Here is a 115343-nt window from a genome sequence, read left to right as displayed (position 1 = left end):
CCGTTCTTCGCGCCGACGTGCGCAGCGAGGCCGTCCCGTTCGGCGTCGGTCAAGTTCTTCGCGACCGGGCCGCCGAGGGTGCCGTCCTCACCGACCAGCACGTAGGCCAGGCCCTTGTGTCCACGCTGCTTGGCGAATTCCTGCCAACGGTCGAGCTGCTTACGGGGCTGCGACGCACCGCCGGGCATGACGACCGCACCGACGTACGGAGCCTGAAAGACGCGGAACGTGGTGTCGGAGAAGAAATCCGTGCACTCGACCAGTTCGATGTCGAATCGAAGATCGGGCTTGTCGGAGCCGTACCGGCGCATGGCCTCGGCGTAGGTGATCCGCGGGATGGGTGCCGTGAAGTGGTGCCCGACGAGCTTCCACAGCGACGCCAGAATTTCTTCGGCCAACAGGATGACGTCGTCCTGGGTGACGAAGCTCATCTCGACGTCGAGCTGGGTGAACTCGGGCTGACGATCGGCCCGGAAGTCTTCGTCTCGATAGCAGCGAGCGATCTGGTAGTACCGCTCGATACCTCCGACCATCAGCAGCTGCTTGAACAGCTGCGGGCTCTGCGGCAGTGCGTAGAAGCTACCCGGCTGCAGACGAGCGGGAACGAGGAAGTCCCGTGCGCCCTCGGGGGTGGAACGCGTCAGCGTCGGGGTCTCGACCTCGACGAACTCGTGGTGCGCCAGAACCGATCGGGCGGCGGCGTTGACGTGCGAACGCAGTCGAATCGCATGGCCGGGGCCCTCACGGCGCAAGTCGAGGTAGCGGTATTTGAGGCGTGATTCCTCACCGGGCTGATCGTCGAGCTGGAACGGCAACGGTGCGGCCTCGGACAGGACCTCGATCTCGGATGCCTCGACCTCGATGGCACCGGTGGGGATCTCGTAGTTCGCGTTGCCTTCGGGACGACCCTCGACCTTGCCGGTCACCTTCACCACGTACTCGGCGCGCAGTCGGTGGGCCTGCTCGAGCGCTGCTCCCTCGCGGAAGACGACCTGAGACACACCGGATGCGTCACGCAGATCGATGAAGATGACGCCACCGTGATCGCGTCGACGGGCCACCCATCCCGTCAACGTCACAGTTCGGTCGACGTGCTCGGGGCGTAATGAGCCGGCGAGATGGGTGCGCAGCACGGGTGTCCTTTCGAGAAAAATCCGCTGATCGTGTTCTTCGCTCACCGATCCTACGGAGCGCATCGCCGCAGAAGGAAACGAGATCCCGTCCCGGCATGCGAAGCTAAGACCGACAGTGGCGGTATCGGTTCGCACGGAGTATGCGGGCTCGGCGGAGGGGAACTCCAGCATGACGTTCAGAGAAGGCTCGCAAACGACACCGGGCCGAGTCTCCGTCGGTGGTAGCGGCGGAGGCGGCGGACGCGGCAAGTTGGCGATCGGCGGTGGCGCGGGTGGGCTGGTCATCATCGTCCTCGCGCTGCTCTTCGGCGGCGACCCGGGAGCAATACTGAACCAAATCAGTGGGGGCGACAGCTCCGCCGGGCAGGGCGAGGACGGGTCGTCCGGAACACTCGACTGCGACGTAGCAGACGCGAACAGCAACGTGAACTGCCGCGTCGACTTCACGGTGGGAAGCCTGGACACCGTCTGGGAATCGCAGCTGCAGCCTCAAACCGGCGTCGCCTACGTCCAGCCGGACGTGCGGTTGTTCTCCGGAGCAACGAACACCGGCTGCGGCAACGCCACCAGCGCCGTCGGGCCGTTCTACTGCCCGGCCGATTCCACGGCGTATTTCGATACGAGCTTCTTTCAGGTCCTGGTCGATCAGTTCGGCTCCAGCGGTGGGCCACTGGCACAGGAGTACGTCGTGGCGCACGAGATCGGCCACCACATCCAGAACCAGTTGGGCGACATCGGGCGCGCACAGCAAGACCCTCAGGGTCCCGAGTCCGGTGGCGTGCGGGTGGAATTGCAAGCCGATTGCTACGCAGGAATCTGGGCGCACTACGCGGCCGAGACCGTCGACCCGAAGAGCGGCGTCCCATTTCTCGAACCGCTGACCTCCGCCCAGATCGACGACGCACTGTCCGCCGCATCCTCGGTGGGCGACGACCGGATTCAGCAGGCGTCCACCGGCCGGGTCAACCCCGAGGGCTGGACGCACGGCTCGTCCGCCCAGCGCCAGGCGTGGTTCTCCACCGGCTACGAGACCGGACAAGTGGCCGCCTGCGACACGTTCTCGGCTCGCGACCTCGACAATCCCTGAACCAGTACTGCTCAGAACAGCGTGAGTGCCGGCCCCGAGGTCACCAACCCGCGGGGTTCGGCAGGCTCGTTCGCGGGCAACGCGCGGGTCTGGTCGGCGGCGAAACCGTAGGTGTCGAGCAGCGGATCGATTCTCGCCTTCAGCCACTGCTTGTACTCCGGAGTGACGTACGCCCCGTGTCCGTAGAGCTGGCGGTATCTGCGTACCAACGCCGGGTGCTCCTTCACCAGCCAGCTCATGTACCAGTCCTTGGTGCTCGATCGAAGATGCATCGGCAGCGCCGTGACGGTCGTCGCCCCGGCCTCGGCCAGCGCAGCGATCAGCCCGTCGAGTTGTTTGGCTCCGTCGGTGAGAAACGGAATGACCGGCGCCACCAGCACACCGCAGTCGAGTCCCGCATCCCGCACGGCGCGGATGAGGTCCAACCTTGCTCGCGGACTTGGTGTTCCGGGTTCGAGCTGCTTCTGCAAATCTGCATCGTGGATCGCCAAACTGATGCTCACGTGTACGTCGACCTTCTGTGCAGCCAGGGTCAGCAGCGGCAGATCCCGTCGCAACAGCGTTCCCTTGGTCAGGATCGAGAACGGCGTACCCGACTCGGTCAACGCGCGAATGATGCCGGGCATCAACCGATATCGCCCCTCGGCGCGTTGATAGGGATCGGTGTTGGTCCCCAGCGCGACCGGCTCCCGCTTCCAGGATCGACGTGCGAGCTCTTTGCGGAGGACTGCCGCAACGTTCGTCTTGACGACGATCTGCGAGTCGAAATCGTTGCCGGAATCGAGGTCCAGGTATTCGTGTGTCGGCCTCGCGAAGCAGTACCGGCACGCATGCGAGCATCCGCGCATCGGATTGACGGTCCACGAGAACGGCACCTGCGATTCGCCCGGAACCTCGTTCAGGGCACTCTTGCACAGCACCTCGTGGAAGGTGATGCCCTCGAACTCCGGGGTCTGCACGCTGCGGACGAGCCCGGACCGTTCCAGCCCCGGTAGCGCGCCCTCGTCTGCGGCATCGAGAGTCTGACCGGCCCATCGCATGCACACAGTCGAACATTTGTTCTATGCCGTGTCAAGGTCGGCATCGCTCCCCCGCATCCCCCGGTCGGGTCCGGCAGCCGACAAGCGATAGCGTAGGGCCCGAAGTCGATCCTAGGAGTGCACCGCACGTGACCGCCCCGAACACACCGACCCTGGAACCCATTCTGCGCCTGGGCCTCACCCTGGGACCGGCCATCGAGATCGGTTCGGTGCCCGAAGGCGACCGAGTCGTCACCACCGTCCTCGGCGGGGCCGCACCCGGCCCGGACATCGAGGGCACTCTGGCTGCTCGATCGACCGTCGTCAGCGTCACCCGGCCCGACGGGTGCACCGAGTTCAGCAGCGATCTCGTCCTCGAATTGGCAACCGGCGGTTACCTTTCGCTCGACTACCGAGGAGTCCAGTTCGGACCGGCCGAGGTCATCGACGCTCTGAACGATCCCGACCGAGAGGTCGACCCGGCGACCTACTACTTCCGCGGCACGTTGCGAGTGTCGACCGCTGTTCCGAAGTTCACGTACCTCAACCGGGCCCTCGTCGTCACCTCCGGCTCACGATCGGCCGAGGCCGTGGTGCTCGACGCATTCCTGGTGACCTGAGAGCCGTCCGCTCTCATCCGAGCAGCTGCGCGACCTCCCGGTCGGTCAACGTCGCGTGCGGAGTGCGACCCTTGCTGCGAACCAGTTCGATCGCTCGGTAGAGGGGCCGTTCGTCCAGCCCGGCGTCGCGCGCCTCGGCCCGCAGCTGATCCACCAGCACCGACGCGATGGCCGCCGCGGGAACGAGTTCGGTGGTCCACAGCGAATCGGCGAGCGTGCGCAACGCAAGAATCGGCAGTTCGCGGCCGCCACCCCTGGTGTAGAGCGCCAACGGCAGAACGATACGAGTACGACCGTCGTAGAGCCGCAGCGAGATCTGGTCGATTCCGGCCGTGCGGATGGTCATTTCCGCCGTCACCACCTCCGGCATGTTCAGCCGTCGGGTACGCAGTCCCCGAGCGCACAGCCGTGGCCCGTCGATCCACACCCGGCGGCGCAATCCCAGCCAACCCGACAGCGCCGCCGGACCACCGACGATCACTCCGACGAGGACTGCCACCCACACGGGGACGACGAGCGCCAGAACGACGCCCAGCACGACTCCGACCAGTAGCGAACCGACCACGATCTTGCGCAACCGCGGCGCGAGGAACTCCGCCGAGACCAGATCGAGGGCTACCGGACCCGCCGAGGGCCGAGGGTCATCGGCCAAGGTGCACTCCGAGGACGTCGACCACGTCGGCCAACGCGACCGTCTCCTGCTCGCCGTTCGAAAGGTCTTTCATCACGATGGATTCGGCCGACAGCTCTTGATCGCCCAGCACGAGTGCGTATCGGGCTCCCGAACGATCGGCCGCTTTCATCGCTCCCTTCATGCCGCGATTTCCGTACGCCATGTCCACCGCGATGCCACGTTCACGCAACTGCGCCGCGATGTCGACGATCGCGAGTTTGGCTGCGGCACCCATCGGGATGCCGAACACCTGACACCGCGACGTCGTGCCTGCGGTCTTGCCCTCGGCGGCCAACGCGAGGACGGTGCGGTCGACACCGAGCCCGAATCCGATACCCGACAGCGCCTGCCCGCCCAACTGCTCCATCAGGCCGTCGTAGCGGCCGCCGCCGCCGATGCCCGATTGGGCCCCGAGGCCGTCGTGCACGAACTCGAACGTCGTCTTCGTGTAGTAGTCGAGTCCACGAACCATGCGCGGGTTGACCAGGTACGGAACATTCATCACATCGAGGTAGGCCAGCACCTCGTCGAAGTGCTGCTTCGCAGAATCGGAGAGATGGTCGAGCATCAACGGCGCGTCGGCAGTCATCTCGCGAACCTCCGGCCGCTTGTCATCGAGAACCCGCAGCGGGTTGATCTCGGCGCGTCGACGCGTGTCCTCGTCCAACGGAAGCGCAAAGAGGAACTGCTGCAGCAACTCTCGATACTGCGGGCGGCAGGTGTCGTCGCCGAGCGAGGTGATCTCGAGCCTGAAACCGGTGAGACCGAGGGCGCGGAACCCGGCATCGGCCACGGCGATGACCTCGGCGTCCAACGCCGGGTCGTCGACCCCGATCGCCTCGACTCCGACCTGCTGCAGTTGGCGGTAGCGGCCGGCCTGCGGGCGCTCGTACCGGAAGAACGGCCCGGCGTAGGCCAACTTGACCGGCAGCGCCCCGCGGTCCAAGCCGTGCTCGATCACCGCACGCATGACGCCCGCAGTCCCCTCGGGACGCAGAGTCACCGACCGATCGCCGCGGTCGGAGAAGGTGTACATCTCCTTGCTGACCACGTCGGTCGATTCGCCGACTCCCCGGGCGAACAACCCGGTGTCCTCGAAAATCGGGAGTTCGATGTGGCCGTACCCGGCGGCGCGCGCCGCACCGAGAAGGCCCTCACGGACAGCGACGAATTCGGCCGAATTCGGGGGGAAGTAATCGGGAATGCCCTTGGGCGCGGAAAAGGTGGTCGGCTTGCTCACGGTCACAGCTTTCCTTGCTCGGGGTCGCCGAGTCCAACGAGGAACGGATTGGACCTGCGCTCCTGACCGATGGAACTCTGTCCGCCGTGTCCGGGGAGCACGACGGTCTCGTCGCGCAGCGGCAGCAACCGCGACGCGATGGACCGTAGAAGTTGATCGTGGTCGCCGCCGGGCAGATCTGTCCGGCCGATCGACCCGGCGAACAAGGTGTCGCCGGTCAGCGCCAACGGAACCGTCCCGTCGGGACCGTTGGCCTCGGTGAGGAACACCACCGAGCCCTGCGTGTGCCCTGGAGTGTGCACGACCGTGAAGTCGATTCCCGCGAGGCTCAGACGTTGCTCGTGCGCCAACTCGATGACCTCGTCCGGCTCGTGGAACTCGAGGTCGCCGAGCACGGCAGCGAGCGTCGGACCGGTCCCTTTGATCGGGTCCGCCAACATGTATCGATCCTCGGGCGCGATGTATGCGGGGATTCCGTACTTCGAGCAGACCGGCTCCACGGACCACGTGTGGTCCAGATGACCATGGGTCAGCAGCACCGCTGTCGGGGTCAGCGAGGATCGCGTCAGGAAGTCGACCAACGGATCGGCGGCATCCTGGCCGGGATCGACCACGACGCACTCGGATGCGTCGTCCTGAGCGAGGATGTAGCAGTTCGTCTGAAACATTCCTGCGGGGAATCCGGTGACGAGCAAGACAATCGCTCCTAAGAGGCAGAGGCCGAAGTACCGAGCCAGCTTAGTGGGGAGGTTCTCGTCGGGTCCCCCCAGCATGCTCTCAGGCAATGATGGCAAACTCGCGTTGGCCGATTGTCGGCCGGCTACCACACGACCCACCCGCTCAGCGAGCAGGCGTGGTCGAACCAGGACAAGCGGGAGGACACGAATTGCCCAGCAACGAGCAACGGCGCGAGGCTGCCAAGCGAAAGCTCGAACGCCAACTCGTACGACGCGCAGAGCGAGCACGACGTCGGAAGCAGTTGACGATCGCCGGCTCCATCCTCGGTGTGGTTGCGGTCGTGGCCGTTGTCTCGGTCGTCTTCGTGGTGACCCGCGGTGACGACGACGCGAGCACGGCGCAGGACTCGACCACGTCTGCACCGGCCGATTCGATCATCGCTGCGGGCCGTACGGAACCGCTGCCCGAGACGGTGAACTGTTCCTACCCTGCCGCCGCGCAGCCGGCCGCCAAGCCCAACACCCCTCCCCGCACCGAGAACATCCCCACCAGCGACGAGCCCTTGAGCTACAGCATGGCCACCACCGCCGGCAACATCGGCCTGACACTGAACAACCCCGAATCCCCGTGCACGGTGAACAGTTTCGTGTCCCTGGCCAATCAGGGCTACTTCGACGGCACCACCTGCCACCGCCTGACGACGGGTGCCGGCCTGCAGGTGCTGCAGTGCGGCGATCCCACCGGCTCCGGTAGTGGCGGGCCGGGCTACCAGTTCGCCGACGAGTTCCCCACCGACACGTACGCCGAGGGCGATCCTGCCGCGCAGACTCCTGTCCTGTATCCCCGCGGAACCCTGGCGATGGCCAACGCCGGCCCGGGAACCAACGGCAGCCAGTTCTTCCTCGTCTACGGCGATTCGCAACTCCCGCCCGCCTACACCGCCTTCGGCACGATCGACGAGACCGGTCTCGCCACCTTGGATGCCATCGCGGCCAAGGGGGCGCAGGGCGGTGCCTCCGACGGCGCACCGGCCGAGCCGGTGGACATCACCTCGATGCAGAGCGACCTGTGACACGCGTACCCGGTCTGGTGATCGCAGCCTCCGCTGCGGCACTTCTTCTCGCCGGCTGCTCCGGATCGACGGAGACCGCTGCCACGCCCGCTCCGACCGGTTCGACGACCGCTGCCTCGACGTCGGCCACGACGACCACCCCGCGGCCGCCGCTGAATCTGTCGCGGTTCGGTGCGCTGCCGCCCGTTCCGCAGCCGACCACCGATACGGTCTCGTGTGCGTACCCGGCGGAGTCTCCGGCCGCCAAGGAGGTTGCTCCGCCTCCGACCGAGAACATCGACGTCTTCGGAACGGTCGACGTGACGCTGTCGACGACCCAGGGCGACATCGGAATGACGCTCGACCGTACCGAGGCCCCGTGCGCCGTCAACAGTGTGGTCAGCCTGGCTCAGCAGGGCTACTTCGACGGCGCACCGTGTCATCGGTTGACCACGTCCCCCGGCCTCGAAGTGTTGCAATGCGGCGACCCGTCGGGATCGGGTCGTGGCGGCCCCGGCTACAGCTTCGCCAACGAATACCCCACAACGGCGTTCGCCGACGATCCCGCGCAGGCCCAGAACCCGGTCGTCTACCCCCGTGGCACCCTGGCCATGGCCAACGCAGGCCCTGACACCAACGGCAGCCAGTTCTTCCTGGTGTACGCCGACTCTGTGCTGCCGCCGCAGTACACGGTGTTCGGCACCATCTCCGAAGCCGGCCTGCAGACCCTCGACGCCATTGCGGCCGGTGGAGTCAGCGGCGGTGCAGAGGACGGAGCACCAGCGAATCCGGTGGTCATCACCTCGGCAACCTGAGGTACCGCACGACGACGACAGGGTGAGCAGTAATGTCTGCTCACCCTGTCGTCGTATCGGGTCGGAATTCGGTCAGGCCGCCGAGGTGAGCCGGTACACGTCGTACACGCCCTCCACGTTGCGCACGACGTTGAGCACGTGCCCCAGATGCTTGGGGTCACCCATCTCGAACGTGAACTTGCTGATCGCCACCCGATCGCCCGACGTCGCGACGGATGCCGAGAGGATGTTGACCTTCTCGTCGGCCAGAGCCTTCGTGACGTCCGAGAGCAACCGATGCCGGTCCAGGGCCTCGATCTGAATGGCCACGAGGAACACCGAGGAGGCCGACGGTGCCCATTGCACCTCGATGAAGCGCTCGGACTGCTCCTCGAGCGACCGCGCATTGGTGCAGTCGGTGCGGTGGACACTGACCGACCCGCCGCGGGTGACGAACCCCAGTATCTCGTCCCCGGGTACAGGGGTGCAGCACTTGGCGAGTTTTGCCACGACACCCTCGGCACCGGTGACCAGTACCCCGGCGTCTCCGACCTGACGCGGTCTGGTCGGAATGGTCGACGGCGTAGAGCGCTCCGCGAGCTCTTCCTCGACGTCACCGACACCACCGAGATGAGCGACCAGCCTCTGCACGACGTGGCGAGCAGAAACGTGGTTCTCACCGACCGCGGTGTACAGCGCCGACACATCCACGTACCGCAGTTCGTGGGAGATGGCCGACATGGACTCGGCATTCATCAAGCGCTGCAACGGAAGTCCGCCGCGACGGACCTCTTTCGCGATGGCGTCCTTACCGGCTTCGAGGGCCTCTTCGCGACGTTCCTTGGCGAACCACTGACGGATCTTGGTCTTCGCACGCGGTGACGCGACGAAGCCCTGCCAATCTCGACTCGGCCCGGCCGTGACGGCCTTGGACGTGAAGACCTCGACCACCTCGCCGTTGTCGAGGGTTCGTTCGAGTGCCACCAGGCGACCGTTGACCCGGGCTCCGATACAGCGGTGACCCACTTCGGTGTGCACCGCATAGGCGAAGTCGACCGGACACGATCCGGCGGGAAGCGTGACGACATCGCCCTTCGGGGTGAAGACGAAGATTTCCTTGACCGCCAGGTCGTAGCGCAGAGACTCGAGGAACTCGCCCGGGTCGGCCGCTTCACGCTGCCAGTCGAGCAACTGGCGCATCCACGCCATGTCGTCGACCTCGGCGTTGTCCTGTGAGTGCTTGCCCTTGGTCTCCTTGTATCGCCAGTGAGCAGCGATACCGAACTCCGCGGTGCGGTGCATGTCCCTGGTGCGAATCTGCACTTCCAGTGGCTTGCCCTCGGGCCCGATCACCGTCGTGTGCAGCGACTGGTAGACGCCGTACCGTGGCTGCGCGATGTAGTCCTTGAAGCGGCCCGCCATCGGCTGCCACAGCGAGTGCACGACGCCGACCGCGGCATAGCAGTCGCGGATCTCGTCGCACAGAATGCGCACTCCCACGAGGTCGTGGATGTCGTCGAAGTCCCGGCCCTTGACGATCATCTTCTGGTAGATCGACCAGTAGTGCTTGGGACGTCCCTCGACGACGGCGCTGATTCTCGATGCCGCCAGTGTGGCGTTGATCTCGGCCCGTACCTTCTCGAGGTACGTGTCGCGGGACGGTGCCCGATCGGCGACCAACCGAACGATCTCGTCGTACTTCTTGGGATGGAGAATGGCGAAGGCCAGGTCTTCGAGCTCCCATTTGACGGTGGCCATACCCAGCCGATGAGCAAGCGGCGCAATGACTTCCAGTGTTTCCTTGGCCTTGCGGGCCTGCTTCTCCGGGGGCAGGAATCGCATCGTGCGCATGTTGTGCAGTCGATCGGCGACCTTGATGACCAACACCCGCGGGTCCCGCGCCATCGCGATGATCATCTTTCGGATGGTCTCGCCCTCGGCGGCCGTCCCCAGTACGACCTTGTCCAGCTTGGTGACCCCGTCAACAAGATGGGACACCTCGTCACCGAACTCCTCGGTCAACTTGGCCAACGAGTAGCCGGTGTCCTCCACCGTGTCGTGCAGCAGGGCCGCAACCAACGTTGTGGTGTCCATACCCAGTTCGGCGAGGATGTTCGCCACGGCAAGTGGATGGGTGATGTACGGATCGCCGGACTTGCGCATCTGTGTGGAATGCAGCTCGTCCGCGACGTCGTAGGCCCGCTGCAGCAGCGTCAGATCGGCCTTGGGATACAGCTCGCGATGCAGACTGACCAGGGGTTCGAGGACGGGCTTGACCGCCGCGCTGCGTCCGGCCGTGATGCGACGAGCGAGCCGCGCCCGAACTCGACGGGAGGCCGAGGTGGGCACGGGTGCCGAATTGCGTGCACCCGAGGGTGCCTGGTCGTCGGCCTGCGCCGAATCACTCGACACCGGCTCGCGCACGCCCGGTCTGTCCACCACCGGATCGTTGACCACTGCGGTATCGACGACCGCGCTCGTATCGCCGGACGCGACCGAATCCGCACCGGTTCCCGGCCGATCGGCGACTGCGGGCCGCTCGGGCAAGGGCTGATCGATGTAACGGGTCACTCTCATCACCTCCTGCCACACATTCGCGCCGACGCCAGGACAGATCCGGTCGACGCTGTATCAGTCGACTTTAGTCCTCAGACTCGAACCAGGCAGGCGAGCGGGTAGTCACTGCACTTGCTGCGGCCGTCGAGCGCCTCTATTTCCAGCACCACGGTCGCCCCGACCACCACCGCGCCCTGCTCGGCCAGCAACCGAGCTGTCGCATCGACGGTACCGCCGGTGGCGAGGACATCGTCGACCACGAGCACCCGTCGACCGGCCAGCTCGATGGAGGTCGGAATCTGCAGTTCTGCGGTTCCGTACTCGAGATCGTAGGTTCGCGAGTGCACGGGCGGCGGCAGTTTGCCCGCCTTGCGTACAGCGAGCACCCCGCAACCGAGCTCGAGTCCCACGCCCGCTCCCAGCAGAAACCCTCGGGCATCGATGCCGGCCACCAGATCGACGTTCTCGAAACCCTCCGTCAGTGCCGTGACGACACTGCGCAACGCGGGCCCCTCCGCGAACACCGGGGTCAGGTCGCCGAACCGCACCCCGTCCACGGGAAAATCGTCCACCCACCGTGTCAGCCGATGCACGGCCGACACGGCATCACCGCGCACCCCGCCGTCCTGAGTCACTGTCGCATCGCTCATTTCAGAAGTACCCACCGATCCATGTTCCAGCCGGCACCGGCCGCCGTGGGGTTGGCCACGACGTCCTGCATACCGTCGCTGACGACGGTGGTGCGCGGCTCGCTGTACAGCGGAAGCGACGGCATGTCGTTCCACAGAATGTTCTCGCCCTCGGTCGCCAACGCCAGCACGCGCTCGGGATCGTCGGTCACCGCCAGCTGGTCGACGATCGAGTCGATCCGCCCGTTGCTGTACCCGCCCACGTTGAGGCCGATACCGGTTCGCAACGAGTACCGTGCGACGACGGACGACGCCGAGCCGGTCGGCCCTGGCAGCGACCCCGCGCCGCCGAGAACGGCGTCCACTGTTCCGGCACGAAGCGCGGACGGCGTGAACTCCGGTGAGCTCGCGTCCTCGACGGTGATCCCCGCCGCCGCACAATCGGTCGCCATTCGGCTGACCAGCTGAGCGCGGCGCGCGTCCGGTGCCAGGTAGCCGACGCGTACGGTGAGCGCACTGCTACCCGATGCGGCCAGTTCCTTGCCCGCGCGGTCCAGGTCCGACCGCTGGTACCGGTCGCCGACCGTCGCGGCCACCGAGGGGTACACCAGAGTGTCCGGTTGCATCAGCCGCGAATCGACGACCCCGGAGCCGGGCCCGGCCGGCGGTGCTTCGAAGCCAGGGTGCCCGAGTGTGTCGAACAGCTCCGTTCGCGGGATGCATGCGGCCACGGCCCGGCGAGCACTCGCCTCCGCCAGCGCGCCCTGGGTCGCGAACGTCAGCTGCTCGACGCCTCGCGACGGTTCCGTGACGGTCTCGAACCCCTCTGTCGAACCCAGATCGATCGCGCCCGCACCCTGGTCGATCACGTCCAGAGATCCATCGGCAATCTTGGCCGGGACGTCGGTGCCCTTGGGCCAGATCACGACTCTCTGCGTCTCGGGCGGAATGCCCCACCAGGCGTCGTTCGCGACCAGAACCAACCCGTCCTCGGGGGTGTACGAGTCGACGCGGTACGGACCGGCCGACGGCAGCAGCGACGTGTCGACAGAACCGGGCGTCAACGTCCACCCGGTGTTCCAGAAATCGGCGATCCGAGAGACGACACCGTCATCGCCGGCCACGATGGGATCGACGACGTTCGGTACCCCGGCCGCGCGCGCAGCCACGTGTGCGGGCAACAGATCGGTGGCACCGAAGAGAGCTCGCCAGTTCTGGTAGCTGCGGCCCGGGGCGAAGACGACGGTGGCGTCCTTGGACCCGGGGACGCAGTCGATGCTCGCGATGTCGGAGTATCCCGCCGTCGACGCCGCGTCGAACAGGGGACGGTCGGTGGCGAACCGGCCGCTGTTGGCGGCCCACGCCAGCACCAGGTCATCGCACGCCATCGGTGCGCCGTCGGAGTATTTCGCCGCAGGCGCGATCGTGTACTGCAGCGTCAGAACGTCCCCAGGCACCACGGCGACGGTACCGATGTCGTTGTCCGACAGCGCATCACCGTCCGGTCCCAGATAGCTGAACCCGACCTGGACTCGTGTGAACGCCTGACGCGCTCCCGACGCGGCCCCGTCGACGGTCCTGGCGTTGTAGTTGTTCACCACGTTGTCGAACGAGTACCCGATGGAAGGCACCTTGTCCTCCGAGGCCGAACATGCGGTGAGCGACGCTGCGGCCAGACCCGCTGCCAGCAGTGCCGCGCTCCACCTACGTTCCACGTGCACTCTCCATCTCTACGATCTCGCTATCGGCGCTTCTTGTTCCGCTTCCCAGTGGGGCGATTGCCGGGCTGCGGTGCCGACGCCTTGCTGACATCCACGCCGACGGCCACCGGTTCGGGTGCGAGACCGGCGGCGCGCGCCGCCGCGTCGGCACGCTTGGAGTGGACCTTGCGAGTGTGGACCGCGACCGGGCCCCACTTCTCCTTCAGGATCACCAACAGCGGCGTGGCGAAGAAGATGGACGAGTAGGCACCGACGATCATGCCGACGAGCTGCACGAGAGCGAGATCCTTGAGCGTTCCCACGCCCAGCAGCCAGACCGCGACGATCATCAATGCGATGACCGGCAGAACACCGATCACGGTCGTGTTGATCGATCGCATCAGAGTCTGATTCACGGCGAGGTTGGCCTGCTCCGCGTACGTCTTGCGGTGCAGGTTCAAGATGCCTCGGGTGTTCTCCTCCACCTTGTCGAACACCACGACGGAGTCGTACAGCGAGAAGCCCAGAATGGTCAGCAGACCGATCACCGTGGCCGGGGTCACCTCGAAGCCGACGAGTGAATAGACGCCCGCGGTGACGACGAGGTCGAAGCCCAATGCGGCCAGGGCCGCCAGCGCCATGTCTCGTTCGTATCGGATGGCGATGTAGATGCTGACGATCACCAGGAACACCGCGAGGGCTATCAGAGCCTTCTGGGTGATCTGACTCCCCCATGTCTCACTCACGTCGGAGACGCTGATGGCATTGGGCGTTGCGGTGCCCGAGTTGTCCTGCGGCTGGAAGGACTGGAACAGCGCCTGTCGAAGAGTGTCGACTTCGGCTGGATCGAGCGCCTCGGAACGGATCTGCACCGTGGCCGCGGCACCCGAGCCGACCGTCTGGACGGACACCGGGGGCATGCCCAGCGAGTCGTTGTAGACGGTTTCGACCTGCTCGGTGGAGATGTTGTCCGCGGCGGGCAATGCGATGCGGGTGCCGCCCTCGAAGTCGATACCGAGCGTGAACCCACGCACGAGGAAGCTGAGCAGGCAGATCAGCACGATGACGCCGGTCAGCACGTAGTAGAACCTGCGGCGTCCGACGATCTCGAATGCACCGGTGCCGGTGTAGAGACGAGAGAACCAACTGTGCCTGGGCTGCGTGGACTGGTCGACGCTCGAATCGTCGAGAGGCGATGGGGTCGAGGTGGCCGTATCGGACATGTCATGCCTCCTTCGACGGCGACGCGGCGCCGGTCTTGACGGCGACTGCCTTGTTGGCGGCGCGCTTTCGTTCGAGCGCGATCTGCTGGACCGCGCCGAGACCGTTGACGGACGGCTTGGACCAGAATTTCGACTTCGACGCCAGATTCACCAGCGGCCACGTCACCAGCACCACGACGATGACGTCGAGGATGGTCGTCAGTCCCAGGGTGAACGCGAAGCCGCGCACCTGACCGACTGCCAGTACGTACAGAACGGCAGCGGCGATGAAGCTGACCGCGTTGCCGGACAGGATGGTCTTGCGTGCGCGGGCCCAACCGCGGGGCACTGCGGACCGGAAGCTGCGGCCCTCGCGAATCTCGTCCTTGATGCGTTCGAAGAACACCACGAAAGAGTCCGCGGTCATGCCGATACCGATGATCAGGCCGGCGATGCCGGCGAGGTCGAGGGTGAAGCTGATCCACCTGCCGAGCAGGATCAGGATGCCGTAGACGACGAGCCCGGCCAGCGCCAACGACAGAGCCGTGAGCAGGCCGAGGGCTCGGTAGTACAGCAGGCAGTAGACCAGCACGAGGGCCAAGCCGATGGCACCGGCGATCAGGCCTGCTTCGAGTGACGCCAATCCCAGTGTGGCCGAGACCGTTTCGGCCTCGGAGGACACGAACGACAGTGGCAGCGAACCGTACTTGAGCGTGTTGGCCAGTTCGGAAGCGCTCTGCGCGTTGAAGTTGCCGGTGATCGACGTGGCACTACCGGCGGGAGTGGCACCCTGAATGACCGGCGCGCTGATCACCTTCGAGTCCAGTACGAATGCGGCCTGCTTCTGCAGGTTCGCAGCCGTGAACTGCGCCCAGGTGTTCGACCCCTCGGAATCGAACGTCAGGCTCACCTGGAACTGAGCCTGCTGGTTGTCGAATCCCGACGTCGCGTCGGCGATCTGCTGACCGTCGATGATCGTGGGACCGAGAAGGTAGACAGCTGTTCCGTCGGTGGAGCAGGCCACGAGCGGGAGCGCAGGATCGTCGTTGCCGGCGAGCGGGTCCGCGGCGTTGCAATCGAGCGACTGCATGGCGAGCTGCTGTATCTGCTGATCCTCGCTCTGACGAAGCGCCTTCGCGTCGGCGATCTCCTGGGCTGCCCGATCGGCGTCGGACAGCGACGCGTTTTCGGCGGGATCACTCGAGGTCGGGGCGTCCGTCGCGGGTGCGTCCGAGGCCGGAGCACCGGTTGTCGGAGCGGGGGTCGGGTCGACCGTCGTCGGATCCTGCGCCGGAAACACCCGACTCTGCGGAGCCGCCGGAGCAGCAGGATCGACGGCTGTCGCCGGATCTGCCGGCGCAGCCGGGTCCGTCGGAGTCTGCGGAGAACCCGGCGTCGCCTGGCCTGCGGATGGTGCAACCGACCCCACCACCGGACGAATGAACAGTCGAGCGGTCTGCCCCAGAGTTCTCGCCTGAGAGCTGTCGTCACCGGGCACCGTGATGACGAGATTGTCGCCGTCGATGACCACCTCGGAACCGGACACGCCGAGACCGTTGACGCGGGTCTCGATGATCTGCTGCGCCTGCTTGAGGCTGTCCTGCGACGGCGCATTTCCGTCGGGCGTGCGTGCAGTCAGCGTCACTCGCGTGCCGCCCTGCAGGTCGATTCCCAACTTCGGCGAGGGGTCTTTGTCTCCGGTGAAGAAGACCAGGGCATACACCGCCGCCATCAGCACCGCGAAGACGGCGAGATAGCGGGCGGGATGCACCGATCCGCTGGAAGGTGCCACGGTGTGTGATTCTCCTCTGGGCGGTGGAAAAGTGTCTGTTCCTGTTGGCTCGCGCCTCGTTGTGTCAGCGGCGGGCGGTGCGATTGTGCACCACGACGCTCACCGCAGACGAAACCGCTGCCGGATTGTGTCTCCGACAGCGGTTCGGATCTTCGCTACGTCACTCTTTTTCGAGGCGCTTCGTCGTCTGCTCGACGGTTTCGTCGGCGGGGTTCCCGACGTCCTTGTGCAGCGACGGAGCTGCCGGCTCGGTGGGGCCGACCGCAGCGGTGCCGGCGCCGGGCACCGAATCGAAGGTGTTCTCGTCCGACTCGCCGTCGTCGAACTCGGTGTCGTCGGGCAGAACCTCACGCACGACGGCGCGTGACCACGTCGTGATGACGCCGTCGGCGATCTCGAGGTCGATCGTGTCGTCCTCGACCAGGACCACTCGTGCATACAGGCCTGCGGTGGTGACGACCTCGTCGCCGACCTTCAGCGAGTCCTGCATTTCCGTGGTCTTGGCCAGCACCTTCTTCTGTCGGCGCGCGTTGAGAAACAGCGGTACCAGAAGGGCCACGATCAGCAGCGGAAACAGCAAATCCATCGGAAGGTCAGTCCTCGAAGTTCGGTTCGATAATCGTCATTGTCTCGTGCGAGAACGTCGCTGGTGCGGGCCTCGCAGCTACCCAGTGTGCCATCACCTGTGGCCCGCTCGGTCCGTTCGTCTCGTGTTGCGGCCGTTTCACTCGAATAATCCCTGCTGGACCTCGGCCGATCGCACCGAAATTCCCCCGACTGCGAGATCCGGTGGCGGGGTGAGACCGAGGTGGTGCCAGGCGGCGGCAGTGGCGACGCGACCGCGCGGCGTACGGGCGATCATCCCGGCCCGCACCAGGAACGGCTCGCACACTTCCTCGACCGTCGAGGGCTCCTCGCCGACGGCGACAGCGAGAGTGGACACTCCCACCGGTCCCCCGCCGAAACTTCGGATCAGCGCGCTGAGGACGGCACGGTCGAGGCGATCCAGTCCGAGCTTGTCCACGTCGTAGACCACGAGCGCGGCCTTGGCGGTGTCCTGGGTGACGGTGCCGTCCCCGCGCACGTCCGCGTAGTCGCGAACTCGGCGCAGCAGTCGGTTCGCGATTCGGGGTGTGCCACGCGAGCGTCCTGCGATCTCGGCGCAGCCGTCACGGTCGATGGGGACACCCAGAATCCCGGCGGATCGCATCAGAATTCGTTCGAGTTCACTCGGCTCGTAGAAATCCATGTGCGCCACGAACCCGAAGCGGTCGCGCAGCGGTCCGGTGAGCGCGCCGGACCGGGTGGTCGCACCGACGAGAGTGAACGGGGCGACCTCCAAGGGAATGGATGTCGCTCCCGGCCCCTTGCCGACGATCACGTCGACACGGAAGTCCTCCATGGCCAGATACAACATTTCCTCGGCCGGCCGGGCGATCCGATGAATCTCGTCGATGAACAGCACGTCCCCTTCGACGAGGTTGCTGAGCATCGCGGCCAGATCGCCCGCACGCTCGAGGGCGGGCCCGGAGGTCAACCGCAGTGAGGTGCCGAGTTCCGCGGCGATGATCATCGCCATGCTGGTCTTTCCCAGGCCGGGCGGACCCGACATCAGGATGTGATCGGGGGTGCCGCCGCGCATCTTCGCCCCCGAGAGCACCAGCTGCAGTTGCTCACGCACCCGAGGCTGACCGATGAAATCGGTGAGGTTCTTCGGACGCAGACTGGTCTCGATGTCGAGGTCGTCGGACATGGCCTCCGCACCGACCTGGGATTCCCCGAACTCGTCGTCCTCGGTCACGCCGACCTACCTGGACTTACCGAGGTACGCCAACGCGGCCCGCAGTGCGGTGGACGTCGTGGCCTCGGGCTGCTGTGCGAGTACCGCGTCGGTGGCCTCCTCGGCCTGCTTCGCCGGAAATCCGAGACCGATCAGGGCTTCGACGATCTGATCGCGCATCGAGTTGCCGACCCCGGAACCGGGCACCACGGAACTGCCGGCGCGGCCGACAACGGCGTCGACCTTGTCGCGCAGCTCGACCACCATCCTCTCGGCCCCGCGCTTGCCGATACCGGGAACTCTGGTGAGGGCCCCGATGTCGCTGTCCGCCAATGCTGTTCGCAGGGAGTCGGGTTCGTGTACCGCAAGCGTGGCCATCGCAATTCGTGGCCCGACTCCGGAAACCGTGAGCAGCAGCTCGAACAGCTCACGTGATTCCTTGTCGGGAAACCCGTACAGCGTTTGCGAGTCCTCGCGCACGATCATGGTGGTGAGCAGAGTGGACTCGCTCCCCCGATGCAACGTCGCCAACGTCGCCGGTGTGGCATTGACGCGATATCCGACACCGGCCGCCTCGAGTACTGCGTGATCGAGAGCGATGTCGATCACCGACCCGCGAATGGATGCGATCACCGTGCGCCCGCCTCCTTCTTGGCCAGTTTCTCGATTTTGCGCGCCACGGCGGCGCGAGCTTTGCGTTCCTCGGCCAGACGCGCGTCGTACTTGCGCTTCTGTTCGGCGGCCATCGCCTCGGCTTTGGCCATCCGGGCGATCATCGGGGCGCGCCAGCAGTGACAGATACCCAGAGCCAACGCATCTGCGGCATCAGCGGGAGTCGGCGCGGTCTGCAGCCCGAGAATGCGCATGACCATGGCGGTGACCTGTGCCTTGTCGGCCGAACCGTTGCCGGTGACGGCTGCCTTCACCTCACTGGGAGTGTGGAAGCAGACGTCGATACCGCGCCGGGCCGCAGCCAGTGCGATGACGCCGCCTGCCTGCGCGGTGCCCATGGCCGTCCGTACGTTGTGCTGAGCGAACACTCGCTCGATTGCCACGACCGACGGCTTGTGTGTATCGAGCCAGTATTCCGCCGCTTCGGATATCCGCAGCAGACGCTGCGCGAGATCCATGTCGGCGGGAGTCCGGACCACATCCACGTCGAGAGCGACGACTGTGCGACCGACGCCTCCCTCGATCAAACTGAGCCCACACCTGGTGAGACCGGGGTCGACACCCATCACCCGCACGTCACCACACCTTCCGCTTACGAACTGTTGTTCGATAGCGTAGCGGAGCGCACCGACGGATCAGGGCTACGACACCCGGTCGATCACCGTGAGCAAACGGACCGGGTCAGTCCTCGTCGTCCAGTTCGGCCATGACCTCGTCCGACAGGTCGACGTTGGACCAGACGTTCTGCACGTCGTCGCTGTCTTCGAGGGCGTCGATCAGCTTGAAGACCTTGCGCGCTCCGTCTGCGTCCACCGGGACGTTGACCGAAGCCTGGAAGCTCGCCTCCGCGGAGTCGTAGTCGATGCCCGCGTCCTGCAGTGCGGTACGCACTGCGATCAGATCGGTCGGCTCACTGACGATCTCGAACGTGTCGCCGTTGTCGTTCACTTCCTCGGCACCGGCCTCGAGGACCGCCATCAACACGTCGTCCTCGCTCTGTCCGTTCTTCTCGAGCGTCACGACGCCTTTGCGTGAGAACAGGTAGGACACCGAACCCGGATCGGCCATGTTTCCGCCGTTACGAGTCATTGCTACTCGAACTTCGCCTGCTGCACGATTGCGGTTGTCGGTGAGGCACTCGATGAGGATGGCGACACCGTTGGGGCCGTAACCCTCGTACATGATGGTCTGCCAGTCGGCTCCGCCCGCTTCTTCGCCGGCTCCGCGCTTGCGCGCACGTTCGATGTTGTCGTTGGGAACCGACGTCTTCTTCGCCTTCTGGATGGCGTCGTAGAGCGTCGGGTTGCCCGTGGGGTCACCACCACCCGTGCGGGCCGCCACCTCGATGTTCTTGATGAGCTTGGCAAACGACTTGCCGCGTCGGGCGTCGATCACCGCCTTCTTGTGCTTGGTGGTGGCCCATTTTGAGTGGCCGCTCATGCGATAGAGCCCCTTCCTGCTCGAATTCGGTGTTGTCGACTTTACTCGCCCGTGTCATCGCTCCGCCCCAACCGGCGATTACGGGTTTCTACGCGCTGCGCACCATGTCCACGAAGAGTCGGTGCACTCGATCGTCTCCGGTGACCTCGGGATGGAAGCTGGTGGCCAGCACTCGGTTCTGGCGCACGGCCACCACACGGCCCGCAGCAGGCCCGTTCGGGACGGTGGCGAGTACTTCGACGTCCGCACCGACACGCTCGACCCAGGGCGCGCGAATGAACACTGCGCGCATCGGTCCGCCCTCGATGTCGGCGAATTCGAGATCGGTCTCGAACGAGTCGACCTGTCGGCCGAAAGCGTTGCGGCGCACGGTGATATCGAGACCGTCGAGGTGTTCCGCGTCGGGCCTGGTGTCGAGGATGTCCGACGCCAACAGGATCATCCCCGCGCACGATCCGTACGCGGGCATACCGTCGGCCAGACGAGCGCGCAGCGGCCCGAGCAGATCGAAGACACCGAGCAGGGTGCTCATCGTCGTGGATTCGCCACCGGGAATGATCAACCCGTCGATTTGGGCGAGTTCGTCCGGCCGCCGCACGGTGATTCCGTGCGCACCGCTCGACTCCAGCGCGGCCAAGTGCTCGCGAACATCGCCCTGCAGTGCGAGTACGCCGATCGTCGGCGGCGTCACTTCAATCCGAAGGGATCGACGTGTGGCTTCGAGGTGTCCCGCTCGAAGCGCATCAGTCCCTCTTGGACGACGGCGGCGACCATACGACCGGAGATGTCGAAGATTCGCCCCTGCGCCAGTGCTCGTCCGAAATCAGCGGACGGCGACGTCTGGTCGTAGAGCAGCCATTCGTCCGCTCGGAACGGCCTGAGGAACCACAGCGCGTGATCGAGGGAGGCCGTCTGCGTGACGGCGTCCGGGTGCGGCACCTTGGCCGATCCGATGAGCGTCATGTCGCTCATGTAGGCGAGCGCGCAGACATGGAACACCTGATCGTCGGGCAGCGTGTCGCGGTACCTGAACCAGACCCGTTGCTGCGCAGCGAAACTGGGATGCTTGACGGTCTGATCGTCGGGAATGAGACGGATGTCCCATTCGGACCACTCCTTGTAGTAGGAGGTGTCGTACTCCGCCAGAGTGGTCGGGTCGGGCAACGATTCCGGTCCGACCACCTCGGGCATGAGGTCCTGATGGGAGATCCCGTCGTCGTCGCCGTGGAACGAGGCGGACATCGTGAAGATGGCCTTGCCGTGCTGAATTCCGGTCACTCGACGGGTGCAGAACGACCGGCCGTCCCGAATACGATCGACCATGAACACGGCCGGCTCGTTCGGGTTACCCGGCCGGAGAAAGTAGCCGTGCAGCGAATGCACGCGGAACTCGGGTGCCACGGTGCGCACGGCCGCGACGAGCGCCTGGCCGGCAACCTGGCCGCCGAACGTCCGCGGCAGCCGGCTCGGGAACGTGCGTCCCCGATAGATGTCGTTCTCGATTCGTTCCAATTCGAGAATGTCCTCGATGCTGGCCATGGCTGTGTCCACCTTTCTGTGACAACGGCTCAGGCTAACAATGAGTGGACCAGGCAAGATGGTCGGTGTGGGTCAACCGATACCGATATTTCCCGATCTTCTGACCAAGTCGATCGTCGATGCGTGCCCCGCCGGGTCGCGAACGATCGTTGTCGTCGACGGTGCCGACGCCGCGAAGCCGGTCGACTTCGCCTCTCGCACAGCCGAACACGCCCGCGCACAGGGCAGGCGTGCCGACGTCGTCGACCTGCACGATTACGTCCGGCCGGCGTCCATTCGATTCGAGTATTCGCGAACGGACGAATTGAGCTACCGCACTGTGTGGTTCGACTACGATGCCGTGATACGCGAGGTCATCGCGCCACTGCGTGCCGGTGGCCGAGGTCACTATCTGCCGCGTCTGTGGGATGAGGCAACCGATCGATCCGCCCGCGCTCGTACCGTCGAGGCCGCGCCGAATCACATAGTCCTGATTGCCGGTCCGATGCTGCTGGGCCGAGGACTGGACGTCGATCTTCGAGTGCAGTTGCGGTTGTCCGAGGGTGCGCTGCGTCGGAGAACCGACACAGCCGACCAATGGACCTGCACGGCACTGCTCGAGTACTACGACTCGATCGACGAGTACGCCGAGCGGCCGGACTTCGCGGTCCGGTGGGACCATCCGGACCGCCCGGCACTGGAACGCAGTCAGTAGCTACGCAACCGGAAGAGGACGGTCACCAACCGCGCTCGGCGAGACGGTGTGCGACGGGCAGGTCGTCGACGTTGATGCCGACCATCGCCTCGCCGAGTCCACGGGAGACCTTGGCGAGGACATCCGGGTCGTCGAAGAAGGTAGTGGCCTTGACGATTGCCTCGGCACGTTCTTTCGGGTTGCCGGACTTGAAGATTCCCGATCCGACGAACACTCCCTCGGCACCGAGTTGCATCATCATCGCTGCGTCGGCCGGGGTGGCGATACCGCCGGCGGTGAACAACGTGACGGGCAGCTTTCCGGCACGGGCGATTTCGACGACGAGATCGTACGGAGCCTGCAATTCCTTCGCCGCGACGTAGAGCTCGTCTTCGGGAAGTGATGTGAGACGACGAATCTCGTCGCGAATCTTGCGCATGTGGGTCGTCGCGTTCGAGACGTCGCCGGTGCCGGCCTCGCCCTTGGAGCGAATCATGGCTGCGCCCTCGGTGATTCGACGCAGTGCTTCACCCAGGTTGGTGGCACCACACACGAACGGAACGGTGAAATTCCACTTGTCGATGTGATTGGCGTAGTCGGCCGGGGTGAGGACCTCGGACTCGTCGATGTAGTCGACACCCAGGCTCTGCAGGATCTGCGCCTCGACGAAGTGCCCGATGCGGGCCTTGGCCATCACCGGAATGCTGACCGAGGAGATGATGCTGTCGATCATGTCCGGATCGCTCATCCGCGACACCCCGCCCTGCGCGCGGATGTCGGCGGGAACGCGCTCGAGCGCCATGACGGCAACGGCACCGGCATCCTCGGCGATCTTCGCCTGGTCTGCGGTGACCACGTCCATGATGACGCCGCCCTTGAGCATCTCGGCCATACCGCGCTTGACGCGAGCGGTGCCGATTCCGTTCTCGTTGGACCCGCCGTCAGCGGATCCAGTGGAAGCAGCGGGCGAATTGGGGGCGTGTGGGGTACTCAAGCCAACTCCTGTGTTCTCGGCAGTCCGGATCTTCGCGCAGAGCCGCTGCCCTGCCCGCGAAGGGGCGGGCCGGCGCGGCGACGCGCCCAGAACTGTAGGCCGCTACCGCGTCGTTTCCCATAACCACTTGACGATTGCTGGACTGGTCGGAAAGGTCCAGATTGTCAGCGGATGGCCCTGACGTCCGGGTCGCCGCGTCGCGCGAGCGCTACGTTGACCTCGTCGAGAAGTTCGGCCAGATCCTGTGGATACACGTTTTCGCCGACCGCACTCAGCGCCCGGATGTCTGCCTCGGTACACCAGCGATGCCCGGTGACGGTTCGTCGCTCGAAGTCCGTGAACCCGGCACTCTCGGGCTCGAACTCCTGCGTCCGATGCGCGAAGAACAGTTCCTCGGACCGGATCAACGTTCCGTTGAACGGGAAGGTCGCAACTCGACGCCACAGCGGTCCGCGCAGGTCGGACGCGTCGACGGTCAGGCCGGTCTCCTCGTGCACTTCGCGTACCGCTGCCTCGCGAAGGGACTCCCCCTTTTCGACCGCACCTCCGATGGTGAACCAGAAGAACGTCTCGGGCACCGTGGGGTCGTGTCCACGCAGGAGCAGGACACGGCCACGCTCGTCGAGCAACACCACCCGCGCAGAGGTACGCGGCGTCGCCCGAGTCTCACTACCGAACGTTGCCGCGGCCGAGCGCTCCGCGATCTCGAAGTACGACGGCAGGGCGGCGGTGCCGCCGAGATGCAGCCACCGGACCGGACGGCGTACCCGTAGAGCGAGGGTGTCTCGGACGGCGTCGTTGTGGAAGCGTCGTGCGATCAATACGCGTGCTTCGGCGTCGGCGAGTTCGGCGACCAGCTGCGGTGGCAGTGCGGCCGGTTCGACAACGGCGAGTGCCATGGACACCGCGTTCTCCGCTTCCTCCCGCTGCGACCGGTCGGCGCGTTCGGCTCGATCTGCCAGTGCAGCAAGCTCTTTGCTCGACGACACCGAGCCCCGGGTGGCGGCCGACACGGCTCGCGCGACGACGGCTCGGCGCGCGAGTGCAGCATCGAGGGCCTGCCAGGCGAGGTCTGTGCGAACGTGGAGCCGATCGAGTCGGTTGGCGGTTCCGTAGGCCCACAGCCCGACGACGAGGATCAGAACCGCGATCAGTCCGAGTACCAGGATGGTGACGGCAGACAGTGTCATCAGCTCGCGGCTCGCACTTTCTGTCCGCCGAGGGTGACCGTCTCGTACACGCGCAGGATCTGTTCGGCGACGACAGGCCAGTCGTACGTGGACACGGCCGCCGAGGCGGCGTCGACGAGACGCTCGCGGACGGCGTCGTCGGACAGAATGGAGGTGACCGCTGCCGCGAGTGCCGCAGAATCGTCGATCGGAACCAGCAGGCCACATGCGCCGTCGCGTAGGACCCGACGGAACGCGTCCAGTTCGCTTGCCACCACGGGGGTTCCGGCTGCCATCGCCTCCACCAGAACGATGCCGAAGCTTTCGCCGCCGAGGTTGGGGGCGCAATACACGTCGGCGCTACGCATCGCGGAAGCCTTCGTGGCGTCGTCCACCTGGCCGAGGAAGGTCAGATGCGAGGCCAGCGCGCCTGCTTCCTTGCGAAGCTTGTCCTCGTCGCCCCTGCCGACGATGAGAATTTCGATGTCGGGGTGAGATTCGACGAGGGCCGGTAGCGCGCCCAGCAGCACGGCCATTCCCTTGCGCGGTTCGTCGAAGCGGCCCAGGAACAGCACTGTCCGGCCCGGACGCGGATAGCCGTCGAGCACGTCTGCGTCGGCGAACGCCGGCACGTCGACTCCGTTCGGAATTTCGACCGCATCGGACCCGAGCGCCTCGACCTGCCATCGCCGCGCCAACTCGGACACGGCGATCCGACCGCTGATCTTCTCGTGATAGGGCCGCAGCACGCCCTGGAACGTGCTGAGCACGAGAGACTTGGTGGTGGATGTGTGGAACGTGGCCACGATCGGGCCGTCCGCGGCCTTGAGTGCGAGCATCGACAGACTCGGCGCATTGGGCTCGTGAATGTGCAGCACGTCGAAGTCGTTCTCCGAGATCCACTTTCGGATCCGTGAGTACGTCACCGGGCCGAATCGCAGCCGGGCGACCGACCCGTTGTACGGAATGGCCAAGGCTTCTCCGGCCGACACCACGAATTCGGGGAGCTCGACGCCGTCCGAGGCGGGAGCCAGAACGCTGACCCGGTGACCGCGCTCGATGAAGACCTCGGCCAACTGCTGGACGTGGGCCTGCACTCCGCCCGGCACGTCGAACGAGTACGGGCACACCATGCCGATTCTCATGTGCCCTCGATTCGGGCCCGGCGCTCTGCCGACCAGTCGCTCATCCACAGCGGCTGCAGCATGTGCCAATCGGCGGGATGAGCGCGGATTCCGGCGGCGAAATGATCCGCAACCGTCTGAGTCGCAGCGGCTACTCCCTGCGAGACGTCCACCGCGGGCGAGATGTCGAATCCCCAACCGTCGCCGTCGAAGTAGCCGTGTACCGGGAGCAGCGTGGCACCGGTGTCGATGGCGAGCTTGGCCGCACCTGCCGGCATTCGTGTCGGTTCCCCGAAGAAGGTCACCGGTACTCCGTGCTTGGCCAGGTCTCGTTCGCCGAGCAGGCAGACCACCTTGTTCTGGCGCAGTCTGTCGGACAACGCGAGCAGGGGCGGTTGCTCGCCGCCGCTGAGCGGAAAGATCTCGAATCCCAGGCTCTCGCGATACGCCACGAAGCGTTGGTACAGCGACTCCGGCTTCAACCTCTCGGCCACGGTCGAGAGGCCACCGTGCGTCCGTACCAACCACATTCCGGCCATGTCCCAGTTGCCGCTGTGCGGTAGTGCGAGCACCACTCCCTTGCCGGCACCGAGCGCCGCTTCGAGATGTTCCTTGCCGTACACGCATCGATCGATGACGGCCGCCTGAGCGGCCAGGTCCATCGACGGCAGCCGGAATGCCTCACGCCAGTACCGGGCGTAGGAGCGAACACTCTCTCGGATCAGGTCATCCGGGACCTGCTCCGCCGTGGTCCCCAGCACCCGAGCGAGATTGCGGCGCAGCTGATCCGGGCCGCCGTTACGGGACGAGGCGAAGTCGGCACCGCGGTCGAACAACCGACGGGCGACACCCTCGGGTAACGACCGGACGAGACGCCACCCCGCGGCGTACCCGGCGTCGGACGCGCGTTCCGACAGATTCATGTCGGCTCCACACCGCCGTCGTCGGAGACCGATGGAGCCGGCGGCACGATAATGTCGCGGGCACCCTCGGATCCGCGGACGGCGAGCACTCGTTGGAACACGGTCACGATGCTCAGCGCGGCAAGAATCCACATTGCGGGATAGATGAGACTGTCCAGCCACGGTATGTCGAAATGTCTTCCGACACCGGTGAGCCCGGCCCCGACCAGAACGATGACGAGGCGGTCGGGTCGTTCGATCCAACCACCGTCCGCGGACAGGCCGCTGGCCTCGGCGCGCGCTTTGGCGTACGAGATGACCTGCGAGGTGACCAGGCAGACGAGAGTGGCAACGAGCAGTAGCTTGTCGTTCTCGGAATACACGGCCCACCAGGCCAAGCCGCCGAAGATCGCACCGTCCGCAACGCGGTCGCACGTCGCGTCGAGAACGGCACCGTACTTGGTGCCGCCTCCGCGTGCGCGAGCCATCGCGCCGTCGAGCATGTCGAACAGAACGAACAGGGTGATGACGATCGAGCCCCACCACAGGTAGCCGGCAGGGAACATCGTCACCGCAGCGGTCACGGTGACGACCGTGCCGATGACGGTCACCGAGTCCGGAGTCAGGCCGGTGCTGTTGAGCGCGCGGCCCAACGGGGCCGTCAACTTCGAGACCGGCGCACGGCCGAAGATGCTCAGCACGCCGCACGCTCCCCGTGCCGGTGATTCATTCGTTCCAGGCCGAGGCAAGCAGGGCCCGAGTGTCGCGGAGCAGTTGCGGCATCACCTTGGCGCCGCCGATTACCGTGATGAAGTTGGCGTCACCACCCCACCGCGGCACGATGTGCTGGTGCAGGTGCTCGGCCAGCGAACCGCCTGCAGCCGCCCCGAGGTTGAGGCCGACATTGAAACCGTGCGGGCTCGACACTCGCTTGATCACGCGAATCATCTTCTGCGTGAACGCCATCAGCTCCGAACTCTCGGCGGGGGTGAGATCCTCGAGCGCCGCGACGCGTCGGTACGGCACGATCATCGTGTGGCCGGGATTGTACGGGTACAGATTGAGCACGGCATACACCGATTCGCCGCGCGCGACGACCAGTCCGTCCTCGTCCGTCATCTTCGGGATGTCGGAGAACGGCTCGGTCGACTTCGCCGAACCCTGCGCCGAACCCTGTGGGGCCTCGGCGATGTACGACATCCGATGCGGGGTCCACAATCGCTGCAGCCGATCCGGTTCACCGGCACCGGTGGCGACGATCGACTCGTCGTGTTCTTCCATGTCAGCTCACTCCGGCGGTACTGGTCTGCACGAGTTCGGCGGTCGGTGATGCGTTGTTGCGTGCGGCGATCCACTCGGTGATCACGGTCACGGCCTCCGCCACCGGAACCCCGTTGACCTGAGTGCCGTCCCGGAATCGGAAGCTGACGGCACCTGCTTCGACGTCGCGCTCGCCGGCCAGCAGCATGAACGGGACCTTCTGCGCTGTCTGATTGAAGATCTTCTTCTGCATCCGGTCGTCGCTCGCATCGACCTCGGCCCTGACTCCGCGCTTCTTCAACTCCTTCACCACCGCGAAGAGGTGGTCCTGATGCACCTCGGCCACCGGAATTCCGACGACCTGTACGGGCGCCAGCCAGGCCGGGAAAGCACCGGCGTAGTGCTCGGTCAGCACACCGAAGAACCGCTCGATGGATCCGAACAGGGCACGGTGAATCATCACCGGGCGCTCCTTGGTACCGCCGGAACCGGTGTACTCGAGCTCGAAACGCTCGGGCAGGTTGAAGTCGAGCTGAATGGTCGACATCTGCCAGGTGCGGCCGAGCGCATCCTTCGCCTGCACCGAGATCTTCGGACCGTAGAACGCGGCACCGCCCGGGTCGGGCACCAGATCGAGACCCGACGCCGCGGCCACCTCGGCGAGGGTGTTGGTGGCCTCTTCCCAGACCTCGTCGCTGCCGACGGACTTCTCCGGATTACGAGTCGACAGTTCGAGGTAGAAGTCGTCGAGTCCGTAGTCCTTGAGCAGCCCGAGAACGAATTCGAGGGTGCTGGTGAGCTCGCCGCGCATCTGTTCGCGAGTGCAGAAGATGTGCGCGTCGTCCTGGGTCATGCCGCGCACTCGGGTCAGACCGTGGATGACGCCGGACTTCTCGTAGCGATAAACCGAGCCGAACTCGAACAAGCGCAGCGGCAGTTCACGGTACGAGCGGCCGCGGGAGCGGAAGATCAGATTGTGCATCGGGCAGTTCATCGGCTTGAGGTAGTAATCCTGGCCGGGCTTGCGCACGTCGCCGTTCTCGTCGAGTTCGGCATCCAGGTGCATCGCCGGGAACATGCCGTCCCGGTACCAATCGAGGTGACCGGACACCTCGTACAGATGGCCCTTGGTGATGTGCGGGGTGTTGACGAACTCGTAGCCCTCTTCGATGTGGCGCTGACGTGAGTAGTTCTCGAGTTCGTTGCGGATCACGCCGCCCTTGGGGTGGAACACCGGAAGACCGGAACCCAGTTCGTCGGGAAAGCTGAACAGGTCCAACTCGGAACCGAGCTTGCGGTGATCACGACGTTCGGCTTCGGCGAGCAACTCGAGATGCGCATCGAGCGCCTCGGTGGACTCCCACGCGGTGCCGTAGATGCGTTGCAGATCGGCGTTGTCCTGATTGCCGCGCCAGTACGCAGCCGAGCTGCGGGTGAGCTTGAACGCCGGCACGTACTTGGTGGTGGGGATGTGCGGGCCGCGGCACAGATCGCCCCAGATGCGTTCACCGGTACGAGGATTGAGGTTGTCGTACGCGGTGAGCTCTCCCCCGCCGACTTCCATGACCTCGGGATCGTCGATCCCGGACTTGTCGTCGATCAGTTCGAGTTTGTAGGGCTCGTTCGCCAACTCTTCACGGGCCTGATCGACCGATTCGTACACCCGACGCGAGAACCGCTGCCCGGCCTTGACGATCTGCTTCATCTTCTTCTCGAGCGCAGTCAGATCCTCTGGGGTGAACGGCTGCTTCACGTCGAAGTCGTAGTAGAAGCCGTCCTTGATGAACGGGCCGATGCCCAGCTTGGCATCGGGGAAGAGTTCCTGGACGGCCTGAGCGAGAACGTGCGCAGCCGAGTGCCTGATGACGCTTCGCCCGTCCTCGGTGTTCGCCGGGACCGGCTCGACCTCGGTATCGGAGTCTGGAGCCCACGACAGGTCACGGAGCTTGCCCTCCGGATCTCGCACGACGACGATCGCGTCGGGACCCTTGTTCGGCAGGCCGGTGTCGCGTAGCGCCGTACCTGCGGTCGTTCCTGCCTGCACCGAGATGCGGGCGGGCGAGACGGCGGCGACAACGGGCATGCTCACAGCGATGTACTCCTCGATCGGTTCATCTGGCCAGGAAGGCCTCCGACAGCCTATCGGCAACGGGCCACCGCGCGACCCTCAGCGCGGCGCGTGCGTCACAAGGGACTCTCGAGCCAGGTCCAGTCGAGGCCGAACCAACCTCCGACCAGCGCGAAAGTGCCCAGAAGCCACAGTGTTGCGAGCACGACGACCGTCGTGAACAACACGCCGAGTCCCTTGACGACGATCGACTGCTTCGAGAACCAGGCCATGAACGCGTCGTACCTCTTGCGGACGAAGCGCAGCGCGCCCTTGGCCCACTCGAACTCCGAGGCCAGGATGCCCAGTCCTGCGAACACGATCAGCCAGCCGGGGCCGGGGTACGGAATGGCCAGCACACCCAACGCCAACACCAGAGCTCCGACGACACCGACAGTGATCCGGTAGGCGAGATCGAGCGACTTGTTCTCGGCGATGCGAGACCGAAACCGTCGATGCTTCTTCGCCAGCTGTTCTGCCGGACCACTCGAGTCCGCTGTGCTGGTCTTGCCGTCCGCCTCGCGGGACGTGGATCCGTCGGTGCTCACCGGGTCAGATTACCGGGACGGAACACGAAAAAGCCCGCACCGACAAGCGGTGCGGGCTTTCTTCGTCTGTGGTCCCGGCTGGGATCGAACCAGCGACCTTCCGCGTGTGAAGCGGACGCTCTTCCACTGAGCCACGGGACCGAACGAGGCAAAACATTAACACGAGGTGTCGCAGTGGATCGAATCGCCTGCTCCGGCTCGTCCATGTCGCATTCGACGCCCGTGTCGAGCGCAGAGCTCGCTCCCCCGGACCCGGTCCGACCCCATCTTTCACACGGTTCACAGCCGCCAGAGACCCGAATTCTGGGGCTGACCACGAGATTTGTGAGTTTCACTCCCGTTGGGTTAATGTTTTCCCCGCACCACGGAGACAGCAACTGCCCAGCAGTGATTGCCTCCGGGGTATGCGGATGTGGCGCAGTGGTAGCGCATCACCTTGCCAAGGTGAGGGTCGCGGGTTCGAATCCCGTCATCCGCTCGAGGGTCTCGACCCATGGTGGAGTGGCCGAGTGGTGAGGCAACGGCCTGCAAAGCCGTGCACACGGGTTCGATTCCCGTCTCCACCTCGCTAGTGCATCGGTTGCGAAGGCCGATGCGAGGACATGCGCGATTAGCTCAGCGGGAGAGCGCTTCCCTGACACGGAAGAGGTCACTGGTTCAATCCCAGTATCGCGCACCACAGTGAGAACAAAGGACCCCCTTTCGAGGGGGTCCTTTTTTGTGTCTTACCCAGTCTCGGTGGTGATTCACGCCATAGAAGTGCACAGTGGAGACGACGCACACACTTCGATGGAAGGACACTCACGTGTCGGACGATGCTCGCAGTGCACCCACGGACGAAACACCCACCGACACGGCCGGCCCCGGTAACGCGACCGACAGCGAAGAGCCTCAGGTCGACGACGCCACACTCGAAGAAGCGAAGAAATCGGTCGAGGGACTCGATGACCGATACCGACCCGGCGCTCGGCCCACTGTGGCTCTCCCCGGAACCAACGGCACCGTCGCGGGTACAGCCTTTGCCGACATGGTCGACGACAACGGTGAGATGGTGGATGCCGACGATCAGGATGCATCCGACAGCTCCGAAACAGACAGCACGGACACCGATCACGCCGGCAGCGACGAAAAGGTAACGTCCTCGACCGATGGCTGAACACGACGTTCCCGACGCCCCCGCCGACATCGAACTCGGCGGGGGCGTCGCGTTTCTTCACACGCCGCCGATCCCGTCGCGCGGAGGGCTCGCTCTCACTCACGGTGCGGGCGGCAACTGCGGGTCGGTGCTCCTACAGAACATTGCGTCGGTGTGGGCGGCGGCCGGCTTCACGGTGTTGCGGTTCGACCTTCCGTTCCGAGTCCGCAAGGCCAAGGGTCCTCCGCATCCCTCCCGTTCCGAGGAGGACCGGATGGGGATCGCCGCGGCCGTCGATCGACTGCGTGCCGAAACCGACGGGTTCGTCGTGTTCGGCGGGCATTCGTACGGCGGCAGGCAGGGATCGATGATCGCGTCGGAGCAGCCGGGTCTCGTGGACGGTCTGGTGCTGACGTCCTATCCCCTGCACCCACCGGGCAAGCCCGACAAGCTTCGGACCCACCATCTGCCCGACCTACGTACCCCCACTGTTGTGCTGCACGGCACCAGGGATCCGTTCGCTACCACCGAGGAACTCGGGGCGGCGTTCGCTCTGGTTCCCGCTCCCACACTGCTGATCGACATCGACGGCGCGGGCCACGATCTCGCACCGGCGAAGTACGACGCAGCGCAGCGGACTCTCGATGCTGCTGTCTCACTGTTCGAATCGCCGCCCGCCGATCGGCCGGGCGTCGTCCCGCTCTTCGACCCGTCACGCTGAAGTGGTGTACTGACGTTATGCCGACCTGGGGATGGTTCATCGTTGCGCTGGTCCTCGTCGATACCGCGGTGCTCGCGGCCTGGTTCCTCGCGCGTCGAAAGCCGGACAGATCGCGCGCCACGTCCCAGAGCCTGAAGCTGGTAGGACTGGACGACGGTGCGCGGGCAGACATTCACCGATTGTTGGCCGCGGACAAGAAGATTCAGGCCATCAAGGTCTTCCGTGATCGAACCGGTGCCGGATTGCTCGATGCCAAGAACGCAATCGAGACGATGCAACGCGGAGCACCGTTTCCTCCCCCGTCGACCATTCTCGATGCAGCGAGTTCGGGTCCCGTGCGATGGGACGACCTCCTCCCCCGATTGACGGCACTCAAATCGGAAGGCAAAGCGATTGCGGCGATCAAGCTGCTGCGCGATCGAACAGGACTGTCGTTGCGGGACGCGAAGAATGCCGTCGATCAGCTGTGAGCGTTCGTGAGGCGGGCCCGGCGGATGCGCACCGAGTCGCCGAGCTGGCCGCACTGACCTTCCCCTTGGCCTGCCCACCGGGAACGCAACCCGATGATATCGAGACTTTCGTCTCGAACGTGTTGTCGGGCAAGCACTTCGAGGCGTACATCGTCGACCCGAACAGGACCGTACTGCTCGACGAGTCGGCCGAGGCACAGGTACTCGGATACGCGATGCTGGTGTTCGGCACTCCCACCGACTCCGGCATCCGCTCGGTGCTGTCCCACGAGCCGACGGTAGAGATCAGCAAGCTGTACGTCCGACCCACCGAACACGGCGGCGGAGTCGCAGCGCGCCTGATGACGTCGGCGCTGGACAGTGCTCGTCGGCATGGCTGCCGAGGGGCGTGGCTGGGCGTCAACCAACAGAACGTCCGCGCCCAGAAGTTCTACGCCAAGCACGGATTCGAGACAGCCGGCACCAAGACGTTCGTCGTCGGCGACCGGACGCACGACGACTACGTCATGCAGGTGCAGCTCTGAGCCTGCCTCGACCGAGGCAGGTCAGCCGACGGCAGCGAAACGAGACAGTGCGAGCAGACGGGACGTCGCACGGAGGTACTTCTTCCGGTAACCACCCGCGAGCATCTCCTCGGTGAAGATCTCGTCGAGCTTTCCACCCGAGGCCGTCACCGGAATACCCGCGTCGTACAGGCGGTCGGCGAGGACGACCAGTCGCAACGCAATTGCCTGATCGGAAGCCGGGTGCACGTTCTTCAGGAACACCGCGGGAATACCGTCCAACAATTTGCCGTAGCGCGACGGGTGCAGCGTGCTCAGGTGCGCCAGCAGGTCGTCGAAGTCGTCCAAGGTCGCGCCCTCGATACCGTCGGCACGCTCGATGAGCTCGCCCTCCGACGTCGGCTCCGGGGCCGGCGGCAGATCGCGGTGCCGGTAATCGGGACCGTCGACGCGGACGGACTCGAAGATCGAACCGAGCTTCTTGATCTCCCGCAGGAAGTCCTCGGCTGCGAAGCGGCCTTCGCCGAGCTGGCCGGGCAGGGTGTTCGATGTCGCCACGATGGACACGCCGCGCTGCGAGAGCTCCGACAGCAGTCGCGAGACCAACATCGTGTCGCCCGGATCGTCGAGCTCGAACTCGTCGATGCACAGAACACTGTGGTTCGAGAGCTCTTCGAGAGCCTTGTTGAAGCCCAATGCACCGACGACGTGCGTCAACTCCACGAACGTGCCGAACGCCTTCGGTTCGGGGACGCTGTGATAGATCGAGGCCAGCAAGTGGGTCTTACCGACGCCGAAGCCGCCGTCGAGGTAGAGCCCCGCACCGGTGGCCGGGGTCTTCTTACCGAACAGTCCGCGCTTGCCCTTGCCGCGAATCTTCTGCACCTTGTTCGCGAATTCCTCGGCTTTCGCGACTGCAGCGGCCTGCGTCGGCTCCTTGGGATCGGGAATGTACGAGGAGAAGCTGACGTCGTCGAACATCGCCGGCGGAACCATCTGCGCGATCAGCTGATCGGAGGGGACCACGGGATTTCGGTCGACAAGGCGTGCGGGCATTGATCGAGCGTAACGACGTGGTCTCATGTGACTCATGCAGCTTCTCGATATTGGGACCTACTTCACATCGGAGCAGGCCGCCGCAGCGCTCCCCGCCATCGGAACGGAAGTGGACGACGACGGTCTGCGATCGCTGTATGCCTACCCGACCGATGTGGGCCGACCGTGGATCCGTACCAATTTCGTATCCAGTATCGACGGGTCCGTCACCTCCGACGGTGCCTCGGCCGGATTGGGCACCCCGGCAGACACCCGGTTGTTCGGCATCCTGCGTGAGCTGTGCGATGCGGTGCTCGTCGGTGCCGGCACCGTGCGCGGAGAGAACTACGGCGGGGTCGCCCTGTCTCCCGATGTCATCTCTCGCCGGCAGGCGAACGGTCAGGAATCGGTGCCGACCATCGTGGTCGTCACCGCCTCCGGCTCCATCGATGCGCGGTCTCGCCTACTGACGGACACAGCGGTGATGCCGGTGGTGCTCACGTCCGCCGCGGCGGACCGCTCTGCGGTAGGCGAACTCCGGACGGCCGGGGCGACGGTGCTCGAGGTGTCCGGCGAATCGGTGTCGACCACCGACATTGTCGAGTCTCTGTCCCAGCTCGGGTTCGGTCGAGTGCTGTGCGAGGGCGGACCAGGACTGTTCGGTCAGCTGGTGACCGACGGGGCAGCGGACGACGTGTGCCTGACGATCTCACCGAAGCTGATCAGTGGGCCTGCCGGCCGCATCGCCCATGCCGCACACGCCGCCGATACCTCCATGCAGCGCGCACTCGTGCTCGGCGACACCGACGGCACGCTGTTGACCCGCTGGGTGCGGCCGTGACGAGAGACGCGGGCGCGGCAGCGAAGCAAAAGTAGATAGCCTCGCACCGTGACGCAGAAACGTTCGTTGCTCGCCGCAGTACTCCTCGTCGCCACGGTCTGCGCGGCCTGTGGAGGCGGCCCGTCGATCCGTCCCGAAGTGGCGGTGGAGCAGCGCTCGCCCGGTCAGCCCGCCGAGTCGTCGCCAGAAACCCCGCCCGAACCGGCTGCACTCGCTGTTCCGACCACCGACCTCGATTGGTCCGAGTGCACCTCGGCCACCCTCGGAATGTTCGGGCTCACCGCCACCACGCCGGGCCTGACACTCGAATGCGGTGAGTACGAGGCCGATGTCGACGCCAGCGGTCAGATGTTCGGCACCTTCGCCGTCGGGGCGCTTCGGGCCAAACTCGACCGGACACCCGTCGATGCCGGGCCCCTGGTGTTCACGTCCGGTTCGGATCGTTCGTCGATCGCAACCTTGGCCACGATGGCCGCCGGCCCACTCGCCACGCTGCTCGAGGCACATCCGATCGTTGCCGTGGATCGCCGCGGCATCGGACGCTCGACGGCCGTGGACTGCATCGACGACACCCCCCAGGCGCCTACCAAGGCTGCCGTCGATGCCCTGGGACAGTTCTCCAGATCCGACTCGGACTCCGTCGACCGCGCGGTCGACGCCGGACGAGACGCCACCATCGAATGCACCGACACCCTGCAGCCGCAGGAACTCGCCTTCGGCACCGGGTACGCCGCGGACGATCTCGATCGGCTTCGACAGCTGTGGGGCGTGGACCGGATCGGCCTGATCGGAGCGGGAAACGGTTCTCTCACCGCCATGGCCTACGCCGCGAAGTTTCCCGACAACGTCGCGCGTCTGATCCTCGATTCGCCGACGGGCGTCAACGCCGACCAAGCAACGCTCGCCGAGCAGCGAACTCAGGGCAAGGAAGCGGCGTTCGCTGCCTTCGCACAGCGTTGCGTCGCGCTGAACTGCTCGCTCGGAAGTGACCCGACGGCCGCAGTGGCAGAGTTGATGAAGCGCGCCGCCGGCGGCGAGTTCGCACCGCTGTCCACACACGAAATTCTCGACGCGATCACCTTTGCCTTGGCCTCGACCGCGGGAGACGCGTCGACGCGGGCGAGAGATCTGTCCTCGACGCTCTCCGCTGCCGCCGCCTCCGACACGACTGCGCTCGCAGCGCTCGCCGAACGAGGCCGGGCGGCGTACAGCACCGACGGCCAGTTCGTCGCCCGCTGCACGGACGGGCAGCAGTGGCCCTCTCCGCAGGGCGTCCGCGACCTGGCACCGGGGTGGGCCGACCGCTACCCGATCTACGGAACCGACGCTGCCCTGACGGCATTGCTGTGCTCGTCCTGGCCGACAGCTCCCTCCGTCCCACTGCCCACCTCGCTGGACGTTCCGGTCCTGGTGCTGTCCAACGCCGGCGACCCGATCGTCGGCAACGGCGGCCTGTCCTCGGTCACCGGCCTGATCGGTGCGACGGGTGCCGCCGTCGCGTCGGCCGCCTGGCAGGGCAGCGGGCATCCGAGCATCGGCGGGTCGCAGTGCCTGCAGAGTGCTGCTGTCACCTACGCCCGAGACACGACGCTTCCGACCGACGGCACCGTCTGTCCGGCCTGACTCGACTCCTCGGAGGGTCGCGAAAGACACGGGCCCCGCGGGGTGTCCTGAACGGCCGCACCGACCGTCTCGGGTACCGTTCGCGGGTGTCACTTAGCTTTCTGGAGCCGCGTACCGGGCGGACCACCGCCGAAGTAATCAAGTACGCGCTCTGGCCGATCGCCATCATGACCGTCGTGCATCGGGTGGTGATCAGGGCGGTCAACGGCGATGTCACCAACGACTTCAACCCGGTGTACAACGCAGCTCTCGCGTTCCTCAACCGGCAGCCGGTGTACACCGCGAACTTCGATTCGGTCGATCCTCATTACCTGTACCAGCCGAGCGCGACGATGCTGCTCTCCCCCATCGCCATCATCGACCCGGAGCGCTCTCGCTGGCTGTTCATCCTTGCCAGCACCGTGGCCATCCTCGTCGCGCTGTACATCCTGCTGCGCATCTTCGGCTTCCGGTTGGACTCGGTGGCTGCACCCGCCCTGCTCCTGGCTGCCTTCGTCAGCGAGACGGTGACGAACACACTGGTGTTCACCAACTTCAACGGTTTCGTACTCCTCGGCGAAGTGGCGTTTCTCGGATTCCTGTTGCAGCGCAAGGATTTGTCCGCCGGTGTCGCGATGGGCTTGACCCTGGCGATCAAACCGATGCTCGCACCACTGCTGCTGCTCCCCCTGATGACGAGACAGTGGAAGGTGTTCATCACCTCGATCGCCATCCCGGTGGTGATGATGGCCATCGCCTGGCCGTTGTCCGTCGATCCCATGAATTTCATCGATCGGACGCTGCCGTACCTGCTGCAGACGCGTGACTACTTCAACAGCGCTGTCGTCGGCAACGGCCGTTACTACGGAGTGCCCGAGTTCATGACCCTCGGCATCCGCGCCGTCCTGGGCATCATGGTGTTGGTCTCGCTGTGGTTGCTCTACCGGTACTGCCGAGAAGATCGACTGTTCTTCTTCGCCACCACCTCCGGCCTGATCCTCACCGCGCACTGGCTGCTGGGCTCACTGGGCCAGATGTACTACTCGATGATGCTGTTCCCGTTGCTCATGACGGTCGTGCTCAGGAACTCGCTACTCCGGAACTGGCCGGCCTGGCTCGCGATCTACGGGTTCATGAACGCCGATCGTTGGTTGTCCGGACGGTGGATCGAAACCGGACGGGCCCTCGACTATCTCCGCACCACCTTCGGTTGGGCGCTGCTGATCGTCGTGATCTTCGGAGTGCTCGTCGGACGCTGGTTCGCCGCGAGAACAGAGGGACGGCTCGACGAGGGAATCGAGCCCAGCTACCTGTTACCGACCGCGTCACCAGCGAAAACGGCATAACCCGGCAAATCGTATTAGCGTGTCAGCATGAGTTCAGCAACAGACAACAATGCCGCTCCGGCCGTCCAGCTCACCGACGCGCAGTGGCGGGAGAAGCTGACACCCGAGGAGTACGCGGTTCTGCGTCAGGCCGGTACCGAGCGCCCGGGCGTCGGCGAATACACCGACACCACCACCGAAGGCATCTACGAGTGCCGCGCCTGCGGAGCCGAACTGTTCCGCAGCACCGAGAAGTTCGAATCGCATTGCGGCTGGCCGTCGTTCTTCGACCCGGCCGACAGCGACGCCGTCATCCTGAAAGAGGACACCACGCTCGGTATGCGCCGCGTCGAGGTCGTCTGCCGCAACTGCCACAGCCACCTCGGCCACGTCTTCGAGGGCGAGGGCTACCCCACCCCGACCGACCAGCGGTACTGCATCAACTCGATTTCTCTGGTGCTCAAGCCTGCATCCTGATCGGTCCGGACATCCCGGGGATCGCCGCGCACTCGGCGAACCTGCGCTGAGGATGCGTCGAAACCGAGCCGCGAACTCCGGAGATTACCTCTGCTTGACCCGATCGTTAGGGTAGCTTTGGGGTTGTGGCCACGTCGATCAAGACCTTCTGGTGGCGCCAGGTGAAAATCACCGGCGTCACACCCAATTTCGGTGACGAATTGACGCCGGGACTGGTCGGAACATTGTTCGGGCAGAAGTGTTCCTGGCGTCGCGCGAAGCGCTGCGACATGATCGGGGCAGGTTCCACCCTGGAAATGGTCCAGCTCATGCAGGCCCGGAAGGGTCTCAAGGTCTGGGGCTCGGGTTTCATGCTCAGTGACGCCGCCCACGAACGAGACTTCAGCTACCCCGATTTCGACTTCTACGCGGTTCGCGGACATCTGTCGCTGGGACGCATCAAGTCCGAGCGCGAGGTCGCGGTCGGGGACCCCGGGCTGCTGGCGAACAAAGTCTATGCACGCTCCCCACGGGTACCCGGCCGGATCGGCCTCGTCTACCACTGGGTGCACAAGAAGGATCCCGTAGTGCGCTCGCTTGCGCGAGACAAGAGCGTCACGTTGATCGACCCGTCCAGAAAGCCGGCCAAGGTCATCGCCGACATCACTGCATGTGACTTCGTGATGTCGACGAGTCTGCACGGCTTGATCGTCGCTGACTCGTACGGCATCCCCAACGCGTGGATAAAGCTGCCGCAAGACATAGGCGGCAACGGATACAAATTCGACGATTATTACTCTGCTTTCGACCGAGAAGCTGTCCAGCATTCATCGGACCTTGCGCGAGATCACGATCGAATCGCGCAGCTACAGCACGAATATCGGCCGGTCCCGAATCTGAAAGAAATTCAGGACAATCTGATCGGAGCCTTTCCGTTCGCTCCGCCCTACACAGCCTGAATTCGACAGGCCGACACTCGAGCCGGTCATCGTTCGCTCCCACACGATCGCTTTCGAGCGCCCTATTACGACGGTGCATACTGTGAGCATGCGCACTTTCACCTCACCAGAGCAGATCAAGGCGGCCGTCGGCGAAGAACTGGGAACCAGCGACTGGCTCCAGATCACCCAGGAACGGGTGAACACCTTCGCCGACGCCACCGGCGACCACCAGTGGATCCACGTCGACGTCGAACGAGCGAAGAAAGAAAGCCCGTTCGGCGCGCCGATCGCCCACGGATTCCTGAGCCTGTCCCTGGTGTCGATGCTCAACTGGCAGATCTACACCATCGAGAACACCAAACTCGGAATCAACTACGGCTCCAACAAAGTTCGCTTCATCAACCCGGTCAAGGTCGGATCCCATGTCCGGTTGCGGACCACCCTCACCTCTGTCGAGGACGCGTCGGGCGGAGCGCTGCAGATCGTGACGACCGCAACGCTCGAGATCGAAGGCGAGGACAAGCCGGCCTTGGTTGCCGAAATCATCTCGCGGGTAGTGTTCTGACCTTCGTCCGCTTAGGTGGATCGAACGCAGTGATCGGCGGCAGCGGCGCGTCGTAGCGTTCGATCTCCACCAGCACGTGTTGCCCGGTGCACCCCCGCGAGAGCGACGACGACCCGACGTCGGCGGTGAGAACGTTCACGCTGCCGTGCACGCACATCGACCCTGGGTCGGCCCGGTCCAACGGGTCGTACCAGGCACCGGTCGACAACTGCACCACCGACTCCAGCATCCCCTCGTCGACGACCACACCGGCCAGGCACGAACCGCGGTCGTTGAACACCCGCACGACGTCACCGTCCGACACTCCCCTGGCCGCTGCCGCTGACGGGTGCATTCGTATCGGCTCTCGGCCCTGAATCTTCGAATGTCGGCTCACCGCACCGTGATCGAGCTGACTGTGCAGCCTGGTGCGCGGCTGGTTGGCGATCAAGTGCAGAGGAAACTGCTCGGCCCGCGCCCCGCCGAGCCATTCCTGCGGCTCGAACCACATCGGGTGCCCGCGGCAATCCTCGTAATCGAACCCCGCGACCGTCGCCGAGAATATCTCGATCTTGCCGCTCGGTGTCCGCAGCGCGTTGCCGATCGGGTCCTGGCGAAAATCCTCCAGGAACGTCAACTCGTCCTCGGTCTTCATCCGGAACGAGCCCTCACGCGTGAAGTCTTCGAATTCCGGGGTCTGCACGCCGTCGGCCCGCAAGTACTCGCGCCACTGCCCGTACATGTGCTCGAGCCATTGCTGTGACGTGCGCCCCTCGGTGAACTGCTGCCCCACACCGAGTTTCGTAGCGAGTTCCGCGAAAGTGTCGTAATCGTCGCGTGAATCGGCGAATCGCTCGGCAGCCGGCGCCATGGCCACGAGCAGTGGATCGTTGCGTGTGCAGCTCAGATCCGACCGTTCCAGCGATGTGGTCGACGGGACGACGACATCTGCGTGCTTGGCCATCGGCGTCCAGTAGGGATCGTGGACGACGACGGTATCGGGCCTGCCGAGTGCCCGGCGCAATCGTCCCAGATCCTGGTGGTGATGAAACGGGTTGCCGCCCGCCCAATAGACCACTTTGATGTCGGGATAGACCAAACGTCGGCCGTCGTAGTCGAATTCGTACCCGGGGTTGAGCAGCATGTCCGAGACAGCTGCAACCGGAATCAGATCGGCCACCGGATTGATTCCCTGCGGCAGTGTCGGCAACGGATAGGGCACAGGAGCGAGGCCGGGCTCGTTCATCGAGCCGTATCCGTGTCCGAATCCCCTACCGGGCACGCCGATTTCGCCCAACATCGCTGCCAACGTGATGCCCATCCACGGAGCCTGTTCACCGTGCTGCGTACGTTGCAGGGACCACGTGACGGTGACCATCGTGCGTTTCGACGCCATCTCTCGGGCGAGGTCCGCGATGATCGTGGCTTCGATGCCGCAGATGTCCGACGCCCACTGCGGGGTCTTGGGAGTGCCGTCCGAGACACCGAGAAGGTAGCGCTCGAACTCGGGGTAACCCTCGCAGTATTTCTCCAGAAACGCTGTGTCGTGCAGTTTTTCGTCGGCCAGGACGTATGCCAGAGCCAGCATCATCGCCACGTCGGTTCCGGGGCGTGGGGCGATCCACCGCGCCTCGCCCGACATGTCGTTGCGCAATGGACCGACGGTGACGATCTGCCCGCCGCGGGCGCGCATCGCGTCGAGCGAACCGACGGTCGGATGATCCGACGTACCACCGTGGTTGATGCCGGTGTTCTTCACCGGGACTCCGCCGAACGCCACCAGCAGTTCGGTGTGTTCGGCGATCACGGACCAGGATGTGGAGCGCGAGAACATCTTCCAGTGCGCGCCGAGCACGTGCGGCATGATGACGCCGGTCGCACCGAGCGAATAGCTGTGCACGGATCGCGTGTAGCCGCCGATGCAGTTCAGGAAGCGGTGTACCTGACTCTGCGCATGATGAAAGCGGCCGGCACTGGCCCAACCGTACGACCCGCCGTAGATGGCGTTGTTGCCGAATGTGTCCACCACGCGGCGCAACTCGCGCGACAACAGGTCGGTGAGCTCGTCCCACGAGACGTCGACGAACTCCTCGCTACCGCGCCTGTCGGTGGGGCCGGGACCGTTCTCGAGCCAGCCCCGGCGTACCGCAGGCGAGGTGACTCGGGATCGATGGGTCACCGAACCGACGAGGTTGCCCAGCACCGGGGAAGGATTGCTGTCCGTCACCTGAGGATGAATCGCGGTGACGTCACGTCCGTCCGAGTCGGCGCGGAACATCCCCCAGTGGCCCATGTGCTGGACGGCGGTCACTCCGGTCATCGAATCCCGAACGCGCTCAACGCTGCCAGCAGTGCGTCGGGACGCTCGGCCGTCGACACCGGATCGACGAGTGCGAAACTGCACCCGATCTCCTGTGCCGCGCCGTCGGCCTCGGCACTGTCGCCCACCATCAGCGTCCGCGCGGGCTCGACGCCGAGAGCGGCCACCGCATGTCGGAAGATCTCCGGTTGCGGTTTGACGTGACCTACCTCGAACGAGAGCACGAATTCGTCGACGTACCGGTCCAGGCCCCGAGCAGTGAACGCAGGACGGATGTCGAAGGCAATGTTGCTCAGCACCCCGACGCGAATCGACCGTCCCGCCAATGTCGACAGTGCCGCTTCCGTGTCGGGATAGGGCGTCCAGGAGTCGGCGTCGATGACTCGTCCGTACACCGATTCGGCCTGTGCCTCGGCGGTGATGCCGGACTGCGCCAGAACGTGCAGATACGCCTGCCGATGCAGGGCCGGATCCAGATCGCGATGACGCCATGCGTGCCGAGTGGCGTCGTCGAACTCGACGGTCTCGCCGACCGGAGCGGTCATGCGTCGCATGAGCTCGGCGGCTCCGGCTCCGTCGACCGGAACGCCGTCGGCATCGTGCACACCGTCGAACCACGACGGCTCCTCTTCCAGTCGGAAGAGTGTGCCGGAGAAGTCGAAGAGAACGGCGTCGACGATGGGCGTGTCCGTCCCCGTCACGGTAGTGATTCGACGAGCGCGTCCACCTCGACCCGAGGGCCGGTGAAGAACGGCGTCTCCTCGCGCACGTGTCGGCGTGCCTCGGTGGCCCGCAGATCGCGCATCAGGTCCACGATGCGGTCGAGCTCCGGGGCCTCGAAAGCCAGGATCCACTCGTAGTCACCGAGCGCGAACGAGGGGACGGTGTTGGCGCGCACGTCCTTGTAGTCGCGTGCTGCCTTCCCGTGATCGGCGAGCATCGTCCGACGTTCCTCGTCGGGCAGCAGGTACCAGTCGATCGAGCGGACGAACGGGTACACGCAGATGTACGCGCCCGGATCCTCGCCCGCGATGAACGCAGGCACGTGGCTCTTGTTGAACTCGGCGGGGCGGTGCAGTGCGGTGTTGCTCCATACCGGCGTGCTCGCCTTGCCTAGCGCGGTGGTGCGCCGGAAGTCGGAGTACGTCGCCTGCAGATCCTCGATGCGCTCGGCGTGCGTCCACACCATGAAGTCGGCGTCGGCCCGCATGCCGGCGATGTCGTAGACCCCGCGCACGACGACACCCTTGTCCTCACGGCCCTCGAAGAATGCCCGGGCTTCCTTCGCAGCGGCCGCGCGGTCGTCGCCCAGAACCCCGGGTGTGACCTTGTAGACCGAGAACATCAAGTACCGAAGAGTCGAATTGAGCGCTGAGTAATCGAGGCGTGCCATGGCCCCTATCGTGCCACCTCGACCAGACGGGCGGCAGCGGTGGTGGCGGACGCAATACAGGCCGGCACCCCGACGCCGCGCTGCCACGCTCCGGTCACGGCGAGCCCGGCGAGTTCGGACACTCCGGATTCGATGGCGGCGACACGGTCGAGATGTCCGGGAGCGTACTGCGGCAATCCGCCCGGCCACCTCTGGACGGTCACTGCCAACGGCCGAGTGTCGATACCCGCGACCGTGGCCAGGTCGGCGAGCGCGACGTCGATCGTGTCCTCGTCGGATCGCTGCGCGGCGGTGTCGTCGCCGAAACGCCCGAGCGAGGCTCGCAGCAGTACCGCGTCACGCTCGGCCAGGTGCGGCCACTTTCGACTGGACAGCGTGAACGCCTTCACGTCCAGCCCCGCGTCCGTCGCCACCAGAATTCCCGAATTCTGCGGCAGCTCGGTCGACGTCGGAAACGCCATCGCCACGACCGTCGACGACGCAAGTTCGATCTCACGGGCCGCGCGCGACGCGTCCGGTGCGAGGTCTGCGATGAGATCGGCCAGTATCGGTGCCGGTACCGCCAGCACGACCCCGTCGACCACACCCACCCGATCGACGAACCAGCCGCCCGACTCACGGCGGATCTCGCCGACGCTCGTCTCGCGCAGAACGCAAGCGTCGGTGGCTGTAACCACGGCGTCGAGCAGCACCGCGTAGCCGTCCCGGAGTCCACCGAACACCGGCCCCGGGGACGGAGTCGGGAGTGCCTTCAGCACAGCCTCGGTCAGGTTCGCCGCGCCGTTGTCCAACGCAGCGGCCAGCGTCGGCAGCGCAGCACGGACACCGATGGAGCTCGCCGAACCGGAGTAGACCCCGCCGAGCAGTGGATCGACCGAACGGCTCACCACCTGGTTCCCGAAACGTGTGCCCACGAGATCGGCCACGCTGGCATCGGAGCCCCGGACCCATCGAAACGGCCGCTCGGTCTCGGTGTCGATGATGTGCAGCTCGGACGGATCGACCAGCTCTCGGACGGACTCCGCCGACGACGGGATACCCATGAGGGTGCCCACCGGAAGTGGATGAGTGCGTCCACCGGAGAAGACGAGCGGTCGCACCGTCGACGGGTGCACCAGCTGATCGGTGAGCCCCAGTTCCGCAAGCAGGGCGGGCACCTCCGGACGGCGCCCGATGAACGCCTCGGCACCGACATCGAGCGACTGATCGCCGACCGAGGTGGTGCGCAGGGTGCCGCCCACCCGGGACGATGCCTCGACCACGGTGATCTCAGCGTCGGGCCCGCACGCCTGCCGCAGGCGATACGCCGCGATGAGGCCGGAAATTCCGCCGCCCACGACGGCGTAACGCCGGACGGTCACAACGAATGCACCAACGCGACGACCCGAGTCAGGATGTCGGGATCGGTATCGGGAAGCACGCCGTGGCCGAGATTGAACACGTGGCCGCGGGCACCGGCCGCGATCGCACGATCCGCCTCGGCGGCAATGCGTCGGACCTCGGCCTCGACTGCGTCCCAGCCCGCGAACAGCACTGCGGGATCGAGATTGCCTTGCAGGGCCTTGCCGTGGCCCACCCGGTGCACCGCGTCGTCGAGCGGAATCCGCCAGTCGACCCCGACCACGTCGGCACCGGCCTCGCCCATGGCACCGAGCAGTTCTCCGGTGCCGACCCCGAAGTGGATCTTCGGGACGCCGGCCGAGGACACGGCGTCGAACACTCGCGTCGAGTGCGGCAACACGTACTCGCGGTAATCGGCGAGCGAGAGTGCACCCGCCCAGGAGTCGAACACCTGAACGGCGTCGACGCCCGCAGCCAGCTGGGCCTGCAGAAAGGTGATCGTGGTGGAGGCCAATGCGTCGAGCAAGGCATGCCACGTGGCCGGATCGGACCGCATCAGTGCTTTGGTCTTCTCGTGATTGCGGCTCGGACCACCCTCGACCAGGTAGGACGCAAGAGTGAAGGGTGCTCCGGCGAATCCGATCAGCGGAGTGCTTTCCAGCTCACGCGTGAGAATGCGGACGGCGTCGGCCACCGGCTGCACCTGGTCGGCAGTGAGGACGGGCAGAGCCGCGACGTCCGCAGCCGAACGCACCGGATGCGCAACCACCGGTCCGGTACCGGCGACGATGTCGAGATCGATGCCCGCGGCTTTGAGCGGAACCACGATGTCGGAGAAGAGGATCGCTGCGTCGACGTCGTGACGACGTACGGGCTGCAAGGTGATCTCGGCGACCAGATCGGGCCGGAAGCACGAGTCCAACATCCCGATGCCTGCACGGATCTTGCGGTATTCCGGAAGGGACCTGCCGGCCTGACGCATGAACCACACCGGCCGCCTCGACGTCGGTCGACCGTCGATCGCGGCCAGAAACGGCGCCTCCGGAAGTTCTCGTCGGGCGGGGGCTGCGGTGTGCGATTCGGCGTTCATCACCGTCCATGCTGCCACGTGCGACAACCGCCGCTACCCTCGAGGGCGAGACACTCATCGCAGTTCAGGACACTCGGATCGTTCGACGGACGCTCGGCGCAGTTCGATCACGGCTCGGCGCGCCTCCATCGCAGGGCAACGTGACGCGTCTAACGTCCGGTGACGTGACCGAGCACCGATCTGACGCCGAACCTGCGCCTTTCCGCGCCGCCATCGACGCGATGCATCGGGCGCAGGTACACCCGGCAATCGAAATCGGTCCGATTCGGCCGCCGCAGAGACTCGCTCCGTACAGCTATGCGATCGGCGCCGAGGTCAAGCACGCCGACTCCGAGCAGATCGACGAACAGAGCGACGGCGACGCGTTCGGCCGTCTGATCCTGTTGTACGACCCCGACGGTGCCGAGGCCTGGAACGGCACTCACCGCCTGGTCGCGTACATCCAGGCCGATGTGGACGAGTCCCTCGCCGACGATCCACTGCTCCCCGAGGTCGGCTGGAGTTGGCTGGTCGACGCCCTCGAATCGCGATCGGAACCGTTGAACGCGCTCGGCGGCACGGTCACCTCGACCAGCTCGGTACGGTACGGCGACATCGCCGGCCCGCCGAAGGCTCACCAACTCGAACTTCGCGCGTCCTGGACGGCGACGTCGGAGGATCTCTCGACTCACGTCGAGGCGTTCTGCGAGGTGCTCGCCTACGCCGCGGGCCTGCCGCCCGCGGGCATCACCACCCTCGGTCAGCGCAGTTCCAGTCGGACATAGCAGTTCCAGTCGTACATAGTTGCCGGTCCGTTCGGCCCCAGGGCCTAGAGTCACATCTCATGTCAGCCGAGAGTTCCCCGGACACCGCGTCGGATGCAGAAGCGAACGAGCCTGTCGCCGTTCCGTTGTTGGCCCCCGCTGACGGGGTTCCCGACGTCGTCGACACCGTCGATGCCGTTCGCGCAGCCGCAGAGGCACTCGCCGCAGGCCACGGGCCCCTCGCTGTCGACGCCGAGCGCGCGTCCGGCTTCCGCTACTCCCAACGTGCGTACCTCGTGCAGTTCCGCCGCCGGGGCGCGGGCACCGTGTTGCTCGACCCCATTCCCGTCACCGGCGACCTCGCGCCACTGGCGGAGGTCATCAACCCGCTCGAATGGGTATTGCACTCCGCGGACCAGGACCTGCCCGGTCTCGCCGAACTGGGGCTCGTCCCCGCCACGCTGTACGACACCGAACTCGCCGGCCGCTTGGCAGGATTCGACCGCGTCGGCCTCGGCGCGATAGTCGAGCGGACCCTCGGCCTGGCCCTGCAGAAGGGGCACGGCGCGGCCGACTGGTCCACCCGTCCCCTCCCCGACACCTGGCTCAACTACGCCGCCCTCGACGTCGAAGTTCTGCTCGAGCTTCGCGACGAAATGGCCGCGGAGCTCGAACGACAAGGCAAAACGGACTGGGCGGCACAGGAATTCGCCCACATCCTCGCCCTCGGTCCGCCCAAACCGAAAACCGACAGATGGCGTCGGACATCGGGAATTCATGCGATCAAGTCACCACGAACGTTGGCTGCCGTCCGCGAATTGTGGACCACCCGAGACGAATTGGCGGCCAAGCGCGACGTCGCGCCCAGCCGGGTCCTGCCCGACTCGGCGATCGTCGCCGCGGCGACGGCCGATCCGAAGTCCTCACGCGAACTCGAACAGCTACCGGTCTTCGGCGGCCCCCGTCAGCGTCGGTCCTCTCGGTTGTGGGCCTCGGCCCTGACCCGAGCACGGGCGCTGCCCACCGCGGAGTTGCCGTCGATGGCGGCATCGTTCGACGGGCCGCCCCCGGTCAACCGATGGGCCCGCCGCGATCCGGACGCAGCGTCCCGACTGGCCGATGTGCGAGCGGCGATGACCGAGCTGAGTGAATCGGTGTCGGTACCGGTCGAGAACCTGCTGATGCCGGATCTACTTCGGCGACTCGTATGGGATTGGCAGACTCCCGACGACGACGGCGTCGACCCAGGAGAGATGATCGACGCTCGGTTGACCGAGGGTGGGGCTCGGCCGTGGCAACGCTCGCTGGTGGTGCCGGTTCTGACGAAGGCACTGCACCCTTCCCAAGTTACCGACGGGTAATACCCGCTACAGTGGGTGGCGCGTCCGGGCACCCGGACGAGTCGTCCGCATCTGTCGGGAGGATCGAAAAGCGTGTCTGTACCCCCGTCCACCAGCTCACAGAGGAATGTCGTCTTCGTCGACGGCATCCGTACCCCGTTCGGCAAAGCAGGCCCCAAGGGCATGTACGCCGACACTCGCGCAGACGACCTCGTCGTCAAAGCAATACGCGAGCTTCTCCGCAAGAACCCCAATCTTCCTCCCGAGCGCATCGACGAGGTCGCGATCGCTGCGACCACACAGACCGGCGATCAGGGCCTGACCATCGGCCGGACCTCCGCTCTCCTGGCCGGGCTCCCCCGCAGCGTCCCGGGATTTGCGATCGACCGCATGTGCGCGGGTGCGATGACTTCGGTGACCACCACCGGATCGGGAATCGGCTTCGGCCAGTACGACGTCGTCATCGCCGGCGGAGTCGAGCACATGGGCCGCCACCCGATGGGTGAGGGTGTCGACCCCAACCCGCGCTTCCTCGCCGACAAGCTCGTCGATCCCAGTGCACTGGTGATGGGCAACACCGCCGAGAACCTGCACGACCGGTTCCCGAGCATCACCAAGGACCGCACCGACGCCTACGCCGTCGCCAGCCAGAACAAATACGACGCGGCCAAGAAAGCCGGCTACATCGCCGACACTCTCGTTCCGGTCGCCACCAAATCCGCCGCAGGATGGGGCCTGGCCACCGAGGACGAGCCACCTCGCCCCGGCACCACCGTCGACGATCTCGCGAAGCTCAAGACACCGTTCCGGCCCGCAGGTCGAGTCACCGCAGGCAATGCTGCCGGCCTGAACGACGGCGCCACCGCGGCGATCCTCGCCGGTGAGGACACCGCGCACGAGCTCGGCCTGAACATCGGGATGCGGATGGTCGGCTTCAGCTTCGCCGGCGTCGATCCCGCCGTCATGGGCATCGGCCCGGTTCCTGCCACCGAAAAGTTGCTCGGCCGAACCGGATTGAGCATCGACGACATCGGCCTGTTCGAGATCAACGAGGCCTTCGCCATCCAGGTTCTCGCCTTCCTCGAGCACTACGGCATCGCCGACGACGACCCCCGCGTCAACCAGTGGGGCGGTGCCATCGCGTGTGGCCACCCGCTCGCTTCCTCGGGCGTCCGCCTGATGACGCAGCTCAGTCGTCAGTTCGCCCAGCAACCCGACGTCCGCTACGGCCTGACGACCATGTGCATCGGTCTCGGCATGGGCGGCACCGTCATCTGGGAGAACCCCAACCACGCTGACTACTCAGGAGCCAAGGCATGAGTGACATCACGACGGCGTTCGAGGACGAGGTAGTCACGAACGCGTTCACCAAGATCGTGTCCGTACCGGGGCTCGACGGCTCCATCGCACTGGTGACCCTGGACAACGGCTTCGATCACACCAAGCCGTCGACCTTCGGTCCCGGCGGACTCGCCAAGTTCGACGCCGCACTCGACGAGGCATTCGCAGCGAACCCGGTGGCCATCGCCGTCACCGGCAAGCCGTTCATCTTCGCCGTCGGTGCCGACCTCAACGGTGTGCCGAACATCAAGACCAAGGACGAGGCGCTGCAGATCGGGCAGCTCGGCCACAAGGTGTTCCGTCGCCTGCGCGAGTCGACGGTTCCCACGTTCGCCTTCATCAACGGTGCCGCACTCGGCGGTGGCCTCGAAGTAGGACTGCACTCGCACTACCGCACCGTCGCGGAGAACGCCGCCGCGCTCGGCCTGCCCGAGGCCTTCCTCGGCCTGGTCCCGGGATGGGGCGGAACTCAGTTGCTGCCCAACATCATCGGAGCCTCGAACGCGGTCACCGTCGTCGTCGAGAACGCACTGAACCAGAACCGCGTCCTCAAGCCGCAGCAGGCACTCGACCTCGGCATCGCCGACGCCCTCTTCGGCGGAGCCGACTTCCTCGAGCAGTCCCTCGCGTGGGCCGCTCAGGTCATCAAGGGCGAGGTCGTCCCCCACCGTCCCGAGATCGACCGCGGGCAGGCCTGGGACGACGCCATCGCCCGTGCCAGGGGCATCGTGGCCGGCAAGACCGGCAATTTCGCACCGGGACCGGTCGCTGCCGTCGACCTGCTCGAGCTGGCCAAGAACACCGACATCACCGATTCCGCGTCTCTCGACAAGGCGTTCGCGGCCGAGGACGACGCGCTGTCGACGCTGTTGGTCAAGGACGAGTTGCGTGCCGGTTTGTACGCCTTCGACTTGGTTCAGAAGCGCGCGAAGCGTCCCGCCGGTGCGCCCGACAAGTCGCTCGCCCGCAAGATCTCCGGTGTCGGCATCGTCGGTGCCGGTCTGATGGCCAGCCAGCTCGCGTTGCTGTTCGTGCGCCAGCTGAAGGTGCCGGTGATTCTCACCGATATCGATCAGGAGCGCATCGACAAGGGCGTCGGCTACGTTCACAGCGAGATCGACAAGCTGCTCGGCAAGAAGCGCCTGTCCCCCGACGCCGCTAATCGCTTGAAGGCGTTGGTGTCCGGATCGATCGACAAGTCCGCATTCGCCAGGACCGACTTCGTCATCGAGGCAGTCTTCGAGAACCTCGACGTGAAGAAGAAGGTGTTCGCCGAGGTCGAGGAATTCGTCTCTGCCGAAACGATTCTCGCGACCAACACGTCTTCGCTGTCGATCACGAAGATGGCGGCCGACCTGAAGCACCCCGAGCGCGTGGTGGGCTTCCACTTCTTCAACCCGGTCGCGGTGCTTCCGCTGCTCGAGGTCGTCAAGGGCGAGAAGACCGACGATGCCACTCTCGCAACAGCATTCGCGACCGCGAAGACACTGAAGAAGTCTGCCGTGCTGTCGGCGGATCTCCCCGGTTTCGTCTTCAACCGGCTGGTCACTCGCGCGTCCAACGAGATCATCAGCGCGATCGACGAGGGTACCCCGTTCGATGTGGCAGACGGCGCTGTGGGCGAACTCGGCATGCCGATGAGCCCGCTGACGTTGCTGGCCCTCGTCGGACCGGCCGTCGCTCTGCACACCGCGGAAACACTGGCTGAGGCGTACCCGGAGCGATTCAAGGACTCCGCCGGATTCCGTGCGCTCGTCGAGGCGAAGAAGCCGGGCGTGTGGACCTACGGACCCGAGGGCCAGGTCGTCGACCCCGAGGTGGCCGCACTGTGGCCGCAGGGTGATTCACCGTCGACGGCCGAACAGGTTCTCGAGCGAACCCGTAACGCCTTCGCGGACGAGATCAAGATCATGCTCGACGAAGGGGTCGTTGCCGCGGCCCAGGACATCGATCTCTGCCTGCTGCTGGGCGGAGGCTTCGGATTCTGGAACGGCGGTATCACTCCGTACCTGGATCGCAGCGGCGCGTCCGAGGCCGCCACCGGTCAGCGCTTCCTCGCGCCCGGTGTAGCCAGCGTCTAGCTCTACCCGCCGAGTTCGAGGTTATGGACGGATTTCTCCTGATTTTCGTCCATAACCTCGAACTCGGCTTTTTCGTGTCGGGATAAGGTCTGACCCGATGAACAGCGAACGCAGTCGGTTGATCGGCATCGCCTATCGAATGCTGGGTTCCTACAGCGATGCCGAGGACGCAGCATCGGAAGCGCTGCTCCGCTGGTATCGACTCACCGACGCCGAACGTGACGAAATCGACGTCCCCCGTGCGTGGCTCACCCGCGTCGTCGGCCGCATCTGTCTGGACCTGCTCGGATCCGCCCGCGTGCGCCGGGAACACTATGTGGGGCAATGGCTTCCCGAACCCGTCCGAGCCCTTGCGACCGGCGACGACGGCACATCGGACCCGGCCGACCGCGTCGCCCTCCACGAGTCCGTCGGCCTGGCGTTGCTCGTCGTTCTGGACTCACTGAGCCCGGCAGAACGTGTCGCGTTCGTGCTGCACGATGCATTCGCGGTTCCATTCGACGACATCGCGAACGTTCTCGATCGGACCCCCGCCGCCTGCCGCCAACTGGCCTCGGCCGCCCGGCGACGAGTGCACGACGATCGCCGCGGCCCCAGCGCTCCCGACACCCACGACCGCGTCGTCCGCGCTTTCGTGGCTGCCGCCGCCGGCGGAGATCTCGATGCGCTCGTCGCACTGCTCGCCCCCGACGTCACCCTCGTCAGTGACGGCGGCGGACGACTGTCGGCGGCCCGCAACCCGGTTCGCGGGGCCGATCGGGTCGCCCGCTTCGTTCTGGGTATCAGCGTCAAGTCCACCGACCTCGACCGGTCGATCGAATCGGTCAACGGCCTGACCGGGATAGTCCTTCGCCGACACGGTGTGGTCACCGGTGTGATCGGTTTCCGCACCGATTCCGCCGTGGTCACCGACGTGTGGATCGTGCTCAACCCGGAGAAACTTCGACACTGGTCGTGACGGCCATACATTCTCGTGGGCTACGTCGTCAGTGCAGGTGAGGCCCGAACTCCTCGAGCCGATCGACTCCGAACAGGACAGGTGGACACACGATGAAGATCGCCGTAGCCGGTGGAACAGGGACCGTCGGAACGCATGTCGTAGACGTGGCGCGTGAGCGTGGGCACGAGGTCGTCGTGCTGTCGCGGTCGGCCGGTGTCGACCTCGTCGACGGGACCGGCCTGTCCGACGCTCTGGCCGGCGTCGACGCCGTCGTCGATGTCGCGTCGACACAAACGGTCTCGGCGAAGGAATCGACGGCGTTCTTCTCCGCCGTCACCCGCAACCTGCTGGCGGCCGAGATCGAGGCCGGAGTCGGCCACCATGTGGCGCTGTCCATCGTGGGGATAGACAAGGCTCCGCACTCGTACTACGCCGGAAAAGTCGAGCAGGAGAACATGATTCGGTCCGGGTCGGTGCCGTGGACGATCCTGCGAGCCACTCAATTCCACGAATTCGCCGCTCAGATCCGTGCACGCGCGTCGTTCGGTCCGGTGAGCATCGTCCCGAAGATGGTCTCGCAACCGATTGCTGCCCGCGAGGTCGCCGAACGACTGATCGACCTGGCGGAGCACTCCCCCGCGGGCCGCGTTGCCGACCTCGGCGGACCGAGGGAAGAGCGGATGGCCGAGATGGTGCGGCGCTATGCACGTGCCATCGGTGCCCGTGGCCTGGTGCTCGAGGTCCCGATTCCCGGCGCATACGGTCGCGCGATGCGAGACGGAACGCTGGTCACCACGACCGGTTCGGATCACGGTTTCCAGACCTTCGATCAGTGGTCGGCCACCCAGGCGCGATAGCCACCTGCCGCCGAACTCGAAGCTATGGACGACTTACAGCAGTTTTCCGTCCGCAACTTCGAGTTCGACAGCGCGATATCGGACTTCTCGCCTATTTCGGCAATTGGATTGCTGCACGCCACGAATATCGAGGCGATTTCGCTCCCATTCCGTGTGTGCGAGGACGAAGATGGCGATGACCACCATGGACGCTGTTCACCCGAAAGCTGGTTCATGCCATGACGCAATCGACCGATCGGCACACCGCAAAGGTCATCGGAGTTACCATTGCCGCCGCTGTCGGCGGGTTTCTGTTCGGATTCGATTCCTCCGTCGTCAACGGTGCAGTCGACTCGATCCAGGAAAATTTCGCTCTGTCGTCGTTCGTCACGGGGTTCGCGGTCGCAATCGCGCTACTCGGGTGCGCGGTCGGAGCCTGGTTCGCCGGTCGCCTGGCCGACAGTTGGGGCCGCAAGAAGGTGATGCTGCTCGGCTCTGCGCTGTTCACCATTTCCTCGGTGGGGTCCGGGTTCGCCTTCAGCGTCCCCGATCTGATGTTGTGGAGGGTCCTCGGCGGGCTGGGTATCGGAATTGCGTCGGTGATCGCGCCCGCGTACATCTCGGAGATAGCACCGGCTCGCTATCGCGGTGGATTGGCATCGCTGCAGCAATTGGCAATCACCGTCGGAATCTTTGCCGCGCTGCTCTCGGATGCGGTTCTTCAGAACGCGGCAGGCGGACCGTCGAACGATCTGTGGTTCGGCCTCGAAGCGTGGCGGTGGATGTTCCTAATCGGCGTCGCGCCCGCATTGGTCTACGGATTTCTCGCGACACTGATTCCAGAATCACCTCGGTACCTGGTGGGTAAACACCTCGACGAGGAAGCTGCACGCATTCTGGGCGACATCACCGGCGAAGTGAACCCCGACGAACGCATCCGGGAAATTCGCCTGACTCTCCGGCGAGAATCCAAATCCTCGTTCGCCGATATCCGAGGACCCAAATTCGGTCTGCAGCCGATCGTGTGGGTCGGTATCACGATGGCGATTCTGCAGCAGTTCGTCGGGATCAACGCGATCTTCTACTACTCGACGACGCTGTGGAAGTCGGTGGGCTTCAGCGAGAATCAATCGTTCGTCACGTCGGTGATCACGTCCGTCATCAATGTGTCGATGACATTCGTCGCAATCTTGTTCGTCGATCGCTTCGGTCGCCGAAATCTATTGATGATCGGCTCGATCGGCATGTTCGTCGGTTTGGTCCTGGCCGCAGTCTCGTTCACGCAAGCCGTCGGAAGCGGCGACCAACTGGAATTGCCGTCGCCGTGGGGCCCGGTCGCGCTCGTCGGCGCAAATCTGTTCGTGGTCTTCTTCGCAGCAACATGGGGACCGATCATGTGGGTGATGCTCGGAGAGATGTTCCCCAATCGAATGCGTGCCGTGGCGTTGGGCATCAGTACCGCCGCGAACTGGATAGCGAATTTCGCCATCACATTGGCATTCCCGCCGTTGTCCGACACCATCGGACTCGGCTTCATCTACTCGTTCTTCGCACTGTTCGCTCTCCTTTCCTTCTTCTTCGTCAAATACAAGATCACCGAGACCAAAGGGATGGAACTCGAAGAGATGGGCGTCTGAATCGAGGTTGCCCGAACGACGGTGGGTCCGCGGTTCTCTCGACCGATAAGGCAGGGTGGGGGTGCACTCTGTCGGTCGATCTGCCGTCGAAAGTAGGACATGAAGCTTCGTATCGCATGCGCCGTGGGCACCGTCGTGGTGTTCGGACTGAGCCTGCGCCTGCTGTTCGGCAGTACGTCGGCACTCACCTCCGACATCGCCGAGTTCTACTCCGCGAACTCGACATCCATGGCGTTGCTGACCACGGGCCCGGTGATCTGCCTCGGTGTATTCGCCGCCACCGCACGCTATTTCGTGCGCCGGGTCCCTGTCACGCACGTTCTTGTGGTGTGCCTGTCCCTGGTGGCCGTCGGCACAGCTGTACGCGCGGCGCCGTCGTGGCCGATCCTCGTGGTCGGCACTCTCGTCGCGGCGGCGGGTATCGCGGTCGCGAATGTGTTGGGTCCGGTTTTCGTCCGTCTGGTGGTGCGGGAGTGGAGCCTGTCGGAACGACCCAGGGGCAGAGAGTGGAGCCTGTCGGAACGAACCAGGGGCAGAGAGTGGAGCCTGTCGGAACGAACCAGGGGCAGAGAGTGGAGCTCGACAGGTGAACCCGATGCGGCGGCGGGGCGACGACTGGGGTTGTTGACCGGGGTGTTGACCGCTGTGATCAGCGCCAGTGCGGGAGTGGCGTCGGGAGTGTCCGTTCCGTTGGCCGAGGCGTTCGACGGTGGTTGGCGGATTGTTCTGGGGCTGTGGTCGATTCCGGTCGTATTGGCCGCCGGAAGTATGGCGGTCTTCGGGCGAACGCTGTCGCGCGGGCTGTCGGTTGCCGGGTCGGCGACAGTCCCCGAAGACGCTCCTCGGAGTCGCACGGGGGTTCTGACATCGCCCGTGGCGTGGTCGTTGACGGCATTCATGGGTTTGCAGTCGCTGATGGCGTATTCGATGATCGCGTGGTTACCGACGATCTTTCGTGATCGCGGGGTGGACGCGCGTGATGCCGGTCTGCTGTTGACGGCATTGTCGGTCAGCAGCGTGCTGACTGCATTGACGGTTCCGAGCCTCGCGACAAGGTTGGGGAATCAGAGCGCGTTGGCGGTCGCCGTGACGCTACCGACATGCGTGGGCCTGCTCGGGATAGTGTCGTCGGCCGATTCCTGGGCCCTGGTGTGGGCGGTACTGCTCGGTTTGGGCCAGGGCGGGCAGTTGTCGCTCGCGATGACGTTGATGAATCTGCGGGCTTCGAACGCCCGTGATGCTGCGTCGCTCAGTTCCATGGCGCAGACGGTCGGATACGTGCTGGCTGCTGCCGGTCCGCTGGTGTGCGGAGCCGTTCATTCGGCGACGCAGCGGTGGGAACCGTCGATTGTGTTTCTTCTGTTGGTGACGATTCCCATGGCTGCAGCAGGTGCGGTGGCCGGCCGCCGCGTCGTGGTCGGAAGCGAGGCGGAGCCGGCCGACGCCGTCAGAGGCTCTTGACCCAATGCGAAACTTGCTGCACCACGGTTTCGCAGGTGAGTCCGAACTCGTGGTGCAGTTGCTCCCGAGATGCGTGGTCCAGGAATCGTTGCGGCACACCGAGATCGCGGCAGGGCACGTCGACACCGGCACCGCGCAGCGCGGCCGAGAGCGTCGAACCTATCCCGCCGTGCAGGCCGCTGTCCTCGACGGTGACGACCAACCGGTAATCCTCGGCCATCTTGAGCAGCGACTGCGGGACCGGGAGCACCCAGCGTGGATCCACGACGGCAACCGAAATACCCTCTGCTTCGAGCTTTTTCGCGGCGTCGAGGGCGAGCGACCCGAACACCCCGACGGCAACGATCAGCACGTCGCCGGTGGCCTCGGACGGCTCGGTCAGCACATCGAGTATTCCGTCCAACCTGCGCACCGCAGGCACCGTTTCGGTGACCGCGCCCTTCGGGAAGCGAAGTGCCGTAGGGCCGTCCGAGGTGGCGATCGCCTCGGCCAGCTCCTCTCGAAGAGTGGCGGCGTCTCGTGGCGCTGCCACCTTCATGCCCGGAACGATGCCGAGCAGAGACATGTCCCACATGCCGTTGTGGGACGCGCCGTCGGCACCGGTGACTCCCGCGCGGTCCAACACGATGGTGACGGGAAGACCCAACAGGGCGACGTCCATCAGCAGTTGATCGAACGCGCGGTTGAGGAACGTGGAGTAGATGGCGACCACGGGATGCATGCCGCCGAGCGCAAGCCCGGCGGCCGACGTCATCGCATGCTGCTCGGCGATACCCACGTCGAACATTCGGTCCGGAAACCGCACCCCGAACGCCGCGAGCCCGGTGGGCGCGGCCATTGCGGCGGTGATGGCCACGACGTCCTCGTTCTGCTCGCCCTGCTCGATCAGCGCCGCCGAGAACACCGACGTCCAATCCGGAGCCGATTTGGATCGGGCCAGGCCGGTCGCAGGATCGATGACGCCGGTGGCGTGCATCTGGTCGGCTACGTCGTTCTCGGCATGGATGTAGCCCATGCCCTTGCGCGTCACCGCGTGCACGATGACCGGGCCGCCGTACGCCTTGGCTCTGCGCAGTGCCGATTCCATGGCGTGCTGGTCGTGACCGTCCACCGGGCCCAGGTACTTGATGCCGAGATCGGTGAACATGACCTGCGGGCTGATGGCGTCCTTCACTCCGGCTTTCATGCCGTGCAGCATCGTGTAGGCGGCGCGGCCGACGACGGGGATCCGTCGTACGATCCGGCGGCCGTTGTCGAGAATCTTCTCGTATCCCGGCTGCAGTCGCAGAGCTGCCAGGTGATCGGCCAGCCCGCCGATGGTCGGGGCGTACGAACGGCCGTTGTCGTTGACGACGATCACCAGCGACCGGTCTCGGCCGGCGGCGATGTTGTTGAGCGCCTCCCAGCACATACCGCCCGTCAGCGCGCCGTCACCGACCACAGCCACGACATGCCGGTCGGTCTCTCCCTTGAGGGCGAACGCTTTGGCCAACCCGTCTGCATACGACAAGGATGCCGATGCGTGCGAGGACTCGACCCAGTCGTGTTCGCTCTCGACCCGAGACGGATAGCCCGACAGCCCGCCCTGCTTGCGGAGTGTGTCGAACATTCCTGCGCGTCCGGTGAGCATCTTGTGCACGTAGGCCTGGTGGCCCGTGTCGAAGATGACCGGATCACGCGGTGAGTCGAAGGTGCGGTGGATCGCCAGAGTCAGCTCCACCACTCCCAGATTGGGACCGAGGTGGCCCCCTGTTGCCGATACCTTCTCGACCAGGAAGGCGCGGATCTCGCGAGCCAGTTCGGCCAGCTCCGCACTATCGAGGTCGCGCAAGTCCTCGGGCGTCTGAATTCGCGCTAGGACACCCAACGAGATCGCTCCCTCCGGCCGGAAAACATATTCGAAAAACCAGTCTACGGAGTGGCTGCACCCAGCCGCCCCGTCCAGCATTGTCTCGCCGACACTACCGTCGAGTAGGCAGGTGCCCGGGGTCAGTCGCCCCTAACCTCGAATACGCTCGAAACGGACACCCGACATACAGTGTCGCCCATGAGCAACGTCGTCGATGCCATCCTGACCCGGGTTCACGAACTGTGCCGGGACGACGCGTCGGGACAGGTTGCCGACTACATCCCCGAACTCGCAGCCGTGACGCCGGACGGCTTCGGTATCGCCCTGACGACCACCGACGGTTACCTGTACGAAGTCGGCGACACGAGGATGCCGTTCACCATCCAATCCATCTCCAAGCCCTTCACCTATGCACTCGCGCTGGCCGACCGCGGCCTCGACGTCGTCGCGGGCAAGATCGACGTCGAACCCTCGGGTGAGCCGTTCAACGAGATCAGCCTGGACGCCGTCACCGAGCGGCCCCGAAACCCGATGATCAACGCGGGTGCGATCACGTCCGCGTCGCTCATCGCCGGCCGCACCGCAGAGGAACGATTCGAGCGCATCCGAGCGTCGTATTCCCGGTACGCAGGAAGGTCTCTGAGCTTCAACGACGCGGTGTATCGATCCGAAGCGCGCACCGGACACCGCAATCGCGCCATCGGCTACATGCTGCGGTCCTTCGGCATCATCGACCACGATCCGGAGGCCGCCGTCGACCTGTACTTCCGCCAGTGCTCGATCGACGTCACGGCGGCTGATCTGGCCATGATGGCCGCCACGATGGCCAACAACGGAGTCAATCCCCACACCAAGGAGCGCGCCCTGGCACCCGCACTGGTCGAACGCGTGCTGTCGGTGATGACGACCTGTGGCATGTACGACGGCGCAGGCGACTGGGTGGCGCGGGTGGGTATGCCGGCCAAGAGTGGGGTCGGCGGCGGCATCCTGGCGGTGCTTCCCGGGCAGATGGGCATCGCCGTCTACTCCCCCCGCCTCGATTCGCACGGCAACAGCGTGCGCGGCGTTGCTGCCTGCCGAGAACTCTCCACCAGACTCGAATTGCACTTTCTGCACGTCACTCGGGCCGCGAAATCGTCGATTCGACGTCGGTACGTTCTCACCGAGGCACCGTCGCGAAAACGACGATCCGAGATCGAACAGGCCACACTCGCTGCAGTCGGCGACCGCGCGCGGGTCTACGAGTTGCACGGGGACCTGCTGTTCTCGGGAGCCGAGACAGCGGTCCGCGAGATCGGCAACCTCGACCGGAATCTCGATGCACTCGTCATCGACGTTCGTGGCGTCGACGAGGTGAGCGACATCGCCCGTTCGATGTTCGAGGACCTACGCCGCGATCTCGCCGACCACGGCTGTGTGGTGTGCCTGGTGGATCCCAGAGCCATCATGGGCCACACGACGTCGAGCCTGGACCCGAACGATCCGGCGGGCCGGGTGTACTCGAGTCTGAGCTCGGCCATCCAGTGGGCCGAGAACCTGCTGCTCGATCGGCACTGCTCCGGCGCGCGGCAACCGGCAGAGATCACTCCGGCCGAGCACCCGTTGCTCGCCGGTCTGTCCACCGAGCAATTCGACTCGGTGACTCCTTATCTGGAGAAACGTCACTACGCACGGGGCGACGTCATCGTTCACCGTGGTGCGCCTGCAGCGGGTCTGTTCTTGATCCTGCGCGGAGAAGTGACATCGACGGCCGTGTCCGCAGACGGGGGCACACACCGCATCACGACGCTCTCCCCCGGGATGAGCTTCGGCGAGATGCCGCTGCTGATGTCGGTGCCGTTCCTGCTGGACATGGTGGCCGACACCCCGGTCGATCTGGTGGTCGTGTCGGTATCGCACTTCGAGGCACTGACTCGGGACGCCCCGGAAGTGAAGCTGGCGCTACTGGAAAATCTGGCCAGCGGCGCGTACGGCCAGATGGCGTCCGTCGTCAAGACGCTCGGGCGGTTCGACATCGGCTTCTGATCCGACTGTCGAACCGCCCGAGTGGACGTGCATGGCCCCTGATCAGGCGTCGAGCGTGATCAGGCGTCGAGCGTGATCATCGTGAGGACCTCGGTGGGCTGCGCCGAGCCGCCGGCAGGCTCGAGCGAGAACGCGAAGTTGGTCGACGCTCCCATACCGTCCACCACGGTGCCGTCGCTCGACGTGAGCTGATCCTCGGTGACAACGCCGGCGGAGCGCGGCGCACCGTCGACGAACCACATCTGGTAGACCCGCCCCGAGGGCGGCTCCGGGACACCGTCCAGAGTCACCACGACCGCATCTCGGCTCAGCGAGTACGACACCTTTGCAGTGCCGCCACCCGGGAACTCCGCAGACGCCTCACGAGCGTCGGGCGCTGCGACGATCTGCTCGGCCTGGGAAGGCTGCGGGTCCGAGCCCATGGTCTGCGTGACGACGACTACACCACCGACTGCGACGACGATCGCGGCAGCCGCGGACACCATCGAGTATCGCCACGTCTTGGAGCGCTCACGTCGGTGCCGGTGCAGCGGAGTGACGTTCGGCGGAAGTTCTCGGACCGTCGGCTCCTGATCGCTCGCGGCGACACGCGCTAGCACGGCCTCCCGCACGCGTTCGGGTGCGGGAGTCGCGTCTGCCGCCGCAGCCAACGCCAGCGTTTCGTGAATCTCACCCACGAGGATGTCGAATTGTGCCCGGGTCGTCTCGTCGACGCGGATTCGCTCGGATTCGATGGCGCGCCGCTCGGACTCGCTCATCGCGTGGAGGGCATAGACCTCCGCTTCGTCCAGCAGTCGTTGCCGTGACGCTTCACTCATTGCGGGATCACCCCCAGGCATGTCTTCAACTTGATCAATCCATCTCGTATGCGCGATTTGATCGTCGGCACGGCCACCCCGAGCCGTTCGGCAACCTCGCGATAGGTGTACCCGCTGTAATAAGCCATTCGTACCGACTCGCTCTGCGTATCGGTCAGAGTGTCGAGACAGGCCACGACCGCCTCCGATTCGAGCCGCTGGGTCACCGTCTCGAGTACCTCGTCGTGCTCGGGTGTGTGACTCACGGCACCGTACGCCGCCTCGCGGTCGGTACCCGACTGTTCGCTACGTACCCGATCGACCGCCCGGCGATGTGCCAGCGTCATGATCCACGCCAGCGGACTCCCCTGGCTCGGATCGTAATTCGGTGCCGCACGCCAGATCTGGAGGAACACCTCCTGCGCGGTCTCCTCGCTGTACCCCGGATCGCGAAGCACGCGCACCACCATCCCGTACACACGGGAGGACGTGGCGTCGTACAGTTCGGCGAAGGCCGACCGGTCGCCCTGGGCAACGGCGGCCATCAGGCGACGGAGACGGTCCGTCTCCTCGGCACGCAGATTCTTCAGCTGGGGGCTCGGTACTGCGCACACCGCATCCTCGACCGAGGTGCTGTCCTCGGACTCGGGCGGCGTTCGGTCACGGCCGGTGCCCGCAGATCCGGAAGCGTCGGAGAACGGCACGCTCATCGGACTGTCGTCCCAGCAGACGGGTTCATGATCGAGTTCATCGATCATGACACTAGTGGTCATGTAGCCCTCATATCGAAACCTCCGCGTTTTCCCGCCGCAGTACATATTCGGAACAAACACCCCGAGGGATGGTCCGCGACCGAAATTCGTTTGCGCAGAATTGGACCGGGCTTCATCCTGGGTGCGAGAATCGGACAAACGCGGGCAATCGGGCGGACAGCCCGATGGAGGGACGGACACGCATGACGGCCATCGAAACCCACGGGCTCGTCAAACATTTCGGCACCACCGCCGCAGTCGACGGCGTGGATCTGTCGATCCCGTCCGGCGGGGTGTACGGCGTACTCGGACCCAACGGGGCCGGGAAAACCACGACCATCCGGATGCTGGCGACACTTCTTCCGATAGACGGCGGCAGCGCACGAGTCCTGGGACACGACGTGGCAACCGAGCCGGAGGCCGTTCGCCGAAAAGTCTCTCTCACGGGTCAATTCGCCTCGCTCGACGAGGATCTGACCGGCACCGAGAATCTCGTTCTGCTGGCGCGGCTGCTCGGCTACTCACGTCCGGCCGCCCGAGCGCGCGCTGATCAACTGTTGACAGCATTCGACATCGCCGACGCCGGACCGCGACAGGTCAAGACCTACTCCGGTGGCATGCGCAGGCGCATCGACATCGCGGCGAGCATCATCGTCACCCCCGAGCTGATCTTTCTCGACGAACCCACCACCGGCCTGGACCCGCGCAGTCGCAATCACGTCTGGGAGATCGTCCGTGCACTGGTGGCAGGCGGCACGACGGTACTGCTGACGACGCAGTATCTCGACGAGGCCGACCACCTGGCCGGGCGCGTGGCGGTGATCGACCACGGCAAAGTCATCGCCGAGGGCACGACGGGCGAGCTGAAGGCATCGGTGGGATCGAACTCACTGCACCTGCGCGTGCTCGATGCCGGGCACCGGAATGCCGCGGCGAGAATCGTTCGAGATCTGGTCGGCAGCACCGTGACCGAGGACGCCGACCCGTTCACCGTGTCCGCACGACTGGACAATCCGGCGCAGGCGGCACCGATCCTTCCTGCTCTCGAATCCGCCGGAATCGCCATCGCATCCTTCACCCTCGGTCAGCCGAGTCTGGACGAGGTGTTCCTGGCGCTGACCGGGCACGACGCGGGAGCGGGAGTGGAGCCGGTGGGTGCGAAAAAAGCTGAAATCGACAACGGGGAGATCGCGTCATGACCACCGAGGCCCAACGATCCGCCCCACAGGCGTCGACGATCATCGATGTTCTCTCAGCCGCAGGTCCGAGGCCGGAGCGTCCGTCGTCGCTGTCGACCTCGCTGAGTTTCGGCTGGCGGGCGTTGCTGAAGATCAAGCACGTACCGGAGCAGTTGTTCGACGTGACGGCGTTTCCGATCATGTTCACGCTGTTGTTCACGTACCTGTTCGGTGGCGCTCTGGCCGGTTCGACCGACGCGTACATCCAGTTTCTGCTGCCGGGCATCCTGGTGCAGACCGTGGTGATGATCACGATGTACACCGGCGTGACGATGAACAAGGACATCGAGAAGGGTGTGTTCGACCGGTTCCGATCGTTGCCGATCTGGCGTCCGTCGCCGCTGGTCGGTGCGTTGCTGGGTGACGTCGTGCGCTACACGTTGGCGTCGGTGATCGTACTGATCTTGGGGCTGATTCTCGGTTTCCGGCCGCAAGGCGGGCTGCTCGGTGTGATCGCATCGATAGTGCTGTTGCTCGTGTTCTCGTTCTGTCTGTCCTGGATCTGGACGATGATCGCCATGATCGTGCGCACCGAGGCAGCCGTGATGGGGATGTCGATGTTCATCCTGTTTCCGCTGACGTTCGCGAGCAACATCTTCGTCGACCCCAACACGATGCCGGGGTGGCTTCGTGCGTTCGTCGACGTCAACCCGGTCAGCTTTCTGGTGACGTCACTTCGAGGCCTGATGCAGGGCGATGTCGACACCGGCCAACTCGGAGTGACTTTGGTGCTGTCGGCGGCGATGCTGGCGATCTTCGGACCGATCACGATGCGGCTGTACAACCGCAAGTCCTGATCCGCGCCTCCCGGTGCAAGCGTCAGGATGCGGCGCGGGCTCGGTGTCGGCGGACTGCGTCCCGGTTCGAGCACACGGTTCCGCAGTACCGCTGCCGTCCGGTACGTGAGGTGTCGGCGAAGGCGGTCGTGCAGTCGGCTGCGGCGCACCGATGGAGTCTGTCCATTCCTCGACCGGTCAAGTGCAGCGCGGTACCGACACCGACCAGTGCCCTGATGACGCCGCCCAACGCGATGTTGGGGTCGCGATAGTGCATGTGCCAGCCGTCGTCGGCATGGTTGGTCAGTCGCGGGTACGCGGATGCCTGTGCAAGGAGGGCGTTCAGGGCCTCGGCCCGCTCCTCGGCTGTCTCTGCATCCACCACGCGAGCCCACTCGCGGAGGAACTCGAGTGTGTCCGCGAGATCGTCGTCGGTGGCAGTCCAGTCGGGAACGAGGCCGGCGTCGATGCAGCGGGCACCCAGTTCGCTCGGCGACGTGGGTGGCCGGTTGAGGAGGTCGATGCCCAGTTTCACGGCATATTCTCCGTAAGGGTTGATGTGCACAAGACCATTACATCACAGTGGATGCATGGACATCGAACACAGCACACACTCCTGGACCACCCGCTCGCTCCACGACACCAGCGAAGGCCTCGTCGGCTACCAGGGCTGCCACTGCGGAGCTCAACGCATCGTCTCGGTACCCGCGCAGACGTTCGCCCCGGTTGCCGAAGTGGATCACCCCAGCACGTTCGCCACCGCAGGCACCACCGTGTCGAGTGCATAGCCGATGGACAGCGCCGAGTTGGTGGCGTAGGACTTCGCGACTTCCGGGTCGTCGAACACGACGTAGCGACCGTCCGCGACAGCCGGAATCCGTTGGAACAGCGGATTGTCGGTCACCTCGGACGGCGCCTTCTGGATGGGGAAGACGATCAGTACGTCGGCGTCGAGCAGGTCGAGCTCCTCCCCGGAAATCGGAACCGAGAAGCCGCGCGGCGGAAGAGAATCGATGGCCGGGCTGGTGACGAAGCCGAGCTTCTTCATGAACTCGAGTCGACTGTTCGACGAGATGTATGCGCCGTATCCGGTGCCGCTGTAGGCCCCGACCACCGCTGTCTTGCCGGCGAATTGCGGATGGGCAGCGGCCGCTGCATCGAAACGGTCGGCGATTCCTGCGAGCAGCGCGTCCCCTTCGGACTGCTTGCCGAGTGCCGTGGCCACCATCGTGACCTGCTGCTCGAGCGTTGTCAGGTAGTTGTCCGCCCCCGCCGGTATACCCACCGTCGGAGCAATGGCGGAAAGCGTGGCGTACCGATCGGCGTCACCGGAGCTCTTGGTGTCGAGGATCAGATCCGGCTCCAGCGCCGCGACCTGCTCGAACGACGGCTCCTGCGTCCCGATGATCTGCGGTGGTGCGTCGTAGAGCCCGGCCGCCCACGGACCGACGCCGTCGCCGCCGAAGGCGAGCCAGTCGCTCGCACCGACCGGTGAGACACCGAGCGCGAGTGCGGTTTCCGCGTCGCCCCAGCCGAGCGCGACGACGCGCTGCGGGGCACTGTCGACCGTCACGTCGCCGAACTCGGTATCGATCGTGACAGGGAACGCAGCCGCCGATCCGTCGGACGGCGCCTCCGATCCGGGTCCGTCGTCCCCGCCCGACCCACACGAGACGACGGCGGTCAGGAACAGCAGGGCGACCGACACAGCACCGACGGTGCGACGAATTCTCACCCGAGAAACGGTACGTCAGACTCGCCAAGATTGGTGAGGCAACCCTATTTACGGACGAAGCGGCCGATACATTCGACGTGGCTGGTCAGAGGAAACGCGTCGAACGCGCGCACGTCCGTCAGCTCGTAACCGGCTGCCCGGTAGAGGCTCGCGTCCCGCGCGAACGATGCCGGATCGCAGCCGATGTGGACGATCGTGCGGGGAGACCGCGTCGCGAGACCTTCGATGACGTCGCGTCCGGCACCGGCTCGCGGCGGATCGAGTACCGCCACCGCCACCGATTTCGGCAACGAATCCATCGATCGCTCGACCCGGCCCGGCGCGAACGAGACCTGAGCAAGGTCGTGCAGCGCCGAACGCCCGTCCTCGGCGGCCCGGCGCGAGAACTCGACGCTGGTGACTTGTCCGCTCGATCCCACCCGCTCGGCGAGAGCCGCCGCGAACACGCCGACACCGCCGTAGAGATCCCATGCGCCGTCACCCGGCTCGGCGTCCGCCCAGTCGCGTACGACGTCGGTGTACACCTGAGCCGCTCCCTTGTGCGCCTGCCAGAAGCCGGTGGCATCGAGTGTCCATGGCCGCGCCGAGACGAATTCGGTGACGCGACCCGAGCCGATGACGGCCTTTTCAGGCCTGGCCCGGGACGACGCTGCTCGACGCGCCGACGCACCGCGGCGGCCCGGAGACCGGCGTCCGGTTCGCGTCAACTGGGCCGGTGCCACCTCAACCACATGGCGTTCACCCGTACCGTCGAGGACCACCTGCAATTCGGCACCTGCGCGCCACTCACGATCCGACAATCCGTCGAACGCAACCGGATCCATTTGCGGGCACGACAACTCCGTGACGATCGAACTGCTTCGATAGCGGTGGTAGCCGGGCCGTCCACCCGAATCCATTGCCAGCCGAACACGGGTCCGCCAACCGGTGCCGTCGCCGGTGCCCGGCAACTCCTCGACCGGAACGTCCCGCTCGATGCCCGCGACGCGGCGCAATTGTTCGGCGACGACGGAGGACTTGAGTCGACGACCGGCTTCGGGGGTCGCGTGAGAATAGTCGCAGCATCCCGAACCACCGGGCCCGGAGATGGGGCAGCGAGCGTCGATGCGATCCGGAGACGCGGTGAGGATCTCGATCGCGTCGGCGCGACAGAACGACCCACCGCGATCCTCGGTCACTTTGGCCATGACGCGTTCCCCCGGTAGCCCGTGGCGCACGAACACCACTCGACCTTCGTGACGGGCCACGCAGAACCCACCGTGTCCGGGAGCGCCCAGTTCGACGTCGAGCACCAGCCCGAACCAGTTCTCGGTCATTTGCCCGCCGGCGGTTCGTAGCCGCGACGCGATGCACCCGGCGCATTTCCGAGCACCTCGCGCCTGGCCTTCTCCGACGAGCGCAGCTGCCACGGAACGCTGGTGACCATCACGCCGGGTTGGAACAGCAGTCGGGACTTCAATCTCAGCGCACTCTGGTTGTGCAGGACCTGCTCCCACCAGTGACCGACGACGTACTCGGGGATGAAGACGGTCACCACATCACGTGGTGAGTCGCGTCGAACTCGTTTGACGTAGTCCAGAACCGGCTTGGTGACTTCGCGGTAGGGCGATTCGACGACCTTGAGGGGTACCGAGACGTCACTGGCCTCCCACTCACGTACCAATGCTCGGGTGTCCACCTCGTCGACGTTGACGGTGACGGCTTCGAGAGTGTCGGGCCTGGTCGCGCGTGCGTAGGCGAGAGCCCGCAGGGTCGGCATGTGCAGCTTGGACACCAGCACGATCGAGTGCGTGCGGCTGGGTAGTACGCCGTCCCACACCTCGTTCTCGAGCTCGCGCGCCACGGTGTCGTAGTGCTTTCTGATCATCCGCATCAGGATGAAGATGGCCACCATCGCCACGATCGCGATCCAGGCTCCGGCAGCGAACTTGGTGATCAACACGATCACGAGAACGGTCGCCGTCATGGCCAGACCGACGCTGTTGACCACCCGCGAGCGCTGCATCCTGCCGCGCTGCTCGCCATCGGTCTCGGTTCGGAGCAGGCGGGTCCAGTGCCGGATCATGCCGGTCTGGCTCAGGGTGAACGAGACGAACACACCCACGATGTAGAGCTGGATGAGCTTGGTGACCTCTGCTCCGAACACCACGACGAACACGATGGCTGCGCCGGACAGGAACAGAATGCCGTTACTGAAGGCAAGGCGATCGCCGCGTGTGTGCAACTGTCGGGGTAGATACCGGTCCTGAGCGAGCACCGAGCCCAGCACGGGGAAGCCGTTGAATGCCGTGTTCGCGGCGAGTACCAGGATCAACGCCGTCACGGCGGTGATGAAGAAGAACCCAACGGGGAACCCGCTGAACACTGCCTCCGCCAACTGCGCGATCAACGTCTTCTGGTGGTAGCCATCCGGTGCCCCGATCAGCTGCGTCTCCGGGTCCATCGCGTACTTGATGCCGATCTTCTGCGCCAGCACGATGATGCCCATCAACAACGTGATGCCGATACCGCCGAGCAGCAACAGCGTGGTTGCCGCGTTGCGGGACTTGGGTTTCTCGAATGCAGGCACCCCGTTACTGATCGCCTCGACTCCGGTCAGCGCCGCGCAACCCGACGAGAACGCCCGCGCGACGAGGAACGCGAACGCGATCCCGTACAGATGCGAGTCCTCCGCTTTCAGATCGAACGTCGCCGACTCGGCGTGAATGTCGTCTCCGAGCACGTAGACCCGGAACAACCCGTAGCCCAACATCAGGAACATGCCGCCCATGAAGGCGTATGTGGGAATGGCGAACGCAGCACCCGACTCGCGGATACCGCGCAGGTTGATCGACGTGATGAACACGATGGCCACCACCGCGAACAGCACCTTGTGCTGCGCGACGAAGGGCACGGCCGAACCGATGTTCGACGCGGCCGCCGAAATGGAGACCGCCACGGTCAGCACGTAGTCCACCAACAACGCACTACCCACGGTCAGACCCGCCGCAGGACCGAGGTTGGTGGTCGCGACCTCGTAATCACCACCGCCGGACGGGTAGGCGTGCACGTTCTGCCGGTAGCTGGCGACCACCACCGCCATCACGACACAGACCGCGAGACCGATCCACGGGGTGAACGTGAGCGCCGATATCCCGGCCACGGACAACACCAGGAAGATCTCTTCGGGTGCGTACGCAACCGAGGACATGGCGTCCGAGGCGAACACCGGTAGCGCGATTCGCTTGGGTAGCAAGGTATGACCGAGCTTGTCGCTGCGGAACGGCTTACCGAGAACCAGCCGCTTTGCGGCAGTCGAGACCTTGGACACGATCAGAAGCGTAGGCCGTCGGGTCGCCGTCGGCGCAACCACGCGCCCTTTGACTTCCATCCGATGCCCACCCACGGTCGAGCCGGTGACGAATCCCCGATACGTTGGTGCTCGCATGCACACGGTGGCAATGTCGTCGGCAGTGTTGGTCGGCAATCGAGATCGGGACGGAGCTGGGCGTTGTACGTAGTTGTGATGGGGTGTGGCCGTGTCGGCGCATCGCTGGCCGGAGCGCTCGAGCGCATCGGGCACGAGGTGGCGATCATCGACCGCGACGAAACCGCGTTTCTGCGCCTCGACCCCGACTTCGGCGGGCATCGAGTAGTCGGTATGGGATTCGACCGAGATGTGTTGGTGCGCGCCGGAATCGAGAAGGCGGAGGCATTCGCAGCCGTATCCTCCGGTGACAATTCCAACATCATCTCCGCGCGCGTCGCGCGCGAGACGTTCGGCGTCGAGAAGGTCGTCGCCAGGATCTACGACGCCAAACGCGCCGCCGTGTACGAGCGCCTCGGTATCCCGACCGTGGCCACCGTGCCGTGGGCGACCGACCGGTTTCTGCACAATCTTCTGCGGGACGACCCCACCACCAAGTGGCGAGATCCGTCCGGGAGCGTCGCGGTGGTGCTGCTCGACTTCCACGATGCGTGGATCGGCAAGAAACTGTCGGTACTCGAGGATGCGACCCGGTCGCGGGCCGCGTTCGTCATCCGTTTCGGCACAGGACTGCTGCCCGACAAGCGCACCGTGATCCAGGCAGGCGACGAGGTGTACGTCGCTGCCGTCTCCGGGACCGTCGCCGAGGCCATCGCATTGGCCGGCAATCCGCCGCCGTCGGACGACTGATGCTCGCCCGTACGTTGTTCTCCTCCCCCATCGACCCGAACGGGAAGCCATGAAAGTCGCCATCGCCGGTGCCGGCGCAGTCGGCAGATCCATTGCACGCGAATTGATCCGAAGCGAGCACGAGGTGATGCTCCTCGAACGCAAACTCGACCACGTCGATCAGGCCGCGGTACCCGAGGCCGAATGGGTGCTCGCGGACGCCTGTGAGTTGAGTCTGCTCGAGGCCGCCCATCTCGAGAACTACGACGTGGTGATCGCCGCTACCGGCGACGACAAGGCGAACCTGGTGCTCAGCTTGCTGGCCAAAACCGAGTTCGGAGTGAACCGCGTGGTGGCCCGGGTCAACGACCCCAGAAACGAATGGCTCTTCGATGCAGCCTGGGGTGTCGATGTCGCAGTCTCGACCCCACGCATGCTGGCGTCACTGGTGGAGGAGGCCGTGTCGGTAGGCGATCTGGTCCACCTGATGACGTTCCGCAAGGGACAGGCAAATCTCGTCGAGATCACTCTGCCCGAGAACACGCCCCTGGCGGGCAAGCCGGTACGCAAGCTCCAGCTACCGCGGGACGCAGCACTGGTGACGATTCTTCGCGGTGGCCGTGTCATCGTTCCGCAGCACGACGATCCGCTCGAGGGCGGTGACGAGTTGCTCTTCGTCGCGGCGAAAGAGGTGGAGGACGAACTACGTGCTGCGGTCGGTCTGACCTGACGGCAGCTCGTCGGCCTGTTCGTCGTTCGATGCGAGTTCCAGCGCTCGATCTGCTTGACGCACCGCCCACAGAGTCACCAGTAGGGCTACGCCGGTCAGGGGCCACCCCATCCCGATCCGTGCCACCGCGAGCCAGCCGGTCTGGTCCGAGTCGTAGAGCTGGGACTGAACGATGTAGCGCGCAGCGAACACCGACGCCCAGGCGATGGTGGCCACGTCGTAGTAGCGAACCGCAGACCGCTCCCGACGCCACGATGTTCCCTTGCCGTTGAGGTAACCCCAGATGACGCCGACGAGCGGCCACCGGGCAAGTACCGACAGCACGAACGCCCCGCCGTAGACGAGTGATGTATAGATGCCGAACAGGAAGTAGCCCTTGGCGTCCCCGGTGCGGTACGCGATGAAAGCGCAGATGCCGACGCCGAAGAATCCGGAGATGGCCGGTTGTATCGGGCTGCGGCGTACCAGCCGCCACACCAGAACGGCCGCGGCGACACCCAACGCCGCCCACAGAGCGACCGACAGGCCGAAGTAGCTGTTGAACGGGACGAAGACGACCACGGGCAGTGTGGAATATACCAATCCGCTCACACCGCCGAGCTGCTCGAGCACGGTGGGGGCGGCGGTCTTCACGGCGTCCGGCGTCGACGTGTCGGGTACCGGTTCCGGCATGTTCGACGTTCTCGGGTGCGGCACTGCATCGTCGCTGTTCGTCACGAGAACGAGAGTGCCATACCGGGGACGATCAGTTGTCGTCGCGCAGTTCGTAGTACGGGTTGTAGACGATCTTGCGTCCATCGCGTTCGCCGACCCGGCCACGCACCAGGACCGTCTTGCCCGGCTCGATTCCGGCAATCTTGCGCCGGCCGATCCACAGGAGAGTCACTGTGTCGGTGCCATCGAAGAATTCCGCTTCGATGTTGGCGTTCGCGGCCTTGGAACACGCTTCGACGCTGCGTAGACGACCCAACATCGTGACCTCTTCGCCACGCGAGCAATCGCAGGCGCGTCGGGCTCCGGACGCTTCGGAGGATTCGGCCATCTCCTCGGCGTCGAGCTGATCGATGTCCTCGGTCAACTTTCGCGTCAAACGGCGAAAGTATCCTGCGGCAGCGGGTGCCATTGTGCGCTCCTGCGGGTGGGGGTCGTCTCGCAGCTCCACTCCTGGGAGCAGTTGCGGCGACCTGGGAGTTTCCCTCGTCATAGCTGGTACTTCGCCACTGTAGACCCGATCCGGCGCGCTGACCAACCACCGCCACGCCGTCGAACGGAGGCGTGCACAATCGTCTCGTGCACACCCGATTCGAGACCTCCACCGCGATCGTTCTACCGGGGACGGGATCGGACGCGCAGTTCGCGCAGGAGGCATTCGGGCAGGCGTTCGACGTTGTGGGATTGACCACTGTCGCCGTGGAACCCGACCCGACCGGCGTGGTGAGGAGCTACCTCGGTGCCCTCGACGACGCTGTACGCGCGCACGGTCCCGTCGTGGTCGCCGGAATCTCGCTGGGTGCAGCCGTCGCGGCGCACTGGGCCGAACGCAACCGCTCGAGTGTCGTCGCGTTGGCGCTGGCGCTGCCGGCGTGGACGGGCGATCCCACCGGCTCACCGGCTGCACTGAGTGCACGGTTCACGGCTGGGTCGCTTCGCGAACGCGGGCTCGACAGCGTCACGGCGACGATGGCAAATTCGAGCCCGGAGTGGCTCGCGCGCACCCTGGCGCGATCCTGGGCGTCGCAGTGGCCGGCGCTCCCCCGCGCGCTGGACGAGGCGGCCTCGTACCGAGGCCCGGAGTTGGACCGTCTCGCGCGGATCGACGCGCCGACCGTCGTGGTCGGCGCGGTGGACGACCCGGTGCATCCGATCGCGGTGGCAGAGCAGTGGGCTCGCGCCCTGCCGAGAGGCGTACTGCGGACCGTGACTTTGACGGACATCGGACTCGACCCGGGGGGCCTGGGCCGAGAAGCCGTCGACGCTCTGACCGCGGCGCTCGACGACTGACGCCGATCAGCCCCCCAGTTGCTGAATTGCCGATCCGGACGCCCCGCGGCGCGGAGCGCGCTCGGCACCGGGTTGTTCGGCGTTCGGTTGCGGAGTCGACTGCTGCTGCGCCGCATCGGTGTTCGCATCAGGGGCGGTGGGCTGCGCCGGCGCGGCCTGCTGCGCTGCTTGCTGCTGCGCGGCAGCCGCCAGTTGCTCGGCCAACACCTGCGGCAGAACCACCGGCAACGGAGTACGCACCGGGTGTGGATCGGTGCCGCGGTCGACGACGGTCTGTCGAAGAATCGAGTGCGCGAGCTGGACCAGGGGCTGGCCCTCCGCCACCGCGCCCGACGGCCCGGCTAGGACGCATCGAACCATCCAGCGATACCCGTCGACACCGATGAAGCGCAGATCGGCGTTGGCGGTGACACCGACCAACTCGCGGCCCCACGGCCCGGTCTCCACGGTCGTCTCGGCCTTGTCGTTGCGGAGCGATGTCGCCAGATCGGCCGCCACCTCGCGCCACTGCCCCGGAGACTTCGGGGCAGCGTAGGCGGCGATGGTGATGCGCCCGAACTGGGTGACGATGTGTACTGCTTGTGGGCTGCCCGCCTGAGACATCTCGACCTGCAGTTGCCCGCCCTCGGGGAGAGGGATCAACACCGAGCCGAGATCCAGCCGGTTCGCCGCGACGGTCTCGCGATCCTGGTCCAGATCACCGAGATCGTGGGGCCCCTCGACGGTCGTGTCCGCGGTCGCATCGTCGTTGTCGTCGTCGCGGCCGTCGACGAATGGCTCCGCGCTGGACGCGGAGGCACTGCCGGCGTCGTTCTTCTTACGCCGTCCGAACATGTTCAGCTCTCTTCTTCTCGGTTGCATTCAGTTCGCTGTACACCGACGACCGTCGCGACAGACGCACTACGTAGGACGTCACTGCACCAGACTCGCATGTCCGCCGGTCGAACCGTGACCACCGTCCCCTCGAACGGTGTCGTCGAGTCGATCCACTTCGACGAACTCGACCAATTCGACGCGCTGCACCACCAACTGAGCGATTCGATCGCCGCGATCGAGCACGATGGGCGTCCGGAGATCGTGGTTGATCAAGCAGACCTTGATCTCCCCGCGGTATCCAGCGTCGATGGTGCCAGGGGTGTTGACGACCGACAGTCCCGATTTGGCCGCCAGGCCCGAGCGCGGGTGGATCAGCCCCACCATCCCGAGGGGCAAGGCCACCGCAATCCCCGTGCCCACGAGAACCCGTTCGCCGGGAGCGATCGTCACTGGCGCGGTGATCCGCAGGTCCACACCCGCGTCACCCTCGTGCGCACGCGTGGGCACCGGTAGATCTGGGTCCAACCGGCGAAGTCGAACCTCGCCGGGGCGGTCCGGGGGCACCTCGAGCTGGTCGGCGGAAAGCGTGTTGCGGGACTCGATGACTTCGTCACTCACGTCGAACGAGACTACGCTGATCTGCTTCGCCGTCGGCGGGGCGACTACCCTGGGTGGGGTGACTGCAGATCGACAGGCCGATCGGGCGAACCCCGAGTCCGACGACCCCGCCTCGCGTGCCGGTTCCCCCGGCTCGGAGTCGGTGCTCTACGCCGAACGACTGTGGGTACCCCTCTGGTGGTGGGTGGCCGGCGCAGCGCTGGCGGTACTACTCGCAGCGGAGGTACACATGGGTGCCCCCGGTGTTCGCGCCTGGCTGCCCTACGTGTTGCTCCTGCCCCTTGTCGCCTGGGGTCTGGTGGCGTTCAGCAGGTTACGTGTGCAGGTGGTGGCCACCGATCCGAGCTCGGACTCGACCGAGTCGTCGTCCGCCGGCCTCGAGCTACGGGTCGGCAAAGCGCATCTGCCTCTCGATGTCGCGTCCAAGGCAGCCGTGGTGCCCGCGACAGCAAAAAGTGCGGCGCTGGGAAGGCAGCTGGACCCGCTTGCCTTCGTACAGCACCGCACCTGGGTGAAACAGATGGTGATCGTCGTACTGGACGACCCGGACGACCCGACGCCCTACTGGTTGATCAGCACCAAGCGACCGGAGGATCTACTCGCCGTGCTCAGTGCCCACGGCGTGGAAGCTCGCTGACCCAGCCGTCGGGCTCTCGCTGCGAAACCTCACTGCCCGGCCGCTCGGCCGGGCATCGCCTGGCCTCGATCAGGGCCTGCCCTCGATCAGGGCCTGCCGTCGATCAGGCAGCGCAGTCCCGGCACATGAGGACGCCGTTGGCATCGCTGGCCAGTCGACTGCGGTGGTGCACCAGGAAGCAGCTCGAACAGGTGAATTCGTCCGCCTGCTTGGGAACCACCCGGACCGAAAGCTCTTCGCCGGACAGGTCGGCACCCGGGAGCTCGAAGGACTCGGCGGTGTCTGACTCGTCCACGTCGACGACTGCGGACTGCGCCTCGTTGCGGCGAGCCTTCAGTTCTTCGAGAGAGTCCTCCGAGACGTCGTCGGATTCTGTTCTTCTCGGAGCGTCGTAATCGGTTGCCATTGTTCTCGTAACCCCTCATCTTCGTACGTGTGTGTGGTGGAAGCTGCCGGTGTGGTCGGCTTGTGGCCGTCGGCTGTGAAGAGGGCGCTTGCTCGCTCCCACCGATTTGATTCTCGATCGAACAGGTTCATCACGCGGTGCCGGAAACTACACCGGGTAGTTCCCGAATTCCGCCGGTTGAAACTCGATCGAGATTTCGCTCACCTGATCGACGATTCATCGGCAGCTTTCTGTTTCTTAAGCACTGCGGCCGCCAGACGATAGCCGACGCCGACCCCAAAGCCGAAACCGAATCGCCGATCACTTCATTGCCTCCGTGCACGCCGCATCAACACCGAGATCACCGGCTTCATTCCACAGTCGGCAGAAGCAGTTCTGCTGCTGGTTTTCGCGGTGCAAACGGGTCGCGTGCACTGCTTTGGGCGAGCTCGCGGCCGAGTGTGCCGTCGCCGAGGACCGCGGGCATCTACAGTAGGCACGCGTCGGTGTGAACCGACTCCGTGTACCGGTCTCGGCGACTGCCGACGGAAAGGCGAAGAATCACTGTGGTTTCTCTGATCACCGAAGGCCGGCCGGTCGACGACCGCGGCCGCCCGTTCCGTCGACGCCGCGCACTTCCGATCATCGCCGTGTTCGCAGTACTCGCTCTGCTCGCCGTGATCGTGTGGGTCAAGGTGTTCACCACCACCGAGACGACATCGGCCACTGCCGAATGCAACACCCCGACCACGACCGCTGCCACCGACGGAACGCAGCCGGTTGCCCTCGGCGAGGAGGTCGACCCGACGACACTTCTCGACGTCGAGCCTGCCGCCCTGTCGGCATCGAAGGTACGAGTGTTCAACGCCAACGGCGAGCGCGGCCAAGCTGCACACGTGGCGGCTCAGCTCAGTGACTACGGCTTCGCGAGTGCTCCGGACGTGCAGGTGGGCAACGATCCCGTCTACGTCGACCAGAACATGCAGTGCCAAGGCCAGATCCGATTCGGATCCGCGGGCATCGGTGCCGCGAGCGCAGTGTGGCTCCTCGCACCGTGTGCAGAACTCATCGAGGACTCGAGGACCGACGACTCGGTGGATCTGGCACTCGGCACCTACTTCAGCGAGATTCAGCCGAACGACGACGCAGAGGAAGTGCTACGCACGCTGGCGGGCGCAGCCCCCGGTGCCGCGCCGCAGCCCCTCGACCCCGATCTGCTCGCCGCCGCGCGTCAGTCTCGTTGCTGAGTCGATCGCGCTGCTGAGACGGTTGCACTGCTGAGACGATCGCGCTGCTGAGACGGACCAGTCTGTCAGCTCGGAATCGGATCGAGTGCGCCGACGAGCCGTAGGGCGGCAGTCAGGGGTTCGGTGATTCCCGGGGCCATCGCCACGGTGACGACGCCGTCCGCACTCGTCGACGTCGCTGCGGGAACATCGACGAGGGCTCCGGCCTCGGCAGCGATCAGCGACCCCGCCGCCCAGTCCCACGGGCTGAGCCCGTGCTCGAAGTGTGCGTCGACGGCACCGGACGCGACCATGCACAGATCCAGTGCTGCAGAACCGATTCGGCGAATATCTCGCACCTTCGGCAGCAGTTCGGCGATGATCGCGCCCTGCGCCGCGCGGCGTCGTGATCCGTACCCGAATCCGGTGGCCAACAACGTCATCGACAATTCGGTCACACCAGAACACTGCAGCCGTTCGATACGACCGTCTGCGTACCGAGCCGTCGACCCGTGCCCCTGCGCGGCGGAATAGACCACGTCGCGGGCCACGTCGACGACGGCCCCTGCCACGCTCACTCCGTCGATCTGCACCGCAACAGAGACCGCGTACGCAGGAATTCCGTACATGAAGTTGACGGTTCCGTCGATCGGATCCAGCACCCATCGAACTCCGGCGACGGATTCGTCCCCGCCACCTTCCTCCTCGCCGAGGACGGCATCGCCGGGACGCAGCTGCGCCAGCAATTCGCGAAGAACACGTTCGGTTTCGGTGTCCACGACGGTGACCGGATCGGTCGGTGTGCTCTTGGACTGCACGGCACCTGCCTCCGCATCGGGACTGTCACCGAACACCTGCGGACGACGCGTTCGGACGTGCTCGGCTGCCTCCGTGGCAATCCGAACGGCGACCCCGCGCAGTACCTCCGCATCACGTGTCGTCGATTCGGTGTCCGACCGTCCTAGGGTTGCCGGCGTCTGCGGCAATTGCTCAGTGGCGGTGTGGGTCTGCGTTCCGTCATGTTTCGACACGGGTACATCGCAACACACTTCGGCAGTGCGACACCACCGAAGCACTCGGCTCGCCGTCCGCTGCAGCGTCGGCGTCCCGTCGACGGACAGACGGCACTATTGTTCCGAAGCGACGGCACACACGAATTCGATCAGGCCAGGAGCGGCATCGACATGACACAGCCAGGTTCGGACAACAGCACCGCGGCGACGGCCGAGCGTCACGGGTTCGGCGTCGACGTCGGTGGCAGCGGCATCAAGGGCGGCATCGTCGACCTGAACACCGGTGAGCTCGTGGGCGATCGCTACAAGATCGAGACGCCTCAGCCCTCGACCCCCGACGCCGTCGCGCGGACCGTGGCCGAGATCGTCGCGCATTTCGAGTGGACCGGACCGATCGGCGTCACCCTGCCCGCGGTGGTCACCAACGGTGTGGCGCGTTCGGCCGCGAACATCGACAAGAGCTGGATCGACACCGATGCGCGAGCATTGTTCGCCGACGCCATCGGAAACGAGAACATCACCGTCCTCAACGACGCGGATGCCGCCGGGGTCGCCGAGGACAAGTACGGCGGCGGCAAGGGCAAGGACGGGGTCGTCGTTCTGCTCACGTTCGGCACCGGCATCGGTTCCGCCGTTCTGCACAACGGAGTTCTGCTGCCGAACACCGAGTTCGGACACATGGAGATCGGTGGCAAGGAAGCCGAGCATCGCGCGGCGTCCTCGGTGAAGGAGAACAAGGGGCTGTCCTACAAGGAATGGGCAAAAGAGGTCTCCACCGTGCTCGCAACGTTCGAGGCGCTGCTGTGGCCCGACCTGTTCATCGCCGGTGGCGGAATCAGTCGCAAGAGCGAGAAGTGGATTCCGCACCTTACCAACCGAACTCCGGTGGTCCCCGCGACCCTGCTGAACACGGCGGGGATCGTCGGAGCGGCCCTCGCGGCGGACAGTGCCGTCGCGTCCGCCGAGACCGGTACATCGGCTGGATCACCGCACTGACACGCGGTGTCGCCACCTGCGAAGGACGAGGGTAGGTAACAAACTCCTGAGAGGTCGTTACAATGGTGTGTGCCGGTACGCAGCCGGCCGAATCCGAAGACCTCTCCGCCGGAAACAACTCTGGCGTGACGCCGCACGACTTCGTCACGAAAGGGCGTACGTGGCAGCCACCGATATCCGTCAGACCGTAGATTCCGAACCTGGAACTGCGACACCTGAACCTGCTGTCAAGGCACCCGCCGCGAAGGCACCGGCTAAGAAGGCACCGGCCAAACGCGCCGCCGCCAAGAAGGCACCGGCCAAGAAGGCCGCAGCGAAGAAGACAGCAGCTCCCGCCACCGGCGATGACGTCGACGAGAGCACCCCGGGAATCGAAGACATCGACATCTCCGAAGGTGATCTTGCCGCCGCAGCGAACGATGTCGTCGAGGTCGTCGCCGCCGGCGACGACACCGAAGAAGACGCAACGAGCGAGCCGACCGCCGAGGACAAGGCGTCGGGCGACTTCGTCTGGGACGAAGAGGAATCCGAAGCGCTGCGTCAGGCCCGCAAGGACGCCGAGCTCACCGCATCAGCGGACTCGGTTCGCGCGTACCTCAAGCAGATCGGCAAGGTCGCCCTCCTCAACGCCGAGGAAGAGGTCGAGCTCGCCAAGCGCATCGAGGCAGGACTGTTCGCCGTCGAGAAGATGCGCGAGTCCGCGGAGAAGGGCGAGAAGCTCCCCGTCGCCCAGCGGCGTGACATGACCTGGATCTGCCGTGACGGCAACCGCGCCAAGAACCACCTGCTCGAGGCAAACCTCCGCCTCGTCGTCTCGCTGGCCAAGCGCTACACGGGCCGCGGCATGGCGTTCCTGGATCTCATCCAGGAGGGCAACCTGGGTCTGATCCGCGCAGTCGAGAAGTTCGACTACACCAAGGGCTACAAGTTCTCGACGTACGCCACCTGGTGGATCCGCCAGGCCATCACCCGTGCCATGGCAGACCAGGCCCGCACCATTCGTATTCCGGTGCACATGGTCGAGGTCATCAACAAGCTCGGACGCATCCAGCGTGAGCTCCTGCAGGATCTGGGCCGCGAGCCCACTCCGGAGGAACTCGCCAAGGAGATGGACATCACGCCCGAGAAGGTGCTGGAGATCCAGCAGTACGCTCGCGAGCCGATTTCCCTCGACCAGACCATCGGTGACGAGGGTGACAGTCAGCTCGGGGACTTCATCGAGGACTCCGAGGCGGTCGTCGCGGTCGACGCGGTGTCGTTCACGCTTCTGCAGGATCAGCTTCAGTCGGTGCTCGAGACGCTCTCCGAGCGAGAAGCAGGCGTGGTCCGCCTGCGCTTCGGCCTCACCGATGGACAGCCCCGCACCCTCGACGAGATCGGGCAGGTGTACGGAGTCACCCGCGAGCGAATTCGTCAGATCGAGTCCAAGACGATGTCGAAGCTGCGGCACCCGTCGCGGTCCCAGGTTCTGCGCGACTACCTGGACTGACAATCTTGTAACGACAAGCGACCGTCGATCTTCGGATCGGCGGTCGCTTCTCGTTGCTGGCGACTGCCAGGCTTTCGGTCAGAGCACGGGCGTCCCGAAATCCCCGGCGGGCCCCGGTCGGTACTCGACGGCGGCAGTGACGGCCTCGAGCGGTAGCGGTCCGTACAGGTGCGGAAACAGCATCGACTGCGGGTCGGACGGCACACCCGGCTCCCACTGCACCGGCGCACTCAACCGCGCTGGGTCCAGCGCCAGCAGCACCAGATCGGTGCGTCCTGGGAAGAGCCGGTTCGCGGGCAGATGCACCTGCTCGGGCGTGGAGAGGTGAACGAAACCCAGTTCGGCGAACGACTCCGGCGTGTACTCGGTACCGCCCCGGATTCTCGACCACTCCTCCGTGGTGCACAGATGTACGAGGACGTCGGTTCGTTCGGTCACACCGCCATTGTGCCGGGTTCTCGGGGCCTCGTGTCCCCTACCCCGCGCGTCCCCGAGCGGTGTCCTCGAAGTCAGGGCGGGGGCAGCGTGGGTGCCCCACCGCGCGTTCGGCCCGGCAGGCCGCCGAGCACCACTGCGGCGATGACGGCAAGGATTCCCAGGGACTCGAGCAGCGTCGGCACCTGGGTCAGCACCACGGCACCGACGACAGTCGCGGTCGCGGGCAGCAACGCCAACAGCAACGCGAAGCGAGCCCGACCCACTCGGACCAGGACGTACTGGTCGAGAACGTACGGAACGACGCTCGACAGCAATCCGACGCCCAGGCCCAGAACCCAGATGCGCCAGTCGCTCAGAACGTCGGTGTGCGCGAATGCGAACGGTGCGAACAGCGGCACGGCGAGAACCACCGATGCGATTCCGAAACCGGCAGCCATGTCGTCGAGCCCCTGCCCGGCGTCGGCCACGGACTTGCCCAGCACGATGTACGCCGCCCATAGAGCCGCCGAACCGAGCGCGAACGCGATTCCGATCAATCCCACCTCGCCGCCCTCGAACTGAGCCGACGCGATGGCAGCAACGCCGGCGACCACCAGAACGACCGCGAGTGCATCGGTGAGCTTCCGAGATCCTGCTGCGGCGACGACGATCGGGCCCAGAAACTCGATGGCGACCGCCGCACCCAGGGGCAGCCGAGCGATGGCCTCGTAGAACATCACGTTCATGCCGATGGTGGCCGCTCCGAACGCGGCGGCGGTCACCGCGCGTCGTACCGTCCATACGGATCCGGCACCGCCGCGTCGACGCCACGGCCTACGCCAGGCGATCAGGACGACAGCGGCACCGAAGCCCCGCAACCAGGCCACCGCAGCCGGGTTCACCGTGTCGAACAGGAACACTCCGATGGCCGCACCGACGTACATGCATACGGCACCGATCACGAACAGCGACGGGATACCCAGCCTCGAAGCGCCGGACAGCGAGAAAGAAGTCGAAGCCACACCGGGACCCTACTGCCGCCACCCGTCCGATTCCGTATCAGCTGTCAGCGAACAGGATCCACGGCGTTCCTGCTCGTAGGACATGTTTCGTGTTAGTGACAACACAAAGAAACGCGCTCGGGAACAACGCGTGACCGCCATACGTCTGACAGAGTGAACGAACCGCGCCATACCGACGCGGCGGACCGGCCCCAGGCGAACGGGACATACCCGCAAGCCAGTACGGAGGAGTCATGCCCGGAACATTGACCAGCCCACAATTGACAGCAGCGGACCGGTGCGACCGGTGCGGTGCAGGGGCTCGCGCGCGTGTCGTGCTCTCGACCGGTGGAGAGCTTCTCTTCTGCGGTCACCACGCCACCGAGCACGAAGCCCGCTTGCGTGAAGTGAACGCAACGGTGATGACCGAATCGGACTCCACGGTGTAACCCACCGACACGTCGGGGGACGCCAGTTCGCCACAGCTGTACCGATACAACTGCATCAACGCACGATTACAACGACGGACGGTCTCTGGACCGTCCGTCGTTGTCGTGTCACCGGCACAGTCCGCCGGCAGCACTCGTCCGTCGGGTGCTACATCTTGCGCAACTGCGCGATTCGCTCACCCAGCTGCTCCGCCGATGCCATCGCCGTCGGCGGGCCACCGCAGATTCGACGCAGATCGCCGTGAATGACGCCGTGCGGCTTCCCCGTCCGGTGGTGGTACACCGCAACCAAACTGTTCAATTCCCGCCTCAGGCCGGCCAACTGGCCGGCACTGGTGGCCCTGTCGTTGACGACGGCAGGCGCGGGGACCGCCGGGCCCGCAGCGGGTTTGTCGATCTGCTCCTGCTGACGCTGGCGAAGCAGGTCGCGCATCTGCGTCGCGTCGAGCAGGCCGGGGAGCCCGAGATAGTCGGCTTCTTCGTCGCTGCCCGAGAACGTCGCGGTCCCGAACGAGGACCCGTCGTAGATCACCTGATCGAGCTCGGCATCCGCGCCGAGGGAGGTGTACGCCTTCTCTTCCTCGCCCAGCTCGTCCTTCTGCTTGTTGGCGTCGGCCAGCAGCTCGTCGTCGAAGCCGTCCTTCTCGCGGTGGGGCTTGCCGAGAATATGGTCGCGCTGAGCCTCGAGCTGTGAGGCGAGGTCGAGCAGGACCGGTACCGACGGCAGGAAGACGCTCGCCGTCTCGCCCTTGCGGCGTGATCGCACGAAACGGCCGATCGCCTGCGCGAAGTACAGCGGAGTGGATGCACTGGTGGCGTAGACGCCGACGGCAAGACGCGGAACGTCGACACCCTCGGACACCATGCGAACGGCAACCATCCACCGCTGATCACTCTTGCCGAACTCGGCGATACGAGCCGAGGATGTGGGGTCGTCGGAGAGGACGAGGGTCGGCGTCTCCCCCGTGATCACCTCGATCAGCTTGGCGTAGGCCCGCGCCACCGTCTGGTCGGTCGCGATCACGAGACCACCTGCGTCGGGCATACCGCCCGACCGCAACTGAGCCAATCGTGTGTTCGCAGCCAACAGCACCGCAGGCATCCAGTCGCCCTGCGGGTCGAGGGCGGTACGCCAGGCCCGTGCGGTCTGCTCCGCATTCAGCGGCTCGCCCAACCGAGCGGTGTACTCCTCGCCTGCGCTGTCCCGCCACCGTGCCTCCCCGGAATACGCGAGGAAGACGACCGGGCGAACGACACCGTCGGCGAGGGCGTCGGAGTAGCCGTACGCGTGATCGGCCTTCGACCGCATCAGGCCGTCCTGATCCGGTTCGTAATTGACGAACGGAATGGGACTGTCGTCGCTGCGGAACGGAGTACCCGTCAACGCAAGGCGTCGGGTGGCGTCGCCGAACGCTTCGCGGATGCCCTCGCCCCAGCTCTTCGCGTCACCACCGTGGTGGATCTCGTCGAGGATCACCAGAGTCTTGCGGGCCTCCGTGCGCACTCGGTGCTTGAACGGATGCGAGGCGATCTGCGCGTAGGTCACCACCACACCGTGGTAGTCACTCGAGGTCTGCCCGGTCGAGTTGGAGAAGCGCGAGTCCAACGCGATGCCCACCCGCGCCGCCGACTCGGCCCACTGATGCTTGAGGTGCTCGGTGGGTGCCACCACCGTCACCTGATCGACGGTGCGGTGCGCGAGCAGTTCGGCGGCGACGCGCAGGGCGAACGTGGTCTTACCTGCACCCGGGGTCGCCACCGCCAGGAAATCCTTGGGCGAGGCGACGAGATACTTCGTCAGCGCGCGTCGCTGCCAGGCACGTAGCGGTGCCCCGCCGGCGACGGGCGCAGCCGTCTGATCGGTGGATGGTGGTGTGGGATCGAACATGTCAGCGCTCACTGGCCGCCGGTTCCTGGCATCGATGTAAATTCCTCGCGCTCTCGGTAGCCCTGCAGTGTCCGCCGAGGAGCCTATCGCTCCGTACCGACGGATCCCGCATCGCTGGGGTGATGTCGGACGCGACACGGCGCGTCGGTCGTTAGGCGAAGTCGGCATCGGTCAGGAATGCTGGAGGCACCATGAGCGAGTCTGCAGGCCCAACTCCCACACCGCCGCGATTGTCGGCGAGAAACCCGCTACGTGCGGTGTGGAAAGTGACTCTGCGCACGCTCGGCAAGGCCTGGGACGATTCGATCTTCAGCAAGGCCGCGACCGCCGCCTTCTGGCAGACGCTGTCGCTACCGCCCCTTCTGCTCGGGGTGCTGGGCAGTCTCGGTTTCGTCGGAGGATGGTTCGGCCCCAACACCGTCGACATCATCGAATCGAAGATCATCACCTTCAGCAACACGCTCTTCAGCAGCAGTGTCGTCGATCAGATCATCGCGCCGACCGTCCGAGACGTACTCGCACAGGGCAGTGGCGAAATCGTCTCGGTCGGCTTTCTGCTCTCGCTGTGGGCGGGCTCGTCGGCGATCTCGACGTTCGTGGACTCCATCGTCGAAGCACACGGGCAGGCCGACGCGCGAAATCCCGTCTGGCAGCGGTTCTTCGCACTGCTCCTGTACGTCGGCTTCCTGATCATCGCGGTGTTCGTGCTTCCGCTCGTCGCACTCGGACCGGTGTACGTCCAGCAGATACTGCCCGATTCGTGGCTGACCGTCGGCAGCGAACTCGTCGACTTCCTGTACTACCCGGCCGTCGGCTTGCTGCTGATCATCGGACTGACCACGTTGTACAAGCTGGCGTTGCACACGTCACTGCCCTGGCATCGTCTGCTCGGCGGAGCACTGCTGGCCGGGGTGTTCTTCATGATTGCCAGCGCCGTACTCCGCCGGTACCTGACCTGGGTCACCAGCACCGGCTACACCTACGGTGCGCTGGCAACTCCGATCGCGTTTCTGCTCTTCACGTTCTTTCTCGGCTTCGCCGTGGTCCTCGGAGCCGAGTTCAACGCGACGATCCAGGAGTTCTGGCCGGCCAGAGCAACCCGAATGGATCAAATGCGTGAGTGGCTCGCAGCGCAGGCAGCGGCGGACGACAAGCCGTCGGGACCGGTGACCGCGGTAGCGCGGCGTCTGGCCACAGGCCCGATCAAAGTCACAGGCCCGATCAAAGTGGTCGGCGATCGGCAGCGATCCGACCGGCCCGAACCGTCTCAGTGACGGTCGGGCCCGGCGGAGTCACCGTCGAACGTGAGCCGTCACTCGCCCTTCTTGAGGCCCTCGTAGACCTTCTTGCAGTCCGGGCACACCGGTGAGCCCGGTTTTGCAGACTTGGTGACCGGAAACACCTCGCCGCACAGCGCTACCACATGGGTACCCATGACGGCGCTTTCGGCGATCTTGTTCTTCTTGACGTAATGGAAGAATTTCGGCCGGTCATCGTCGGTGGTTTCGTCCGGAGCGATGTCGGGACGGTCCTTCGTCTGAGTGCTCATGAACACAGATTAATCCGTCGCCACACTGTGTTCGAACCGGTCGCACAGCTCGTCGTATGCAATCTGTGAGCGGTAGTGCCACAGTGGAGGTATGACGAGAACCCCAGGGTTCGACGGAAGCGCGTACAGCGACTCGCCGGATGGGCCCGTCCTGATCACCGAGGCGCAACAGTCGGTGGAAGAGCAGCACAAAGCGCGTGTCCGCAAGTACATGTTCATCATGTCCTTCCGCATACCGGCCTTGGTGCTCGCTGCCCTGGCATACGGAATGTGGATGAACCCATGGATATCCATGGCGATCGTCGGTCTGTCCATTCCGCTCCCATGGATGGCGGTGTTGATCGCGAACGATCGGCCGCCGCGCACCAAGGACGAAATGAGCCGGTACGACTACCGGACCATCGACAGTCCGGCCATCGAATCGAGCAATCACCGCGTGATCGAAGCCGGCGAGGACTGACAGGAAGCCGACAGGCGGTGCGACACTTGCTCGGTGAACGCACAGATTTCTCCGTCCCCACTGGTCGCTGCCGCCGCTGCCCTCCGTGAAGCCTTCGATCGCGCGGGCTACGACGCCGACGGCGTCCTGACGTTGCTGGGCTCCGACGCCCACGCCGCGCTGGGACGCAGCGAACCGGTACCGGTCCGCAACGCGAGCCTCGGCGGCGGAGATCTGGGCGTATTGGTGCGATTGTTCCTGCTGGTCGACGACTGCCCCGAGGACGAGGTCGCGGCCGCTCTCACACCGCTGACCGTCACCGAAGCCATCGCGGCCGGCATTCTCACTCGTACCGGATCCACCGTGCGCACCCTGCTCGACATCCGGCCCCTCGACGCCGGGCACGGAACCCGGTGGATCGTCTCCGATCCCGACGGCAGCATGCGCGTCGCCGACACGGCCACCGATCATGTGCTTGGCGTCGGCCAGGCGTCGCTGTCGTTGTTGCGCGGTACACCGACCTCGCCAGTGGACACCGTCCTCGACGTCGGGACCGGATGCGGCGTCCAAGCCGTCCACGCGTGCGACTACGCAACGACGGTCACCGCGACCGACATCAGCCCGCGTTCGATGGATCTGGCGGCAGCGACGACGGCCCTCAACGGTCTCGACGTCGAATTGCTGCACGGTTCGTGGTTCGAGCCGGTGGCCGGACGTACGTTCGATCGGATCGTCGCCAATCCCCCGTTCGTCGTGGGACGAGCCGAAGTACTGCACTCGTACCGAGATTCCGGCCTCGACCTCGACGGTGCGAGCGCATTGATGATCGCCCAGGCACCCGAGCACCTCACCCTCGGTGGGACTGCTGCCATCCTCGCGTCGTGGGTGCACATCGAGGGCGAGGACTGGCGTACGAGAGTGGCGTCCTGGCTTCCCGCCCACGGCGTCGACGCCTGGGTGGTCGAGCGTGACGTGGCAGACCCCGCTCTGTATGTGGGCACCTGGATGCGCGACGGCGGTTTGGACCCGCGCGACCCCGATGCGGCCGCGGTGGCCCAGTCCTGGCTCGATCATTTCGCCGCCGCGGGTGTCGAGGGCGTCGGTTTCGGGTTCGTCTATCTACGCAAGACGGACTCTCCGACGGATCTGCTCGCCGAGGAGTTGACGCACGGGTTCTCCGACCCGCTCGGGAACGAGTCGATCGAGTATTTCTCTCGGCTCGAGTGGCTCCGTGACAACGACATTCTCGACTCGGTACTGACTCTCGACCCCAACACCGCGCTCGAACGGGTGTTTCTTCCCGGCGACGAGGGCTGGGCTCCGGTGGCGATCCGTGTACACCGGGGAAACGGACCACAGTGGCAGCACGACGTCGACGATCTCGGTGCCGCGCTTCTAGCAGGCCTGCGTCCGGGTGGGCTCGCGGTGGGCGAACTGGTCGAGCTGCTCGCCGCCGCGCACGGTGAGGATGCCGACGAACTGGCGGGGCATGCGGTGACGTTGATGCAGGGTCTGGTGCGGCACGGACTCGTGTTGCCGGCTCCCTGAACGGACCTGGGGCTGCGCTGCCGTTCCCGCTGCGAACGTTCTCAGCAACTTCTCAGGACGGACCCGCCGTATTCCCTGGTCAGGCGGGTATCACAAGGATCGGCGTGGGAACTTATCGGAGCGTCCCGAGCGTTGAACCTGTGAGACACCACCGACCAGGAGGCAAGTCATGACCAGCCCCAGCACCACGATTCGTCCGCGGCCCACCGATGCCGATCTGGACGCCCAGAGCCCAGCAGCCGATCTCGTTCGCGTGTACCTCAACGGCATCGGCCGCACCGCGTTGCTGACGGCTGAAGAAGAGGTCGACCTGGCCAAGAGGATCGAGGCAGGTCTGTACGCCAAGCAGGTTCTCGAGAACACGAAACGGTTGAGCGCAGTTAAGAAGCGCAACCTGGCCATCATCGTGCGGGACGGAAGCGCGGCGCGCAGCCATCTGCTCGAAGCAAACCTCCGGTTGGTCGTCTCGCTCGCCAAGCGCTACACCGGTCGCGGAATGCCGTTGCTCGACCTGATCCAGGAGGGCAACCTGGGCCTGATTCGCGCCATGGAGAAGTTCGACTACGCGAAGGGCTTCAAGTTCTCGACCTACGCAACGTGGTGGATCCGTCAGGCCATCACTCGCGGCATGGCAGATCAGAGCCGAACGATTCGGCTCCCTGTCCACCTCGTCGAGCAGGTCAACAAACTCGCCCGGATCAAGCGGGAGCTGCATCAGCAGCTCGGACGCGAGGCAACCGACGAAGAGCTGTCGAGTGAATCGGGCATCGCAGTCGAGAAGATTGCGGATCTGCTCGACCACAGCCGGGATCCGGTCAGCCTCGACATGCCGGTGGGTAGCGACGAGGAAGCGCCGCTGGGTGACTTCATCGAGGACTCGGAAGCCACGTCCGCCGAGAACGCCGTCATCGCCGGGCTGCTGCACAGCGACGTTCGCGTCGTGCTCGGCACCCTCGACGAACGTGAACAGCAGGTCATTCGTCTGCGCTACGGCTTGGACGACGGCCAGCCGCGCACCCTCGATCAGATCGGCAAGCTCTTCGGACTGTCTCGCGAGCGCGTGCGTCAGATCGAGCGCGAGGTGATGGTCAAGCTTCGCCAGGGTGACCGCGCCGAGAAGTTGCGTTCGTACGCCAGCTGATTCCGGTTCTCCGACCGGTGGAGCGACGGTGACCACTCCCGTTCGCGCCATCCGACGCGGTGGCCGAACCGACGTTCTTTCCCCCTCGGGACGTCGGCTCGGTCGCCGCTTCTCTCGTTTTCGGCGTCACAGTCCTCGTCAACGCAATCGTCGGGGACCCAGGTCTGCCTTCGTCGGTTCGGGCCCGATTCGTACTCGCGCATCGGTGATGTATGCGCCGTCGGCGGATGCCAGCACCGGTTCGCAAGAAATCTCCCGGATGTCGGGAATGTCCTCGGCCAGCGCAGATATGCGCTGGACGAGGTCGATCAACGCACTCTTGTTGACCGGCACGGCGTTTCGGTAGCCCGACAACAGCGGAGCAGCCTTCGGCGCGTCGATCAACTGTGCCGCTTCGTCCTCGGTCAACGGCAGCACCCGGTAGGCACGGTCGCCCAACAGATCCGAGATCACTCCGGCCAGACCGAACGAGATGAGCGATCCGAACGACGGGTCGTCCTGAACCCGCACCACGCAGCCGATTCCCTTGACTGCCATGCGCTGGACGTGCAGTAGCGGCTCTCCGGATTCGGCCGCCAGGTTGCGGTATGCCACACGGACTGCCGAGGCGTCGGCGACGTCCAAGCGAACACCGCCCAGATCGGGCCGGTGCCGCCACCGCTTCCCCGTCGCCTTCACGGCAACCGGGTACCCCAGTTCGTCGGCCGCCGCGACGGCTTCGTTCTCGTCGGTGACGGCGCGGAACGCCACGACGTCGAGGCCGTAACAGGCCAACAGCTCGGCAGTCTCGAAATCCGACAGCCAGCGCCCTTGGCCCCCTGCCGAACGCCAATCCCGGACCAGCTGCTTGGCGCGATCGCCGTCGATGCTCTTGGGCCGAACCAGATTCGACACCGGCCGCGAGCGCCAGGACGAATACCGCCACGCGGCGGCGAGTGCCGCCACGGCTCGTTCGGGGCTCGAATACGACGGAACCGAGCCCCGAACCGGGTGCCCGCCGGGCCCGCGTACGGCCAGCACATCCGGAATACCTTCGGTGGCAAGGAATGTCGACAGCACCGGCTTGTCGGATCCCCGGACCGCATTGCCCAGCGCAGTCGCGAACGGCTCGACCTCGACCGCGACCGGGGGCACGAACACGACGATCACTGCATCGATGTCGGAGGCTGCCAGTGCCGACGAGACGGCCGCGGCAAAATCCTCGGGACCGGCCTGCGGTCCGACGTCGGTCGGGATATCGGCATGCAAGCCTTTGGCGCGAGCGGCGTCGACGGCCAGGACTCCCAGGGCCGTGGAGTTGCCCACGACAGCCACGCGCGGGCCGGCCGGCAGGGGTTGGTTGCCGAACAGCACTGCGCAGTCGAACAGTTCGGAGATGGTGTCGACCTGGATCACTCCGGCCTGAGCGAACAATGCTCGGACGATGGAATCGTCGATGTCGGCACCGATGGCGTGCGCGGGTGGTACGGCTCCGCGGCCGCTCTTGACCGCGATGATCGGCTTGCTGCGCGCTACCCGTCGAGCGATTCGGGTGAATTTGCGGGGATTTCCGAAGCTCTCCAGGTACAGCAGAATCACCTCGGTCGCCGGGTCGGAGTCCCAGTACTGCAACAGGTCGTTGCCCGAGACGTCCGCTCGGTTGCCGGCAGAGACGAACGTCGACAGACCCAGTCGGCGATTGGCTGCCTCGTCGAGAATTGCGATTCCGAGCGCGCCGGACTGGCAGAAGAAGCCGACGTTGCCCGGGGTCGGCAGATGCGGTGCCAATGTGGCGTTCAACCCGAACTCAGGGTCGGTGTTCGCGACGCCGAGCGCGTTGGGCCCGATCAACCGCATCCCGTGGGCACGAGCAGCGAGCACCAGTCTGCGTTCGCTCTCCTGCCCCGCTGGCCCGGTCTCGCCGAATCCACCCGACACCACGAGCAGTGCTTTGACACCTTTGTCCAGGCAGTCGTCGAGCACCGCGTCGATGGCATCGGCCGGAACGGCCGCGATAGCAAGGTCGACCGGGTCCGGGATGTCGTGCACCGTGGCGTACGCGCGGACACCGCGCACCGAGCGGTGGTCGGCGTTGACGGGGTACACCGGGCCCGTGAAGTTACCGGCGAGCAAGTTCGCCAGCACCGCGTTGCCCACCTTGGAGCTGTCGGTCGATGCGCCGATGACGGCGACCGATCGAGGGCTGAGTACGTTGCGAACGCTACGGGCCTCGGCTGCGCGCTCGCGAGAGTTCCGCACCGACAGCAATGCCTCGCTCGGATCGATGGCGAATTCCAGCCGCAGGACGCCGCCCTCGAAGGAACGGCTCACCTGATATCCGGCCTCCCGGAACACGGTGACCATGTTGCGGTTTTCGGCCAACACCTCGGCGACGAACATGTTGACGCCGTTCTCGGCGGCCGCACCCGCGAGGTGCTCGAGCAGGATGGGTCCGAGTCCGCGGCCCTGGTGGGCGTCGGCGACGACGAATGCAACCTCGGCCGAGTTGCCGTCGCCCTCGGGTAGCCGCTCGTACCGGCCGACCGCGATGATGTCGTCGCCCAGTACTGCAACGAAGGCCACACGGTCGTGGTGGTCGACAGTGGTGAAGTTCAGAACGTCCCGCTGCGGCATCGTCGGATAGGGGCCGAAGTACCTAAGGTATCTGGTGCGCTCCGACAGTCGTCCGTGAAAAGCCACGATGGCCTCGGAGTCCGAGGGCACGATGGGCCGCAGGTGCACGACGCCGCCGTCCGACGTCAGAACGTCGGCGACCCAGTGCCGCGGAAACTCTGTTTCCGCGCGCTCTCGCGCCAGTTCCTTGCTGCTCTTCTCGTCTGTCGCGGCGGCCTGTTCGGCGGCCGGATCGGTACCGGTGGAATCAGTCACGCGGGTCCTCCGGATCGAGTCCGAGCAGCGGAAACACTGCTCGACGAGTGGCGATGATGGCCGAGTCGACGCGTTCGAGTGCCCGGTCGGTGCCGTCCGTTCCGGCCAACGATCCGCCGGGACCGTCCCAGGCGGGATAGTCGACATCCCCACCGTCGCCCATGGTCTGGGGCAGATCCACGCTCGGTGCCATGGTTCTCACTCGTTCGCGCCAGGTGTCGGGTAGGGGTGCCATCGGATCGATTTTGCGGCCGAGGGCAGCGGCGATCAGGTGAGTCCAGGCCCGTGGAACCACCCGAACGAGGCCGTACCCGCCTCCCCCGACGGCCAACCACCGACCCTCCGAGTATCGGTCCGCAAGGTCGCGCATCGCCAGGAAGGCCGCGTTCTGCCCGTCGACGGTGAGCGCAAGGTCTGCGAGCGGATCCTCGCGGTGACTGTCGACGCCGCATTGACTGACGATGATCTGCGGCCGGAACGCTCCGATCGCGCCCGGAACGATCGCATGAAATGCACGGAGCCAGAGCCGATCCGCGGTACCGGGCAGCAGCGGGACGTTGATCGAGGAACCCTCGCCGCGTTCGGTTCCTACCTCCGTCGACCATCCGGTGTTCGGCCACAGTGTTGCCGGGTGCTGATGCAACGAGACCGTCAGCACCCGAGGATCACCGAGAAACGCTGCTTGGACGCCATCACCGTGGTGTGCATCGACGTCGATGTAGGCGATGCGATCGAACCCGTTGTCCAGCAACCACGAGATCGCGATGGCGGCGTCGTTGTAGACGCAGAAGCCCGAGGCCCAATCGGCCATCGCGTGGTGCATTCCACCACCGATGCTCACGGCTCTCCTGGCCCGCCCCGACGCGATCTCACGCGCGGCCGCCAAGGAGCCGCCGGTCAGCATCGCGCTGGCTTCGTGCATGTGCTCGAACACCGGGTTGTCGTCGGAACCGAGACCGTGGACGACGTCGTCGGGGTCTCGCAGGGCCGGACCCTGCGACGGCGCGCGCTTGACGGCCTCGATGTACGCGCTGGTATGAAAACGCAGCAGCTCCGAGTCCGGTGCCGCCGACGGTTCGACGAGCTCCACGCCCGCCAACACACCGAGATCGGTGGCGAGGGCCATCGTCAGATCGAGCCGCGTCGGGTTCATCGGATGGTCGTCGCTCCACCGGTAACCGAGATAGTCCGCACTCCACACGACGATGTCCTCGGGACGGTTCGGAATGGATACGGCGGCGCGTGTCGCCTGATCAGACATACGGACAAAACTACGTTGCCGCGCGGGATGGTGTTGCCGGGTTCCGGTGTTGTCTTCGGTACCCGGTTGTGACGCGCCACGGCGAGCGGCTTCCGGGGTTGTGATGCGCCGCGCCCGCCGCCATCGGGTGCAGCGCCGATTCAGAGCCGCTGACGGTAGGATCGAACCCGACGAAGGGGTTGAGTGTGAAGGATCTGGTCGACACCACGGAGATGTACCTCCGGACGATCTACGATTTGGAAGAAGAAGGCGTCATCCCGCTCCGCGCGCGGATCGCCGAGCGGCTGGAGCAGAGTGGTCCCACCGTCAGTCAGACCGTCGCCCGAATGGAGCGCGACGGTCTTCTGTCCGTCGCCGGCGACCGGCATCTGGAGCTGACCGAGAAGGGCCGCAGCTTGGCCGTCGCGGTCATGCGCAAGCACCGTCTCGCGGAGCGTCTGCTCGTCGACATCATCGGACTGCGCTGGGAAGATGTGCACGCCGAGGCGTGCCGTTGGGAACACGTGATGAGCGAGGAGGTCGAGCGCCGGTTGGTCACCGTGCTGAACAACCCGACGACCTCGCCCTACGGTAATCCGATCCCTGGTCTGGCGGAGCTGGGTCTGGGTCAGACGACACTGGCACCGGAGGCTCTCATTCGTCTCACCGACGTACCGCTCGGCGAGCCTACGGCGGTCGTCGTCCGCCGCTTGGCCGAGCACGTTCAGTCCGACCCCGAGGTCATCGCTCAGCTACGCGAGGCGGGCGTGGTTCCCGATGCCCGGGTTACAGTCGAAGCCAAGCCCGGGTCGGTGACGATCACGGTGCCAGGACACAGTGGTGTCGACATATCCGACGAAATGGCGCATGCCGTTCAGGTGAAGAAGGTCTGATCTCTTCCCACGGACGGCCTCTGCCGCGTGTGAGGGAGATCGAACAGTGAAGCTTCTCGTTACCGGTGGTGCAGGGTACGTCGGCAGTGTGTGCGCGGCGGTACTCGACGAACGCGGCCATGAGGTCGTCGTCGTGGACAACCTGTCCACCGGTAATCGGGATGCCGTTCCCGCCGGGGCCACTTTCGTCGAGGGTGACATCAAAGACGTCGCGGCGGAAGTATTGACGAGCGGCGACTTCGATGCAGTTCTGCATTTCGCAGCGCAGTCGTTGGTGGGCGAGTCGGTTGTGTCGCCGGACAAGTACTGGAGTGGGAACGTAGTGACGTCCCTGGCTCTTCTGGACGCGATCCGGTCCTCCGGCACCCCCAAGTTGGTGTTCTCCTCCACCGCGGCCACCTACGGCGAGCCCGAGAAGACTCCCATCACCGAGGATGACCCCACACGTCCCACCAACCCGTACGGTGCGACCAAGCTCGCGATCGACCACGCCATCACCTCGTACGCAGCGGCCTACGGTCTCGCCGCTACCAGTCTGAGGTACTTCAACGTGGCCGGCGCATACAAGGGTTTCGGTGAGAACCGCGTCGTCGAGACCCATCTCATCCCCCTCGTATTACAGGTCGCCCTCGGTCAGCGAGAGAAGATCTCGGTGTTCGGCACGGACTGGCCCACTCCCGACGGCACAGCCGTCCGCGATTACATCCACGTCGCCGATCTCGCCGAAGCGCACATCCTCGCCGTCGATGCCGCCCAGCCCGGTCGGCACTCCATCTACAACCTCGGCAGCGGAACGGGATTCTCCGTCGACGAGGTCATCTCGTCGTGCAAGCGCGTCACCGGACTGCCCATTGCCGTCGAACATGCGCCTCGCAGGCTCGGTGATCCGGCCGTGCTGATTGCATCGAGCGCCCGTGCCGTCGAGGAACTGCATTGGACGCCGGAGTTGACCGATCTCGATCGCATCGTGTCCGATGCGTGGGACTTTCTGCAGCAGCTCGGCGACCGTTCTCACGCGGCTCGCTGAGCAGACTCCAGATCAGCGCCGACCGAACGGGTCGCCCGGTAGCCGAATGCCACAGGCTCGCGCACAGGCGAACCCACTCTCGGCGACTTCGCGAACCAGGGCAGGACTGGCACCGACACTGAGCGACCGGTCCAACAGCGACGCCAAACTGTGGGAGCTGTCTGCCTTCAGGGCCGCATCGATCGCGATTCGGGCCATCGGCCCGTCTCCTCGCACGTAGGCGCTGAACGCGAGAAGTGTTGCTGCTATTGCTCTTTCGCGGTTCGGAACCACACGGACGAGGTGCACCCAGAATTCCTCGACGATATCTGCATCCTCACCGAGAGTCAGTGCCAGCACCGCGTCCCGGACCTGCACATGCCCGATCGCGACGGCGACCCGCGCGAAGTCGGTGGTCTCGAGCTCGGAGTCGTAGGGAGACCGCGCGAGGTAGGACAACACCGCTGTCAGGTGGTCGGTTAGCGACAGTGCACCGCTGCGCCGAAACTTTGCCATCTCGGCGGCGACTGCCTGCACCGTCTCGACCGGGCCGGGTGCGATGAATTCGGCGAGCTCGTCTCTCGAGCGTCGCACCGGATAGCCGTCCAGCACTCTGGCCACCGTCAGCGGCGATGCCGTCGGATCGGCTATACGACCGTGCTGCCGTGGTCCCTGTAGCGACCACCAGTGCGCGGCATCGGCAATGGCCGAGGTTGCGAAGGCGGCTTCGAGCCGCACACCGAACGTCGGGAGGGTGACCTCGAGCTCGTTCACCAGATCCTGAACGTCGAGTGTGTAGTGCGTTCGCTCGTTGCGGCCGAGTCTGTCGTCGACGAACACAGCGATCACCGAGACGATGTTCTCGAATGCGCAGTAGCCCGCCAGGTAGTCGATGACGTCGAGCATGTCCGGCGTGGCGCGAGTGTCGCTACCCGCACGTCGATCGGTGTGTTCGCCGGCCAGCACGAGGTCGTGCCGCATCGTCGGGCCGATGCTGGTGCCGCCGTCCTCGAGCGCGATCAGCACCATCGATCGATGGGGATCGAAGCCGAGCATCGCCGGGATCGCGGCCAACAGTTCGCTCGCGTCACCGATCCGTACGCGGTGTCGACCGGAGAAGGGGTCGTGGGAGTTCGTCGGTGTGTACATGCCTCGAAGTCTTACGAGGCTCCGTGGTGCCTTCCCGGCTCGACCAGGGGCCGAGCAGCACCCTGTGCATGCCGGACTCTCTGTGGATGAAACGGCGTCCACCCGCCTCCGCCGAGCGGACCGTGTCGGTCCGCTCTGCTAGAGAGGCCGCCACTTCGGCAGGAGAACGTCAGCTCTGGTTCACCTTCTGCACCGCGGCCGTGAACAGCTCGTCCAACGTCATTGCATCGGGTGTGGCGGACCCGAAGGACATGAATGTCGCCGAGATCCGCACGCCGTCGACCTGCGCCATCAGGGTCAACATCGACTGGGTGACGGCATCCCCGCCGGTGCCCGACGAGACGGTCTGTCGCACGGCGAGTGTGTCGTCGGCGTCTATCGGCGGTGCGGGTGTCAGCGTGGACGTGACCGTGGAGGTGGCACCGGACTTGGTTGCGGTCACTTCGCCGCACTGTTCGAGCTGCTCTTTGCGCGCCGAGAGCGGCTGGTCGACAGCGGTCAGTTCGATGGAGATCGTGGATCGACTGTCGTTGTCGGTGCCGACGATCATCGCCGTACCGGTCGGGCCGAAGTCCTGGTCCGCTGGTTTACACCCCGCCGGGCTGACCTCGGCACCGGCCGGTATTCCGCTGAGATCGGGAGCGGCCTGCGAGATGGCCTGCTGGGGCAAAACCAACGCGTCGTACGGGGCCGGGAAGCTCGCCGGGTCGATGAGCAGTGTGTTCAGGTCCGTGCCGGGCTGCGATGCGGTGGTGCCACCGGCAGTGGGCTCGGCTGTTCCGGTGACGGTGGAGCTGCACCCCACCAGCACGAATGCTCCGATCGCCGCCGACGTGGCAGCGATGGTCAGGCGGGTCTGTGCGGCGCGGCTCACGTGAAGTCCTCTTCGAGTTCGTGGGGACGCCGCAGCGAGCGCTTCGGCGTCCCCACCACTGTCTCATTCCACCTACCTCGAACGCGGCAGGCGAGCTACGGCAGTGTCGTCGGTGTCAGTTCCCGCGGGCGATCCATTCTTCGAGGTGCGGGGACTCGTCCCCGATACTCGTTCCGTCTCCGTGCCCGGTGTTGACCCGGGTCTCGGCGGGCAACGCGAACAACCGATCCCGAATCGACCCGATGATCGTCGGGAAATCCGAATACGACCGACCCGTCGCCCCGGGCCCACCGGAGAACAACGTGTCCCCCGAGAACAACTGACCGGCCTCGGGCAGATACAGACAACTCGACCCCGGCGAATGACCGGGAGTATGCAACGCCACGATCTCCGTCCCCGCGACCGAGATCCGCTGACCGTCCTCGAGCACCGAATGCCCGATGCCCGGATGCGTCTGCTCCCACAACACATCATCGGCCGGATGCAACAGAATCGGCGCATCCAACTCCCCCGACAACTGCGGCGCAACCGTCACTCGTCGTTGATGCCGCCCTCGCGGTAATGCAGATCGGTATGACACACCCCGCACGCGGCGATGGTGACCACGACATCGTTCGGGCCGGGATCGGGAATGGTGATCGTCTCGATCGAGACGGGCTCGCCTTTGCTCTTGGCGACGACGGCGCGGACCTGCTGCGGCATGTATTCCTCCACTGAAAATCGTGTGTTGCGTGCTCGGTTCAGCCTCGCACAACGCATCGTCACGTGGCGACATCTGCATTCGTTCGGTGGGACGAGCCGCGGAATTCACACGCTCGTGACCGAGCGGGCACACAGTCTTCTCGTGCGAGCGGTACCTATGAACGATGTCTGCACCCATGGAATACGACCTGGTGGTCATCGGCTCGGGCCCCGGCGGCCAGAAGGCCGCGATCGCGGCCGCGAAGCTCGGCAAGCGAGTGGCGATCGTGGAGAAGGGCCACATGCTCGGCGGCGTGTGCGTCAACACCGGAACCATTCCGTCCAAGACACTCCGAGAAGCCGTTCTCTATCTGACGGGGATGAATCAGCGAGAGCTGTACGGCGCGAGCTACCGCGTCAAGGCCGACATCACTCCCGCCGACCTGCTGGCCCGAACCCAGCATGTGATCGGTAAGGAAATCGAGGTGGTGCGCTCGCAACTGCTCCGTAACCGCATCGAGCTGATCACCGGGGTCGGCAAGTTTCTGGATGCACACACCATCGTCATCGAGGACGAGGCCCGGGGCGAGCGCATCACGGTCTCGGCCGCCAACGTGGTGATCGCCACCGGCACCGCCCCCGCCCGACCCGCCGACGTCGCATTCGACGACTACCGGGTGTTGGACTCCGACGGCATTCTGAACTTGGAGTTCATCCCGGCGTCGATGGTCGTCGTGGGTGCCGGCGTGATCGGCATCGAGTACGCCTCGATGTTCGCCGCCCTGGGCACCAAGGTGACCGTCGTCGAGAAACGCGATTCGATGCTCGACTTCTGCGATCGCGAGATCATCGAATCCCTGCAGTTCCACCTCCGCGATCTCGCGGTGACGTTCCGCTTCGGTGAAGCAGTCACGGCGGTGGACGTCGGGCCGAACGGCACGGTGACGACCCTTGCCAGCGGCAAACGCATCCCGGCGGAGACGGTGATGTACTCGGCGGGTCGCCAGGGGCTGACCACGGCCCTCGAACTCGAGAACGCGGGCCTCGAAGCCGACGCCCGTGGGCGCATCTTCGTCGACGAGCATTTTCAGACCAAGGTGGACCACATCTATGCCGTCGGCGACGTCATCGGGTTTCCGGCGTTGGCGGCGACGTCGATGGATCAGGGCAGGTTGGCGGCGTATCACGCGTTCGGGGAACCGAGCGCGCAGCTCACCGACGTCCAACCGATCGGCATCTACTCCATACCCGAGGTCTCGTACGTCGGCGCGACCGAGGTCGATCTGACGAAAGGATCCATTCCTTACGAGGTCGGTGTGTCGCGATACCGCGAACTCGCCCGCGGCCAGATCGCCGGGGACTCGTACGGGATGCTCAAGTTGCTCGTCTCCACCGAGGACCGTTCTATTCTCGGCGTGCACATCTTCGGTTCGGGAGCCACGGATCTGGTGCACATCGGTCAGGCCGTCATGGGATGCGGCGGCACCGTCGACTACCTGGTCGATGCGGTCTTCAACTACCCGACGTTGTCCGAGGCGTACAAGGTCGCCGCACTGGACGTCACCAACAAGATCCGAGCCCTGGCAAATTTCGACCGCTGATGCGTCGACGCGGGGACCGAATCGCCGACCGGGAATGAACGACGGTTCCGCGGTTGTTCTGTCGGGTAGTGATTCACCACGATCGACGTCGGCGTGTATGCGGCTCGAGCAGACGGTCCGCGTATTCTGACCCGATGCTCGCGTCGAGGCATCGACGAGTCGATCCGAAAGGGGCCCGGCCATGACCGAACAGTCGAAGATGTACGAGCTGGAATTTCCGGCACCTCAAATTTTCTCCAACGACGGAGTCGGGCCCGTGCTGGTGCACGGGCTGGAAGGTTTCTCCGACGCCGGCCATGCCGTGAAGCTTGCGACGACCCATCTGCGGGAGAGTCTCGAAACCGAGCTGGTGGCCTCCTTCGATGTCGACGAGTTGATCGATTACCGGTCCCGTCGGCCGACCATGACGTTCAAGTCCGATCACTTCTCGGATTACGACGCTCCCGAGCTCAACCTGTATGCCGTCAAGGACAACGTGGGGACCCCCTTCCTTCTTCTGGCAGGCATGGAGCCCGATCTGCGATGGGAGAAGTTCACGACGGCAGTGCGACTGCTTGCCGAGCAGCTCGGAGTGCGGCGCACGATCGGTCTCGGCTCCATCCCGATGGCCATTCCGCACACCCGCCCGCTGGGCGTCACCGCGCACGCGAGCGACAGGGCGTTGGTCAAGGAAGGCAACAGCTGGGCGGGCGAGCTGCAGGTGCCCGGTAGTGCGTCGTCCTTGCTCGAACTACGGATGGCACAGCACGGCCACGAATCGATGGGGTTCTCGGTACACGTCCCCCATTATCTCGCGCAGACGGACTACCCGGGGGCTGCGGAAACGCTGCTCGAGAACGTCGGTGAAGCTGCCGAGCTCGATCTACCTTTGGCAGCGTTGGGCGAGGCCGCGGCTCGCGTCCGGGAGCAGGTCAACGAGCACATCACCGGAAACGAGGAAGTGCAGTCGGTCGTACAGGCGCTCGAGCGCCAGTACGACACGTATGTCGCCGCGCAGGAACAACAGTCCACGCTGTTGGCCAGTGACGAGCCGCTCCCCAGCGGCGACGAGCTGGGTGCCGAGTTCGAGCGGTTCCTGGCCGAGCAGGCCGGCCTCGACGACGGAGACGGACAAGCACCCCGGTAGTTGTGGAGCTGGTCACAGCGAGAGCAGCGGGATCCAGTCATATGCGACAGCCCCGGCGGATCGCAACATACCTGTAACCCGCAATACGCCCGATGCTCTGCCCCGAGCCCGATCTCGTGCGAGAGTCGTAGCAACACACAACCGTCGTCTGTGTTGCTGCGCTCTCGTGAGCAGCGACGCCGTACTGCGCCGTACGTCGGCGCACCAGGGAATCAGGAGGCGCGAATGTCCACTACTCCGCGCAGTCGTAAGCTCCGGCCGGTTCCCGACGAGGAACCGCGGCTGATCTTTCGGACCATTCACGGCTATCGGCGGGCCTTTCGCATGGCCGGTGAAGGCCCTGTGCTGCTGCTGATCCACGGAATCGGTGACAATTCCGAGACGTGGAACGAGGTCATCCCGCACCTCGCCAAGAGCTACACGGTGATCGCACCCGATCTCCTCGGCCACGGCCGCTCCGACAAACCGCGGGCCGACTATTCCGTTGCCGCGTACGCCAACGGTATGCGCGATCTGTTGTCCGTTCTGGGCATCGAGCACGTCACCGTGGTGGGCCACTCGCTCGGCGGCGGGGTGGCGATGCAGTTCGCCTATCAGTTCCCGCACATGGTCGATCGCCTCGCGTTGGTGTCCTCGGGCGGAGTGACCAAGGACGTGCACCCCCTTCTACGATTGGCGTCGATGCCGTTCCTGTCCGAGGCGGTGAAGCTGCTGCGCTTGCCGGGCGCGATACCGGCGGTCAAGCTGGCCGGCGGCCTGTTGAGCAAACTGCACAGCTCCCCACTGCGACCGGGGTCGATGCTGCACGACACCCCCGATCTGATCCGAGTGCTGAGCGAACTGCCTGCACCGACGACATACGAGGCCTACCTACGGACGTTGCGTGCCGTGGTGGACTGGCGTGGCCAGGTGGTCACGATGCTGGACCGCTGTTATCTCACCGAAAATCTGCCGGTGCTGCTGGTGTGGGGTGAGCAGGACTCGGTGATCCCGGTGGCGCACGCCCGGCTGGCTCATTCCGCCATGCCCGGTTCGAAGCTGGAAGTGTTCGACAATTCCGGACACTTCCCGTTTCGCGATGATCCGATGCGCTTCCTTCAGGTCCTCGAGGACTTCATCGACTCGACTCCCTCGCTCAGTTTCGACGAGGTGCGCTGGCGCAACCTGCTCATCACCGGCGTCGGCGAGGACATGATCAGCGGCAGCTCGAGCACCAGGATGGCCGTGCTCGGGGCCATGGGGTCGGACGAGCGAAGCGCGACCTGACGCTCCCGTCGCAGGCGTTCGGTGTCGATTCGGGAACCGCCGTCACCGACACATAGCCTGTAGAGGTGCTCCTCACCGAACTGATACCCGACGTTTCCGCCGCCACCTCCGACGGCGTGGACCCGGACGTCCTGTTCGATACGTTCACCACCTGGGCCTCGGACCGGGGCCTGACGCTGTATCCCGCGCAGGAAGAGGCGCTGATCGAGCTGGTGTCGGGATCCAACGTCATCCTGGCCACGCCGACCGGTTCCGGAAAGTCCATGGTCGCCATCGGTGCCCACTTCGCGGCCATGGCCGCAGGCATTCGCAGTTTCTACACCGCGCCGATCAAGGCGCTCGTCAGCGAGAAGTTCTTCGCCCTGTGCGAGATCTTCGGAGCGCAGAACGTCGGCATGATGACCGGCGACGCGTCGGTCAATTCCGGTGCGCCGATCATCTGCGCCACTGCCGAGATCGTCGCGAACCTGGCACTGCGGCAGGGCGCCGACTCCGACATCGGCCAAGTGATCATGGACGAGTTCCACTACTACTCCGAGCCGGACCGGGGGTGGGCCTGGCAGGTACCTCTGATCGAACTGCCGAACGCCCAGTTCCTGCTCATGTCGGCGACGTTGGGCGACGTCTCGTTCTTCCGCGACGATCTGACCCGACGTACCGGCCGCACGACCACCGTCGTCTCCGGTACCGAGCGGCCTGTCCCGTTGATGTTCTCGTATGTCACCACCCCGATCGGCGAAACGATCGAAGAGCTGGTGCAGACGCACCTGGCTCCGGTGTACGTCGTGCACTTCACCCAGGCAGCGGCACTCGAACGCGCTCAGGCCCTGACGAGCATCAATGTCGCGTCCAAGCAAGAGAAGGCCGCGATAGCCGAGGCCATCGGCAACTTCCGCTTCACCACCGGCTTCGGGTCGACGCTGTCCAGACTGGTTCGTCACGGTATCGGGGTGCATCACGCCGGCATGCTTCCCAAGTACCGCAGGCTGGTGGAGAAACTGGCGCAGGACGGTCTGTTGAAGGTGATCTGCGGTACCGACACGTTGGGCGTGGGCATCAACGTTCCCATCCGGACCGTGCTGTTCACCGGACTCACCAAATACGACGGCATCAGAACACGCAAGCTTCGAGCGCGCGAGTTCCATCAGATCGCGGGACGCGCGGGCCGCGCGGGGTACGACACCCTCGGCACCGTCGTGGTCGAGGCACCCGAGCACGACATCGAGAATGCGCGGCTCGTGGCCAAAGCCGGTGACGACCCGAAGAAGCTCAAGCGGGTACAGCGCAAGAAGGCACCCGACGGCTTCGTATCCTGGGGCGAGCCGACGTTCGAGCGCATCATCGCGGCGAGCCCGGAGCCGTTGACGTCCCGGTTCTCGGTCAGCAATGCGATGTTGCTCAATGTCATTGCGCGGCCGGGCAATTGCTTCCACGCGATGCGTCATCTGCTCGAGGACAACCACGAGACCCGGCCGGCTCAGCGCAAGCACATCCTGCGTGCGCTGTCGCTGTACCGCGGCCTGGTGGAGGCCGGAATCGTCGAACAGTTGGCCGAGCCGGACGCGGACGGTCGCCATGCCAGGCTGACGGTGGACCTGCAGCCGGACTTCGCGCTCAATCAGCCGTTGTCGACGTTCGCGGTGGCCTCGTTCGAGTTGCTCGACGTCGACTCCCCCACCCACGCGCTCGACGTGGTGTCGATCATCGAGTCGACGCTCGACGATCCCCGCCAGGTGTTGATGGCGCAGCAACATGCCGCACGCGGCGAAGCGGTGGCCCAGATGAAGGCCGACGGCATCGAGTACGACGAGCGGATGGAACTCCTCGAAGAGGTCACCTGGCCGAAACCCCTTGCCGAGCTGCTCGTTCCGGCCTTCGAGATCTACCGCGGGTCTCACCCGTGGCTCTCCGAGGTGGGCCTGTCGCCCAAGTCCGTCGTCCGTGACATGGTCGAGCGCGCGATGACCTTCGCGGAGCTGATCAGTCACTACGGCCTCATGCGCTCGGAGGGCCTGGTACTGCGCTACCTCGCCGACGCGTACCGCACTCTGCGCCAGACGGTTCCGCCGGAATCGCGCACCGAGGAGGTCCAAGACATCACCGAGTGGCTGGGCGAGCTCGTTCGGCAAGTCGATTCCAGCCTGCTCGACGAGTGGGAGAACCTGACCGATCCCGGTGCTGAACCGGAAGCCCTGGTCGAGGCGTACGGGTCCGATGCACCGCGTCCGATCTCGGCGAATCCACGGGCTTTCCGAATCCTGGCCCGTAACGCGATCTTTCGAAGGGTCGATCTGGCGGCGCGTCGTCAGTGGAACGCGCTCGACGACCTGGACGACGGGCCGGACTGGGAGGAGGAGTTGGAGCCGTTCTTCGCCGAGTACGGGTTCATCGGCACCGGCCCCTCGGCTCGCGGACCGGCGCTGTTCACCCTGAACGTCGGTGCGGAATCCACCACGGTCCGCCAGGTACTCGAAGATCCGGACGGCGACCACGGCTGGTCCCTCGATGCTGTCATCGACCTCGCCGAATCCGACGCGGCGGGAGAAATCGTGTTCGACGAGATCGTCGTCACGCCCGGCTGATGCGTGCGCCTCGTGCGCGAGAAGGCCTGCGAGCGTGGCGAAGTCGGCTATGGCCGACCCGTTCCGTGCTCTCGACCCGAATTGCGTTGCGCGGCAACGGTCGGGGCGCGTCCGCCGAGTGAACGACCGGGCAGTACGACGGGGACGAAACGCTCCGTGTACACGGCTGGTTGGGCAGGTACCTAGTTTTCGACGACTCGATACGGGGCCGATTTCAATTGCGTTGCCGCCGTTACGAAGTGGTGGTAGTGCGCGGAGCGCGGACAAGACTGCGTCGGCCGACAGCGTCGATCGGGCACGCCTGTCGGTCCAGTGCCACTCATCACGTTTACCTTTCGGCCCATTTTTGGCACACTCGTCCAGGTCGGTCGAGCTCGTGCGGCTGCACAATCGCCACCGAGCCGAACCGCTTCCCGACGGAACCGACGCGATCATTTCGACACGAGGAGACCACATGGCACTGTTGACAATCGGCGACCAGTTCCCCGCATACAATCTCACCGCCGTCATCGGCGGCGACCTGTCCAAGGTGAACGCGCAGCAGCCCGACGACTACTTCACCACCGTCACCAGCGACGACCACGCCGGAAAGTGGCGCATCGTCTTCTTCTGGCCCAAGGACTTCACGTTCGTGTGCCCCACCGAGATCGCAGCATTCGGCAAGCTCAACGACGAGTTCGAAGATCGCGACGCGCAGGTCCTCGGTGCCTCCGTCGACAACGAATTCGTGCACTTCCAGTGGCGCGCGCAGCACGACGAGCTCAAGACGCTCCCCTTCCCGATGCTCTCGGATCTCAAGCGCGAATTGGCCGCTGCCACCGGTGTTCTCAATGCCGACGGCGTCGCCGACCGGGCCACTTTCATCGTGGACCCGAACAACGAGATCCAGTTCGTCTCGGTCACCGCCGGATCGGTCGGTCGCAATGTGGACGAGGTTCTTCGAGTACTGGACGCACTGCAGTCGGATGAGCTGTGCGCCTGCAACTGGAAGAAGGGCGATCCCACCATCGACGCCGGCGAACTACTGACGGCGAGCGTCTGACATGTCGATCGACAATTTGAAGAACGCCGTCCCCGAATACGCGAAGGACCTCAAGCTCAACCTCGGTTCGATCGTGCGGTCCACCGTGCTCAGCGAGCAACAGCTCTGGGGCACATTGCTTTCGGTGGCCGCCGCGTCGAAGTCCTCGACCACGTTGAAAGAGATCGCCGAGGACGCCGCCGACTCGTTGTCGGCCGAGGCGTACAACGCCGCTCTGGGTGCCGCGTCGATCATGGGTATGAACAACGTCTTCTACCGCACCAAGGGCTACCTGGACGGAAAGTACGACGATCTACGCGCCGGCTTGCGTATGAACATCATCGGCAACCCTGGCGTCGAGAAGGCCGATTTCGAGCTGTGGTCGCTCGCGGTCTCGGCCGTCAACGGATGCAACCACTGCCTCGAGGCGCACGAGAAGACTCTGCGCGAGGAGGGCGTCGACCGCGAGAAGATCTTCGAGGCGATTCGCGCCGCATCGATCGTCGCGGGTGTCGCGCAGGCCGTCGAGGCCGGCCGCGTACTCGACGGTGCCTCCGTCTGAGGTTCCGCTGAACAGGTCGAAACGGGGATCCGCTGCGGCGGGTCCCCGTTCGTCGTCGATCGTGACGCCTCGACGACGTATTGGTAACGTCCCCGCATGGCTATCGAGGTGTCCGTCGTCCGAGTGTTCACCGATGCCGACGGCAGGTTCGGTAATCCACTGGGCATCGTTGACGCACAGGCTGTAGGCGAGAGCGACAGGCAGGATGTTGCTAGGCAGTTGGGTTTCAGCGAGACGGTGTTCGTCGATCGCTCGTCACCTGGTACCGCGTCGGCAACGATCTACACCCCGGCAACGCAGCTCCCGTTCGCCGGACATCCGACGGTCGGATTGTCCTGGTGGCTTCGCAACAACGGACACTCGGTGCAGACGCTCACCGTCCCCGCTGCCACGCTCGACATCCGCTACGACGGCGAGCTCACCTGGGTGCGTGCACGCGCCGAGTGGACTCCGCAGTTCACGTTTCATCAGGTCCACGACGCAGCCGAGGTGGCAGCGGCAGATCCGAACACCTACGACAGTGGCCACCACTACATCTGGGCCTGGACCGACGAGCAGCGCGCCGAACTGCGCTCGCGCATGTTCGCGCCGATGATGGGAATCGCCGAGGACGAGGCAACAGGTGCTGCCGCCGTCCGGCTCACTGCCGAGCTCGGTCGGGGCCTGAACATCGTCCAGGGTGCGGGGTCTGAGCTGTGGACCACCGTCGACGAGGACGGGTGGGTGGAGCTCGGGGGCCGAAGCGTCGACGACGACTCGATCACGGTGTGACGGGCACGTCCACTTCGATTTCCTCACCCAGACGCACCCCTTCCGCCAGTGGCAGACGGTCGCCACTCCAGAACTTTCCTGGATCGAACCAGTTGGCTTTCTTGTTTCCCGTCAACAGACCCATCGAGTCGTAGGTCATCGCAACAACTTCGGCGCAGTACGCGGTTTCGAGCGCAGCGCTCTCCTGCGCGTTCTTTCGGAGCGCCGGCACGCGTCCACGGAACCACCGACCGGCGAGCGCCGCGGTGGTCGGAAAAGCCGTTCCGTCCATCCGCGCGATGGTACGAAGCAGCGCGTCTTCCTGCTCCTTCGTCACGGCCGGAGTGGAGCCAGGGGAACGACCGGCGTATCCGTCCAATTGCCGCAGCCAACAACGCTGTTGGTACCGCTGGGCCCAGTGGGTAACGGCAGAGCGCAGGTCGTGCAGCTGCACTCCACGATGGAAGTTTCCGGTCCACATGTCCTGCAACGACTTTCCGAGCTCTGCGTGCCACATCAGCGGCGGGAGGTCGTCCAGGACGACGGCCATACCGACGTGGTTGACCGGGCTGTTCGTCAAAGCCTGGATTGCGCGGTCCGCCGACGAGTGGCCGCGGAAGATCCAGATGTCGCCGGTTCTGGTGGCATCCACAGCGGTATCGAGGCTGATTCGCGACGGATTCATGGACCAACCCTAGATCTCGTGGCGGTACGGTTGCCGCATGAACGTCTGGAAAGCTCTCGGTCTCGCCGGGATGGCCGGGGTTGCGGCCACCGGGGCGTTGGTGGTGCGGTCCGAGCGCAAGCGGCGCGCGTATGCGCCCGACGAAGTGCGCGATCAGCTGCACCGGCGGTTCGCCGCAATATCCGCTGAGCCGGAACCCGAACCTGCTCCCCCGCTCTCGCGGGGGAAGCAGCTGTTGAGCAGACTCCGGTTCAGCCGAGCGCACTGAGGATGCGCGAGGCCATATCCTCGATCTCGGCGTCGGTCATGACGAACGCCGGCGAGATCTGCATTGCACCCTGTCCGGCCGCGCGGCCCGAAACACCATGAGCTCTCAACGTTTTCACGAACGGTAATGCCTCCGCCGGGTCGGCGAGCTGAACGGCAGCGACAGCGCCGATGCCGCTGCGGACTTCCGCGACCCGATCGTGGTCGGCCAGGGGCGCGAGGTGGGTGTGCAGTGCGGCTTCGATGCGCTTGGAGTGACTCAGCAGGTCCTCGCGCTCGATGATGTCGAGATTGGCCATCGCTGCGGCGGCTGCACCTGCGTGGCCACCGTAGGTGTAGCCGTGACGCCACCAGACTCCGCCTGCGAAGAACGGTTCGGCGATCTTCGGAGCGATGAACACGGCGCCCATCGGGACGTAGCCCGACGTCAACCCCTTGGCGGTCGTCATCAGGTCGGGTTCGAGCTCGAAGCGGGTGGAGGCGAACCAACTACCGCCGATCCGGCCGAATCCGGTCACCACTTCGTCGGCGACGAACAGCACGTCGTGGTCGCGGCAGATCTGCCGTACCTCACGTAGGTAGCCCTCGGGAGGCAAGTAGATTCCACCCGCTCCGATCACCGGTTCGCAGAAGAAGGCGGCGACGTTCTCGGCTCCGACCTCTTCGATCAGCGCGAGAAGCGATTTCGCGTCGTCCCACGCCACTGTTCTGGCGTCCGGCATCAGCTCGCCGTAGTTCTCCTTGTTGACCGGAATGCCGGCGAGCGCGGTGCCCGCGACGTGCATGCCGTGGTAGGCCTTCTGCCGCCCGACGATGATCTTCTTGGACGGCCGTCCCATTTCGACCCAGTAGCGGCGCGCAAGCTTCGCCACGGTGTCGATGGAGTCCGATCCGCCCGAGGTGAAGAAGATCTTGCTGCCCGGCACCGGTGCGATGGCGGCGAGACGATCGGCCAGTGCCAACGTGGTCTCGGGCACGAAGTCGCCGAAGTTGGAGTAGTGCGCGATCGAGCTCAGCTGCGCGGCAACGGCGTCGGCGATCTCGCGGCGACCGTGACCGACGTTGGTGAACCACAGACCGGCGGTGGCGTCGAGGTATCGGTTGCCCTCGTTGTCGAAGATGTACGCACCCTCGCCTCGCGAGACGACGAACGGCCCATTGGTGGTGACGTTGCCCATGTCGGCGAAGCCGTGCCACAGCGCGGAGGTGTGTGTGGAGGCGGCTGGATCCAGGTCGGAAGACATGCGCTACACAGTAGTCACGTCGAATTCGGCGAGTGCATCGGTTCGTTCCCGGACGGAGTTCGGGTGAGTACCGCGTAACGGATATCCTGGTACGAGTATGTCTACCTCGAATTCGTCCGGTGATCGACGAGCACTCGCCGCACGTGTTGCACAGCTCACCATCCGCGACGAGAACCGGCTCCGACGACGTCTCGACAAGGCCCGCACCGAGGACGCCGTCGCCGCGCTCGAACGCGATGTAGCTCGCGCAGAAGCCGTCATCTCCACACGCCAGGCGGCAGTGCCCACCCTCGACTATCCGCAGGCGTTGCCCGTCAGCGCGCGCAAGGACGACATCGCCGCAGCGATCGCTGCCCACCAGGTCGTCATCGTCGCCGGTGAAACCGGGTCCGGCAAAACCACCCAGATTCCCAAGATCTGCCTCGAACTGGGGCGCGGAATCCGCGGCTCGATCGGTCACACACAGCCCCGAAGGTTGGCGGCGCGCACCGTTGCCGAGCGCATCGCCGAGGAGGTGGGTCAACCACTGGGCGAATCGATCGGCTACAAGGTTCGATTCACCGACCAGTCCTCCGATTCGACCCTCGTCAAGCTGATGACCGACGGCATTCTCCTGGCCGAGATCCAACGCGACCGACTGCTCCGCCAGTACGACACCCTCATCATCGACGAGGCGCACGAGCGCAGCCTGAACATCGACTTCATCCTGGGATACCTCGCGCAACTGCTCCCCCGGCGACCCGATCTCAAGATCGTCATCACGTCGGCGACCATCGATCCGGAGCGATTCGCGCAACACTTCGCACGCGACGGGGTCGCAGCACCGATCATCGAGGTATCCGGCCGTACGTTCCCGGTCGAGATGCGGTATCGACCTCTGACGGTCGACGCGGGAGACACGACGATCGACCTCGATCCCGTGGATGCCACCTGCCAGGCAGTCGACGAGCTGATGGCCGAGGGTGACGGCGACATCTTGGTGTTCCTGTCCGGTGAACGAGAAATTCGCGATACGGCGGATGCGCTGGCCGATCGCAATCTCCGCAACACCGAGATCGTGCCTCTGTACGCCAGACTCTCTGCCGCCAAACAGCATCGGGTGTTCTCACCGCACTCGGGACGCCGGGTCGTGTTGTCGACGAACGTGGCGGAAACGTCGCTGACGGTCCCCGGCATCCGCTACGTCGTGGACCCGGGCACCGCGCGCATCTCGCGATACTCGTTGCGCACCAAGGTGCAGCGGCTGCCCATCGAACCGATTTCACAGGCGTCTGCGCGCCAGCGGGCGGGTCGCTGCGGACGCGTCGCCGACGGGATCTGTATCCGGTTGTACTCGGAGGAAGACTTCGAGTCTCGTCCGCAGTTCACCGAGCCGGAGATTCTGCGCACCAATCTGGCCTCGGTCATTCTGCAGATGACCGCGCTCGGATTGGGCAAGATCGACGCGTTTCCCTTCGTCGAGCCGCCGGATCCACGCAGCATCCGCGACGGTATCGGCTTGCTGGAAGAACTCGGAGCACTCAAGCCGGCCACCAAGGACGGCACTGCCGAGCTCACCCCGATCGGCCGCGAACTGTCCGCCCTTCCTGTCGATCCTCGAATGGCCCGAATGTTGGTCGAGGCCAACGGCAACGGATCGCTTCGTGACGCTCTGGTGGTGGTGGCGGCGTTGTCGATTCAGGACGTGCGCGAGCGTCCCGCCGAGCAACAACAGGCTGCAGACGAGAAGCATGCCCGTTTTGCGGTCGAGAATTCGGACTTCCTGGCGTACGTGCAGCTGTGGAAGTACCTGCGGCAGCAGCGAGACGAGCTGTCTTCCAACCAGTTCCGACGCATGTGCCGCACCGAGTTCCTGCACTACCTGCGGATCCGCGAATGGCAGGACCTGCACGGACAACTCCGCCAGATCACTCGCGGCCTCGGATGGACGGTGCCCGACGCAGAGTCGAGCGAGAACGCACTGCATCAGTCCCTGCTGTCCGGCCTGCTCTCGCACGTCGGCCTCAGAGAGGGCGACAAGCGTGAATTTCTGGGTGCCCGCGGAGCACATTTCGCGATCTTCCCCGGGTCAGGACTGTTCAAGAAGCCACCGCGCTGGGTCATGGCTGCAGAACTGGTCGAGACCGGACGACTGTGGGGCCGCATGGCCGCCCGCATCGAACCGGAATGGGCCGAACGGTTGGCACCGCATCTGGTGAAGCGCACTTATTCCGAACCACACTGGTCGATCAAACGGGAATCGGCGCTGGCCTACGAACGGGTGACGTTGTACGGCATCCCGTTGGTGACGCAGCGCCCGGTCAACTATCACCGCATCGATCCCGAGGCGTCTCGCGAGCTCTTCATCAGGCATGCCCTGGTTCAGGGCGAATGGAAGACCCAGCACGGGTTCTTTCACAAGAACAGGGCTCTGCTCGACGACGTCGGCGAGCTCGAACATCGTGCTCGCCGACGGGACATCGTCGTCGACGACGACGCACTGTTCGATTTCTACGACGCCCGCATCGCCCCGGAAGCCGTGTCCGCGCGACACTTCGACACCTGGTGGAAGAAGGCCCGCCGGCAAGATCCGTCCCTGCTCGACTTCACTACGGACACCGTCGTCAACTCGGACGCCGCGTCGGTACTGACGGGTGCGTATCCGGACGCGTGGCGACAGGGTGACATTCAATTCCCACTGACGTATCAATTCGAGCCCGGCACGGCCGCTGATGGCGTCACCGCGCAGATTCCCATCGCACTGCTCGCTCAGGTACAGCCGGTCGGCTTCGACTGGCTGGTGCCCGGGATGCGCGCCGAGCTCGTCACCGCCTTGATCAAGACGCTACCGAAGGCATTGCGACGCAACGTGGTTCCGGCTCCGGACTTCGCTGTGGCAGCGTTGGCAGTGATGAAACCGCGGGCCGAAACACTCGTGACGGCTCTGGCCCGAGAACTCTCACGGGCCGCACAGTGCCACATCACCGCGAAGGACTTCGACACTGCGGCGCTACCCGATCACCTGCGAATGACGTTCGCCGCGGTCGACCCGTCCGGGACCGTGCTCGGCAGCAACAAGGATCTGACTGCGCTGCGCGCCGGTCTGGCCGGTGAGGTCGGCCGACAGGTCGCACGTGCGGTCGGCGACGCGGAGCGCGCCCCGACGCTGGCGTGGACCTCGGGCACGTTGGGCCGCTTGGAACCCACGGTCACCCGAGACGTGGGTGGGCAGAAGGTCACCGGGTACCCGGCGTTGGTGCCCGAGGGTTCGGGCGTGGCGGTGCGAGTGCTCAGTACTCCCGCCCAGCAACGAGCAGCCATGCGCGCGGGCACCCGTACTCTGCTGCTCGCCACGGCACCGAAGGGAACGAAGGCGCTGTTGGCCGGGCTGCCGACCGCCGAACGTCTTGCGCTCGGACAGAACCCGTACGGCGGCGTCGATGCGCTGCTCGAGGAATGCCGTGCGCTCGCTGTGGAAGAAGCGATGGACGCCCACGGCGGGCCGGTTCGCGATCCGGCCGAGTTCGACAAGCTCAGGGCACTGGTGGACGCGGAGGTTCCGCGGCGTACTGCTGCTGTTCTCGCACTGGTTCGACCGGTCCTGACGGCCGCGTTGGCTCTGTCGGCCCAGTTGCAGAGCGCATCGGGTGAGCCGGCCGACGATGTCCGAGAACAGCTCGACGGCTTGATCTTTCGCGGTTTCGTCACCGAGTTCGGTTCTCGACGGTTGGCCGATCTGCCACGCTATCTCGCTGCGGCGACGAAGCGGCTGTCCACTCTGCCGAGCAGCGCGGGCCGCGACGCTGCGGCGATGGACGTTCTCGACCGGGTGTACAGCTCGTACGGGCGGCTGTTGGATTCGCTTCCGGAGAGCAGGAAGAACAGCCCGGGTGTGCAGGAGCTGTTCTGGATGATCGAGGAGCTGAGGGTGGGGTTGTTCGCGCAGGGAATTCGTACCGCGTATCCGGTATCGGAGAAGCGCATCGAGAAGGCGATCGCCGATCAGTCTCGCTGATCGGCCCGCGGGTCACTCGACGTCGGCGGACTCTCGATGTTTGCGGAGTTCGTGAATTTCCTTCTCGAAGTCCTCTGCCGAACTGAACGAGCGGTAGACCGATGCGAAACGAAGGTAGGCCACTTCGTCGAGATCGCGTAGCGGTCCGAGGATGGCCAGGCCCACTTCGTTGCTGGGAATCTCGGCCGAACCGGCCGCGCGAATATTGTCTTCGACTTGCTGAGCCAGCAGGTTCAGCGCGTCGTTGTCGACGTCTCTGCCCTGGCAGGCGCGACGAACTCCTTTGACGACCTTCTCGCGACTGAACGGCTCGGTCACACCACTGCGTTTCACGACGGCGAGCACGGCAGCCTCCACGGTGGTGAAGCGTCGACCGCACTCGGGGCAGGACCGGCGTCGCCGTATTGCCTGACCCTCGTCCATTTCACGCGAATCCACCACGCGTGAGTCGGGGTGCCTGCAGAACGGGCAATGCATGAGGGAGCCTCCGTCGTAGCCGATACTCCGACGACGAACGTGCGCGTCGGGGCAGTCTTCGAGGATACTCAGCCACGCTGGGCACCATGGTGCCGGTGGTCATCTGCTGGGTGCGTACTCGACGAGCGCTCCGTCGTGAACCATGACCGCGCCGGCGGGCTGAGTGGCCGCGTCGGGTGTGGTCGCGCTCAGATTCGCGATGCCGATCAGACCGCCGGCCACGACGACCACAGCCAACATCCACAGAACGAGAGAGCGTGGGCGCACGGTCTGGCTCGCGAAATGGGCCGAGGTGTCGTCGAAGTCTCGATCCGCCATCTCGCGATCGGTGACGTCGGTCCAGGACTCGTCCACGACAGGCAAGCACGGGCCGTTCTGCGTCCGACGCGCGTGGTTCTGCAGCACGGGCCGCGAGCGCCGACGACGCTCGACGACACCGGATCGCGAACGCATACCGGCAGTGGTGGGACGATCGGTGGTGATGGTCATCGGAACCTCGTCTTCGCTCGTTGGATCGATTGTTCGATCAGGCGTTCGATGGACGCTTGTTCGAAGTTCTATCACGCGCCTCCGACAAAGTCTGTAGAAAACGCGACACGAGTCGAACAGATGTTTGATTCAACAGCTGATACACGCTAGATTCGTGTCAGAAACCACACGCCACACGAGTCGACATCATCAACTCCAGTCCGCGTGGATCGATACCGCGTAGACCGAATCCAGCCGCATCAGCAGGAGGCCGACAGCATGAAGGACGAGACCTCGACGAGGTCCATCACCGGTTCCAGTACGACGGGTTCCACGAAAGCTGGTTCCACGCGAGCCGGATCCTCGACGGTCGGCAAGGCTGCAGCCGGAAAGCCGGCTGCCGAGCCGACCCCGAAGGCCATGGAGGTGGGCACCGACATCAGTGCAGGGCTCACCGAGCGGCAACGGAAGGTGTTGGAGGTCATCCGGGCCTCGGTCACCGAGCGCGGATACCCACCCAGCATTCGAGAGATCGGCGATGCCGTGGGCCTGACGTCGACGTCGTCCGTCGCACATCAGCTTCGCACCCTCGAACGCAAGGGGTTCCTGCGGCGCGACGCCAACCGCCCTCGCGCTGTGGACGTCCGCGGACTGGACGAGGTGCAGGCCGACCAGGCCGCGGCAGCGGTGGACGGTTCGGCAGCGTCCGACGAGCAGGATCGGTTGCCGACGCCGACGTTCGTGCCGGTTCTCGGACGGATCGCCGCGGGTGGACCGATTCTGGCGGAGGAAGCCGTCGAGGACGTGTTCCCACTCCCCCGCGAGTTGGTCGGTCAGGGATCGTTGTTCTTGCTCAAGGTCGTCGGCGAGTCCATGATCGACGCGGCGATCTGCGACGGTGACTGGGTGGTGGTGCGTCAACAGTCCGTGGCCGACAACGGCGACATCGTCGCGGCGATGATCGAGGGTGAGGCCACGGTCAAGACGTTCAAGCGTTCCAAGGGTGAGGTGTGGCTCATGCCGCACAACCCACTGTTCGAGCCGATCCCGGGCAACAATGCCGCCATTCTCGGCAAGGTCGTCACCGTGATGCGCAAGCTCTGAACTCTGTTCGGACACAACGAAGAAGGGCCGCAGCACAGATGCTGCGGCCCTTCTCGTCGGTCCTGAACGATCGGCAGAATCAGAGATTCAGTCCGCGACCGATGATCTCCTTCATGATCTCCGTGGTGCCGCCGTAGATGGTCTGTACCCGAGAATCCATGTACGCCTTGGCAATCGGGTACTCCTTCATGTAGCCGTACCCACCGTGCAGCTGAAGGCACCGGTCGATGAGCTTGACCTGGTTCTCGGTGGTCCACCACTTGGCCATGGCAGCTTCCTGCACGGTCAACTTGCCGTCGTTGAGCAGTTCGATGAATTTGTCGACCATGATGCGGGTGGCGGTCGTTTCGGTAGCGAGTTCCGCCAACACGAATCGCGTGTTCTGGAACTTTCCGATCGACTTACCGAATGCCTTGCGGTCACGGCAGTACTGAATGGTCATCTCCAGTGCCGATTCCATGGCTGCAGCGGCGACGACGGCAATCGAGAGCCGCTCCTGAGGCAAGTTCTGCATCAGGTAGATGAAGCCCATGCCTTCTTCGCCGAGCAGGTTGGCTGCGGGAACCCGAACGTCGGTGAAGCTGAGTTCCGCGGTGTCCTGGGCCTTCATGCCGATCTTGTCGAGGTTGCGGCCACGCTCGAATCCGGGCATGTCGCGCTCCACGACCAGCAGGCTGAAGCCCTGGGCACCTTTCTCGGGGTCGGTGCACGCTACGACGATGATCAGATCGGCATTGATGCCGTTGGTGATGAACGTCTTCGAGCCGTTCAGTACCCAGTCGTCGCCGTCCCGAACGGCCTTGGTCTTGATGCCCTGCAGGTCGCTACCGGTACCCGGCTCGGTCATGGCGATCGCGGTGATCAGCTCACCGGAGCAGAATCCGGGCAGCCACCGCTGCTTCTGCTCGTCGTTGGCCAACTCGATGAAGTACGGCGCGACGACGTCGTTGTGCAGAGTGAAGCCGATGCCGCTGTAGCCGCCGCGGGTGGTTTCCTCGGTGACGATGGCGTTGTAGCGGAAATCCTTGACGCCGCCGCCGCCGAACTCCTCCGGTGCGGCAGTCCCGAGGAAGCCCTGCTTGCCGGCCTCTACCCAGACGCCGCGGTCGACGATGTTCTGCTCTTCCCACTTCGCGTGATTGGGGGCTACGTGCTGTTCGAGAAACTTCCGGTACGACTCCCGGAACAGCTCGTGCTCGGGCTCGAAAAGTGTGCGTTCCACGCGGGTCTCCTTGTTCGGTGCGCACCGTCGTCGACCGCGAGAAGGGGGTGTCACAGCGCGGTCGTCGGTGCGACTGACGTCACGGTTCAACAGTACGTTCGCGGTGCACCGGGGGTCGATGACCAAAACGTGCGC

At 65.2% G+C, this 115343-nt stretch carries 108 protein-coding genes, 4 tRNA genes and 2 pseudogenes (1 of these 114 cut by a window edge); 54 read left to right on the top strand and 60 right to left on the bottom strand.

The features are described from left to right. Positions 1 to 1133: the 5' portion of an aspartate--tRNA ligase gene (gene aspS, locus J1M81_RS02030; RefSeq protein WP_032388431.1), read on the bottom strand. It extends 655 nt beyond the left edge of the window; 1133 of the gene's 1788 nt are visible here — the first part of the coding sequence; its start codon is at positions 1131 to 1133; its stop codon lies beyond the left edge, outside the window. A gap of 169 nt (positions 1134 to 1302) precedes the next feature. Here aspS and J1M81_RS02025 point away from each other — a divergent pair, with 169 nt between their 5' ends. Further along, complete coding sequence (locus J1M81_RS02025; protein WP_032370624.1) at positions 1303 to 2220, top strand: neutral zinc metallopeptidase; 918 nt, start codon at positions 1303 to 1305, stop codon at positions 2218 to 2220. 11 nt (positions 2221 to 2231) lie between these two features. Here J1M81_RS02025 and J1M81_RS02020 read toward each other — a convergent pair whose 3' ends face one another. Further along, positions 2232 to 3260, bottom strand: coding sequence for an Rv2578c family radical SAM protein (locus tag J1M81_RS02020; RefSeq protein ID WP_032370477.1), 1029 nt, complete (start codon positions 3258 to 3260; stop codon positions 2232 to 2234). 128 nt (positions 3261 to 3388) lie between these two features. Between J1M81_RS02020 and J1M81_RS02015 the strand changes: the two genes are divergently transcribed. After that, a complete protein-coding gene (locus tag J1M81_RS02015; RefSeq protein WP_032370476.1) occupies positions 3389 to 3859 on the top strand; it encodes a DUF3237 domain-containing protein in 471 nt (156 codons plus the stop codon). Between the two features lie 13 nt (positions 3860 to 3872). Here the strand turns inward: J1M81_RS02015 and J1M81_RS02010 are convergent, their stop codons facing one another. From J1M81_RS02010 to J1M81_RS02000, 3 genes are read right to left on the bottom strand one after another with little or no spacing between them, the layout of a single operon-like run. Then, a complete protein-coding gene (locus J1M81_RS02010; protein WP_032365086.1) occupies positions 3873 to 4511 on the bottom strand; it encodes a hypothetical protein in 639 nt (212 codons plus the stop codon). Beyond that, positions 4501 to 5772: a histidine--tRNA ligase gene (gene hisS, locus J1M81_RS02005; RefSeq protein WP_032388471.1), complete on the bottom strand. Its 1272-nt coding sequence runs from the start codon at positions 5770 to 5772 to the stop codon at positions 4501 to 4503. The genes J1M81_RS02010 and hisS overlap by 11 nt, the downstream gene beginning before the upstream one ends. 2 nt (positions 5773 to 5774) lie before the next feature. Beyond that, positions 5775 to 6467, bottom strand: coding sequence for an MBL fold metallo-hydrolase (locus tag J1M81_RS02000; RefSeq protein WP_032400849.1), 693 nt, complete (start codon positions 6465 to 6467; stop codon positions 5775 to 5777). Positions 6468 to 6658: 191 nt separating this feature from the next. On the opposite strand from J1M81_RS02000, the gene J1M81_RS01995 reads away from it, so the two are divergent. Next, positions 6659 to 7522 (top strand): peptidylprolyl isomerase, encoded by an 864-nt coding sequence (locus J1M81_RS01995; RefSeq protein ID WP_027496954.1) that lies wholly within the window; start codon positions 6659 to 6661, stop codon positions 7520 to 7522. Continuing rightward, entirely contained in the window at positions 7519 to 8316 is a 798-nt protein-coding gene (locus tag J1M81_RS01990) for a peptidylprolyl isomerase (protein ID WP_052061592.1), read from the top strand. The genes J1M81_RS01995 and J1M81_RS01990 overlap by 4 nt, the downstream gene beginning before the upstream one ends. Before the next feature lie 72 nt (positions 8317 to 8388). Here the strand turns inward: J1M81_RS01990 and J1M81_RS01985 are convergent, their stop codons facing one another. From J1M81_RS01985 to J1M81_RS01930, 12 genes are all read right to left on the bottom strand, one after another. Beyond that, positions 8389 to 10644, bottom strand: coding sequence for a bifunctional (p)ppGpp synthetase/guanosine-3',5'-bis(diphosphate) 3'-pyrophosphohydrolase (locus J1M81_RS01985; RefSeq protein ID WP_167327864.1), 2256 nt, complete (start codon positions 10642 to 10644; stop codon positions 8389 to 8391). Between the two features lie 299 nt (positions 10645 to 10943). Next, a complete protein-coding gene (locus J1M81_RS01980) occupies positions 10944 to 11501 on the bottom strand; it encodes an adenine phosphoribosyltransferase (RefSeq protein WP_045841766.1) in 558 nt (185 codons plus the stop codon). Beyond that, positions 11498 to 13201 carry an ABC transporter substrate-binding protein gene (locus tag J1M81_RS01975; RefSeq protein WP_032400790.1) on the bottom strand — a complete coding sequence of 568 codons (1704 nt, stop codon included), beginning with the start codon at positions 13199 to 13201 and terminating at the stop codon, positions 11498 to 11500. Before J1M81_RS01975 ends, J1M81_RS01980 begins: the two co-directional genes overlap by 4 nt. 20 nt (positions 13202 to 13221) lie before the next feature. Then, complete coding sequence (gene secF / locus J1M81_RS01970; RefSeq protein WP_206497512.1) at positions 13222 to 14403, bottom strand: protein translocase subunit SecF; 1182 nt, start codon at positions 14401 to 14403, stop codon at positions 13222 to 13224. A gap of 1 nt (position 14404) precedes the next feature. Continuing rightward, positions 14405 to 16174, bottom strand: coding sequence for a protein translocase subunit SecD (gene secD, locus J1M81_RS01965; protein WP_032365084.1), 1770 nt, complete (start codon positions 16172 to 16174; stop codon positions 14405 to 14407). Between the two features lie 160 nt (positions 16175 to 16334). Continuing rightward, positions 16335 to 16760: a preprotein translocase subunit YajC gene (gene yajC, locus J1M81_RS01960; RefSeq protein WP_027496947.1), complete on the bottom strand. Its 426-nt coding sequence runs from the start codon at positions 16758 to 16760 to the stop codon at positions 16335 to 16337. Between the two features lie 138 nt (positions 16761 to 16898). Continuing rightward, positions 16899 to 17927 (bottom strand): Holliday junction branch migration DNA helicase RuvB, encoded by a 1029-nt coding sequence (gene ruvB, locus J1M81_RS01955; protein ID WP_045841916.1) that lies wholly within the window; start codon positions 17925 to 17927, stop codon positions 16899 to 16901. 54 nt (positions 17928 to 17981) lie between these two features. Continuing rightward, positions 17982 to 18587 carry a Holliday junction branch migration protein RuvA gene (gene ruvA / locus J1M81_RS01950; protein ID WP_032372502.1) on the bottom strand — a complete coding sequence of 202 codons (606 nt, stop codon included), beginning with the start codon at positions 18585 to 18587 and terminating at the stop codon, positions 17982 to 17984. After that, positions 18584 to 19201, bottom strand: coding sequence for a crossover junction endodeoxyribonuclease RuvC (gene ruvC / locus J1M81_RS01945; RefSeq protein WP_032370470.1), 618 nt, complete (start codon positions 19199 to 19201; stop codon positions 18584 to 18586). Before ruvC ends, ruvA begins: the two co-directional genes overlap by 4 nt. Positions 19202 to 19307: 106 nt before the next feature. Beyond that, positions 19308 to 20066: a YebC/PmpR family DNA-binding transcriptional regulator gene (locus tag J1M81_RS01940; protein WP_027496944.1), complete on the bottom strand. Its 759-nt coding sequence runs from the start codon at positions 20064 to 20066 to the stop codon at positions 19308 to 19310. An 88-nt stretch (positions 20067 to 20154) separates the two neighbouring features. After that, positions 20155 to 20757 (bottom strand): pyridoxal 5'-phosphate synthase glutaminase subunit PdxT, encoded by a 603-nt coding sequence (gene pdxT / locus J1M81_RS01935; RefSeq protein ID WP_032400791.1) that lies wholly within the window; start codon positions 20755 to 20757, stop codon positions 20155 to 20157. Then, positions 20754 to 21605 (bottom strand): acyl-CoA thioesterase II, encoded by an 852-nt coding sequence (locus tag J1M81_RS01930; RefSeq protein ID WP_027496942.1) that lies wholly within the window; start codon positions 21603 to 21605, stop codon positions 20754 to 20756. Before J1M81_RS01930 ends, pdxT begins: the two co-directional genes overlap by 4 nt. Positions 21606 to 21645: 40 nt before the next feature. Here J1M81_RS01930 and J1M81_RS01925 point away from each other — a divergent pair, with 40 nt between their 5' ends. Continuing rightward, positions 21646 to 22299: a hypothetical protein gene (locus J1M81_RS01925; protein WP_241257586.1), complete on the top strand. Its 654-nt coding sequence runs from the start codon at positions 21646 to 21648 to the stop codon at positions 22297 to 22299. A 22-nt stretch (positions 22300 to 22321) separates the two neighbouring features. On the opposite strand, the gene pdxS is transcribed toward J1M81_RS01925, so the two are convergent. The 9 genes from pdxS to J1M81_RS01880 form a co-directional block, all read right to left on the bottom strand. Further along, positions 22322 to 23197, bottom strand: coding sequence for a pyridoxal 5'-phosphate synthase lyase subunit PdxS (pdxS, locus tag J1M81_RS01920; protein WP_094652899.1), 876 nt, complete (start codon positions 23195 to 23197; stop codon positions 22322 to 22324). Positions 23198 to 23436: 239 nt separating this feature from the next. Next, positions 23437 to 24462, bottom strand: coding sequence for an NUDIX domain-containing protein (locus tag J1M81_RS01915; protein ID WP_032365079.1), 1026 nt, complete (start codon positions 24460 to 24462; stop codon positions 23437 to 23439). Further along, complete coding sequence (locus J1M81_RS01910; RefSeq protein WP_027496938.1) at positions 24462 to 25586, bottom strand: glycosyltransferase family 4 protein; 1125 nt, start codon at positions 25584 to 25586, stop codon at positions 24462 to 24464. The genes J1M81_RS01915 and J1M81_RS01910 overlap by 1 nt, the downstream gene beginning before the upstream one ends. Continuing rightward, the gene (locus J1M81_RS01905) at positions 25583 to 26488 is read right to left on the bottom strand and encodes a phosphatidylinositol mannoside acyltransferase (RefSeq protein ID WP_032372505.1); all 906 of its coding nucleotides are present in this window, start codon (positions 26486 to 26488) and stop codon (positions 25583 to 25585) included. Before J1M81_RS01905 ends, J1M81_RS01910 begins: the two co-directional genes overlap by 4 nt. Continuing rightward, complete coding sequence (pgsA, locus tag J1M81_RS01900; protein WP_032400792.1) at positions 26485 to 27168, bottom strand: phosphatidylinositol phosphate synthase; 684 nt, start codon at positions 27166 to 27168, stop codon at positions 26485 to 26487. Before pgsA ends, J1M81_RS01905 begins: the two co-directional genes overlap by 4 nt. A gap of 25 nt (positions 27169 to 27193) precedes the next feature. Beyond that, positions 27194 to 27748 (bottom strand): HIT domain-containing protein, encoded by a 555-nt coding sequence (locus J1M81_RS01895; protein WP_032400793.1) that lies wholly within the window; start codon positions 27746 to 27748, stop codon positions 27194 to 27196. Position 27749: 1 nt separating this feature from the next. Further along, positions 27750 to 29810 (bottom strand): threonine--tRNA ligase, encoded by a 2061-nt coding sequence (gene thrS, locus J1M81_RS01890; protein ID WP_032388436.1) that lies wholly within the window; start codon positions 29808 to 29810, stop codon positions 27750 to 27752. 101 nt (positions 29811 to 29911) lie between these two features. Then, positions 29912 to 30304 carry a TIGR02611 family protein gene (locus J1M81_RS01885; protein WP_094621941.1) on the bottom strand — a complete coding sequence of 131 codons (393 nt, stop codon included), beginning with the start codon at positions 30302 to 30304 and terminating at the stop codon, positions 29912 to 29914. 147 nt (positions 30305 to 30451) lie between these two features. Next, a tRNA-Val gene (locus J1M81_RS01880) sits at positions 30452 to 30523 on the bottom strand. A gap of 265 nt (positions 30524 to 30788) precedes the next feature. Between J1M81_RS01880 and J1M81_RS01875 the strand changes: the two genes are divergently transcribed. The 7 genes from J1M81_RS01875 (at position 30789) to J1M81_RS01850 (ending at position 33232) form a co-directional block, all read left to right on the top strand. Beyond that, positions 30789 to 30860, top strand: a tRNA-Gly gene (locus J1M81_RS01875). 17 nt (positions 30861 to 30877) lie between these two features. Further along, positions 30878 to 30948 (top strand) — tRNA-Cys (locus tag J1M81_RS01870). A gap of 38 nt (positions 30949 to 30986) precedes the next feature. Further along, positions 30987 to 31061: transfer RNA gene (locus J1M81_RS01865), tRNA-Val, on the top strand. Between the two features lie 126 nt (positions 31062 to 31187). Then, positions 31188 to 31538 (top strand): hypothetical protein, encoded by a 351-nt coding sequence (locus tag J1M81_RS01860; protein WP_032370466.1) that lies wholly within the window; start codon positions 31188 to 31190, stop codon positions 31536 to 31538. Next, entirely contained in the window at positions 31531 to 32238 is a 708-nt protein-coding gene (locus J1M81_RS01855; RefSeq protein ID WP_032372509.1) for an alpha/beta family hydrolase, read from the top strand. The genes J1M81_RS01860 and J1M81_RS01855 overlap by 8 nt, the downstream gene beginning before the upstream one ends. A 17-nt stretch (positions 32239 to 32255) precedes the next feature. Further along, positions 32256 to 32708: a hypothetical protein gene (locus J1M81_RS26120; protein ID WP_241257585.1), complete on the top strand. Its 453-nt coding sequence runs from the start codon at positions 32256 to 32258 to the stop codon at positions 32706 to 32708. Then, positions 32705 to 33232 (top strand): GNAT family N-acetyltransferase, encoded by a 528-nt coding sequence (locus J1M81_RS01850; RefSeq protein ID WP_283348084.1) that lies wholly within the window; start codon positions 32705 to 32707, stop codon positions 33230 to 33232. Before J1M81_RS26120 ends, J1M81_RS01850 begins: the two co-directional genes overlap by 4 nt. Before the next feature lie 21 nt (positions 33233 to 33253). Here the strand turns inward: J1M81_RS01850 and zapE are convergent, their stop codons facing one another. Further along, positions 33254 to 34267 carry a cell division protein ZapE gene (gene zapE / locus J1M81_RS01845; RefSeq protein ID WP_027496929.1) on the bottom strand — a complete coding sequence of 338 codons (1014 nt, stop codon included), beginning with the start codon at positions 34265 to 34267 and terminating at the stop codon, positions 33254 to 33256. Positions 34268 to 34301: 34 nt separating this feature from the next. Between zapE and J1M81_RS01840 the strand changes: the two genes are divergently transcribed. From J1M81_RS01840 to J1M81_RS01815, 6 genes are all read left to right on the top strand, one after another. Next, positions 34302 to 35087: a pyrimidine reductase family protein gene (locus tag J1M81_RS01840; protein WP_206497510.1), complete on the top strand. Its 786-nt coding sequence runs from the start codon at positions 34302 to 34304 to the stop codon at positions 35085 to 35087. Between the two features lie 48 nt (positions 35088 to 35135). Then, positions 35136 to 36710, top strand: coding sequence for an alpha/beta fold hydrolase (locus tag J1M81_RS01835; protein ID WP_206497509.1), 1575 nt, complete (start codon positions 35136 to 35138; stop codon positions 36708 to 36710). Between the two features lie 47 nt (positions 36711 to 36757). Further along, positions 36758 to 38035 carry a glycosyltransferase family 87 protein gene (locus J1M81_RS01830; RefSeq protein ID WP_241257626.1) on the top strand — a complete coding sequence of 426 codons (1278 nt, stop codon included), beginning with the start codon at positions 36758 to 36760 and terminating at the stop codon, positions 38033 to 38035. Between the two features lie 27 nt (positions 38036 to 38062). Continuing rightward, the gene (msrB, locus tag J1M81_RS01825; RefSeq protein WP_027496925.1) at positions 38063 to 38491 is read left to right on the top strand and encodes a peptide-methionine (R)-S-oxide reductase MsrB; all 429 of its coding nucleotides are present in this window, start codon (positions 38063 to 38065) and stop codon (positions 38489 to 38491) included. 125 nt (positions 38492 to 38616) lie between these two features. Continuing rightward, the gene (locus J1M81_RS01820; RefSeq protein WP_048318397.1) at positions 38617 to 39429 is read left to right on the top strand and encodes a polysaccharide pyruvyl transferase family protein; all 813 of its coding nucleotides are present in this window, start codon (positions 38617 to 38619) and stop codon (positions 39427 to 39429) included. Positions 39430 to 39517: 88 nt separating this feature from the next. Then, a complete protein-coding gene (locus J1M81_RS01815; RefSeq protein ID WP_027496923.1) occupies positions 39518 to 39976 on the top strand; it encodes a MaoC family dehydratase in 459 nt (152 codons plus the stop codon). On the opposite strand, the gene J1M81_RS01810 is transcribed toward J1M81_RS01815, so the two are convergent. Genes J1M81_RS01810 through hemE form a run of 5 tightly spaced genes read right to left on the bottom strand, consistent with a single transcriptional unit; the run spans position 39954 to position 46099 of the window. After that, the gene (locus J1M81_RS01810; RefSeq protein ID WP_241257584.1) at positions 39954 to 42275 is read right to left on the bottom strand and encodes a molybdopterin-dependent oxidoreductase; all 2322 of its coding nucleotides are present in this window, start codon (positions 42273 to 42275) and stop codon (positions 39954 to 39956) included. The genes J1M81_RS01815 and J1M81_RS01810 overlap by 23 nt on opposite strands. Next, a complete protein-coding gene (locus J1M81_RS01805; protein WP_283348083.1) occupies positions 42272 to 42976 on the bottom strand; it encodes an HAD family hydrolase in 705 nt (234 codons plus the stop codon). Before J1M81_RS01805 ends, J1M81_RS01810 begins: the two co-directional genes overlap by 4 nt. Continuing rightward, the gene (gene hemQ, locus J1M81_RS01800) at positions 42973 to 43668 is read right to left on the bottom strand and encodes a hydrogen peroxide-dependent heme synthase (RefSeq protein ID WP_027496920.1); all 696 of its coding nucleotides are present in this window, start codon (positions 43666 to 43668) and stop codon (positions 42973 to 42975) included. The genes J1M81_RS01805 and hemQ overlap by 4 nt, the downstream gene beginning before the upstream one ends. Before the next feature lie 5 nt (positions 43669 to 43673). Then, positions 43674 to 45029, bottom strand: coding sequence for a protoporphyrinogen oxidase (locus J1M81_RS01795; protein WP_032372517.1), 1356 nt, complete (start codon positions 45027 to 45029; stop codon positions 43674 to 43676). Further along, positions 45026 to 46099, bottom strand: coding sequence for a uroporphyrinogen decarboxylase (gene hemE / locus J1M81_RS01790; RefSeq protein ID WP_032372794.1), 1074 nt, complete (start codon positions 46097 to 46099; stop codon positions 45026 to 45028). The genes J1M81_RS01795 and hemE overlap by 4 nt, the downstream gene beginning before the upstream one ends. A 164-nt stretch (positions 46100 to 46263) precedes the next feature. On the opposite strand from hemE, the gene J1M81_RS01785 reads away from it, so the two are divergent. The 8 genes from J1M81_RS01785 (at position 46264) to J1M81_RS01750 (ending at position 56478) form a co-directional block, all read left to right on the top strand. Next, on the top strand, positions 46264 to 46863 hold the full coding sequence (locus J1M81_RS01785) for a DUF3000 domain-containing protein (RefSeq protein WP_027496917.1): 600 nt from the start codon (positions 46264 to 46266) through the stop codon (positions 46861 to 46863). Between the two features lie 59 nt (positions 46864 to 46922). After that, positions 46923 to 48203 (top strand): ribonuclease D, encoded by a 1281-nt coding sequence (locus J1M81_RS01780; RefSeq protein WP_206497507.1) that lies wholly within the window; start codon positions 46923 to 46925, stop codon positions 48201 to 48203. Between the two features lie 72 nt (positions 48204 to 48275). After that, entirely contained in the window at positions 48276 to 49502 is a 1227-nt protein-coding gene (locus J1M81_RS01775; protein WP_032365064.1) for a thiolase family protein, read from the top strand. Next, positions 49499 to 51604, top strand: a complete 2106-nt coding sequence (locus J1M81_RS01770) for a 3-hydroxyacyl-CoA dehydrogenase NAD-binding domain-containing protein (RefSeq protein ID WP_032400801.1) — start codon at positions 49499 to 49501, stop codon at positions 51602 to 51604. The genes J1M81_RS01775 and J1M81_RS01770 overlap by 4 nt, the downstream gene beginning before the upstream one ends. A 97-nt stretch (positions 51605 to 51701) precedes the next feature. After that, positions 51702 to 52562 (top strand): RNA polymerase sigma factor SigJ, encoded by an 861-nt coding sequence (gene sigJ, locus J1M81_RS01765; RefSeq protein WP_032400802.1) that lies wholly within the window; start codon positions 51702 to 51704, stop codon positions 52560 to 52562. A 92-nt stretch (positions 52563 to 52654) separates the two neighbouring features. Next, positions 52655 to 53401, top strand: a complete 747-nt coding sequence (locus J1M81_RS01760; RefSeq protein WP_032400803.1) for an SDR family oxidoreductase — start codon at positions 52655 to 52657, stop codon at positions 53399 to 53401. Positions 53402 to 53619: 218 nt separating this feature from the next. Next, positions 53620 to 55017 carry a sugar porter family MFS transporter gene (locus J1M81_RS01755; protein WP_032400805.1) on the top strand — a complete coding sequence of 466 codons (1398 nt, stop codon included), beginning with the start codon at positions 53620 to 53622 and terminating at the stop codon, positions 55015 to 55017. 99 nt (positions 55018 to 55116) lie between these two features. Beyond that, the gene (locus tag J1M81_RS01750; RefSeq protein ID WP_206497506.1) at positions 55117 to 56478 is read left to right on the top strand and encodes an MFS transporter; all 1362 of its coding nucleotides are present in this window, start codon (positions 55117 to 55119) and stop codon (positions 56476 to 56478) included. Here the strand turns inward: J1M81_RS01750 and dxs are convergent. Continuing rightward, the gene (dxs, locus tag J1M81_RS01745) at positions 56465 to 58345 is read right to left on the bottom strand and encodes a 1-deoxy-D-xylulose-5-phosphate synthase (RefSeq protein ID WP_027496908.1); all 1881 of its coding nucleotides are present in this window, start codon (positions 58343 to 58345) and stop codon (positions 56465 to 56467) included. The genes J1M81_RS01750 and dxs overlap by 14 nt on opposite strands. A gap of 180 nt (positions 58346 to 58525) precedes the next feature. Between dxs and glsA the strand changes: the two genes are divergently transcribed. Then, the gene (gene glsA, locus J1M81_RS01740) at positions 58526 to 60352 is read left to right on the top strand and encodes a glutaminase A (protein ID WP_206497505.1); all 1827 of its coding nucleotides are present in this window, start codon (positions 58526 to 58528) and stop codon (positions 60350 to 60352) included. A gap of 59 nt (positions 60353 to 60411) precedes the next feature. On the opposite strand, the gene J1M81_RS01735 is transcribed toward glsA, so the two are convergent. Both J1M81_RS01735 and J1M81_RS01730 read right to left on the bottom strand, forming a co-directional pair. Then, positions 60412 to 61170: an anti-sigma factor gene (locus tag J1M81_RS01735; protein WP_032365057.1), complete on the bottom strand. Its 759-nt coding sequence runs from the start codon at positions 61168 to 61170 to the stop codon at positions 60412 to 60414. Then, a complete protein-coding gene (locus J1M81_RS01730; protein ID WP_027496905.1) occupies positions 61167 to 61922 on the bottom strand; it encodes a sigma-70 family RNA polymerase sigma factor in 756 nt (251 codons plus the stop codon). The genes J1M81_RS01735 and J1M81_RS01730 overlap by 4 nt, the downstream gene beginning before the upstream one ends. A gap of 182 nt (positions 61923 to 62104) precedes the next feature. On the opposite strand from J1M81_RS01730, the gene J1M81_RS01725 reads away from it, so the two are divergent. Both J1M81_RS01725 and J1M81_RS01720 read left to right on the top strand, forming a co-directional pair. Continuing rightward, positions 62105 to 63100: an ATP-binding cassette domain-containing protein gene (locus tag J1M81_RS01725; RefSeq protein WP_371831399.1), complete on the top strand. Its 996-nt coding sequence runs from the start codon at positions 62105 to 62107 to the stop codon at positions 63098 to 63100. Then, positions 63097 to 63936: an ABC transporter permease gene (locus tag J1M81_RS01720; protein WP_027496904.1), complete on the top strand. Its 840-nt coding sequence runs from the start codon at positions 63097 to 63099 to the stop codon at positions 63934 to 63936. The genes J1M81_RS01725 and J1M81_RS01720 overlap by 4 nt, the downstream gene beginning before the upstream one ends. A gap of 22 nt (positions 63937 to 63958) precedes the next feature. Here J1M81_RS01720 and J1M81_RS01715 read toward each other — a convergent pair whose 3' ends face one another. Then, entirely contained in the window at positions 63959 to 64480 is a 522-nt protein-coding gene (locus tag J1M81_RS01715; RefSeq protein WP_032382120.1) for a CGNR zinc finger domain-containing protein, read from the bottom strand. 25 nt (positions 64481 to 64505) lie between these two features. On the opposite strand from J1M81_RS01715, the gene J1M81_RS01710 reads away from it, so the two are divergent. Beyond that, entirely contained in the window at positions 64506 to 64703 is a 198-nt protein-coding gene (locus J1M81_RS01710) for a hypothetical protein (protein ID WP_037219315.1), read from the top strand. On the opposite strand, the gene J1M81_RS01705 is transcribed toward J1M81_RS01710, so the two are convergent. The 3 genes from J1M81_RS01705 to J1M81_RS01695 are packed head-to-tail and all read right to left on the bottom strand — an operon-like array spanning position 64655 to position 68960. Next, positions 64655 to 65650, bottom strand: coding sequence for an iron-siderophore ABC transporter substrate-binding protein (locus tag J1M81_RS01705; RefSeq protein ID WP_063216647.1), 996 nt, complete (start codon positions 65648 to 65650; stop codon positions 64655 to 64657). The two genes, J1M81_RS01710 and J1M81_RS01705, sit on opposite strands and share 49 nt — an antisense overlap. Before the next feature lie 44 nt (positions 65651 to 65694). Next, entirely contained in the window at positions 65695 to 66966 is a 1272-nt protein-coding gene (locus J1M81_RS01700) for a class I SAM-dependent RNA methyltransferase (RefSeq protein ID WP_206497504.1), read from the bottom strand. Continuing rightward, positions 66963 to 68960 (bottom strand): APC family permease, encoded by a 1998-nt coding sequence (locus J1M81_RS01695; RefSeq protein ID WP_032365101.1) that lies wholly within the window; start codon positions 68958 to 68960, stop codon positions 66963 to 66965. The genes J1M81_RS01700 and J1M81_RS01695 overlap by 4 nt, the downstream gene beginning before the upstream one ends. A gap of 180 nt (positions 68961 to 69140) precedes the next feature. Here J1M81_RS01695 and J1M81_RS01690 point away from each other — a divergent pair, with 180 nt between their 5' ends. Beyond that, positions 69141 to 69806 carry a TrkA family potassium uptake protein gene (locus J1M81_RS01690; protein ID WP_027496899.1) on the top strand — a complete coding sequence of 222 codons (666 nt, stop codon included), beginning with the start codon at positions 69141 to 69143 and terminating at the stop codon, positions 69804 to 69806. Between the two features lie 49 nt (positions 69807 to 69855). Next, positions 69856 to 70515, top strand: a complete 660-nt coding sequence (locus J1M81_RS01685; protein WP_032365054.1) for a TrkA family potassium uptake protein — start codon at positions 69856 to 69858, stop codon at positions 70513 to 70515. Here J1M81_RS01685 and J1M81_RS01680 read toward each other — a convergent pair. Together J1M81_RS01680 and J1M81_RS01675 are read right to left on the bottom strand one after the other, a co-directional pair. Then, the gene (locus tag J1M81_RS01680) at positions 70489 to 71187 is read right to left on the bottom strand and encodes a DUF3159 domain-containing protein (RefSeq protein ID WP_206497591.1); all 699 of its coding nucleotides are present in this window, start codon (positions 71185 to 71187) and stop codon (positions 70489 to 70491) included. The genes J1M81_RS01685 and J1M81_RS01680 overlap by 27 nt on opposite strands. A 73-nt stretch (positions 71188 to 71260) precedes the next feature. After that, positions 71261 to 71638 (bottom strand): OB-fold nucleic acid binding domain-containing protein, encoded by a 378-nt coding sequence (locus J1M81_RS01675; protein ID WP_027496896.1) that lies wholly within the window; start codon positions 71636 to 71638, stop codon positions 71261 to 71263. A 167-nt stretch (positions 71639 to 71805) separates the two neighbouring features. On the opposite strand from J1M81_RS01675, the gene J1M81_RS01670 reads away from it, so the two are divergent. Continuing rightward, positions 71806 to 72516: an alpha/beta fold hydrolase gene (locus tag J1M81_RS01670; RefSeq protein ID WP_283348082.1), complete on the top strand. Its 711-nt coding sequence runs from the start codon at positions 71806 to 71808 to the stop codon at positions 72514 to 72516. Positions 72517 to 72522: 6 nt separating this feature from the next. Here J1M81_RS01670 and J1M81_RS01665 read toward each other — a convergent pair whose 3' ends face one another. Continuing rightward, positions 72523 to 73350: a DUF3710 domain-containing protein gene (locus J1M81_RS01665; RefSeq protein WP_063216644.1), complete on the bottom strand. Its 828-nt coding sequence runs from the start codon at positions 73348 to 73350 to the stop codon at positions 72523 to 72525. 78 nt (positions 73351 to 73428) lie between these two features. Continuing rightward, a complete protein-coding gene (dut, locus tag J1M81_RS01660) occupies positions 73429 to 73896 on the bottom strand; it encodes a dUTP diphosphatase (RefSeq protein ID WP_027496893.1) in 468 nt (155 codons plus the stop codon). 196 nt (positions 73897 to 74092) lie between these two features. Here dut and J1M81_RS01655 point away from each other — a divergent pair, with 196 nt between their 5' ends. Then, positions 74093 to 74587 (top strand): DUF3093 domain-containing protein, encoded by a 495-nt coding sequence (locus J1M81_RS01655; protein ID WP_063216906.1) that lies wholly within the window; start codon positions 74093 to 74095, stop codon positions 74585 to 74587. Positions 74588 to 74690: 103 nt separating this feature from the next. On the opposite strand, the gene J1M81_RS01650 is transcribed toward J1M81_RS01655, so the two are convergent. After that, complete coding sequence (locus J1M81_RS01650; RefSeq protein ID WP_027496891.1) at positions 74691 to 74993, bottom strand: DUF4193 domain-containing protein; 303 nt, start codon at positions 74991 to 74993, stop codon at positions 74691 to 74693. 545 nt (positions 74994 to 75538) lie between these two features. Between J1M81_RS01650 and cei the strand changes: the two genes are divergently transcribed. Further along, entirely contained in the window at positions 75539 to 76219 is a 681-nt protein-coding gene (cei, locus tag J1M81_RS01645) for an envelope integrity protein Cei (RefSeq protein WP_206497502.1), read from the top strand. A gap of 65 nt (positions 76220 to 76284) precedes the next feature. On the opposite strand, the gene J1M81_RS01640 is transcribed toward cei, so the two are convergent. Then, complete coding sequence (locus J1M81_RS01640) at positions 76285 to 77184, bottom strand: inositol monophosphatase family protein (RefSeq protein ID WP_371831407.1); 900 nt, start codon at positions 77182 to 77184, stop codon at positions 76285 to 76287. A gap of 198 nt (positions 77185 to 77382) precedes the next feature. Here J1M81_RS01640 and ppgK point away from each other — a divergent pair, with 198 nt between their 5' ends. Then, entirely contained in the window at positions 77383 to 78207 is an 825-nt protein-coding gene (gene ppgK / locus J1M81_RS01635; protein ID WP_063216904.1) for a polyphosphate--glucose phosphotransferase, read from the top strand. 160 nt (positions 78208 to 78367) lie between these two features. Further along, a complete protein-coding gene (locus J1M81_RS01630; RefSeq protein ID WP_032365052.1) occupies positions 78368 to 79696 on the top strand; it encodes an RNA polymerase sigma factor in 1329 nt (442 codons plus the stop codon). Between the two features lie 78 nt (positions 79697 to 79774). On the opposite strand, the gene J1M81_RS01625 is transcribed toward J1M81_RS01630, so the two are convergent. Then, positions 79775 to 80134, bottom strand: a complete 360-nt coding sequence (locus J1M81_RS01625; protein WP_032370442.1) for a DUF952 domain-containing protein — start codon at positions 80132 to 80134, stop codon at positions 79775 to 79777. A 71-nt stretch (positions 80135 to 80205) separates the two neighbouring features. Then, the gene (locus J1M81_RS01620) at positions 80206 to 81135 is read right to left on the bottom strand and encodes a DMT family transporter (RefSeq protein ID WP_045841787.1); all 930 of its coding nucleotides are present in this window, start codon (positions 81133 to 81135) and stop codon (positions 80206 to 80208) included. 233 nt (positions 81136 to 81368) lie between these two features. On the opposite strand from J1M81_RS01620, the gene J1M81_RS01615 reads away from it, so the two are divergent. Continuing rightward, complete coding sequence (locus J1M81_RS01615; RefSeq protein WP_027496884.1) at positions 81369 to 81563, top strand: hypothetical protein; 195 nt, start codon at positions 81369 to 81371, stop codon at positions 81561 to 81563. A gap of 148 nt (positions 81564 to 81711) precedes the next feature. Here J1M81_RS01615 and J1M81_RS01610 read toward each other — a convergent pair whose 3' ends face one another. Beyond that, positions 81712 to 83451 carry a DEAD/DEAH box helicase gene (locus J1M81_RS01610; protein ID WP_027496883.1) on the bottom strand — a complete coding sequence of 580 codons (1740 nt, stop codon included), beginning with the start codon at positions 83449 to 83451 and terminating at the stop codon, positions 81712 to 81714. A 191-nt stretch (positions 83452 to 83642) separates the two neighbouring features. Between J1M81_RS01610 and J1M81_RS01605 the strand changes: the two genes are divergently transcribed. Beyond that, positions 83643 to 84725 carry a YihY/virulence factor BrkB family protein gene (locus J1M81_RS01605; RefSeq protein WP_052057281.1) on the top strand — a complete coding sequence of 361 codons (1083 nt, stop codon included), beginning with the start codon at positions 83643 to 83645 and terminating at the stop codon, positions 84723 to 84725. 38 nt (positions 84726 to 84763) lie between these two features. On the opposite strand, the gene J1M81_RS01600 is transcribed toward J1M81_RS01605, so the two are convergent. Continuing rightward, positions 84764 to 85000: a DUF3039 domain-containing protein gene (locus tag J1M81_RS01600; RefSeq protein ID WP_027496881.1), complete on the bottom strand. Its 237-nt coding sequence runs from the start codon at positions 84998 to 85000 to the stop codon at positions 84764 to 84766. A gap of 91 nt (positions 85001 to 85091) precedes the next feature. On the opposite strand from J1M81_RS01600, the gene J1M81_RS01595 reads away from it, so the two are divergent. The 3 genes from J1M81_RS01595 to J1M81_RS01585 all read left to right on the top strand — a co-directional run bounded on the left by J1M81_RS01595 (position 85092) and on the right by J1M81_RS01585 (position 88128). After that, positions 85092 to 85460: a DUF3099 domain-containing protein gene (locus J1M81_RS01595; RefSeq protein ID WP_027496880.1), complete on the top strand. Its 369-nt coding sequence runs from the start codon at positions 85092 to 85094 to the stop codon at positions 85458 to 85460. A gap of 45 nt (positions 85461 to 85505) precedes the next feature. After that, entirely contained in the window at positions 85506 to 86987 is a 1482-nt protein-coding gene (locus J1M81_RS01590) for a class I SAM-dependent methyltransferase (protein ID WP_206497589.1), read from the top strand. 169 nt (positions 86988 to 87156) lie between these two features. Then, the gene (locus J1M81_RS01585) at positions 87157 to 88128 is read left to right on the top strand and encodes a sigma-70 family RNA polymerase sigma factor (RefSeq protein ID WP_027496878.1); all 972 of its coding nucleotides are present in this window, start codon (positions 87157 to 87159) and stop codon (positions 88126 to 88128) included. Between the two features lie 138 nt (positions 88129 to 88266). On the opposite strand, the gene J1M81_RS01580 is transcribed toward J1M81_RS01585, so the two are convergent. Together J1M81_RS01580 and J1M81_RS01575 are read right to left on the bottom strand one after the other, a co-directional pair. Next, positions 88267 to 90924 (bottom strand): bifunctional GNAT family N-acetyltransferase/acetate--CoA ligase family protein, encoded by a 2658-nt coding sequence (locus J1M81_RS01580; protein ID WP_027496877.1) that lies wholly within the window; start codon positions 90922 to 90924, stop codon positions 88267 to 88269. A 64-nt stretch (positions 90925 to 90988) separates the two neighbouring features. Then, positions 90989 to 92257 carry an acetoin utilization protein AcuC gene (locus J1M81_RS01575; protein WP_206497501.1) on the bottom strand — a complete coding sequence of 423 codons (1269 nt, stop codon included), beginning with the start codon at positions 92255 to 92257 and terminating at the stop codon, positions 90989 to 90991. Between the two features lie 185 nt (positions 92258 to 92442). Here J1M81_RS01575 and J1M81_RS01570 point away from each other — a divergent pair, with 185 nt between their 5' ends. Together J1M81_RS01570 and galE are read left to right on the top strand one after the other, a co-directional pair. Next, complete coding sequence (locus tag J1M81_RS01570) at positions 92443 to 93129, top strand: metal-dependent transcriptional regulator (protein ID WP_027496875.1); 687 nt, start codon at positions 92443 to 92445, stop codon at positions 93127 to 93129. Between the two features lie 46 nt (positions 93130 to 93175). Further along, positions 93176 to 94156 carry a UDP-glucose 4-epimerase GalE gene (gene galE, locus J1M81_RS01565; RefSeq protein ID WP_206497500.1) on the top strand — a complete coding sequence of 327 codons (981 nt, stop codon included), beginning with the start codon at positions 93176 to 93178 and terminating at the stop codon, positions 94154 to 94156. A 12-nt stretch (positions 94157 to 94168) separates the two neighbouring features. On the opposite strand, the gene J1M81_RS01560 is transcribed toward galE, so the two are convergent. The 4 genes and pseudogenes from J1M81_RS01560 to J1M81_RS26975 form a co-directional block, all read right to left on the bottom strand. Beyond that, the gene (locus J1M81_RS01560) at positions 94169 to 95284 is read right to left on the bottom strand and encodes a DUF4192 domain-containing protein (protein WP_032370440.1); all 1116 of its coding nucleotides are present in this window, start codon (positions 95282 to 95284) and stop codon (positions 94169 to 94171) included. A gap of 169 nt (positions 95285 to 95453) precedes the next feature. Then, positions 95454 to 96128, bottom strand: a complete 675-nt coding sequence (locus J1M81_RS01555; protein WP_371129016.1) for a DUF5642 family protein — start codon at positions 96126 to 96128, stop codon at positions 95454 to 95456. Positions 96129 to 96273: 145 nt separating this feature from the next. Continuing rightward, positions 96274 to 96705: pseudogene (locus tag J1M81_RS01550) on the bottom strand (MBL fold metallo-hydrolase); the annotation flags it as partial. Further along, positions 96693 to 96860: pseudogene (locus J1M81_RS26975) on the bottom strand (alcohol dehydrogenase catalytic domain-containing protein); the annotation flags it as partial. The pseudogenes J1M81_RS01550 and J1M81_RS26975, both read right to left, overlap by 13 nt. Positions 96861 to 97024: 164 nt before the next feature. On the opposite strand from J1M81_RS26975, the gene sthA reads away from it, so the two are divergent. The 7 genes from sthA (at position 97025) to J1M81_RS01510 (ending at position 105768) form a co-directional block, all read left to right on the top strand. Then, positions 97025 to 98440 carry a Si-specific NAD(P)(+) transhydrogenase gene (gene sthA / locus J1M81_RS01540; RefSeq protein ID WP_032370135.1) on the top strand — a complete coding sequence of 472 codons (1416 nt, stop codon included), beginning with the start codon at positions 97025 to 97027 and terminating at the stop codon, positions 98438 to 98440. A gap of 181 nt (positions 98441 to 98621) precedes the next feature. Continuing rightward, a complete protein-coding gene (locus J1M81_RS01535; protein ID WP_027496868.1) occupies positions 98622 to 99566 on the top strand; it encodes a proteasome assembly chaperone family protein in 945 nt (314 codons plus the stop codon). Between the two features lie 225 nt (positions 99567 to 99791). Beyond that, entirely contained in the window at positions 99792 to 100832 is a 1041-nt protein-coding gene (locus J1M81_RS01530; protein ID WP_027496867.1) for an alpha/beta fold hydrolase, read from the top strand. A 65-nt stretch (positions 100833 to 100897) separates the two neighbouring features. Further along, entirely contained in the window at positions 100898 to 103414 is a 2517-nt protein-coding gene (locus J1M81_RS01525; RefSeq protein ID WP_027496866.1) for an RNA helicase, read from the top strand. Between the two features lie 454 nt (positions 103415 to 103868). Further along, positions 103869 to 104456, top strand: a complete 588-nt coding sequence (locus J1M81_RS01520; RefSeq protein ID WP_032366622.1) for a peroxiredoxin — start codon at positions 103869 to 103871, stop codon at positions 104454 to 104456. Position 104457: 1 nt separating this feature from the next. After that, positions 104458 to 104997: a carboxymuconolactone decarboxylase family protein gene (locus tag J1M81_RS01515; RefSeq protein WP_032366485.1), complete on the top strand. Its 540-nt coding sequence runs from the start codon at positions 104458 to 104460 to the stop codon at positions 104995 to 104997. A 96-nt stretch (positions 104998 to 105093) separates the two neighbouring features. Beyond that, positions 105094 to 105768 (top strand): PhzF family phenazine biosynthesis protein, encoded by a 675-nt coding sequence (locus J1M81_RS01510; protein WP_206497499.1) that lies wholly within the window; start codon positions 105094 to 105096, stop codon positions 105766 to 105768. Here J1M81_RS01510 and J1M81_RS01505 read toward each other — a convergent pair. Next, the gene (locus J1M81_RS01505) at positions 105758 to 106432 is read right to left on the bottom strand and encodes a hypothetical protein (protein ID WP_032366483.1); all 675 of its coding nucleotides are present in this window, start codon (positions 106430 to 106432) and stop codon (positions 105758 to 105760) included. The genes J1M81_RS01510 and J1M81_RS01505 overlap by 11 nt on opposite strands. 37 nt (positions 106433 to 106469) lie before the next feature. Here J1M81_RS01505 and J1M81_RS01500 point away from each other — a divergent pair, with 37 nt between their 5' ends. After that, positions 106470 to 106700 carry a hypothetical protein gene (locus J1M81_RS01500; protein ID WP_027496860.1) on the top strand — a complete coding sequence of 77 codons (231 nt, stop codon included), beginning with the start codon at positions 106470 to 106472 and terminating at the stop codon, positions 106698 to 106700. On the opposite strand, the gene J1M81_RS01495 is transcribed toward J1M81_RS01500, so the two are convergent. Beyond that, complete coding sequence (locus J1M81_RS01495) at positions 106684 to 107943, bottom strand: aspartate aminotransferase family protein (protein WP_206497498.1); 1260 nt, start codon at positions 107941 to 107943, stop codon at positions 106684 to 106686. The genes J1M81_RS01500 and J1M81_RS01495 overlap by 17 nt on opposite strands. A gap of 97 nt (positions 107944 to 108040) precedes the next feature. On the opposite strand from J1M81_RS01495, the gene hrpA reads away from it, so the two are divergent. Further along, the gene (gene hrpA / locus J1M81_RS01490; protein WP_206497497.1) at positions 108041 to 111937 is read left to right on the top strand and encodes an ATP-dependent RNA helicase HrpA; all 3897 of its coding nucleotides are present in this window, start codon (positions 108041 to 108043) and stop codon (positions 111935 to 111937) included. A gap of 12 nt (positions 111938 to 111949) precedes the next feature. Here the strand turns inward: hrpA and nrdR are convergent, their stop codons facing one another. Together nrdR and J1M81_RS01480 are read right to left on the bottom strand one after the other, a co-directional pair. Beyond that, on the bottom strand, positions 111950 to 112414 hold the full coding sequence (gene nrdR / locus J1M81_RS01485; protein ID WP_027496857.1) for a transcriptional regulator NrdR: 465 nt from the start codon (positions 112412 to 112414) through the stop codon (positions 111950 to 111952). Between the two features lie 99 nt (positions 112415 to 112513). After that, a complete protein-coding gene (locus J1M81_RS01480) occupies positions 112514 to 112903 on the bottom strand; it encodes a hypothetical protein (RefSeq protein ID WP_027496856.1) in 390 nt (129 codons plus the stop codon). A gap of 399 nt (positions 112904 to 113302) precedes the next feature. Between J1M81_RS01480 and lexA the strand changes: the two genes are divergently transcribed. Further along, the gene (gene lexA, locus J1M81_RS01475) at positions 113303 to 113986 is read left to right on the top strand and encodes a transcriptional repressor LexA (RefSeq protein WP_027496855.1); all 684 of its coding nucleotides are present in this window, start codon (positions 113303 to 113305) and stop codon (positions 113984 to 113986) included. 79 nt (positions 113987 to 114065) lie between these two features. On the opposite strand, the gene J1M81_RS01470 is transcribed toward lexA, so the two are convergent. Continuing rightward, entirely contained in the window at positions 114066 to 115208 is a 1143-nt protein-coding gene (locus J1M81_RS01470) for an acyl-CoA dehydrogenase family protein (RefSeq protein ID WP_027496854.1), read from the bottom strand. Positions 115209 to 115343 lie beyond the last annotated feature (135 nt).

It is taken from the genome of Rhodococcus sp. KRD175 (assembly GCF_017168275.1).
GTDB lineage: Bacteria > Actinomycetota > Actinomycetes > Mycobacteriales > Mycobacteriaceae > Rhodococcoides > Rhodococcoides fascians.
This window is presented reverse-complemented; position numbering and strand designations above follow the sequence as displayed.

Excerpts from the sequence above, each read along its gene's own strand:
- J1M81_RS02025 (WP_032370624.1), top strand. The coding sequence starts at position 1,303 with ATGACGTTCAGAGAAGGCTCGCAAACGACACCGGGCCGAGTCTCCGTC.
- J1M81_RS02020 (WP_032370477.1), bottom strand. The coding sequence starts at position 3,260 with ATGCGATGGGCCGGTCAGACTCTCGATGCCGCAGACGAGGGCGCGCTA.
- J1M81_RS01980 (WP_045841766.1), bottom strand. The coding sequence starts at position 11,501 with ATGAGCGATGCGACAGTGACTCAGGACGGCGGGGTGCGCGGTGATGCC.
- secF (WP_206497512.1), bottom strand. The coding sequence starts at position 14,403 with ATGTCCGATACGGCCACCTCGACCCCATCGCCTCTCGACGATTCGAGC.
- yajC (WP_027496947.1), bottom strand. The coding sequence starts at position 16,760 with ATGGATTTGCTGTTTCCGCTGCTGATCGTGGCCCTTCTGGTACCGCTG.
- ruvB (WP_045841916.1), bottom strand. The coding sequence starts at position 17,927 with ATGTCCGACGACCTCGACATCGAGACCAGTCTGCGTCCGAAGAACCTC.
- J1M81_RS01940 (WP_027496944.1), bottom strand. The coding sequence starts at position 20,066 with ATGAGCGGCCACTCAAAATGGGCCACCACCAAGCACAAGAAGGCGGTG.
- J1M81_RS01930 (WP_027496942.1), bottom strand. The coding sequence starts at position 21,605 with ATGGCCAGCATCGAGGACATTCTCGAATTGGAACGAATCGAGAACGAC.
- J1M81_RS01925 (WP_241257586.1), top strand. The coding sequence starts at position 21,646 with ATGAGTGGACCAGGCAAGATGGTCGGTGTGGGTCAACCGATACCGATA.
- J1M81_RS01915 (WP_032365079.1), bottom strand. The coding sequence starts at position 24,462 with ATGACACTGTCTGCCGTCACCATCCTGGTACTCGGACTGATCGCGGTT.
- J1M81_RS01910 (WP_027496938.1), bottom strand. The coding sequence starts at position 25,586 with ATGAGAATCGGCATGGTGTGCCCGTACTCGTTCGACGTGCCGGGCGGA.
- J1M81_RS01905 (WP_032372505.1), bottom strand. The coding sequence starts at position 26,488 with ATGAATCTGTCGGAACGCGCGTCCGACGCCGGGTACGCCGCGGGGTGG.
- J1M81_RS01895 (WP_032400793.1), bottom strand. The coding sequence starts at position 27,748 with ATGGAAGAACACGACGAGTCGATCGTCGCCACCGGTGCCGGTGAACCG.
- thrS (WP_032388436.1), bottom strand. The coding sequence starts at position 29,810 with ATGCCCGTTGTCGCCGCCGTCTCGCCCGCCCGCATCTCGGTGCAGGCA.
- J1M81_RS01855 (WP_032372509.1), top strand. The coding sequence starts at position 31,531 with ATGGCTGAACACGACGTTCCCGACGCCCCCGCCGACATCGAACTCGGC.
- J1M81_RS26120 (WP_241257585.1), top strand. The coding sequence starts at position 32,256 with ATGCCGACCTGGGGATGGTTCATCGTTGCGCTGGTCCTCGTCGATACC.
- zapE (WP_027496929.1), bottom strand. The coding sequence starts at position 34,267 with ATGCCCGCACGCCTTGTCGACCGAAATCCCGTGGTCCCCTCCGATCAG.
- J1M81_RS01840 (WP_206497510.1), top strand. The coding sequence starts at position 34,302 with ATGCAGCTTCTCGATATTGGGACCTACTTCACATCGGAGCAGGCCGCC.
- msrB (WP_027496925.1), top strand. The coding sequence starts at position 38,063 with ATGAGTTCAGCAACAGACAACAATGCCGCTCCGGCCGTCCAGCTCACC.
- J1M81_RS01815 (WP_027496923.1), top strand. The coding sequence starts at position 39,518 with ATGCGCACTTTCACCTCACCAGAGCAGATCAAGGCGGCCGTCGGCGAA.
- J1M81_RS01810 (WP_241257584.1), bottom strand. The coding sequence starts at position 42,275 with ATGACCGGAGTGACCGCCGTCCAGCACATGGGCCACTGGGGGATGTTC.
- hemQ (WP_027496920.1), bottom strand. The coding sequence starts at position 43,668 with ATGGCACGCCTCGATTACTCAGCGCTCAATTCGACTCTTCGGTACTTG.
- hemE (WP_032372794.1), bottom strand. The coding sequence starts at position 46,099 with ATGAACGCCGAATCGCACACCGCAGCCCCCGCCCGACGAGAACTTCCG.
- J1M81_RS01780 (WP_206497507.1), top strand. The coding sequence starts at position 46,923 with ATGTCAGCCGAGAGTTCCCCGGACACCGCGTCGGATGCAGAAGCGAAC.
- J1M81_RS01770 (WP_032400801.1), top strand. The coding sequence starts at position 49,499 with ATGAGTGACATCACGACGGCGTTCGAGGACGAGGTAGTCACGAACGCG.
- sigJ (WP_032400802.1), top strand. The coding sequence starts at position 51,702 with ATGAACAGCGAACGCAGTCGGTTGATCGGCATCGCCTATCGAATGCTG.
- J1M81_RS01760 (WP_032400803.1), top strand. The coding sequence starts at position 52,655 with ATGAAGATCGCCGTAGCCGGTGGAACAGGGACCGTCGGAACGCATGTC.
- J1M81_RS01755 (WP_032400805.1), top strand. The coding sequence starts at position 53,620 with ATGACGCAATCGACCGATCGGCACACCGCAAAGGTCATCGGAGTTACC.
- J1M81_RS01750 (WP_206497506.1), top strand. The coding sequence starts at position 55,117 with ATGAAGCTTCGTATCGCATGCGCCGTGGGCACCGTCGTGGTGTTCGGA.
- glsA (WP_206497505.1), top strand. The coding sequence starts at position 58,526 with ATGAGCAACGTCGTCGATGCCATCCTGACCCGGGTTCACGAACTGTGC.
- J1M81_RS01735 (WP_032365057.1), bottom strand. The coding sequence starts at position 61,170 with ATGAGTGAAGCGTCACGGCAACGACTGCTGGACGAAGCGGAGGTCTAT.
- J1M81_RS01730 (WP_027496905.1), bottom strand. The coding sequence starts at position 61,922 with ATGACCACTAGTGTCATGATCGATGAACTCGATCATGAACCCGTCTGC.
- J1M81_RS01725 (WP_371831399.1), top strand. The coding sequence starts at position 62,105 with ATGACGGCCATCGAAACCCACGGGCTCGTCAAACATTTCGGCACCACC.
- J1M81_RS01720 (WP_027496904.1), top strand. The coding sequence starts at position 63,097 with ATGACCACCGAGGCCCAACGATCCGCCCCACAGGCGTCGACGATCATC.
- J1M81_RS01710 (WP_037219315.1), top strand. The coding sequence starts at position 64,506 with ATGGACATCGAACACAGCACACACTCCTGGACCACCCGCTCGCTCCAC.
- J1M81_RS01700 (WP_206497504.1), bottom strand. The coding sequence starts at position 66,966 with ATGACCGAGAACTGGTTCGGGCTGGTGCTCGACGTCGAACTGGGCGCT.
- J1M81_RS01685 (WP_032365054.1), top strand. The coding sequence starts at position 69,856 with ATGAAAGTCGCCATCGCCGGTGCCGGCGCAGTCGGCAGATCCATTGCA.
- J1M81_RS01680 (WP_206497591.1), bottom strand. The coding sequence starts at position 71,187 with ATGCCGGAACCGGTACCCGACACGTCGACGCCGGACGCCGTGAAGACC.
- J1M81_RS01675 (WP_027496896.1), bottom strand. The coding sequence starts at position 71,638 with ATGGCACCCGCTGCCGCAGGATACTTTCGCCGTTTGACGCGAAAGTTG.
- J1M81_RS01665 (WP_063216644.1), bottom strand. The coding sequence starts at position 73,350 with ATGTTCGGACGGCGTAAGAAGAACGACGCCGGCAGTGCCTCCGCGTCC.
- J1M81_RS01650 (WP_027496891.1), bottom strand. The coding sequence starts at position 74,993 with ATGGCAACCGATTACGACGCTCCGAGAAGAACAGAATCCGACGACGTC.
- ppgK (WP_063216904.1), top strand. The coding sequence starts at position 77,383 with ATGACACAGCCAGGTTCGGACAACAGCACCGCGGCGACGGCCGAGCGT.
- J1M81_RS01615 (WP_027496884.1), top strand. The coding sequence starts at position 81,369 with ATGCCCGGAACATTGACCAGCCCACAATTGACAGCAGCGGACCGGTGC.
- J1M81_RS01610 (WP_027496883.1), bottom strand. The coding sequence starts at position 83,451 with ATGTTCGATCCCACACCACCATCCACCGATCAGACGGCTGCGCCCGTC.
- J1M81_RS01605 (WP_052057281.1), top strand. The coding sequence starts at position 83,643 with ATGAGCGAGTCTGCAGGCCCAACTCCCACACCGCCGCGATTGTCGGCG.
- J1M81_RS01600 (WP_027496881.1), bottom strand. The coding sequence starts at position 85,000 with ATGAGCACTCAGACGAAGGACCGTCCCGACATCGCTCCGGACGAAACC.
- J1M81_RS01595 (WP_027496880.1), top strand. The coding sequence starts at position 85,092 with ATGACGAGAACCCCAGGGTTCGACGGAAGCGCGTACAGCGACTCGCCG.
- J1M81_RS01585 (WP_027496878.1), top strand. The coding sequence starts at position 87,157 with ATGACCAGCCCCAGCACCACGATTCGTCCGCGGCCCACCGATGCCGAT.
- J1M81_RS01575 (WP_206497501.1), bottom strand. The coding sequence starts at position 92,257 with ATGTCTGATCAGGCGACACGCGCCGCCGTATCCATTCCGAACCGTCCC.
- J1M81_RS01560 (WP_032370440.1), bottom strand. The coding sequence starts at position 95,284 with ATGTACACACCGACGAACTCCCACGACCCCTTCTCCGGTCGACACCGC.
- sthA (WP_032370135.1), top strand. The coding sequence starts at position 97,025 with ATGTCTGCACCCATGGAATACGACCTGGTGGTCATCGGCTCGGGCCCC.
- J1M81_RS01535 (WP_027496868.1), top strand. The coding sequence starts at position 98,622 with ATGACCGAACAGTCGAAGATGTACGAGCTGGAATTTCCGGCACCTCAA.
- J1M81_RS01530 (WP_027496867.1), top strand. The coding sequence starts at position 99,792 with ATGTCCACTACTCCGCGCAGTCGTAAGCTCCGGCCGGTTCCCGACGAG.
- J1M81_RS01520 (WP_032366622.1), top strand. The coding sequence starts at position 103,869 with ATGGCACTGTTGACAATCGGCGACCAGTTCCCCGCATACAATCTCACC.
- J1M81_RS01515 (WP_032366485.1), top strand. The coding sequence starts at position 104,458 with ATGTCGATCGACAATTTGAAGAACGCCGTCCCCGAATACGCGAAGGAC.
- J1M81_RS01510 (WP_206497499.1), top strand. The coding sequence starts at position 105,094 with ATGGCTATCGAGGTGTCCGTCGTCCGAGTGTTCACCGATGCCGACGGC.
- J1M81_RS01505 (WP_032366483.1), bottom strand. The coding sequence starts at position 106,432 with ATGAATCCGTCGCGAATCAGCCTCGATACCGCTGTGGATGCCACCAGA.
- J1M81_RS01500 (WP_027496860.1), top strand. The coding sequence starts at position 106,470 with ATGAACGTCTGGAAAGCTCTCGGTCTCGCCGGGATGGCCGGGGTTGCG.
- J1M81_RS01495 (WP_206497498.1), bottom strand. The coding sequence starts at position 107,943 with ATGTCTTCCGACCTGGATCCAGCCGCCTCCACACACACCTCCGCGCTG.
- hrpA (WP_206497497.1), top strand. The coding sequence starts at position 108,041 with ATGTCTACCTCGAATTCGTCCGGTGATCGACGAGCACTCGCCGCACGT.
- nrdR (WP_027496857.1), bottom strand. The coding sequence starts at position 112,414 with ATGCATTGCCCGTTCTGCAGGCACCCCGACTCACGCGTGGTGGATTCG.
- J1M81_RS01480 (WP_027496856.1), bottom strand. The coding sequence starts at position 112,903 with ATGACCATCACCACCGATCGTCCCACCACTGCCGGTATGCGTTCGCGA.
- lexA (WP_027496855.1), top strand. The coding sequence starts at position 113,303 with ATGGAGGTGGGCACCGACATCAGTGCAGGGCTCACCGAGCGGCAACGG.